This window comes from Halopenitus persicus, assembly GCF_900107205.1.
GTDB classification, from domain to species: domain Archaea; phylum Halobacteriota; class Halobacteria; order Halobacteriales; family Haloferacaceae; genus Halopenitus; species Halopenitus persicus.
The window spans coordinates 31213-139401 of sequence record NZ_FNPC01000001.1 but is presented as its reverse complement, the minus strand read 5'-3'; the positions used below and the strand labels follow the sequence as shown (position 1 = coordinate 139401).

Annotated in this window: 121 protein-coding genes and 3 tRNA genes (1 of these 124 only partly in view); 66 read left to right on the top strand and 58 right to left on the bottom strand. The window is 68.9% G+C overall.

Annotated features, from left to right (window positions below; genetic code table 11):
• The 6 genes from BLV25_RS00755 to BLV25_RS00730 all read left to right on the top strand — a co-directional run.
• Nucleotides 1–987, top strand: the 3' portion of a protein-coding gene (locus BLV25_RS00755; RefSeq protein ID WP_092730271.1) for an aspartate aminotransferase family protein. The gene continues 375 nt to the left of window position 1, outside the view; 987 of the gene's 1362 nt are visible here — the last part of the coding sequence; its start codon lies off the left edge, out of view; the stop codon is at nucleotides 985–987.
• Nucleotides 988–1050: 63 nt separating this feature from the next.
• Nucleotides 1051–1440: a Rid family detoxifying hydrolase gene (locus BLV25_RS00750; RefSeq protein ID WP_021073594.1), complete on the top strand. Its 390-nt coding sequence runs from the start codon at nucleotides 1051–1053 to the stop codon at nucleotides 1438–1440.
• 123 nt (nucleotides 1441–1563) lie between these two features.
• A complete protein-coding gene (locus BLV25_RS00745; protein WP_092730269.1) occupies nucleotides 1564–2844 on the top strand; it encodes an amidohydrolase in 1281 nt (426 codons plus the stop codon).
• Nucleotides 2845–2958: 114 nt separating this feature from the next.
• Nucleotides 2959–3609: a hypothetical protein gene (locus BLV25_RS00740; RefSeq protein WP_021073596.1), complete on the top strand. Its 651-nt coding sequence runs from the start codon at nucleotides 2959–2961 to the stop codon at nucleotides 3607–3609.
• Nucleotides 3610–3977: 368 nt separating this feature from the next.
• Entirely contained in the window at nucleotides 3978–5612 is a 1635-nt protein-coding gene (locus BLV25_RS00735) for a BCCT family transporter (protein ID WP_021073598.1), read from the top strand.
• A gap of 158 nt (nucleotides 5613–5770) precedes the next feature.
• Nucleotides 5771–7138, top strand: a complete 1368-nt coding sequence (locus BLV25_RS00730; RefSeq protein ID WP_092730267.1) for an aminotransferase class III-fold pyridoxal phosphate-dependent enzyme — start codon at nucleotides 5771–5773, stop codon at nucleotides 7136–7138.
• 244 nt (nucleotides 7139–7382) lie between these two features.
• Here BLV25_RS00730 and BLV25_RS00725 read toward each other — a convergent pair whose 3' ends face one another.
• The 6 genes from BLV25_RS00725 to BLV25_RS00700 form a co-directional block, all read right to left on the bottom strand.
• Complete coding sequence (locus BLV25_RS00725; protein WP_021073600.1) at nucleotides 7383–7934, bottom strand: hypothetical protein; 552 nt, start codon at nucleotides 7932–7934, stop codon at nucleotides 7383–7385.
• A 21-nt stretch (nucleotides 7935–7955) separates the two neighbouring features.
• Nucleotides 7956–8567: a DUF4382 domain-containing protein gene (locus BLV25_RS00720; RefSeq protein ID WP_256335615.1), complete on the bottom strand. Its 612-nt coding sequence runs from the start codon at nucleotides 8565–8567 to the stop codon at nucleotides 7956–7958.
• Nucleotides 8568–8621: 54 nt separating this feature from the next.
• Nucleotides 8622–9134, bottom strand: a complete 513-nt coding sequence (locus tag BLV25_RS00715; RefSeq protein ID WP_092730263.1) for a hypothetical protein — start codon at nucleotides 9132–9134, stop codon at nucleotides 8622–8624.
• A 198-nt stretch (nucleotides 9135–9332) separates the two neighbouring features.
• Nucleotides 9333–10103: a hypothetical protein gene (locus tag BLV25_RS00710; RefSeq protein ID WP_092730261.1), complete on the bottom strand. Its 771-nt coding sequence runs from the start codon at nucleotides 10101–10103 to the stop codon at nucleotides 9333–9335.
• Nucleotides 10104–10226: 123 nt separating this feature from the next.
• Nucleotides 10227–11570 carry a threonine ammonia-lyase gene (gene ilvA, locus BLV25_RS00705; protein ID WP_092730259.1) on the bottom strand — a complete coding sequence of 448 codons (1344 nt, stop codon included), beginning with the start codon at nucleotides 11568–11570 and terminating at the stop codon, nucleotides 10227–10229.
• Nucleotides 11567–12970, bottom strand: coding sequence for an amidohydrolase (locus tag BLV25_RS00700; protein WP_092730257.1), 1404 nt, complete (start codon nucleotides 12968–12970; stop codon nucleotides 11567–11569). Before BLV25_RS00700 ends, ilvA begins: the two co-directional genes overlap by 4 nt.
• 111 nt (nucleotides 12971–13081) lie before the next feature.
• Here BLV25_RS00700 and BLV25_RS00695 point away from each other — a divergent pair, with 111 nt between their 5' ends.
• The 4 genes from BLV25_RS00695 (at nucleotide 13082) to BLV25_RS00680 (ending at nucleotide 16034) form a co-directional block, all read left to right on the top strand.
• A complete protein-coding gene (locus tag BLV25_RS00695) occupies nucleotides 13082–14053 on the top strand; it encodes an NAD(P)-dependent oxidoreductase (protein WP_092730255.1) in 972 nt (323 codons plus the stop codon).
• A 127-nt stretch (nucleotides 14054–14180) separates the two neighbouring features.
• Nucleotides 14181–15047 (top strand): DNA methyltransferase, encoded by an 867-nt coding sequence (locus tag BLV25_RS17185; RefSeq protein ID WP_092730253.1) that lies wholly within the window; start codon nucleotides 14181–14183, stop codon nucleotides 15045–15047.
• A 115-nt stretch (nucleotides 15048–15162) separates the two neighbouring features.
• Nucleotides 15163–15531, top strand: a complete 369-nt coding sequence (locus BLV25_RS00685) for a UPF0175 family protein (protein ID WP_092730251.1) — start codon at nucleotides 15163–15165, stop codon at nucleotides 15529–15531.
• A complete protein-coding gene (locus BLV25_RS00680) occupies nucleotides 15528–16034 on the top strand; it encodes a twitching motility protein PilT (protein WP_092730249.1) in 507 nt (168 codons plus the stop codon). Before BLV25_RS00685 ends, BLV25_RS00680 begins: the two co-directional genes overlap by 4 nt.
• A gap of 149 nt (nucleotides 16035–16183) precedes the next feature.
• On the opposite strand, the gene BLV25_RS00675 is transcribed toward BLV25_RS00680, so the two are convergent.
• Entirely contained in the window at nucleotides 16184–17887 is a 1704-nt protein-coding gene (locus BLV25_RS00675) for an aldehyde ferredoxin oxidoreductase family protein (protein ID WP_092730247.1), read from the bottom strand.
• A gap of 87 nt (nucleotides 17888–17974) precedes the next feature.
• On the bottom strand, nucleotides 17975–19480 hold the full coding sequence (locus BLV25_RS00670) for a cobyrinate a,c-diamide synthase (RefSeq protein ID WP_092730245.1): 1506 nt from the start codon (nucleotides 19478–19480) through the stop codon (nucleotides 17975–17977).
• Between the two features lie 268 nt (nucleotides 19481–19748).
• Here BLV25_RS00670 and BLV25_RS00665 point away from each other — a divergent pair, with 268 nt between their 5' ends.
• The 3 genes from BLV25_RS00665 to BLV25_RS00655 all read left to right on the top strand — a co-directional run bounded on the left by BLV25_RS00665 (nucleotide 19749) and on the right by BLV25_RS00655 (nucleotide 23030).
• Nucleotides 19749–20045 carry a hypothetical protein gene (locus tag BLV25_RS00665; protein WP_092730243.1) on the top strand — a complete coding sequence of 99 codons (297 nt, stop codon included), beginning with the start codon at nucleotides 19749–19751 and terminating at the stop codon, nucleotides 20043–20045.
• On the top strand, nucleotides 20045–21022 hold the full coding sequence (locus tag BLV25_RS00660) for an ArsA family ATPase (protein WP_092730241.1): 978 nt from the start codon (nucleotides 20045–20047) through the stop codon (nucleotides 21020–21022). The genes BLV25_RS00665 and BLV25_RS00660 overlap by 1 nt, the downstream gene beginning before the upstream one ends.
• A gap of 151 nt (nucleotides 21023–21173) precedes the next feature.
• Nucleotides 21174–23030, top strand: a complete 1857-nt coding sequence (locus tag BLV25_RS00655; protein ID WP_092730239.1) for a carbon starvation CstA family protein — start codon at nucleotides 21174–21176, stop codon at nucleotides 23028–23030.
• Nucleotides 23031–23081: 51 nt separating this feature from the next.
• Here BLV25_RS00655 and BLV25_RS00650 read toward each other — a convergent pair whose 3' ends face one another.
• Nucleotides 23082–23705: a hypothetical protein gene (locus BLV25_RS00650; protein ID WP_092730237.1), complete on the bottom strand. Its 624-nt coding sequence runs from the start codon at nucleotides 23703–23705 to the stop codon at nucleotides 23082–23084.
• Between the two features lie 109 nt (nucleotides 23706–23814).
• Between BLV25_RS00650 and BLV25_RS00645 the strand changes: the two genes are divergently transcribed.
• The 3 genes from BLV25_RS00645 to BLV25_RS00635 all read left to right on the top strand — a co-directional run bounded on the left by BLV25_RS00645 (nucleotide 23815) and on the right by BLV25_RS00635 (nucleotide 25104).
• Nucleotides 23815–24018 (top strand): hypothetical protein, encoded by a 204-nt coding sequence (locus BLV25_RS00645; protein ID WP_021073999.1) that lies wholly within the window; start codon nucleotides 23815–23817, stop codon nucleotides 24016–24018.
• A gap of 517 nt (nucleotides 24019–24535) precedes the next feature.
• A complete protein-coding gene (locus tag BLV25_RS00640) occupies nucleotides 24536–24856 on the top strand; it encodes a hypothetical protein (protein WP_021074180.1) in 321 nt (106 codons plus the stop codon).
• The gene (locus tag BLV25_RS00635; RefSeq protein ID WP_021074181.1) at nucleotides 24853–25104 is read left to right on the top strand and encodes a DUF7123 family protein; all 252 of its coding nucleotides are present in this window, start codon (nucleotides 24853–24855) and stop codon (nucleotides 25102–25104) included. The genes BLV25_RS00640 and BLV25_RS00635 overlap by 4 nt, the downstream gene beginning before the upstream one ends.
• Nucleotides 25105–25248: 144 nt before the next feature.
• On the opposite strand, the gene BLV25_RS00630 is transcribed toward BLV25_RS00635, so the two are convergent.
• A complete protein-coding gene (locus BLV25_RS00630; RefSeq protein ID WP_092730722.1) occupies nucleotides 25249–26706 on the bottom strand; it encodes an amidase in 1458 nt (485 codons plus the stop codon).
• Nucleotides 26707–26892: 186 nt separating this feature from the next.
• Between BLV25_RS00630 and BLV25_RS00625 the strand changes: the two genes are divergently transcribed.
• The gene (locus BLV25_RS00625) at nucleotides 26893–27594 is read left to right on the top strand and encodes a TetR/AcrR family transcriptional regulator (RefSeq protein WP_021074183.1); all 702 of its coding nucleotides are present in this window, start codon (nucleotides 26893–26895) and stop codon (nucleotides 27592–27594) included.
• A 73-nt stretch (nucleotides 27595–27667) separates the two neighbouring features.
• Here the strand turns inward: BLV25_RS00625 and BLV25_RS00620 are convergent, their stop codons facing one another.
• From BLV25_RS00620 to BLV25_RS00610, 3 genes are all read right to left on the bottom strand, one after another.
• A complete protein-coding gene (locus tag BLV25_RS00620) occupies nucleotides 27668–27949 on the bottom strand; it encodes a DUF7521 family protein (protein WP_021074184.1) in 282 nt (93 codons plus the stop codon).
• Nucleotides 27950–28146: 197 nt separating this feature from the next.
• On the bottom strand, nucleotides 28147–28524 hold the full coding sequence (locus tag BLV25_RS00615) for a winged helix-turn-helix domain-containing protein (protein ID WP_021074185.1): 378 nt from the start codon (nucleotides 28522–28524) through the stop codon (nucleotides 28147–28149).
• A 119-nt stretch (nucleotides 28525–28643) separates the two neighbouring features.
• A complete protein-coding gene (locus BLV25_RS00610; protein WP_092730235.1) occupies nucleotides 28644–29693 on the bottom strand; it encodes an AIR synthase family protein in 1050 nt (349 codons plus the stop codon).
• 79 nt (nucleotides 29694–29772) lie between these two features.
• Here BLV25_RS00610 and BLV25_RS00605 point away from each other — a divergent pair, with 79 nt between their 5' ends.
• Entirely contained in the window at nucleotides 29773–30978 is a 1206-nt protein-coding gene (locus BLV25_RS00605) for a DUF4013 domain-containing protein (RefSeq protein WP_176819406.1), read from the top strand.
• A 91-nt stretch (nucleotides 30979–31069) separates the two neighbouring features.
• Entirely contained in the window at nucleotides 31070–32137 is a 1068-nt protein-coding gene (locus BLV25_RS00600) for an mRNA surveillance protein pelota (RefSeq protein WP_092730231.1), read from the top strand.
• Between the two features lie 2 nt (nucleotides 32138–32139).
• Here the strand turns inward: BLV25_RS00600 and BLV25_RS00595 are convergent, their stop codons facing one another.
• Together BLV25_RS00595 and BLV25_RS00590 are read right to left on the bottom strand one after the other, a co-directional pair.
• Entirely contained in the window at nucleotides 32140–33150 is a 1011-nt protein-coding gene (locus BLV25_RS00595; protein ID WP_092730229.1) for an ornithine cyclodeaminase family protein, read from the bottom strand.
• A gap of 219 nt (nucleotides 33151–33369) precedes the next feature.
• Nucleotides 33370–33633, bottom strand: a complete 264-nt coding sequence (locus BLV25_RS00590; RefSeq protein ID WP_021074190.1) for a hypothetical protein — start codon at nucleotides 33631–33633, stop codon at nucleotides 33370–33372.
• A 250-nt stretch (nucleotides 33634–33883) separates the two neighbouring features.
• Here BLV25_RS00590 and BLV25_RS00585 point away from each other — a divergent pair, with 250 nt between their 5' ends.
• A complete protein-coding gene (locus BLV25_RS00585; RefSeq protein WP_092730227.1) occupies nucleotides 33884–35218 on the top strand; it encodes an MFS transporter in 1335 nt (444 codons plus the stop codon).
• An 89-nt stretch (nucleotides 35219–35307) separates the two neighbouring features.
• Here BLV25_RS00585 and BLV25_RS00580 read toward each other — a convergent pair whose 3' ends face one another.
• The 7 genes from BLV25_RS00580 to BLV25_RS00550 form a co-directional block, all read right to left on the bottom strand.
• Nucleotides 35308–36468 (bottom strand): multicopper oxidase domain-containing protein, encoded by a 1161-nt coding sequence (locus BLV25_RS00580; RefSeq protein WP_092730225.1) that lies wholly within the window; start codon nucleotides 36466–36468, stop codon nucleotides 35308–35310.
• Nucleotides 36469–36700: 232 nt separating this feature from the next.
• Nucleotides 36701–37117, bottom strand: a complete 417-nt coding sequence (locus BLV25_RS00575; RefSeq protein ID WP_092730223.1) for a DUF3054 domain-containing protein — start codon at nucleotides 37115–37117, stop codon at nucleotides 36701–36703.
• 60 nt (nucleotides 37118–37177) lie between these two features.
• Nucleotides 37178–37783: a class I SAM-dependent methyltransferase gene (locus BLV25_RS00570; protein WP_092730221.1), complete on the bottom strand. Its 606-nt coding sequence runs from the start codon at nucleotides 37781–37783 to the stop codon at nucleotides 37178–37180.
• Between the two features lie 6 nt (nucleotides 37784–37789).
• Nucleotides 37790–38260, bottom strand: a complete 471-nt coding sequence (locus tag BLV25_RS00565; RefSeq protein WP_021074196.1) for a GNAT family N-acetyltransferase — start codon at nucleotides 38258–38260, stop codon at nucleotides 37790–37792.
• A 153-nt stretch (nucleotides 38261–38413) separates the two neighbouring features.
• Nucleotides 38414–41605 carry an isoleucine--tRNA ligase gene (ileS, locus tag BLV25_RS00560; RefSeq protein ID WP_092730219.1) on the bottom strand — a complete coding sequence of 1064 codons (3192 nt, stop codon included), beginning with the start codon at nucleotides 41603–41605 and terminating at the stop codon, nucleotides 38414–38416.
• A 78-nt stretch (nucleotides 41606–41683) separates the two neighbouring features.
• Nucleotides 41684–42841, bottom strand: a complete 1158-nt coding sequence (gene cobT / locus BLV25_RS00555) for a nicotinate-nucleotide--dimethylbenzimidazole phosphoribosyltransferase (protein ID WP_092730217.1) — start codon at nucleotides 42839–42841, stop codon at nucleotides 41684–41686.
• Between the two features lie 2 nt (nucleotides 42842–42843).
• Nucleotides 42844–43305, bottom strand: a complete 462-nt coding sequence (locus BLV25_RS00550) for a hypothetical protein (protein WP_092730215.1) — start codon at nucleotides 43303–43305, stop codon at nucleotides 42844–42846.
• A 124-nt stretch (nucleotides 43306–43429) separates the two neighbouring features.
• On the opposite strand from BLV25_RS00550, the gene BLV25_RS00545 reads away from it, so the two are divergent.
• The 16 genes from BLV25_RS00545 (at nucleotide 43430) to BLV25_RS00470 (ending at nucleotide 53147) form a co-directional block, all read left to right on the top strand.
• Nucleotides 43430–44494: a S1C family serine protease gene (locus tag BLV25_RS00545; RefSeq protein ID WP_092730213.1), complete on the top strand. Its 1065-nt coding sequence runs from the start codon at nucleotides 43430–43432 to the stop codon at nucleotides 44492–44494.
• 165 nt (nucleotides 44495–44659) lie between these two features.
• Nucleotides 44660–44745: transfer RNA gene (locus BLV25_RS00540), tRNA-Ser, on the top strand.
• Between the two features lie 59 nt (nucleotides 44746–44804).
• Nucleotides 44805–45341 (top strand): 30S ribosomal protein S13, encoded by a 537-nt coding sequence (locus tag BLV25_RS00535; RefSeq protein WP_021074201.1) that lies wholly within the window; start codon nucleotides 44805–44807, stop codon nucleotides 45339–45341.
• Nucleotides 45338–45865 (top strand): 30S ribosomal protein S4, encoded by a 528-nt coding sequence (locus BLV25_RS00530; RefSeq protein ID WP_021074202.1) that lies wholly within the window; start codon nucleotides 45338–45340, stop codon nucleotides 45863–45865. Before BLV25_RS00535 ends, BLV25_RS00530 begins: the two co-directional genes overlap by 4 nt.
• A 6-nt stretch (nucleotides 45866–45871) precedes the next feature.
• Nucleotides 45872–46261 carry a 30S ribosomal protein S11 gene (locus BLV25_RS00525; RefSeq protein WP_021074203.1) on the top strand — a complete coding sequence of 130 codons (390 nt, stop codon included), beginning with the start codon at nucleotides 45872–45874 and terminating at the stop codon, nucleotides 46259–46261.
• 1 nt (nucleotide 46262) lies between these two features.
• Complete coding sequence (locus tag BLV25_RS00520; protein WP_021074204.1) at nucleotides 46263–47015, top strand: DNA-directed RNA polymerase subunit D; 753 nt, start codon at nucleotides 46263–46265, stop codon at nucleotides 47013–47015.
• A gap of 193 nt (nucleotides 47016–47208) precedes the next feature.
• Nucleotides 47209–47293, top strand: a tRNA-Leu gene (locus BLV25_RS00515).
• A gap of 63 nt (nucleotides 47294–47356) precedes the next feature.
• Nucleotides 47357–47710 (top strand): 50S ribosomal protein L18e, encoded by a 354-nt coding sequence (locus BLV25_RS00510; protein WP_021074205.1) that lies wholly within the window; start codon nucleotides 47357–47359, stop codon nucleotides 47708–47710.
• Nucleotides 47707–48156, top strand: coding sequence for a 50S ribosomal protein L13 (locus BLV25_RS00505; protein WP_021074206.1), 450 nt, complete (start codon nucleotides 47707–47709; stop codon nucleotides 48154–48156). Before BLV25_RS00510 ends, BLV25_RS00505 begins: the two co-directional genes overlap by 4 nt.
• Nucleotides 48150–48548, top strand: a complete 399-nt coding sequence (locus BLV25_RS00500) for a 30S ribosomal protein S9 (RefSeq protein WP_021074207.1) — start codon at nucleotides 48150–48152, stop codon at nucleotides 48546–48548. The genes BLV25_RS00505 and BLV25_RS00500 overlap by 7 nt, the downstream gene beginning before the upstream one ends.
• 12 nt (nucleotides 48549–48560) lie before the next feature.
• The gene (locus tag BLV25_RS00495) at nucleotides 48561–48755 is read left to right on the top strand and encodes a DNA-directed RNA polymerase subunit N (RefSeq protein WP_039401999.1); all 195 of its coding nucleotides are present in this window, start codon (nucleotides 48561–48563) and stop codon (nucleotides 48753–48755) included.
• Nucleotides 48756–48757: 2 nt separating this feature from the next.
• Complete coding sequence (locus BLV25_RS00490) at nucleotides 48758–48934, top strand: DNA-directed RNA polymerase subunit K (protein WP_021074209.1); 177 nt, start codon at nucleotides 48758–48760, stop codon at nucleotides 48932–48934.
• Nucleotides 48934–50136 (top strand): phosphopyruvate hydratase, encoded by a 1203-nt coding sequence (eno, locus tag BLV25_RS00485; protein WP_092730211.1) that lies wholly within the window; start codon nucleotides 48934–48936, stop codon nucleotides 50134–50136. The genes BLV25_RS00490 and eno overlap by 1 nt, the downstream gene beginning before the upstream one ends.
• 36 nt (nucleotides 50137–50172) lie before the next feature.
• Nucleotides 50173–51009, top strand: coding sequence for a 30S ribosomal protein S2 (rpsB, locus tag BLV25_RS00480; protein ID WP_021074211.1), 837 nt, complete (start codon nucleotides 50173–50175; stop codon nucleotides 51007–51009).
• A 360-nt stretch (nucleotides 51010–51369) separates the two neighbouring features.
• Nucleotides 51370–52386 (top strand): mevalonate kinase, encoded by a 1017-nt coding sequence (gene mvk / locus BLV25_RS00475; RefSeq protein WP_021074212.1) that lies wholly within the window; start codon nucleotides 51370–51372, stop codon nucleotides 52384–52386.
• Nucleotides 52386–53147 carry an isopentenyl phosphate kinase gene (locus tag BLV25_RS00470; RefSeq protein WP_092730209.1) on the top strand — a complete coding sequence of 254 codons (762 nt, stop codon included), beginning with the start codon at nucleotides 52386–52388 and terminating at the stop codon, nucleotides 53145–53147. The genes mvk and BLV25_RS00470 overlap by 1 nt, the downstream gene beginning before the upstream one ends.
• Nucleotides 53148–53174: 27 nt before the next feature.
• On the opposite strand, the gene BLV25_RS00465 is transcribed toward BLV25_RS00470, so the two are convergent.
• On the bottom strand, nucleotides 53175–54638 hold the full coding sequence (locus tag BLV25_RS00465; RefSeq protein ID WP_092730207.1) for a phosphohexomutase domain-containing protein: 1464 nt from the start codon (nucleotides 54636–54638) through the stop codon (nucleotides 53175–53177).
• A 209-nt stretch (nucleotides 54639–54847) separates the two neighbouring features.
• Between BLV25_RS00465 and BLV25_RS00460 the strand changes: the two genes are divergently transcribed.
• The 5 genes from BLV25_RS00460 (at nucleotide 54848) to BLV25_RS00440 (ending at nucleotide 58861) form a co-directional block, all read left to right on the top strand.
• Complete coding sequence (locus tag BLV25_RS00460; protein ID WP_039401988.1) at nucleotides 54848–55891, top strand: Mrp/NBP35 family ATP-binding protein; 1044 nt, start codon at nucleotides 54848–54850, stop codon at nucleotides 55889–55891.
• Nucleotides 55892–55893: 2 nt separating this feature from the next.
• A complete protein-coding gene (locus BLV25_RS17180; protein WP_176819405.1) occupies nucleotides 55894–56238 on the top strand; it encodes a hypothetical protein in 345 nt (114 codons plus the stop codon).
• Nucleotides 56239–56441: 203 nt separating this feature from the next.
• Nucleotides 56442–56759 (top strand): DUF5785 family protein, encoded by a 318-nt coding sequence (locus BLV25_RS00450; RefSeq protein ID WP_021074218.1) that lies wholly within the window; start codon nucleotides 56442–56444, stop codon nucleotides 56757–56759.
• Nucleotides 56760–56861: 102 nt separating this feature from the next.
• Nucleotides 56862–57422: a CBS domain-containing protein gene (locus tag BLV25_RS00445; RefSeq protein ID WP_039401980.1), complete on the top strand. Its 561-nt coding sequence runs from the start codon at nucleotides 56862–56864 to the stop codon at nucleotides 57420–57422.
• A 104-nt stretch (nucleotides 57423–57526) separates the two neighbouring features.
• A complete protein-coding gene (locus tag BLV25_RS00440) occupies nucleotides 57527–58861 on the top strand; it encodes an ABC transporter substrate-binding protein (protein WP_092730203.1) in 1335 nt (444 codons plus the stop codon).
• Nucleotides 58862–58933: 72 nt separating this feature from the next.
• Here the strand turns inward: BLV25_RS00440 and BLV25_RS00435 are convergent, their stop codons facing one another.
• The 4 genes from BLV25_RS00435 to BLV25_RS00420 are packed head-to-tail and all read right to left on the bottom strand — an operon-like array spanning nucleotide 58934 to nucleotide 63423.
• A complete protein-coding gene (locus BLV25_RS00435; RefSeq protein ID WP_092730201.1) occupies nucleotides 58934–59803 on the bottom strand; it encodes an ABC transporter ATP-binding protein in 870 nt (289 codons plus the stop codon).
• Nucleotides 59800–60789 carry an ABC transporter ATP-binding protein gene (locus BLV25_RS00430; RefSeq protein ID WP_092730720.1) on the bottom strand — a complete coding sequence of 330 codons (990 nt, stop codon included), beginning with the start codon at nucleotides 60787–60789 and terminating at the stop codon, nucleotides 59800–59802. Before BLV25_RS00430 ends, BLV25_RS00435 begins: the two co-directional genes overlap by 4 nt.
• Nucleotides 60782–62293, bottom strand: coding sequence for a branched-chain amino acid ABC transporter permease (locus tag BLV25_RS00425; RefSeq protein WP_256335614.1), 1512 nt, complete (start codon nucleotides 62291–62293; stop codon nucleotides 60782–60784). The genes BLV25_RS00430 and BLV25_RS00425 overlap by 8 nt, the downstream gene beginning before the upstream one ends.
• On the bottom strand, nucleotides 62290–63423 hold the full coding sequence (locus BLV25_RS00420) for a branched-chain amino acid ABC transporter permease (protein ID WP_092730199.1): 1134 nt from the start codon (nucleotides 63421–63423) through the stop codon (nucleotides 62290–62292). Before BLV25_RS00420 ends, BLV25_RS00425 begins: the two co-directional genes overlap by 4 nt.
• Before the next feature lie 167 nt (nucleotides 63424–63590).
• Here BLV25_RS00420 and BLV25_RS00415 point away from each other — a divergent pair, with 167 nt between their 5' ends.
• Together BLV25_RS00415 and BLV25_RS00410 are read left to right on the top strand one after the other, a co-directional pair.
• Nucleotides 63591–64199 (top strand): GNAT family N-acetyltransferase, encoded by a 609-nt coding sequence (locus tag BLV25_RS00415; RefSeq protein WP_092730197.1) that lies wholly within the window; start codon nucleotides 63591–63593, stop codon nucleotides 64197–64199.
• 111 nt (nucleotides 64200–64310) lie between these two features.
• Nucleotides 64311–64384, top strand: a tRNA-Thr gene (locus BLV25_RS00410).
• Nucleotides 64385–64516: 132 nt separating this feature from the next.
• On the opposite strand, the gene BLV25_RS00405 is transcribed toward BLV25_RS00410, so the two are convergent.
• The 8 genes from BLV25_RS00405 to cofD all read right to left on the bottom strand — a co-directional run bounded on the left by BLV25_RS00405 (nucleotide 64517) and on the right by cofD (nucleotide 70423).
• The gene (locus BLV25_RS00405) at nucleotides 64517–64783 is read right to left on the bottom strand and encodes an elongation factor 1-beta (RefSeq protein ID WP_021074226.1); all 267 of its coding nucleotides are present in this window, start codon (nucleotides 64781–64783) and stop codon (nucleotides 64517–64519) included.
• A gap of 2 nt (nucleotides 64784–64785) precedes the next feature.
• Nucleotides 64786–64965, bottom strand: a complete 180-nt coding sequence (locus tag BLV25_RS00400; protein WP_021074227.1) for an HVO_2753 family zinc finger protein — start codon at nucleotides 64963–64965, stop codon at nucleotides 64786–64788.
• A gap of 143 nt (nucleotides 64966–65108) precedes the next feature.
• Nucleotides 65109–66347, bottom strand: a complete 1239-nt coding sequence (locus BLV25_RS00395) for a tripartite tricarboxylate transporter permease (RefSeq protein WP_021074228.1) — start codon at nucleotides 66345–66347, stop codon at nucleotides 65109–65111.
• A gap of 124 nt (nucleotides 66348–66471) precedes the next feature.
• On the bottom strand, nucleotides 66472–66669 hold the full coding sequence (locus BLV25_RS00390) for a 30S ribosomal protein S17e (protein ID WP_021074229.1): 198 nt from the start codon (nucleotides 66667–66669) through the stop codon (nucleotides 66472–66474).
• 166 nt (nucleotides 66670–66835) lie between these two features.
• Nucleotides 66836–67540 carry a DUF447 domain-containing protein gene (locus BLV25_RS00385; protein WP_021074230.1) on the bottom strand — a complete coding sequence of 235 codons (705 nt, stop codon included), beginning with the start codon at nucleotides 67538–67540 and terminating at the stop codon, nucleotides 66836–66838.
• Complete coding sequence (locus BLV25_RS00380; RefSeq protein WP_092730718.1) at nucleotides 67537–68454, bottom strand: triphosphoribosyl-dephospho-CoA synthase; 918 nt, start codon at nucleotides 68452–68454, stop codon at nucleotides 67537–67539. The genes BLV25_RS00385 and BLV25_RS00380 overlap by 4 nt, the downstream gene beginning before the upstream one ends.
• 26 nt (nucleotides 68455–68480) lie before the next feature.
• Nucleotides 68481–69389, bottom strand: a complete 909-nt coding sequence (locus BLV25_RS00375; RefSeq protein ID WP_143114365.1) for a tRNA-dihydrouridine synthase — start codon at nucleotides 69387–69389, stop codon at nucleotides 68481–68483.
• A 41-nt stretch (nucleotides 69390–69430) separates the two neighbouring features.
• Nucleotides 69431–70423, bottom strand: coding sequence for a 2-phospho-L-lactate transferase (cofD, locus tag BLV25_RS00370; protein WP_092730195.1), 993 nt, complete (start codon nucleotides 70421–70423; stop codon nucleotides 69431–69433).
• A gap of 171 nt (nucleotides 70424–70594) precedes the next feature.
• Between cofD and BLV25_RS00365 the strand changes: the two genes are divergently transcribed.
• A complete protein-coding gene (locus tag BLV25_RS00365; RefSeq protein ID WP_092730193.1) occupies nucleotides 70595–71671 on the top strand; it encodes a biotin--[acetyl-CoA-carboxylase] ligase in 1077 nt (358 codons plus the stop codon).
• A 57-nt stretch (nucleotides 71672–71728) separates the two neighbouring features.
• Here the strand turns inward: BLV25_RS00365 and BLV25_RS00360 are convergent, their stop codons facing one another.
• The 4 genes from BLV25_RS00360 to BLV25_RS00345 all read right to left on the bottom strand — a co-directional run bounded on the left by BLV25_RS00360 (nucleotide 71729) and on the right by BLV25_RS00345 (nucleotide 74853).
• Complete coding sequence (locus BLV25_RS00360; RefSeq protein ID WP_092730191.1) at nucleotides 71729–72292, bottom strand: universal stress protein; 564 nt, start codon at nucleotides 72290–72292, stop codon at nucleotides 71729–71731.
• An 89-nt stretch (nucleotides 72293–72381) separates the two neighbouring features.
• On the bottom strand, nucleotides 72382–72954 hold the full coding sequence (locus BLV25_RS00355; protein ID WP_021074236.1) for an NADPH-dependent FMN reductase: 573 nt from the start codon (nucleotides 72952–72954) through the stop codon (nucleotides 72382–72384).
• A 288-nt stretch (nucleotides 72955–73242) separates the two neighbouring features.
• Complete coding sequence (locus BLV25_RS00350; RefSeq protein WP_176819404.1) at nucleotides 73243–73770, bottom strand: SprT-like domain-containing protein; 528 nt, start codon at nucleotides 73768–73770, stop codon at nucleotides 73243–73245.
• Between the two features lie 132 nt (nucleotides 73771–73902).
• Entirely contained in the window at nucleotides 73903–74853 is a 951-nt protein-coding gene (locus BLV25_RS00345) for an HhH-GPD family protein (protein WP_092730713.1), read from the bottom strand.
• A gap of 267 nt (nucleotides 74854–75120) precedes the next feature.
• Here BLV25_RS00345 and BLV25_RS00340 point away from each other — a divergent pair, with 267 nt between their 5' ends.
• The gene (locus BLV25_RS00340) at nucleotides 75121–75441 is read left to right on the top strand and encodes a hypothetical protein (RefSeq protein WP_021074239.1); all 321 of its coding nucleotides are present in this window, start codon (nucleotides 75121–75123) and stop codon (nucleotides 75439–75441) included.
• Nucleotides 75442–75545: 104 nt separating this feature from the next.
• Here BLV25_RS00340 and BLV25_RS00335 read toward each other — a convergent pair whose 3' ends face one another.
• Nucleotides 75546–75821 (bottom strand): PadR family transcriptional regulator, encoded by a 276-nt coding sequence (locus BLV25_RS00335; protein WP_039401960.1) that lies wholly within the window; start codon nucleotides 75819–75821, stop codon nucleotides 75546–75548.
• Nucleotides 75822–76068: 247 nt separating this feature from the next.
• Here BLV25_RS00335 and BLV25_RS00330 point away from each other — a divergent pair, with 247 nt between their 5' ends.
• Nucleotides 76069–76350, top strand: a complete 282-nt coding sequence (locus BLV25_RS00330; RefSeq protein ID WP_021074242.1) for an amphi-Trp domain-containing protein — start codon at nucleotides 76069–76071, stop codon at nucleotides 76348–76350.
• 57 nt (nucleotides 76351–76407) lie between these two features.
• Here BLV25_RS00330 and BLV25_RS17175 read toward each other — a convergent pair whose 3' ends face one another.
• Nucleotides 76408–76554: a hypothetical protein gene (locus tag BLV25_RS17175; protein ID WP_021074243.1), complete on the bottom strand. Its 147-nt coding sequence runs from the start codon at nucleotides 76552–76554 to the stop codon at nucleotides 76408–76410.
• A gap of 80 nt (nucleotides 76555–76634) precedes the next feature.
• Between BLV25_RS17175 and priS the strand changes: the two genes are divergently transcribed.
• The 3 genes from priS to bcp all read left to right on the top strand — a co-directional run bounded on the left by priS (nucleotide 76635) and on the right by bcp (nucleotide 79517).
• Nucleotides 76635–77798, top strand: coding sequence for a DNA primase small subunit PriS (gene priS / locus BLV25_RS00325; protein WP_092730187.1), 1164 nt, complete (start codon nucleotides 76635–76637; stop codon nucleotides 77796–77798).
• An 82-nt stretch (nucleotides 77799–77880) separates the two neighbouring features.
• Nucleotides 77881–78939 (top strand): DNA replication complex subunit Gins51, encoded by a 1059-nt coding sequence (locus tag BLV25_RS00320; protein ID WP_092730185.1) that lies wholly within the window; start codon nucleotides 77881–77883, stop codon nucleotides 78937–78939.
• 98 nt (nucleotides 78940–79037) lie between these two features.
• The gene (bcp, locus tag BLV25_RS00315) at nucleotides 79038–79517 is read left to right on the top strand and encodes a thioredoxin-dependent thiol peroxidase (protein WP_021074248.1); all 480 of its coding nucleotides are present in this window, start codon (nucleotides 79038–79040) and stop codon (nucleotides 79515–79517) included.
• A gap of 35 nt (nucleotides 79518–79552) precedes the next feature.
• Here bcp and idsA3 read toward each other — a convergent pair whose 3' ends face one another.
• The 4 genes from idsA3 to BLV25_RS17170 all read right to left on the bottom strand — a co-directional run bounded on the left by idsA3 (nucleotide 79553) and on the right by BLV25_RS17170 (nucleotide 83414).
• Entirely contained in the window at nucleotides 79553–80599 is a 1047-nt protein-coding gene (idsA3, locus tag BLV25_RS00310) for a geranylfarnesyl diphosphate synthase (protein WP_092730183.1), read from the bottom strand.
• The gene (locus BLV25_RS00305; protein ID WP_021074250.1) at nucleotides 80596–81948 is read right to left on the bottom strand and encodes a ribonuclease J; all 1353 of its coding nucleotides are present in this window, start codon (nucleotides 81946–81948) and stop codon (nucleotides 80596–80598) included. The genes idsA3 and BLV25_RS00305 overlap by 4 nt, the downstream gene beginning before the upstream one ends.
• 258 nt (nucleotides 81949–82206) lie before the next feature.
• Nucleotides 82207–83256, bottom strand: a complete 1050-nt coding sequence (locus tag BLV25_RS00300) for a YeiH family protein (protein WP_092730181.1) — start codon at nucleotides 83254–83256, stop codon at nucleotides 82207–82209.
• 2 nt (nucleotides 83257–83258) lie between these two features.
• Nucleotides 83259–83414, bottom strand: coding sequence for a hypothetical protein (locus BLV25_RS17170; RefSeq protein WP_176819402.1), 156 nt, complete (start codon nucleotides 83412–83414; stop codon nucleotides 83259–83261).
• Between the two features lie 251 nt (nucleotides 83415–83665).
• Here BLV25_RS17170 and BLV25_RS00295 point away from each other — a divergent pair, with 251 nt between their 5' ends.
• Both BLV25_RS00295 and BLV25_RS00290 read left to right on the top strand, forming a co-directional pair.
• On the top strand, nucleotides 83666–83902 hold the full coding sequence (locus BLV25_RS00295; RefSeq protein ID WP_021074253.1) for an LSM domain-containing protein: 237 nt from the start codon (nucleotides 83666–83668) through the stop codon (nucleotides 83900–83902).
• The gene (locus tag BLV25_RS00290; RefSeq protein WP_021074254.1) at nucleotides 83899–84075 is read left to right on the top strand and encodes a 50S ribosomal protein L37e; all 177 of its coding nucleotides are present in this window, start codon (nucleotides 83899–83901) and stop codon (nucleotides 84073–84075) included. The genes BLV25_RS00295 and BLV25_RS00290 overlap by 4 nt, the downstream gene beginning before the upstream one ends.
• A 151-nt stretch (nucleotides 84076–84226) precedes the next feature.
• Here the strand turns inward: BLV25_RS00290 and BLV25_RS00285 are convergent, their stop codons facing one another.
• Nucleotides 84227–85012, bottom strand: coding sequence for an alpha/beta fold hydrolase (locus BLV25_RS00285; RefSeq protein ID WP_092730179.1), 786 nt, complete (start codon nucleotides 85010–85012; stop codon nucleotides 84227–84229).
• A 304-nt stretch (nucleotides 85013–85316) separates the two neighbouring features.
• On the opposite strand from BLV25_RS00285, the gene BLV25_RS00280 reads away from it, so the two are divergent.
• The 3 genes from BLV25_RS00280 to BLV25_RS00270 all read left to right on the top strand — a co-directional run bounded on the left by BLV25_RS00280 (nucleotide 85317) and on the right by BLV25_RS00270 (nucleotide 88792).
• The gene (locus BLV25_RS00280; protein WP_021074256.1) at nucleotides 85317–85562 is read left to right on the top strand and encodes a DUF7127 family protein; all 246 of its coding nucleotides are present in this window, start codon (nucleotides 85317–85319) and stop codon (nucleotides 85560–85562) included.
• Nucleotides 85559–87832 (top strand): CDC48 family AAA ATPase, encoded by a 2274-nt coding sequence (locus tag BLV25_RS00275; protein WP_021074257.1) that lies wholly within the window; start codon nucleotides 85559–85561, stop codon nucleotides 87830–87832. Before BLV25_RS00280 ends, BLV25_RS00275 begins: the two co-directional genes overlap by 4 nt.
• Before the next feature lie 126 nt (nucleotides 87833–87958).
• A complete protein-coding gene (locus tag BLV25_RS00270; RefSeq protein ID WP_092730177.1) occupies nucleotides 87959–88792 on the top strand; it encodes a TMEM165/GDT1 family protein in 834 nt (277 codons plus the stop codon).
• A 36-nt stretch (nucleotides 88793–88828) separates the two neighbouring features.
• On the opposite strand, the gene BLV25_RS00265 is transcribed toward BLV25_RS00270, so the two are convergent.
• Nucleotides 88829–89818: an aldo/keto reductase gene (locus BLV25_RS00265; protein ID WP_092730175.1), complete on the bottom strand. Its 990-nt coding sequence runs from the start codon at nucleotides 89816–89818 to the stop codon at nucleotides 88829–88831.
• A 67-nt stretch (nucleotides 89819–89885) separates the two neighbouring features.
• Nucleotides 89886–90608: a DUF47 domain-containing protein gene (locus BLV25_RS00260; RefSeq protein WP_092730173.1), complete on the bottom strand. Its 723-nt coding sequence runs from the start codon at nucleotides 90606–90608 to the stop codon at nucleotides 89886–89888.
• 151 nt (nucleotides 90609–90759) lie between these two features.
• Between BLV25_RS00260 and BLV25_RS00255 the strand changes: the two genes are divergently transcribed.
• Nucleotides 90760–91371 carry a hypothetical protein gene (locus BLV25_RS00255; protein WP_092730171.1) on the top strand — a complete coding sequence of 204 codons (612 nt, stop codon included), beginning with the start codon at nucleotides 90760–90762 and terminating at the stop codon, nucleotides 91369–91371.
• A 107-nt stretch (nucleotides 91372–91478) separates the two neighbouring features.
• On the opposite strand, the gene BLV25_RS00250 is transcribed toward BLV25_RS00255, so the two are convergent.
• Together BLV25_RS00250 and BLV25_RS00245 are read right to left on the bottom strand one after the other, a co-directional pair.
• The gene (locus tag BLV25_RS00250; RefSeq protein ID WP_092730169.1) at nucleotides 91479–92942 is read right to left on the bottom strand and encodes an RtcB family protein; all 1464 of its coding nucleotides are present in this window, start codon (nucleotides 92940–92942) and stop codon (nucleotides 91479–91481) included.
• Nucleotides 92943–93014: 72 nt separating this feature from the next.
• The gene (locus BLV25_RS00245; protein ID WP_021074263.1) at nucleotides 93015–93488 is read right to left on the bottom strand and encodes a GNAT family N-acetyltransferase; all 474 of its coding nucleotides are present in this window, start codon (nucleotides 93486–93488) and stop codon (nucleotides 93015–93017) included.
• A gap of 154 nt (nucleotides 93489–93642) precedes the next feature.
• On the opposite strand from BLV25_RS00245, the gene BLV25_RS18125 reads away from it, so the two are divergent.
• From BLV25_RS18125 to BLV25_RS00230, 3 genes are all read left to right on the top strand, one after another.
• On the top strand, nucleotides 93643–94833 hold the full coding sequence (locus BLV25_RS18125; protein WP_092730167.1) for a DUF502 domain-containing protein: 1191 nt from the start codon (nucleotides 93643–93645) through the stop codon (nucleotides 94831–94833).
• Nucleotides 94830–95273, top strand: a complete 444-nt coding sequence (locus BLV25_RS00235) for an archease (RefSeq protein ID WP_021074265.1) — start codon at nucleotides 94830–94832, stop codon at nucleotides 95271–95273. Before BLV25_RS18125 ends, BLV25_RS00235 begins: the two co-directional genes overlap by 4 nt.
• A gap of 152 nt (nucleotides 95274–95425) precedes the next feature.
• Nucleotides 95426–95902 (top strand): 50S ribosomal protein L11, encoded by a 477-nt coding sequence (locus BLV25_RS00230; RefSeq protein ID WP_021074266.1) that lies wholly within the window; start codon nucleotides 95426–95428, stop codon nucleotides 95900–95902.
• 205 nt (nucleotides 95903–96107) lie between these two features.
• Here the strand turns inward: BLV25_RS00230 and BLV25_RS00225 are convergent, their stop codons facing one another.
• Nucleotides 96108–96557, bottom strand: coding sequence for a hypothetical protein (locus BLV25_RS00225; RefSeq protein WP_092730165.1), 450 nt, complete (start codon nucleotides 96555–96557; stop codon nucleotides 96108–96110).
• Between the two features lie 226 nt (nucleotides 96558–96783).
• On the opposite strand from BLV25_RS00225, the gene BLV25_RS00220 reads away from it, so the two are divergent.
• The 3 genes from BLV25_RS00220 to rpl12p are packed head-to-tail and all read left to right on the top strand — an operon-like array spanning nucleotide 96784 to nucleotide 98816.
• Entirely contained in the window at nucleotides 96784–97422 is a 639-nt protein-coding gene (locus tag BLV25_RS00220; RefSeq protein WP_039401946.1) for a 50S ribosomal protein L1, read from the top strand.
• Entirely contained in the window at nucleotides 97419–98462 is a 1044-nt protein-coding gene (locus BLV25_RS00215) for a 50S ribosomal protein L10 (protein ID WP_092730163.1), read from the top strand. The genes BLV25_RS00220 and BLV25_RS00215 overlap by 4 nt, the downstream gene beginning before the upstream one ends.
• Nucleotides 98463–98480: 18 nt before the next feature.
• Nucleotides 98481–98816, top strand: a complete 336-nt coding sequence (gene rpl12p / locus BLV25_RS00210; protein WP_039401943.1) for a 50S ribosomal protein P1 — start codon at nucleotides 98481–98483, stop codon at nucleotides 98814–98816.
• A gap of 165 nt (nucleotides 98817–98981) precedes the next feature.
• Here the strand turns inward: rpl12p and BLV25_RS00205 are convergent, their stop codons facing one another.
• Nucleotides 98982–100373 (bottom strand): NAD(P)/FAD-dependent oxidoreductase, encoded by a 1392-nt coding sequence (locus BLV25_RS00205; RefSeq protein ID WP_092730161.1) that lies wholly within the window; start codon nucleotides 100371–100373, stop codon nucleotides 98982–98984.
• Between the two features lie 182 nt (nucleotides 100374–100555).
• Between BLV25_RS00205 and BLV25_RS00200 the strand changes: the two genes are divergently transcribed.
• Nucleotides 100556–101038, top strand: coding sequence for a pyridoxamine 5'-phosphate oxidase family protein (locus BLV25_RS00200; protein WP_021072658.1), 483 nt, complete (start codon nucleotides 100556–100558; stop codon nucleotides 101036–101038).
• 42 nt (nucleotides 101039–101080) lie between these two features.
• Here BLV25_RS00200 and BLV25_RS00195 read toward each other — a convergent pair whose 3' ends face one another.
• The 3 genes from BLV25_RS00195 to BLV25_RS00185 all read right to left on the bottom strand — a co-directional run bounded on the left by BLV25_RS00195 (nucleotide 101081) and on the right by BLV25_RS00185 (nucleotide 102725).
• Nucleotides 101081–101785, bottom strand: a complete 705-nt coding sequence (locus tag BLV25_RS00195; RefSeq protein ID WP_021072659.1) for an SDR family oxidoreductase — start codon at nucleotides 101783–101785, stop codon at nucleotides 101081–101083.
• A gap of 110 nt (nucleotides 101786–101895) precedes the next feature.
• Nucleotides 101896–102216 carry a rhodanese-like domain-containing protein gene (locus BLV25_RS00190; RefSeq protein WP_021072660.1) on the bottom strand — a complete coding sequence of 107 codons (321 nt, stop codon included), beginning with the start codon at nucleotides 102214–102216 and terminating at the stop codon, nucleotides 101896–101898.
• 23 nt (nucleotides 102217–102239) lie between these two features.
• Nucleotides 102240–102725 (bottom strand): desampylase, encoded by a 486-nt coding sequence (locus BLV25_RS00185; RefSeq protein ID WP_081758175.1) that lies wholly within the window; start codon nucleotides 102723–102725, stop codon nucleotides 102240–102242.
• Between the two features lie 91 nt (nucleotides 102726–102816).
• Here BLV25_RS00185 and BLV25_RS00180 point away from each other — a divergent pair, with 91 nt between their 5' ends.
• Complete coding sequence (locus BLV25_RS00180) at nucleotides 102817–103248, top strand: methylated-DNA--[protein]-cysteine S-methyltransferase (RefSeq protein ID WP_092730159.1); 432 nt, start codon at nucleotides 102817–102819, stop codon at nucleotides 103246–103248.
• A gap of 69 nt (nucleotides 103249–103317) precedes the next feature.
• On the opposite strand, the gene BLV25_RS00175 is transcribed toward BLV25_RS00180, so the two are convergent.
• A complete protein-coding gene (locus BLV25_RS00175; RefSeq protein WP_092730157.1) occupies nucleotides 103318–104724 on the bottom strand; it encodes a class II fumarate hydratase in 1407 nt (468 codons plus the stop codon).
• Between the two features lie 81 nt (nucleotides 104725–104805).
• Nucleotides 104806–105120, bottom strand: a complete 315-nt coding sequence (locus BLV25_RS00170) for a BolA family protein (protein ID WP_021072664.1) — start codon at nucleotides 105118–105120, stop codon at nucleotides 104806–104808.
• 106 nt (nucleotides 105121–105226) lie between these two features.
• Between BLV25_RS00170 and BLV25_RS00165 the strand changes: the two genes are divergently transcribed.
• The 3 genes from BLV25_RS00165 to BLV25_RS00155 all read left to right on the top strand — a co-directional run bounded on the left by BLV25_RS00165 (nucleotide 105227) and on the right by BLV25_RS00155 (nucleotide 107118).
• The gene (locus BLV25_RS00165; protein WP_021072665.1) at nucleotides 105227–105568 is read left to right on the top strand and encodes a cupin domain-containing protein; all 342 of its coding nucleotides are present in this window, start codon (nucleotides 105227–105229) and stop codon (nucleotides 105566–105568) included.
• 122 nt (nucleotides 105569–105690) lie between these two features.
• Nucleotides 105691–106227, top strand: a complete 537-nt coding sequence (locus BLV25_RS00160; protein ID WP_092730155.1) for a halocyanin domain-containing protein — start codon at nucleotides 105691–105693, stop codon at nucleotides 106225–106227.
• 171 nt (nucleotides 106228–106398) lie between these two features.
• Nucleotides 106399–107118, top strand: a complete 720-nt coding sequence (locus BLV25_RS00155) for a helix-turn-helix domain-containing protein (RefSeq protein ID WP_039401938.1) — start codon at nucleotides 106399–106401, stop codon at nucleotides 107116–107118.
• 83 nt (nucleotides 107119–107201) lie between these two features.
• Here the strand turns inward: BLV25_RS00155 and panB are convergent, their stop codons facing one another.
• On the bottom strand, nucleotides 107202–108044 hold the full coding sequence (panB, locus tag BLV25_RS00150; RefSeq protein WP_092730153.1) for a 3-methyl-2-oxobutanoate hydroxymethyltransferase: 843 nt from the start codon (nucleotides 108042–108044) through the stop codon (nucleotides 107202–107204).
• Nucleotides 108045–108189 lie beyond the last annotated feature (145 nt).

Here is a 108189-nt window from a genome sequence, read left to right as displayed (position 1 = left end):
AATCGCTTCGTCTTCGGCGGTCCGACGGGGACTGACGCCAACGAGGCGGCGATCAAGCTGGCGAAGTACAACTCGGGCGGCGACGGGCTGATCTCGTTCCGTGGCGCCTATCACGGCACGTCCTCGGGGGCGATGAGCGTCACGGGCAATAAAAAGCTCAAGAGCCACTACACGCCGTTGCTCGCGGATGTAGTGCACGCGCCGTATCCGAATCCGTTGCACCAGGAGAAGCCGCCTCAGGAGGCGGTCGAGCACTCCCTCGAGGAGGTCAAAGCGATCCTCGAGGACCCGTATGGCGGCTTGGCGAACCCGGCGGGGATCATCGTCGAGCCGATCCAGGGCGAGGGCGGGATCGTGGCGCCGCCGGAGGGCTTCCTCCAAGGACTGCGGGATCTGGCGACGGACAACGACGTGCCGCTGGTGTTCGACGAGATCCAGTCGGGGTTCGGCCGGACTGGGGAGTGGTGGGCAAGCGAGTGGTACGACGTGACGCCGGACGCGATGACGACCGCGAAGGCGCTGGGCGGGGTCGGCTTCCCGCTGTCGGGGTTGATGTACCACGAGGACCTGGACACGTGGGGGTCGGGCGACCACGCGGGCACGTACCGCGGCCACGTGGTGGCGATGCGGGCGGGCGTCCGCGCGATCGAGTACATCCAGGCCCACGACCTGCTGGCACACGCCCGCGAGTTTGGCGAGACGATCCGCGGTCGGTTTGCCGAGATCGCCGACTCGAACGACGCGATCGCCGAGATCCGCGGCAAGGGCCTGTTCATCGGCGTCGAGTTCACCGACGACGACGGGAATCCGGCCGACGAGACGGTCGACGCGATCCAGACCGACTGCTTCGAACACGGCGTCCTGATCTGGAAGGCCGGCCGACACGGCAACGTCCTGCGCGTCATCCCGCCGCTTGTGCTCACCGAGGAGCTGGCCGACACGGCGATGACGATCGTCGCCGACGCCATCGACCGACAGACCGACTAGCGACACCACGGACCGACTAGCGACACCACAGACCAACTAGCGACACCACGGACCACCTCACCAATGTCAGACACCGACCGCGTGATCACCGACGAGGCACCGAGTAATGACAACCCGTACTCCCAGGGCGTCCGCGACGGCGACCGACTCTACGTCTCCGGCTACGGGCCCGCGGATCCCGAGACCGGCGAGCCGGTCGACGGCGACGTCGCCGACCGGACCGAGCAGGTCCTCGCGAACATCGACGCCGTCGTCAGGGCCGCCGGCGGCGAGGGGCTCGCGGACGTCGTGAAGGTGACCGTCTACCTGACCGACCTCGACGACTACGAGACGGTCAACGAGGCCTACGGCGCCGCCTTCGGGGGCGACCCGCCGGCCCGCGTCTGCGTCGAGGTCTCCCGGCTGCCGGACGACGTCGACGTCGAGATGGACGCGATCGCGTCCCTCGGCTGAGGCGGCCACGGTCTCGTCCAACCGGGAACGGCTTCGCCCCGCTGGAACGGCTTCGCCCCACTGGAACGGCTTCGCCCCACCGGGCACGATTAAGTACCTCCGTCGCCAACCGACGCCAGATCGATGTCCCACGACGTACGCAACCGCCTGTCGGAGATCCGTCGGGCGTTCCATCGCCATCCGGAACCGGGATGGCGGGAGTTCCGAACGACCGAGCGGGTCGTCGAGGAGGCCGAACGGATCGGCGTCGACGAGCTCGCGGTCGGCCGCGAGGCGCTGGCGAGCGACGACCGAATGGCGGTGCCCGAGCAGGACGAGCTCGACGCGTGGCTCGAACGGGCCCGCGAGGCGGGGGTTCGTGCCGACGTGCTCGAACGGACCGCGGACGGCCATACGGGCTGCGTCGCGATACTGGAGTGCGGGCCCGGTCCGACGGTCGGTCTCCGGGTCGACCTCGACGCCGTCTCGATGACCGAGTCGGACGAACCGGGCCACGTGCCCGCCGACGAGGGATTCCGGTCGGAACACGAGGGGTACATGCACGCCTGCGGGCACGACGCGCACCCGGCGATCGCACTCGGGGTGCTCGAGGCGGTCAAACACGGCGACTTCTCCGGGACGTTCAAGCTGTTCTTCCAGCCGGCCGAGGAGACTTCCGGCGGCGGAAAGCCGCTCGTCGAGGGCGGCTACGTCGACGACGTCGACTACCTGCTCGCGATGCACGTCGGCCTCGGGAATCCGACGGGAACGATCGTCTCCGGGATACGAAAGCCCCTGGCGATGGCCCATCTCACCGCGACCTTCGAGGGGGCCAGTGCCCACGCCGGCACGGCGCCGAACGCCGGCGCGAACGCGATGCAGGCGGTCGCGGCCGCGATCCAGAACGCGTACGCGATCCCGCGACACAGCGACGGGATGACCCGGGTGAACGTCGGCCGGATCGAGGGCGGGACGGCGAGCAACGTCATCGCCGAGGAGATCACCATCGACGGCGAGGTCCGCGGCGAGACCACGGCCCTGATGGAGTACGCGCGGACGGAGCTCGAGCGCGTCCTCTACGCCGCCGCGGAGATGCACGACTGCGACGTGACGCTGCGGGTCATCAGCGAGTCGCCGCGGGCCGACAGCGACCCCGAGCTGCGGGAGCTGATCGGCGCGGTCGCGCGCGGGATCCCGAGCGTCGACACCGTCGTTCCCGAACAGGAGTTCGGGTGGAGCGAGGACGTGACCTACCTGATGGAGCGGGTGCAGGAGAACGGCGGGCTCGCCTCCTACCTGCTCGTGGGGACGGATCATCCGACCGACCACCACACGCCGACCTTCGACGTCGACGAGCGCAGCCTCGACGTCGGCGTCGAGGTGATCGCGGAGACGATCGCCGAGATCGGTCGCCGACGCCCCTGAACGGAGGGAGCGCGGCCGAGTACGATCCGGCCGGTCGGTCGCCGACGTCGAAATCGCCGCCGCCGACGGGCGGCCACCCCAAGGATTAATTCGCGTCCTCCCCGTATTCGGGGTATGAGTGAGGACGTACCGGAGTCGCTGGAGACCGCCGCGGACGCCGACCGTCCCCGCGGCATTCTGACCCCGTCGGACCGCGATTTCCTCCTCGGTCGCAAGACCGACTACACCGAGCACTCGAAGAAGCAGAAGCGAAACCGCATTCGTCGGCGGGTTCGCAACGCGGTCATCGACTTCTCGATCCTCTTCGAACACCTCGAACAGCGCGACCGGGAGACGGTCTTCGATCCCAAAGACGAGGACCGGGCGGCGTTCACCCAGGGGGTGATCGACATGCTCGCGTTCCTCCATCTGGGGTCGATGGGCTATCACACGCCGTTCAAGGAGATGCTCGCCGAGGGTGTCGGGAAGGCCGAACAGCGGCTCGCCGGCTCGGATTACCGGATGGTCAACGTCGAGTTCAACGTCGATCCGGTCGGTCAGATCGACGTCGACGAGGTGATCGAGAAGATCGAAAACGACGAATTCGCCCAGCTCACCGACGAGGAGCTCCGAGCCTTCGTCCGGCTGCTCTCGATGTCCGAGGAGTTCTCGCCGAGCGAGACCCGCGAGGCGATCAAGGACAACGTCGGCGAGTTCGTGCGGAAGGTCAACGAGAGCGAGGCCGAGCGCGAGCGCGCCGTCGAGGAACTGACGAACCGGCCCTGAGTCGACGGTTCCGTCCCGAGTCCCCGACGACCCTGAATCGACGATCCCGTCCTGAACCGACGGTCCCCTACCGAAACGGCCGAACCGTCGGACCAACACCGCCGATCGGAGTCCGGACCCGTCCCCGGTCGTCGTTCGATTTCTCCGTGGATCCCGTTCGCTCGCGAACCGGTTCCCGTTCGCGGAGTGTCTACACAATTCGTGGATACCACTAACAGATATAGGGAAACGTTTATGTCATAAACATACGATCTGTTGGGTATGCCATCACTCGACACGATGGATGAACGGGGCCGAACGCGGTGCGGCGAACCGCCGTATCGCGGGATGAAACGGACCGGACGGTTCGAATCCGGGGGTGAGGGACGATGAGCGACGTCGACGGGACCGGCGAGCCCGACGGCGCGGTCGGCCGGTTCCTCGAGGAGCTGGACCCGGTCGTGTTCCTGTTCGGCGCGGGACTGACGCTCGGACTGATCCTGTTGTACTTCTTCGATCCGGGTCTCGTGCAGCGGGGCATCGCGGCCGGGGAAACGGTGATGTACTCGTACCTCAACTGGGCACTGCTGGTCATCGTCTTCCTCGTCGTCACCTTCCTCGTGTACCTGATCCTCGGGCCGTGGGGTCGGCTCAGATTCGGCGACGAACCGCCGGAGTACAGCTTCTTCTCCTTCTTCGCGATGTTGTATTCGGCCGGCTTCGCCGCCGGCGTCGTCTTCTGGGGGCCAACCGAGGCCCTGTTCTACTACGCGGATCCCTCGCCGCTGTTCGACGTGGAGGCGGGGACCGCGGAGGCGATGACGATCGCCGTCCAGCAGACGCTGTTCCACTGGGCGGTCCCCCAGCTCGCCGTGTTCACGATCATGGGGATCGGGATCGGCTACTACGCGTACAACTACGATGACGTCCCGCTGCGGGTCTCCTCGGCGTTGACGCCGCTTCTGGGGCGGAAGAACCTCGACGGCCCGATCGCGAAGGTCGTCGACGTGATGGCGGTGTTCGCGACGATCGGCGGGGTGGCGACGTCGCTGGGCTTCATCGGCAGCCAGTTCATCGAGGGGCTCCGATACCAGTGGGGGATCGACCTGGGCACGACCGGGATCATCCTCGTGGTGACCGCGATGACGCTCGCGTTCACGGTCTCGATGGTGCTCGGGGTCGACCGGGGCATCCGGCGGCTCTCGAACTTCAACATGATCCTGTTCGTGATCCTGATGGTCGCGACCCTGATCGTGGGGCCGACGGCGTTCCTCGTGCTGATGGGCACGCAGGCGCTCGGCGGAATGTTCAACGACTTCGTCGCGATGAGCCTCTTCACCGGCGCCGGCGTCGACGGCGGCACCACGTGGATGAACTCCTGGACGGTCTTCTACTGGGCGTGGGCGCTCTCGTGGTCCCCGTTCGCCGGCCTGTTCATCGCGCGGATCTCGAAGGGCCGGACCGTCCGCGAGGTGGCGTTCACCGGCATCGCCGCGACCTCGGCGGCCTCCATCCCGTGGTTCATCTTCGTCGGCGGCACCGCCGTCTGGAGCCACCACAACGGGATCGCCGACTTCGGCGCGGTCATCGCGGGCGACGCCGGGGCCGAGGTCTCCGGATTCATCCTCTTCGAGACGTTCCCGCTGGGGACCGTCTTCATCCTCGCCTTCATGATACTGGTGACCACCTTCTTCATCACCTCCGCGGACTCCTCGACGCTTGCCGTCTCGATGATGACGACCGGCGGCAAGGCCCAACCCTCGAACATCAACCGGGTCTTCTGGGGCGTCCTCCTCGGGATGATGGCCGCGATCCTGATGACGCTCGGCGGCGTGAACGCGCTGCAGTCGGCGGCGATCATCACCGGCACGCCGTTCGCGTTCGTCTGCCTGTTCACGATGATCGGCCTCATCCGGGAGTTCGTCTCGGACGGGAGCCGGGTGCTGTTACACGAGGACAGCTGGCTGTTCGGCTCCGGACCCGAGAACGAACCGTCCGCGGCCGAGCTGAGCGACGACGACTGACGTCGGCGGCTGCGGAACTCCAACGGGCGACGATGACCGGGCGACGATCGATCGTCGCCATCGGCCGCCGCCATCGACCGCCCGTTCCGGGCAGTCGTGGGTCGAGCGCGGTTCGATCGATACTAACATTTAATGTATACGGTATACACTATTTGTGTATGGATAGGGATACCGCCGAGCCCGACGCGGACGCGCTGCCGGGGCCGAACGCCGAGCGCTGGGTGCGCTTCCACGGGGAGCACGCGGCGCCCAGCGAGTACTCCCACGAGTTCGTCTGGGACGTCACCGCGGAGGCCGACGGGCCGTTCGTGACCGACGTCGACGGGAACGTCCTGCTGGATTTCACCTGCCACATCGGGGCGGCGCCGCTGGGGTACAACAACGAGAAGGTCCTCGGAAAGCTCCGGGAGTTCGACCTCGTCGAGCCGATGAAGATCGCCGGTCAGGACATGTACTTCGGGTCGGGGCCGGACCCCGAGAACGCGCCGTTCCCCGGGTCGAGCCACCTGATGGAGCAACTGACGGCGGTCTCGAGCCAGTATGGAATGGACACGGTCTTCCTCTCGAACTCGGGCGCGGAGGCGGTCGAGAACGCGATGAAGATCACTCACGACGCCGCGCCGGCGGCGAAATACGGCTACGCGTTCGCCGGCAGCTTCCACGGGCGAACGCTCGGCACGCTCTCGGTCACCCGGTCGAAGGACGTCTACACCCGGCACTACCCGGAGATCGCCGGCATCCGAACGGTCCCGTTCTGCGACGACCGCGGCTGCTCGGCGGCGACCTGCGAGTGCGGATTCTTCACCGACGGGGGCGCGGGCTCGCAGCTCCGGAGCGCGCTCGCGCCGGAGGGCGGCCACGTCGACCCCGCCGAGATCGCGTTCCTGATCCTCGAGCCGATCCAGGGCGTCGGCGGCTATCGGTTCCCCAGCGAGGAGTTCATGGCCGAGGTCGGCGCGGTTAGCGACGAGTACGACATCCCGCTGGTGGTCGACGAGATCCAGTCGGGGATCGGCCGGACCGGCGAGATGTGGGCCATCGACCACTATCCCGTCGAACCCGACGTCATCGCGAGCGCGAAGGCGCTGCGCGTGGGCGCGACGATCTCCCGGTCGGACCTCTTCCCGAGCGAGAAGAACCGCCTCGGCTCCACGTTCGGCGGCGGCGACGTGCTCGCCTCGATGATGGGCTCGTTCACCCTCGAGGCGATCGCGGAACACGACCTGCTCGCGAACGCGACCGAACGCGGCCGGCAGGCGCAGGAGCTGCTCGGCGACGACGCGCCCGACTCCGTCGTGGACGTCCGCGGGAAGGGCCTGATGCTCGCCGTGGAGTTCGACACCGCCGACCGCCGCGATGCCGTGGTCGCCGAGGCGCTCGAACGCGGGCTGCTCACGCTCGGCTGCGGGAAGAAGACGATCCGGCTGCTCCCCCCGCTGGACGCGACCGAACGCGAGATCGAGCTCGGCGTCTCCATCTTCCTCGACGCCGTCGAAGCCGCAGGGACGACCGCGGCGGCCGCGTAGGGAGCCGTCCGCCGGCGACGGCGTCAGGTCCGCCCGCCGATGAACGCCTGATATTTATAAGAGGGTCCGCCTTTCTTCGGCGTCCATTTATAAGTGGATTCCAACAAATATAAACGGATTATAAACGGATCCGCATTCAGGCTCGCGCTATATGTCGCAGTAATTGACGCGGCCGACGACGGATTCGGGGCAGCGTAGAGTCGGTCTCCGCCGAGCCGAACCGTAACTCACCTGCCCTGTCAACCTACGCGACCTGTTCGCTGTTCCGGAACGTGACCGTCGTGTCGTCCGACTCCACGGTCGTTTGAATCGTTATCCAGCCGTCGTTCCGATCGACCTTCCGTGCGCCCTGGAACGAGAGCTCGACGCGCTCGGTCGTCGTGTGGGACGCGCCGGCCTCGAGCGTGCCGACGTCAACGGTCCCCTCCCAGACGACGTCGTTCGGGTCGGCGTTGTCCTCGCCGGCGAAGATCCGGATGTACGTGGTGATCCCGGTCGCGGTCTCGTCCTGCTCGTTGTACAGCGTCGCGGTGACGTCCCGACAGGTCGTCCCGCACTCCTCGGTCTCGTCGATCGTGAACGAGAACGGCTCCGTGTCGGGGGACGTCGTCGTCGTCGACCCGTCGTTACTCCCGGATTCCTCCGCGGTGGAGGGCTCCTCCGTGGGGAACTCCTCGATGGATTCGCCCGAACCACCGCCGGGAGCGGGGCCGACGCCGGTATATGCCATCGCGCCGATCGCGACGGCCAGAGCGAGCACGACGAGTCCGACGGCGATGCCGTGTTTTCGGTTCATTCTGGGCTCACGCTCCGGGTTCTATTCGGCCTCGTAGTCGACGGTGATCCCGTCGGGAACGGGCTGCAGGAGGTACTCGCCGGTTCGGCCACGGCGGACCGGAGTGAAGTCGGCGGTGAAGACCGTGCGGGTGTCCGCTCGGATCTCGAACTCCTCGTTGAAGGTGAGCGGCGCCTCGCCCGGAACCTCGACGGTGGCCGAATCGCCCCCCTCAAGCGTCGCGTCGACGCCGTCGGTGTCCAGCTGGAGGTACTCGTAGGTCGCGACGTCGAGTTCGCGCTCGTCGACCAACTGTGTGTTGTCATTCTGCAAGTCGACGAGATCAGCTTCCTGCGGCTCCTCGAACTCGTAGTACTCGCGGCCGGACTCCTCGTCCGCGTCGTCCGATTCCTCGGATTCGGCGTCCTCCGTTCCGGCGTCCTCTGTACCGGCGTCCTCTGTACCGGCGTCACTGGAACCGAGCCACATCCCGACGATGGTAACGACGCACGACTCGAAGTCCGCGATGTCGCCCGGCTGGTCGGTGACCTGCGCCGCGAGCGTCCCCGTTTCGCCACCGCCGCCGCCGAGACAGCCCGCGAACCCGATCGTTCCGGCCGTCGCCGCGCCCGTGAGATACGTCCGTCTGTTCATTGGTAAATCAGTCATGGTATGTTCAGTAGTTATCTTATATGAGGGGATGAAGCGCTATGCCGTCTCCTCGGCGGCGTCATCATCGTCGTTCTCGGCGGCGTCACTATTGGCGTCACCATCGCCGCTCTCGGTAGCATCGTCAGCGTTCCCGTCGGCCGCATCGTCACCCGACAGCAGGTCACCCAACGAGTCGCCGAGCCCATCGATCGAGCCGTTTCGGAACGAATCGATGGCGTCGTGGATCTCACTCACTCGGTCGGGAACCTGTTCGGGCAGGCCGCCGCTCGGCCCGACGCCGTCCGCGTTGTCAGCGCGTTCGTCGGCGTTCCCCGCGCGCTCGTCGGTCACGTTCTCACCATCGTCGTCGCGTTCCTCAGCGTCGGCCGCCGTCTCGTTCTCGTCGCCTGCCGTCTCAGTCGGCGTGGCAGCGTCAGCTGCCGCCCCGTTCGATGCGTTGGCCGCGTGCTGATCCGCCGCGTCGGCCGGACTGGCGGCACCGACCGCCGCCACGCCGCCGATCAGGAACATCGCCGCGATCGCGATCGTGATGGGTCGTTTCGCGTTCATTGCACTCGCCGCTCGGACGGCTATCCACATAAGGGGGTGAAGACGTGAACCCGATTTCAGGCGGTTGCGGGACCTTTCACGCCGAATTAAGCCGAATTATCGCGGATAAATCGGCGTCGTCCCGTCCGTCCCCATCGCCGGCGGTCACCCCAGCGACTGGGTCGTCACGCGCGGGCCCAGCCTTCGATCGACCCGGGATCACTGCTCCCAGAAGTCCGTACACGACACCAGCTCCGCCACCGCTCGGGGTTCGGGACGAACGCCCTCCGGCCCCACGACGACGGTCGCGAGCGGATCGCGGTGCTCCGCCTCGCGCCACGTGATCGGTCCGGAGACCGACCCCGCCTCGACCGTCGCCCGGTACTCCCCGAGTCGCCGGTCGAACTCGCCGAGCGTCGGCCGTTCGTCGGGAGTCACCGACTGACTCGCCTCGAGGACGACCTCGTCGGTCGGTCGGTACGTGACCTGCACGTCGACCGAGACCGATTCGTCGAACCGGCTCTCGACCGACAGCGGATGCGGACCCATCGAGGGAGTCGCCTCGGCCAACGTCAATCGCATAGTCGAGTTCCGATCATCGATCGTGGCTCGGTAATACCTGTCGCCGTTCTCGCCCCCGGGTTCCAGGTACGACGCCTCGGGATCGAGCACGTGCGGGAGGGAGAGTTCCCCGTCGGTTTCGTACGCGCCCTCCGCGAGCGCGGTCTCGACCTCCCGACGCACCGGCTCCGGGAGCTCCCCGATGCCGATCACCAGGCGGGGACACCGGTCGTACGTGTCGGGGGCCGGTTGGCCGTCGGGGGTTCCGGATGCGGTGGCGGTTCCGGATGCGGTGGGAGTTCCGGTTTCCGGATCGGTCGTATCCGGGTCGGACGTTTCCGAACCGCCGGTTTTCGGACCGGCGAGACAGCCACCGACCCCGCCCGAAAGCGCGAGCGTCGCGGCCGCGAGCACCGATCGTCGGCGCATGGGTCGTGTCGTGGATCGACTGATAAGGTCTTTCTGGCTGGTTGATACTCGTTAGAACTGCGAACTGCGAACCGGGGCCGACTCCGGGCTCTCGACTGCGGACCCTCGGCGAGCGGCTCGCGACTACTGACTCTGGGCGAGCGGCTCGCGGTCGATCAGCGACTCCTCCGCCACCTCGACTGCATCCAGCGACGCGAGCGCGTCGAGGACCTCACGCAGGTGTTCGGGGCCGCTCCCTTCGATGCCGACCGTCACGGGAACGCGGTTGGGGTGGTCGATCGCGCTCCGATCGTCGCGCTCGAGACCGTCCAGCTCGGCGCCGTGGGACTCGATCGTCTCGGCGACGTCGGCGATCGCGGCGGGCCAGCCGTCGACGTGGAGGCGCGCCTCGGCGTAGCGGCCCAGCTCGATCAGGCCGGTCCGCGTCAGTTCGGCGTGTTCGGTGAGGTTGACGTTCCCGCCCGAGACCACCGCGGCGACGTGCTCGTCGGTCACGTCGAGGGCGTCCGAGAGCAGCGCGGCCACCGGGGCGGCGCCGGCGGCCTCCGCGACCGTCTTGGCCCGCTCGGCCAGCAGGGTGACGGCGACCGCGAGCTCGCGGTCGGAGACGGCGACCACGTCGTCGACCCGGTCGCGAAGGACCGCCCACGTTCGCTCGAGGAGCCGGGTGTCGGCGATCCCCTCCGCGACCGTGTCGACGTCCGGCAGCTCGTGGATCGCGTCGCGCTCCAGGGAGGGCTTGGCGTGGAGCGCCCCCTCCGGCTGGACGCCGATCACGCGGACGTCCTCGTCGAGGGCCGCCGGCAGCGCGGTGGCGATCCCGGAGATCAGCCCTCCGCCGCCGATCGAGACGAGGACAGTGTCGACGTCGGGCAGCTGCTCGGCGATCTCCAGGCCGACCGTGCCCTGGCCCGCCATGATCGCGGCGTCGTCGAAGGGATGGACGAAGGTCCGACCGGTCTCCTCGGCGCGCTCGAGGGCGTGCTCGTAGGAGCGCTCGTAGATGTCGCCCTCGACGATCACCGTCGCGCCGTACCCGCGCGTCGCCTCGATCTTGGAGGCGGGCGTCACCTCGGGAACGACGATCTCCGCGTCGATCCCCAGCAACTCGCCCGCGAGCGCGACGCCCTGCGCGTGGTTGCCCGCGCTGGCGGCGATGACGCCCGCCTCGCGCTCGGCGGCGGACAGCTGGGCCATCGCGTTGTACGCGCCGCGGATCTTGAACGAGCCGGTGCGCTGGACGTTCTCCAGCTTGAGCCCGACCGACGCCGCGCCGCTGGCCTCGGCGAGCGTGGTCGAACCGTCGAGCGGCGTCCGGTGAACGACGTCGGCGATCCGGTCGTGGGCCTCGCGAACGTCCTCGGGGGTGAGGACGTCCGCGGCGGAACGGTCGACGTCCGAAGCGGAGCGGTCGGCTCCGGGGTCGGAATCGTCCGGTTCGGCGGCGGAGGGGTCCCCCTCGGTCATCGATCGCCTCCCGTTCCGGTCGGCGAGCCTCCGCCGTTCCGGCCGACGATCGTCCCGCCGCTCCGGTCGGCGATCGTCCCGCCGTCCGCGAACGCGTTCCCGCCCGCGGCCGTGTCCGTGCTCGCGAACGCGGCCTCGACCCCGCGGATCGCCGCCGTCAGCACGTCGGCCCCGATCCGGAGGCTGCGTTCGTCGACGTCGAAGGTCGGCGTGTGGTGGCCGGTCGGATGATCCGTCCCGACGATCAGGTAGGACGCGAGTCCGCCGTTCTCCTGGACGCGCTCCATCAGGAACGTCGCGTCCTCGCTCGCGCCGAAGTCGGCGGTCGGCACGACGTCGGTCACGCCCTCGACCCCGCGGGCCACGCTCGCGACGTGGTCGACCAGCTCGGGGTCGCTGTCGGCCCGCGGCGACTCGCTGATGACGTCGACGTCGACCGTGCAGCCGTGCATCGAGGCGGCGCTGCGGAGGGTCCGCTTCAGGCGACCCTTTATGTACTCCATCAGCTCCGTCGTCTCCCCGCGGGCCTCGGCCTCGAGGTGCGCGTGGTCGGCGATCACGTTGCTCGCCGTTCCCGACTCGGCCCGTCCGATGTTGACGCGGGTCATCCCGTCGGCGTGGCGGGGGATCGCGTAGGCGTTCTGAATCGCGGTCCCGAGCGCCTGCATCGCGTTGTCGCCCTCGTTTGGCGTCTTGCCGGCGTGGGTCGAGGTCCCCTCGATCGTCGCGTCGACGTGGCACATCGCCAGCGGGCGCTCGATGCCCGCCACGACGCGCCCGGTCGGGTGGTCCAGCCCGACGTGGACCGCGAAGAGGTACTCGAGGTCATCGATGTAGCTGCTCTCGGCCATCGGGTGCCCGCCCCCGCCGGCCTCCTCGGCGGGCTGGAAGAAGACGACGAGCCGGCCGGCGAAGTCGCTCGCCTTGATCGCCTCGATGGCGGCGAGCCCCCAGGTCATGTGCGCGTCGTGCCCGCAGGCGTGCATCGTGCCCTCGATCTCCGAGCGGAATCCCTCGGCGACCGGGTTGTGGGCCGCGTCCGTTGACTCCTCGATGAACAGGCCGTCGATGTCGACCCGGAGGCCGACCGCGGGGCCGTCGCCGCACTCCAGCACCGCGACGCAGCCGGTGACGCCGCCGGCGGTCCTCTCGAGGATCTCCTCGTCCGCGCCGCGGTCCCGAGCGCGGTCGGCCCACTCCGCGATCGATTCCTCCTCGGGCACGGCCATCCGGTCGTCGGGGTCGTAGGCCTCGCGGCCGATCGCGAGCTCGTCGACGCCGATGTCGCGGAGCTCCTCGACGAGCCGGTGTGTCGTGTAGAACTCCCGCCAGGCCGGTTCCGGATGCCGGTGGAACCCCCGGCGCAGCGAGACGAGTCGCTCGGTGGCTTGGGTGGACATGGGCACCCCTACCACGCGGACGAACTTAAGAATACACAGTTCCCGTTGACGAAGGATACATAAAAGGATAAGTCGCCTCCCGCGGGATCGATCCGTACCCGACCCAACACCATGACCGAACAACCGGACGTCGTCGTGCTCCGCGAGGGGACCGAGGGACTGTCGATGGAATCGTACGCCGAGGCGATCCGCGAGCGCCTGCCCGACCGCACGGTCGCGCTCGCGCGGACCCCGGCCGAGGAGCGGGACCTGATCACCGACGCCCGCGTCGTGACGGGGATCTCGATCGACGAGGATCTGCTCGACCGGGCGGACCGGCTGGAGCTGTTCGCGTGCACCTTCGCCGGGACGGACCACGTCCCGATGGCCGCGCTCGGCGAGCACGGCGTGGCCGTGACGAACGCCGGCGGGATCCACGCGCCCGGCATCGCCGAGCAGGCGATCGCCAACATGCTCGTGTTCGCCCGCCGCCTCCACGAGGGATGGCGCCGGAAGTCGAACGGCGAGTGGCGCCACTTCCAGTCCCACGAGTTCACCGACAGCACGGTGACGATCGTCGGACTGGGCTCGATCGGACAGGCGGTCGTCCAGCGCCTGCAGGGCTTCGAGGTCGAGACGATCGGCGTCCGCTACACGCCCTCGAAGGGCGGCCCGACCGACGAGGTCGTCGGCTTCGAAAACGAGGCGATCCACGACGCGTTCTCCCGGAGCGACTACGTCGTGATCGCCTGCCCGCTCAACGACCTCACGCGCGGGCTGGTCGGCGCCGAGGAACTCGCCACGCTGCCGCCGAACGCGGTCGTCGTCAACGCCGCCCGCGGCGGCATCGTCGACACCGACGCGCTCGTCTCGGCGCTGCAGTCGAGCGGGATCCGCGGGGCCGCCCTCGACGTCACCGAGCCGGAGCCGCTGCCGCCCGAGCACGTCCTCTGGGACCTGGAGAACTGCCTCATCACGCCCCACACCGGCGGCCACACGCCGAAACACTGGGACCGGCTCGCGGACATCCTGGCCCGCAACGTCGCGGCCCTCGAGACCGGCGACGACCTCGAGAACCGCGTGCGAACGCCGGATCCGGAATAGGACGTCGGACCCGGAATAGAACGCCGACGCGCTCGCTCACCCGCTCCGATGTGGACTGCGGTGGGCGCGGGCCGCGACCGCCGCGACCGCTGCGGGGTTTTTATTTGGCCCGCTCCGATCGACGAGCGTGCGGACCTTCAGAACGCTTCCCGCCGACCGGCCGGATCCGGACACCCTGCCCGACTGGTGCGACGTCGACGTCCGGTCGATCCCGGCGGTTCCGGAGTGGTGCATCGAGACCTTCACCGATCCCGGGGACGCCGTGATCGACCCGTTTGCGGGCTTCGGCACCACGATCGCCGCCGCCGACCGACTCGGCAGGGCCGGCTACGGCATCGAGCGCGACCCGCGCCGCGTCGCGTACGTCCGCGAGCGCGTCGACCATCCCCGTCGCGTCGTGGTCGGAGACGCCCGCGAGGGCCGGTCGGCATTTATAAGTGATGCGACGGGGGATCAGGAAGAGTTTATAAGCAGCGACGGAAGCGAGCGGAAACCGCATATAAATGCTGACGACGATGAGGAGGATCACGAGGGCGGCGACGTCGATCCGCCGGCGTTCGACCTCTGTTGTACCGCGCCGCCGTTCATGCTCGACTGGATGGACACCGACCCCTTCGAAGGCTACGAGTCCGCCGGCTCCTACGGCGCCTATCTGGCCGACGCGACCGCGGCCTTCGAGGCGGTCGCGGACCTGCTTGCGCCCGAGGGTATCGCGGTCGTCGAGGTCTCGAACGTCCGGTTCGGACCGGGCGTGAGCACCCTCGCGTGGGACCTCGCGGACGCGATCGACGACGCGGCCGGGCTCCGGTTTCGGACCGAGATCGTCCTCGGGTTCGAGGACGGCGACATCGGGTTCGAGGACGACGCCAGCGGTGACGATGGAGACCGGATGGTCGACGCGGCCGGCGACGACCGGACGTGGGGTCCCGAGACCGGACGCTACGGCTACGGCTACGACCACTGCTACTGTCTCGTCTTCGACCACGTGTCGTGACCGAGTGCTGAGGGGCCGCGTCGGTTTAAATAGTAGTTGAGATCGGCCTTCTCAATTCATACGGCAGCCTGGCGTAGTTCATAAATAGTATGATGATGTAGTCTCGGATGGAACAATGGCACGAATTACCGGCTCCTACCCGGATGACCTCGACCTCCTCATTGAGGGTGCTGTCGAGGCTGGTGTGTTCGGGGGCAAGAGCGATGCGTTGCGCGAGTTCGTGCGTGAATACTTCGAGGACCACGAGAACGAACGTATTGCAGCTGCGGTCGCCCTCTACGAACGCGAGCGGATCACGCTCGGTGATGCTGCGAGACTCGCTGCCGTCGACCGCTGGACGATGCGTGACATCCTCCGTGAGCACGGTGTTGAACTTCGCCTCGGGCTCGTTGACGAGGATGACGCAGCCTACGAGGTAGAGGCAGCACGCGAGCTCGAATTCGATGATGAAGACTCGTCTGATGGGGAGTCACGTGCTAAATGACAGGTAACGATCTCCCAGCGAACCCGAGCGTCTTGAACACGACTGTCCTCTCGAATTTTGCGTACATCGATCAGCTGTGGGTAGTTGCTGACCTCTCCGGAATCTGTACGGTACCAGTCGTTCGTGAGGAGCTCGAACACGGCGTTGATAACCACCCATATCTCCAGGAAGCACTCGATACGCTTGATGGCGAAATCCCAGTCGCGACGATTTCGGATACTGTCGCAAACAGAGAAGCCGTTGTTGGTGGGCATCTCGATCCCGGGGAAGCACAGGCGTTCGCCCTCGCCGACGCACACGACGGTCGACTGCTAACTGACGACGGAGATGCCCGATCGTTTGCGAAAGACCAAGGCGTGACCGTTGTCGGGTCGGTTGGGGTTTTGTTGGCTGCAATCGATGCTGGGAAAATCGATGAAGCGACTGCTGATGAGTGGCTATCGACGTGGATCGATGAGGTTAGCTACTACGTCCCGTATCGAACGATTTCGGAGTATCGATGACGGGCTTGCTCGGGGTTCGAAACGCCTGATTAGCGCCTATGAATCGTTAAGACCGCTGTCGTCTCCACATCCACGATTTATAAGCGACGACCGTCGGGGGGCCATCGATCACCGTCCGGCGAGATCGATCGGTCGCCGCCAGCGATCCCTCAGTCGTCGGCCGGCGAGGCCGCGGCGCCGTCGTCGGTTCCGAGGTCGGCCGCGATCGGCTCGATCCGGTCGTCGGGGAGCGTTCCGTCCTCGCGGAGCCCGCGCGCCTCGTAGTACTCCTGGATCGCGTCCTCCAGATCCGGGATCTCGTAGGGGAGGTCGTCGGCGTCGGCGGCCATCCCGCGGCGGTTGTTGAAGTGGCGCTCGCGCTCGATCGTCCGCGCGCCGACCGCGAGCAGCTCCTCGTAGTCGGTCTCCAGCAGCGCGGCGAGGCGCTCGTCGGTGATGTGGCCGCTCGCGAAGGCGCAGACGATCGCCGAGTCCCGTATCGCGTTGCGGTTCTCGTGTTCGACGAGGAGCTCGGCCTTGCCGAGCGTCCCCTCGGGGTCGATCTCGCCGGCGTACTCGGGGGAGAGCAGCCCGCCGTACATGTGGTCGGCGCCGCGGTTCGCGACCGCGTACGAGAGGCCCTGCCCGTGGAGCACGCGGCCGTCGTGGGCGGCGAACTCCATCCCCTTGACCGTGTAGTCGTCGACGCCGAGCTGCTCGTGGACGCGGTGGACGCCCTCGGCGAGGTCGTCGCCGATCCCCTCGCGGTGGGCGATCTGCTCGGTCAGCTCGCGGGCGAGCTCGGCGTTCCCGAACTCGTCCTCGCTGGCGAGGTAGGCCGCGACCGTGACGCCCGCGGAGATGGTGTCCAGCCCGAGCCGGTCACAGAGCTCGTTGGCCCGCATCACGTCGACGATGTCGCCGACGCCCTGGCTCGATCCGAACGCGTAGACCGTCTCGAACTCCGGTCCCTCCGTCTCGACCCCCGTCTCCTCGTCGCGGGTCGGGAGCTTGCAGGCGTACGCGCACTGCGAGCAGGCGCCCTTCTTGTACTTCTTCTCCTCGACGGCGTCCCCGCCGATGCCGGCCGCGGACTCGAACTCGTACTCCGAGAAGTAGCGCGTCGGCAGCGAGAAGTTCTCGTTGATGAACTCCGTGTTGCCGGTGGTCCCCTGCCGCCGCATCAGGTCGTCGGAGGTGGCGGCCTCCCGGTGGATCTCCATCTCGGGAGGGTCGGGGATCTCGATCTCGGGCGCCGAGTCGCCCTCGAAGGTGACCGCCTTGAGGTTCTTCGCACCGAGGACGGCACCGAGCCCGCCGCGCCCGAACGCCCGGGAGTCGAAGGTCATCACTGATGCGAACCGGACCAGGTTCTCGCCGGCCGGGCCGATGGCGATGCAGTTCTCCGGGCCCAGGTCCCGCGTCTCGGCGACGTGGTCGGAGACCTCGGGCACCGTGGCGCCGGCGAGTTCCGGCACCGGCTCGAACTCGACACCCTCGTCGGTGACGTGGGCGATCAGGAGCTCGTCGCTCGCTCCGGTCACCTCGAGCGCCGAGATCCCCGTGCCGGCGAACTCCCGGGAGAGGTAGCCGCCGGCGTTCGTCGAGACCAGCCCGTCGGTCAGCGGCGACAGGCCGGTCATCGAGAGCCGCCCGGTGAAGGAGGTGGTCGACAGCTGGAGCGGGCCGGTCGCCAGGTACGCGCGGTTCTCCGGCCCGAACGGGTCGGCGTCGAACGGGATGCGGTCGTGCGCGAGCGCGGTCGCGACGCCGCGGCCGCCGATGAACGCCTCGAGGACGTCGTCGATCGGCGTTCGAGTCGCCGACCGCTCGGTCAGGTCGATCGTGAGCAGGGGGCCCTCCGCGTGAAGCATGGGTGTACCCTCGGTGGAGACGCCCAAATAGCCTTCCCCTCCCGCGGTGGAACTCCCAGCGCGCGAGCCGTCGCCCCCGGCCGAGGCTCAGTCCTCGCCGCGAGCCGCCGCCACGAGGCGGTCGATCATCCCCGAGTCGGCGTGGCGGTGGGCGTAGGTCCCGACCGTTCGGTGGACGGTCAGCCCGTCGTGGTCGCCGTCGATCCCCTCGCCGCGCCGGACGTCGAAGGCGAACCGGGCGTCCGTGTCGGGATCGACGGCGGCGTCGACGCCGGCGCTTTCCGCCCCGTCGAGAGTCGACTGCCCGCCGTCCCCGGCACCCGTGCCCCCGTCATCCGCACCCGCACTCCCGAGCGCGTGCGAGGAGTAGTGGAACTCGTGGCCGCGATGCGTCTCCCCCGCGGTCGCCGCCGGCGTGTCGCGTCGTGCCCGGAGCTCGACGTGGTCGAGCGCCTGGTAGCGGTCGCGCATTCGGACCGCGCCCGGCAGCACGCCGGCCATCTCGTGGGTGTCGCCCGCCGTCGTGGTGAGCGACCCCGAGAGCGCCATCAGGCCGCCGCACTCGCCGAGGATCGGGAGGCCCTCCGCCGCCCGATCGGCGATCGTCGACAGGGCGGGCGAGTCCGCGAGCGCCTCGGCGTGCAGCTCCGGGTACCCGCCGGGAAGGTAGACCGCGTCGCAGTCGGGGAGGTCATCGCCCGCGACCGGCGCGAAGAGCTCGACGGTCGCCAGGGCCGCGAGCCGCTCGCGAACCGCCGGGTAAACGAACCGGAACGCGGCGTCCTCGGCGACCGCGACCGTGGGCTGAGCGTCGTGAGGTAGTTCCGTGACCCGGTCCGAACTCGACGCGGCGGGTCGTGCCGGCGGTCTGGCGACGTCTCGAAGCGCCGCGACGTCGATCGCCTCGGCGGCGTCCGTGAGCGTCTCCGGATCGATCGGCGCCTCGTCCCCCATCCGGAGCCCCAGGTGGCGGTCCGGGATCTCGAGCCCCTCGGTCGGCGGGATCCGGCCAAGGAAGGCGATCCCGTCGGGGAGCGACTCCCGAATCCCCTCGGCGTGTCGTCCGCCGTGAGCGCGTTGGGCGATGACCCCGACGACGTCGAGCGACGGCGGATCGCCATCGAAGGACGTTCGAACGTCCTCGGGAAGGGGCGTGTGCGCCGCGTACTCGCGGAACCCGAGGGCGGTCGCGCCGACGCTTTGCATCCCCGCGCTCGCGTCGACGACCAGGACGACCGGGAGGGAAAGCGCAGCCGCGGTCGCGGCGGTCGAGGTCACGCTGCCGTCGTACAGCCCCATCATCCCCTCTATCACGGCGAAATCGCCCGCGGACCGGGCGAGCGACCGGCGAACCCCGTCGATCCCCTGCATCCAGGTGTCGAGGGTCCGCGACGGAGTCCCCGTCACTGCGGCGTGGTGGCTCGGGTCGATGAAGTCCGGTCCAGCCTTCGCAGCGACCGGCTCGTGGCCGGCGTCGTCGAGAGCGCGCAGGACCGCGAGGGTCGCGACCGTCTTGCCGACCCCCGAGGCGGTCCCGGCGAGGACGATCCCTCGATCGGGACCGTCGGCGGCCGTGGTGACGCGATCGTTCATATGGGTGAGTTCGGCCGAGCTGGGTTGACGGTTGCGGTCGGCCGGGCCGGGTTGCGGTCGGCTGAGCTGGGTTGCGGTCGGCTGAGCTGGGTTGCGGTCGGCCGGGCTGGGTTGCGGTCGGCGGAACAGGGGAGCTGGAACGGTCGGGTCGAACGGGACGGATCGAGATCCCCACCGCCTTGGTGTGTGAATCCGACACGAACGTTTATTGAACTCAGCGTGATAGCTCCGGTGTGATTCCGAACGAAACCGGAGGTGTGGCCGGGAAATGACCCTTCACGAGCGCATCGAGGCGTTCCGCGAACTCCTCGAGAAGTGGCTACACGGGCTCTACCACGGAATGATCGAGCATCCGTCCTTCGAGAAGATCGAGAAGGAGGCCGAGGACGCGGCGGACGTGTTCATGTTCGCCTGTTTCGCCGACGCCTTCGGCATCCCCAGCCCCGTCTCCTACTACACGGCGGAGCTGCTGCCGTACCTCACCGACGAGTTCGTCGCCTGGGAGCGGCGGATGTGGGACCGCCAGTCGCTGATCGAGCGCAAGGGCCAACAGTACCACTTCTAATGCGCAAGTTCGTCTTCTTCGGCGGCAAGGGCGGCGTCGGCAAGACGACCGTCTCGAGCGCCTACGGACTGCGATGTGCGCGTGACGGGCTCGACACCCTCCTCGTGTCCACCGATCCGGCACACAGCACCTCCGACGTCTTCGACCAGCGGTTCGGCGACGAGCCGGAGTCGGTCGCTGGCCACGAGAACCTGCACGCGATGGAGATCGACCCCGACGCCGAGATCGAGCGCCATATGGCGGAGATCCGGTCGGCAATGAGCGACCAGGTGAGCCCGGCGATCGTCAACGAGATCGACCGCCAGATCGAGCTCGCCCACCGGACGCCGGGCGCTTACGAGGCGGCGCTGTTCGACCGGTTCATCGACGTGATGCGAAACAGCGAGGCGTACGACCGGGTGATCTTCGACACCTCGCCGACGGGCGGAACCCTCCGGCTGCTGGCGCTGCCGGAGTTCCTCGAGTCGTGGATCGACCGGCTGATGGCCAAGCGGCGCGAGAGCGTCGACCTCTTCGAGAAGGCCGCGATCGGCGACGCGGAGGCCCGCGAGAAGCTCGCGAACGACCCGATCATCGAGCGGCTGACCGACCGCAAGGAGACCTTCGAGTTCGCGGGACGCGTCCTCCGCGAGGAGGCCGCCTTCTACCTCGTGTTGAACCCCGACGACCTCTCGATCGAGGAGTCCCGCCGCGCGATCGCGGACCTCTCGGAGGCCGGGCTCGGCGTCGGCGGGCTGATCGTCAACAAGGTGGCGCCGGAACCCGACCCGGACGAGACGGGGATCGGGGCGACGTACCTTCGAGAACGTCACCAAACCGATCGACGGCGACTCGAACGGATCCGCGAGGAGTTCGACGAGCCGGTCGTCGCGGTCCTCCAACAGCGCGTCTCCGAGATCAAGGGCGATCTCCTCGCCGAGATCGCCGACGAGATCGGGATCGAGACGGCGCCCGACTCCTCGGCCGCGGGAGACTGACCTCGCCCTGGGATCGTTCGATCGTGTCGGAGTGCTTCGGTCATCTGTGGTCGTCGATGTTCGGTCACTGTCCACCCTTCACACGTGTAAGTAGTTCACAGATACCATAATCATTAAGTAATTTTTCTCATAATCCTTGAAGGAGGATACAATGGTCCAAGTACTGTGGCTCATTCTGGCGTCGATCGTAACGTTCACCGTCGGCTACCTCGCGTATTCGAGGTATCTGGCGCGGTTCGTGGAGCTGGACGACGACCGTGAGACGCCGGCACATAAATACGACGACGGACAGGAATACGTCCCGTCGAAGAAGCCGGTTCTGCTCGGGCATCACTTCTCGAGCATCGCCGGCGGGGCGCCGATCGTCGGCCCGATCACCGCCGGGGCCATCTGGGGGTGGCTTCCGGCGCTGGCGTGGGTGGCGATCGGGAATCCCCTGATGGGCGCCGTCCACGACTTCGTCTCGCTGTCGAGTTCGGTCCGGCACGAGGGGAAGTCGATCGGCTACATCATGGGCGAGTACGTCGGCGAGCAGGGCAAAAACATGCTCCTGTGGTTCGCCTTCCTGACGATCATCCTCGTCGTGGGCGTGTTCGCGCTCGTGGTCGGGATCGTCCTGAACGCGTACCCGCAGGCGGCGACCGCCAGCGTCATCTACATCGCGCTGGCGATCGTCTTCGGAATCTACCTGTACCAGATGGACGGTCCGCTCATTCCGGGGACGGTCGTCTTCGTCGCCGGCGTGTTCGCGGGCGTCTGGGTCGGGATCCAGTACCCGATCGCGCTCTTCGAGCTGGCCGAGGGGTCCCATCCGGCCGGCACGATCGTCCTGCTCGGCGGCACCGGATCGTGGATCCCCGGCGCCGGAACCGCGGCGCTCAACGGGAACGCCGCCGCGTGGGTCCCCGTGATACTGCTGTACGCCGCGATCGCGAGCGCGCTCCCGGTGTGGGTGCTATTGCAGCCCCGTGATTACCTCTCGTCGTTCCTGCTGTACGCGGGCGTCGGCGGGGCGCTTCTCGCGATCATCGTCGGGACCCTGCTCGGCACGTCGGCGGAGCCCCTGGTGGTCGCCGACAGCATCAACGCCTTCGAGGGCTTCTTCGGCGTCGACTCGGTGGCGCCGTATCCGCTGTTCCCCCTGTTGTTCGTCACGATCGCCTGCGGGACGATCAGCGGGTTCCACTCGCTGGTCTCCTCGGGCACGACGGCCAAGCAGCTGAACAAGGAGAGCGACGCGCGGCTCATCGGCTACGGCGGGATGCTCGCGGAGGGACTGCTCGCGACGACGGCGATGGCGACCCTCGCCATCGCGGGCGGCGCGAGCGCGGCCGCCGGCGGCGGCATCGGCGGCGCGCTCCCGAACTTCGCGGCCGGCGGCGGCGCGATCCTGACGAGCTTCGGCATTCCGACGGCTTACGGCGGACCGTTTATGGCCCTCGTGCTCGTGAGCTTCCTGCTCACCTCCACCGACACGGCCGCCCGGCTCGGTCGGTATATGATGGAGGAGATCGTCGGTACGCAGGGCAGCGGCACCGAGACGGGCCTCTCGGGCGGCATCGGGTCGTTCGCGCGCGGACGGTACACCAACCCGGTGCTCCAGTGTGGGATCGCGTACGTGCTCGTCATCTCCGGCGAGTGGGCGACCCTGTGGGCGCTGTTCGGCGGCGCGAACCAGCTGCTGGCCGCGCTCGCGCTGTTGACCGCGACCGTCTGGATCGCCAACTGGGACCGCTCCAAGCAGCTGATCAGCACCGGCGTGCCGATGGCGATCATGGTGACGATCACCGTTCTCGGGCTGGTCTGGATCACCGTCTACGAGAACCTCCTCGTGAATCTCGTGCAGGGCGGCGCCGAGGGGATCGGGTCGATGCTCTCCGCCGGGGTCCAGATCGTCCTCGGACTCGTGTTGATCTTCCTCGCCCTGTCGCTGGTTCGGATCGGCTACGGGAACATCAGCGACGCGCGAAGCGGGGGCGGGCCGGACGTCCAGCCGGGCGACGACTAGCCCACCACTCGGTTACCCCGCAACCGTTCGATCACGGGCCGACGACGCCCGCTATCTTTTCAACCACGACGTGATCCGGGAGCGGAGGCCGTCGGACTCCGGCGCCGTCCGCGGCTCGCGGTCCCAGAAGGCGAACGCCTCGACGACGTCGGCGAGCTCGCTCGCGACGGCCGCCTCCCGGTCGGGCGCGACCACCGCGAGGTTCACCTCGTAATGGCCGTAGTAGCCGAACGCCAACAGCGTCCGGTCCCGGAACCCCCCGACGAACGAGCGAACGTCGTCGGTGATCTCGGGAACGACGACGACGAAGGTGAACTCGGTGGCCTGGTGGGTCTCGTCGGGGTCGATCCAGTCGGCCGCCAGCTCGTGGCCGAGGTCGACGAACCGGTCGAGCGTCGAGGGAGTGAGCCGGTCCTGCCGGCGCGCGAAGACGTGCTCCTCGGTCTCGTGGTTGGCCCAGTTGATCGACCGGTGGAGAAACTGCTTCTGGCTCTCCATCGCCAGGTGGCCGTACAGATCGAAGCGTTCGCCGCGGACCGCTCGGTCGGTCTCGAGGTCGTAGCTGTGTCGCAACCGGTCCGCGACGCGCCGGAGATACTCGTCGGCCACCTGCGGGCGATCCGGATCGTCGTCGACCGCCGCCGGCGCGTCCGGAGCCGTCTCGGGATCGCTCATCGTGTCGACCCCTCGCGTGGCCGCCGTAAACCTCCTTCGGCCGGATCCGCCCGAGGCCGACGCGCTACGACCAAGGTTTATAAGACACGCGTGCCAATAACACGCACGTATGGACGAACCGAGGGAGGCCTGCGGCCGGTGCGGAATGACCGCAGTCGTCGAGATGTCCGAGGACGGTCCCGGATCCGTCGACGAGGAGCACATCGAGGTCGACGACGGGTCGGCTCGGGCCGTCTCGCCGGGCGCCTGGCTCGGCCGCCTCACGGACCGGCTCGACGACGTCGCGATGCGGCTGACCTACGGCCGCCGGTGACGGCAACGCGTGAACCGCCCGTTTCTCGCTGACCGCGAGCCACGGCCGTCTCCGTCGTTCACGTTCTTCCGCCGCCCCCGTTCCTCACCCCCGCGTTCCCCATCCCACCACCACGTTCCCCACCCCACTGCGTTCTCCCCCGCTCCCGACTCGGGATCGCTCCCTCCCTCGTCACGTTCCTTTTTAAATGGGCGCGTTCCCGCCCGTCGGCCATAACCGCGCGCATCGCCGCGCGCATCGCCGCGAGCGAGCCGCGAGCGAGCCGCGAGCGAGCCGCGAGGGAGGGTCGATCGCGCCCGATCCGTCCCGACCCGCCGGGAACGGTCAGCAGTTTCGACGGCTGAATCCGGATCCACGAAACCCGCTCAAAACTAGTTATAAAATATCTGGGCTCTTCTGAAGCGATTATAAAACGTCGAGAGGCGATTCTGAAAGGTCGTGAAACGTCGCGGGTCCGCGTTAATCGACGTGAATCAGCGCCAACGCTCGTCCTATTATATACTCCTGGGGGTCGGTGATGGAAACGAAGCAGGTGACACAGATGTCGAACCACTCCCTCCGATCCAACGCTGCCCTGCCCACGCGGCTCCGCCGGAGCACCGAGCGACGTCTCCGCGCGGGGGCGTTCTGGGCGGCGGTGTTGCTTCCGCTGACGTACCTCCCGGTCCTGCACGGGGTCGTCATCGACGCGAGCGCGGAGCTGTTCCTGCTCCTGCTCGCGCTGAACGTCGTGTGCGCGATCGTCGGACACGACCACAGTCCCCGCAGCGACTCCGAGCACAGTTCGGCCGCCCACGACGGCCACGAATCGACCGCCGCGAACGCACACAACCTATGAGCACCAACACCAGCAGCACGGACGGGTCGTACGGGTCCCCGAAAGCGCGCCGACTCGCCGAGTTCCTCCGCGAGGAGGCGAAGAACGGCGAGATCTACATCAAGGGGAAGTTCATCGCCGACGACGTCGACCTCTCCCCGAAGGAGATCGGCGCCCTGATGGTCCAGCTCCAGGGCTCGCTCCCCGACCTGGAGATCGAGAAGTGGTCCTACACCGGCGCGACCACCTGGCGCGTCCAGGCGCAGTAGGCGATCCGCCGGGACCGGGCGCCGTCCGACCACGCCGTCCGACCGAGTCAGCCTCCCGTGCTCGCCGCCCGGAATAGGCCTCCCCGCCCCGCGATGGCGGCTCGGCCGCCCGCGATGGATCCGCGAACCGATTTCGCGCTCCAGTCACGCCTCGTTATTCACGCCGTTAGCCACCGCCGTTTCGATCGCCGAACACCAGGCGAGCAGCCGTTCGTCCGCACCGTGACGGGCGGTACACTGGATCCCGACCGGGAGCCCGGCGGTCGTCTCGGTCGCCGGAACAGTGACGGTCGGAAGTCCCGCGTGGGTCCACGGCAGGTTCAGGACCGGATCGCCGGTCGAGTCGATCCCCTCGGGAGCCGGGCCCCTCGCGGACGGACTGACGACGACGTCGAGGTCGTGGGCGTCCATCGCGGCGTGGACGCGATCGCGAAGCGCCGCTCGGCCCGCACGGGCGTCCGCGAGAGCGCCCGCGGAGACCGACCGCCCCTCGCGGATCAGCTCGGCGGTCGCGGGAGCGTAGCGGTCGCCGTACTCCGGGAACAGCTCGGCGTGTGAGAGCGCGAACTCGGCCGCCACGAGGGTCTCGTGACGCTCGATCACCGACGCCGCCTCCGGCTCCGTGTCCGCGACGACCGGGAGCCGAACGACCTCGTACCCGGCGGCCTCGAGCCGGTCGACGTGGGTTCGGAGGTGTCGGCGCGCGACCTCGCCGGCCCGGTCGAGATACGGCCCGTCCATCACGCCGATCCGCTCGAGCGGCGGCGGGGAGGATTCGGCTCGCCAGTCGGGATACACGACGCCGGCCGCGATCCGCGCGCCGGCGACGTCCTGGGTGAAGTACCCGACGACGTCGACCGACGGCGCGGCCGAAACGATCCCGTCGGTCGGAACCCGGCCGGCGCTCGGCGTCACGCCGACGATTCCGCAGAAGGACGCCGGGCGGTTCACCGACCCGATCGTCTGCGTCCCCAGCGCGAGCGGGCACAGCCCGGCGGCGACCGCCGCGGCGGATCCGCTGCTCGAGCCCCCGGGCGTGTGGTCCGGATCGTGGGGGTTTCGCGTCGGTCCCGGCGCGAAGTGCGCGAACTCCGCCGTCACCGTCTTTCCGAGCACCACCGCGCCGGCCTCGCGCAGGGCTTCCAGAACGGATCCTTGGGGACCCGAAAGCGCCGCGGGCAGGACCGCGGATCCGGCTCGCGTCGGCAGCCCGTCGACGTGAATGACGTCCTTGACGCCGACGGGGATCCCATACAGCGGCGGGACAACCGGAGCGTTCCGGGCGGTCTCGCGGCAGTCGGCAAGCTCCTGTTCGATCCGCTCGAAACGGCCCCCGTTTCGGCCTCGGCAGCCGTTCCCGCGGTCGGGGGCGGCGTCATCGTGACCGGCGGCGTCATCGTGGTCACCCGGTTCGTCCTCGCCGGGTCGTTCGCCGACGAACGCGCGGATCGTGGGTTCCACGGCGGCGAACCGCTCGCGCAGGTCGGCGTAGTGCGTTTCGATCCGCACATCACCAGTCCGCGCATCCCCGACCCGATCGTCGCCCTCGCGAAACGATCGGACGAGCGGCGCGAGCGGCGCTTCCGCCGTGAGGTCGGTCATACGTCGGGGTCGTCGCACGTCCTTGTAAGCGTACCCCGTCGCGATCCGGTCCGGGACGACGGATGGCGTCTCGATGACGAAACCGGCCACGGAACGCGACGGTCACGCGGGCAGTCCCACGGCGGTTCGAGCCTCGAATCGCCGCTATCAACGCACATATAGGCGTGCTCAACCACCGATCGGTGAATGAGCGACGACGCGAGCACGGCCGAGGAGATCATGGCCGGCGTCTATCGCGCCCTGCGCGAACACGGGTATGCGGACCTGACGATGCAGGACATCGCCGACGCGTGCTCGAAGAGCAAGTCGCTGTTACACTACCACTACGACACGAAGGAGGACCTGCTCGTCGCGTTCCTCGACCATCTCATCACGACGTTCGAGCGCCGCGCCGCGGCCGGGGCGGACCGCCCGGCGACCGAACGGCTCGCCGCGTTCATCGCGTGGTTCGGGTTCGATCCCGACGAGACCGACCGGGAGCACTTCCACATCGCGTTATTGGAGCTTCGGTCCCAGGGCCCGTTCAACGACCGGATCCGGTCGCGGCTCCAACGCAGCGACCGGGTCTTCCGCGGAACGGTCGCGGAGATCCTCGAACAGGGGATCGAGGAGGGAACCTTCGAGCCCGTCGACGTCCAGGAGACGGCCGCCCTGCTCGTGGCGACGCTCGACGGCGCGCGGACGAGACAGATCACCCTCGACGAGATGGACGTCGACGGCGACACCTACACCCGAACGGTCGCGCGGACCGTCATCGATCGCGTCATCGATCCGATGCTCGCGGCGGGGGTCGAGCTTCCGGACGTCGAGACGGTCGAGGTGTTGCTCCCCCGCGACGAGCCGGTCTCGATCGCCCCGGCCGACCGGATGGACGGCCGGGAGGCGTGACCGCCGAGAACGAACGCCGCGAACCCACCGGCTGACCCCGCGATCCGACGCGAACGTCGACGCAGTCGGCCGGTCACTCGATGTATAACGAGTAGACGATCACGCCGAAGCCGAACGCGGTCAGGACGCTGTTTATCGCGATCCCGATCGCGAGCTCCATATTGAGCACTTGGTGGGAGAGGCCGCCGAGCAGCGCCCCGACCGTCACGACCCCGAAGCCGATCGACAGGGCGCGTAACGAGGGGTCCCCGGTGCGGCGGTACGCGCGTCCCGCGTAATACGTGATGCTGCCACCGAGCAGTAGGATGGCGGTCTTCGCGGCGATGATGAGCAGGTTGATGTACACGTCAGCCATGGGTTAGTCCCTCCGTGTTCGGTCTGTGGTTGGCGGATCGCGAGCGATCCTCGAGCGCGGGTCCGGTCCGTCGGGTGCAGGTCCGGTCCGTCGGGCGCAGGTCCGGTCCGTCGAACGCGGATCCGCTCCGATCGGCCGAGCCCGACCACGACGGCCGGGTCCGATCACGGGCGATCGCCGACCGCCGACGGGTCGGGTCACGTTTCCTCCCGGACCTGCGACCAGAGGGCCGCGAGCCGCTCGTCCGTCGCCCGATCCGGTCGCGAGAACTCGATCGACAGCGCGTTGTCCTCGTCCAGCTCGACGGTGACCGAATCGAAGGCCACGTCGTACCGCGTCGTGTGCTGGCCGTCGCGTCGGATCTCGGTCGACTCCTGCAGCAGGTCGGCGTCGGTCAACAGTTCCAGCTTCCGATAGGTCGTCGACAGCGGGATGTCACACTCCTCGGAGAGTTCGCTCGCGGTCTTCGGCGCGTCGAGCGCGGCGATGATGTCGACGGCGTCGTCGTCGCTCAACGCCGACAGCACCGCCTGCGGGTCGGGCGGTTCCTCGCGCCGTGACGGGTCCCGCACCATACCCGGGTCTACCGCTCGGATCGGATAAAGGCACCCGATCCGCGGTCGACGGACGGCGCTCCGGATCGGGTCCCCGCGAACGCGAGCTACCGGGTCCATCGGGTCCCCGCGAACGAGAGCTACCGGGTCCCCGAGAGGCGTGCGTACACCGGCCAGGAGGAGTCCCCGGCCGGCGGTTCCGTTTCCTCGCCGTCGACCACGACGCGGACTGGCGCGTTCCCGGCGTCGCCGGGGTCCTCCACCTCCAGAACCTCGCCAACGACCGCGGCGGGGGTGCCCCGATCCCGAAGCGCCGTGACGACGTCGTCGGCGACCGCCGGATCGACGGCCGCGAGGAGGGTGCCGGCGGTCGTGGCCCGCCAGGGATCCATCCCGAGCGCGTCACAGACTTCCTCGACGCCCGGCTGCCTCGGGACCCGTTCCGTCTCGACGCGGAGACGAACCTCGCCGGCGCTCGCCAGCTCGTGGAACGCCCCCAGCAGGCCGCCCTCGGTCGCGTCGTGCATCGCGTGAACGCCGTCGTGGTCGGCGAGCGCGAGCGCGTCCCCGACGAGCCGGACGTCGTCGAGGCGGCGCTGGGCGGTCGCGACGACCTCGGGCGGGAGCCCGTCGAGCGCCTCGGGAAACAACGAGGCGAACAGGCCGGTCGCCTCGACGGCCGGCCCCTTTGTCACGACGATCCGGTCGCCCGGGCGCGCGCCGTCGGGGCGAACGATCCGGTCGGGGTCGCCGCGGCCGATCGCCGTCGCGGCCCCGACCCAGGGAAACGTGCTTCCCGGGTATCTCGCTGTGTGGCCGGTCGTCACGGCGATCCCGAGGTCGACGCATTCCTCGTGGATCGCCGTCCACACCCGGTCGAACGCCTCGTCCGTCATATCCGACGGCAGCGAGAAGGCGATCGAGAGGTGGCTCGGCGCGATCCCCGAGACGGCGACGTCGGAGAGAACGATGTGCAGCGCGAACCGGCCCGCGCGCTCGAACCCGAGGTCCGGCAGGATCGAGATCGGGTCCGTCGCGAGCACCGTGGCGGTCTCCTCCCCCGAACCTCGAATCACTCCGAAATCGCAGCCGTGTTTCGGCCCGAGCCGGACGTCCTCGCGGTCGGCCCCGAGCCGGGTCGCGATCCGGGTCCGGAAGAATTCCTCGGAGACCTTCCCGTCAGCCGGCATGTCGTCCACCTCGCGTGCCGACGCGTTGCATACGGTCCCTTGCCAGGAACTATTTATAAACACGGCGAGACGTGTCGATATGCTCCGCGAGGCGATCGCGACCCCCGGCCGCGGCCCCGACGTCGTGGCGACGGTCCTCGTCGGCACCGCCCTCCTCGTCCTCGCTCGGATCGCGGCGCTGGCCTGGCTCGTCGGCGTCATCGTCGATCCGCGAGTCGTCGTCCTCCTGCCGGTTCTGGGCGCGCCGCTGTTCCTCCTGCGTGGCTACGACGTTGCCGTCGTTCACGCGGGGATCGAGGGCGACCCCGGCGCCCCGGCGTTCCGGGAGTTCCCGTCGCTGTACGTCGACGGCGTCAAGTCCGTCCTCCTGTCGATCGGCTACGCGCTCCCGGCGGCGCTCGTTCCCGTCCTCGGACTCGCGGCCATCGCCGTCCAGTCCGCACGGGAGTCCGGCGTCCCGCTCGACGAGGCGGTGATGCGACCGTTTCCCGCCGGTCTCGATCCGACCGTCGGCTCCGGCCCGGTCGGCGTCGGATCGGCCGTGATCGAGGTCCTCCAGTCCGTCGTCGTCGAGATCGGCGACCTCCTCCTCGATCCCGCCGGCGTCTCGCTCGTCACGGTCGCGATCGGCGTCGTGACGGTCGCGACGACCTGCAGCGCCGTCGCGGGCGCCATCTACGTCCGACCGGCGGGGCTCGCCTGCTTCGCCGCGACCGGGCGACTGCGCGACGGGCTCCGTCCCCGCCGCGTCCTCCGGGTCGCCGGCACCGGCGAGTACGCCGTCGGCTGGCTCCTCGAGGCGGCGGTGGGAATCGTCGGAACCGCGCTGGCGCTCGCGCTGTCGCCGTTCCTCGTCGGGATCGCCGGCCTGTTCGTGGTCCGGATCGTGACCCGGTCCTTGTACGGCCGCGGCGCCGCGCCGGCGCTTCGGTCCGAACGGAGCGGTGCGGTCGAGGAGCCTGCAGACAGCGGCCCCGTGGCGATCGACTCCGGAACCGAAACGGATCCGCCGGTCGGTCACGACGTTCCGCCGGCGATCCAGGTCGGTCGCCACGTCGAGACCCCCGTGACGAACGAGCGCTTACGTGCGGCCGACGCCGACGGGAATGAGGTCGAGGTGGCCGACGAGGATGAGCGTGAGGCGACCGACGAATTCGTCTGGGGGGAAAGCGAGACGGCCGATCCCGCGGACTCGGGTGACGTCGCTGATGGGGGCGGTGACGTCGCTGATAGGGGCAGCGACGTCGCTGATAGGGGCAGCGACGTCGCTGACCGGGAGCGGTGACGTTCGTCGAGCAGGTCCGCCGCGCGGGTCGAGAGGCGAAGGCGCGAGCCGAGAAGCCAAGCGTTGATACCTCGGCGGGCGAACCGCCGGTATGCGAATCACGGAGCGCGGCCACGGGGAGGAGGGACGCGAGCGGATCTCCCTCGTCCCGGAGACCGTCGACGACCTCTGGCACCTCTCGCACGTCCTCGAGCCGGGCGACCGCGTCGAGGGCGACACGACGCGCCGGATCCAGCGGAACGACGACCAAATGCGGGACACCGGCGGCCAGCGGGAGCACCTGTTCGTCACGCTCGCGGTCGAGACCGTCGAGTTCGCCCGGTTCGCCAACCGGCTGCGGGTGGGCGGGGAGATCGTCGGCTGTTCCCGGGAGGACCAGCTCGGACAACACCACACGATCAACGTCGAGGAGCACGACGAGATCACCGTCGAGAAGCGGTTCAAGCCCGACCAGCTCGACCGGCTGGAGGAGGCCACGGAGGCCGCCGAGAATCCCGACGTCGCGATCGCGACCGTCGAGGAGGGGGCGGCGTTCATCCACACGGTCGAACAGTACGGCACCGAGGAGTACGCCTCGTTCACGCGGCCGACCGGGAAGGGCGAGTACGCCCGGCCCCGGACCGAGCTCTTCGAGGAGCTCGGGTCCGCGCTCGTCCACCTCGACGCCGACGCGGTCATCCTCGCGGGCCCGGGGTTCACCAAGCGGGACGCACGCGAGTACATCGCCGAGGAGTTTCCCGAGCTCGACGCCTCGATCCGCGTCGTCGATACCGCGAGCGTGGGCGACCGCGGCGTCCACGAGGTCCTCAAGCGGGGCGCCGTCGAGGAGGTGCAGGACGAAACCCGGATCGCGAAGGAGGCGGCGCTCATCGACGAACTGACCGAACGGATCGCCGAGGGCGCGAAGGCCACCTACGGGCCGGCGGACGTGGCCGAGGCCGCCGAGTTCGGCGCGGTGGAGACGCTGTTGGTCGTCGACGACCGGCTCCGGACCGAGCGACAGGGCGAGGGCGACTGGGAGATCGACGTCAACGACGTGATCGAATCGGTCGAACAGCAGGGCGGCGACGTCGTCGTTTTCTCCGGCGAGTTCGCGCCCGGCGAGCAGCTCCGTAACCTCGGCGGGATCGCCGCGATCCTTCGCTACCGGCTTACGTGATTCTACCGCCCCGTCAGTGCCTCGCTGCCGGGCGAGATCGAGATCGGCTTCCCCAACCCCTGCTCGACCGCGCGTTCGTACAGGAGATGCGCCGCCGCGACCGTTTCGATCCCGGTGCCGCCGGAGTCGAAGATCGTCACCTCGGCAGCGTCCGTTCGGCCGGGCGCGCTTCCGGCGACGACCTCGCCGAGTTCGGCGTGGATATGCGCCTCCGCGTCCGCCTCGTCGATCAGGCCCGCGTCGATCGCCGCGAGGAAGGACCCGGCGTCCTGCAGCACGCGATCCCGGAGGTCGGGAACGTAGGTGGCCCGGGCGACCGTCTCCGGCGGCAGCTCGTTCTTGCCGGGCGTGTATTGGCCCATCGCCGTGATGTGGGTGCCGGGCTCGACGTCGGCGTCGTCGATCACCGGATCGCCGGCGTTCGTCGCGGTGATCACGACGTCGGCGTCCGCGAGCGCCGCGGCGCTGGAGTCGACCGCCTCGACGGGGAACGACAGCGTCTCGGTCAGCTCCGCCGCAAACGTCTCCCGGCTCTCCGGGGTCGGTGAGTACACTCGACCGGCATCGAACTCACGGACCGTCGCCGCCGCCCGGAGCTGGCCGCGGGCCTGCGCGCCGGCGCCGATGACGGCGACCTCGGCGGCGTCCTCGCGCGCGAGCGCGTCGACCCCGACCGCCCCGGCCGCCCCGGTTTTAAAGGGGTTCATCGACGCGCCGTCGATGAGCGCGAGCGGCTCCCCGGAGTCGGCGTCGAACAGCGGCGTCATGAACCAGACGTCCTTCGCGCCGAACCCGGCCGCGTAGGTGTAGCCGCCCATCGCGCCCGTCTCCGGAAGGATCGCGGCGTAGGTGGTCAACATCCCCGCCGGATCCCGGTTCACGAGCTTCGTCCGCGGCTCGGCGGGCGCCCCCTCGCCGACCTGCCGGTAGCCGTCACGGACGACGTCGACGTACTCGGCCGGCGCCGCGAGTCCGGCGACCTCGTCGCTGGTGAGGAACAGTGTCTCGGTCACACTCGCGGTTCGGCGGGCAACGATAAAACGGTTGAGGAGGGATACACGTCCGATCGCCGATCGGAATCACGACGTGGAGCGGGGCGGTGACGGAGCCGGGACGAGAGTCAGGACGGGACGAGAGTCAGGACGGGACGAGAGTCAGGACGGGACGAGAGTCAGGACGGGACGAGAGTCAGGACGGGACGAGAGTCAGAACGGGACGAGAACCAGAACGGCTCAGTCCGCGTTCCGTGCGGACAGTCCGGGGGATTGCGTCGATCGGTCGACGCCGGATCCGGCGCCGTGCCCGTCCGGATCGATGGCCGGCGTCTCGGGGACTGGACCCTTACGGAACATCGCGTGGCCCATCAGCCCGATCGCGACGGTCGCGCCGACGGGCACGGCCGACACCACGGGCAGCCCGACGAGCGTCAACGCGAAGGTGATCCCGATGAGCGCCGCGGGGATGAGGCCGAGGATGTAGTCGTAATATCCAGTCATAATACGACCGATAGTATGATTGGAGGGTATATAATTGTTTCCCGTGCCCACCAGGTTACGATCGGATTGGACACTGAAAACCGCCTCATAACTTATGAGGCGTTCGAGACGCGGATCGATGCTTGAGACGCCGATCGACGCTCGAGCCAGCATCGATCCGGGAGGGATCGACGCCGATCGGGATCCAGCGACGATCGAATTTCGGCGTCGATCGGAGCCGTAAACTACCCGGGCATCCGAGACGGCGGCAGTGAACCGGAACGACCGCTCCATCGTCGCGTTGGTCACGCTGGCCCACGGGATGGTCCACACCTACGAGCTCGCGGTCCCGATCTTCGTCGCGATCTGGCTGACGGAGTTTTCGGTCATCGACCTCGGCGTGATGACCCTCGACGTGACGACCGCGACCCTCGGCGTCGTGGTGACGATCGGCTACGGCCTGTTCGGGCTCGGCGCCCTCCCGGGCGGAATCTTGGTCGACCGGATCGGATCCAGGCGGCTCATCACGTGGTGTCTGGTCGGGATGGGCGCGTCCTTCGGCCTGCTCGCGCTCGCCCCGACCGTGGTGGTGATCACGCTGGCGCTGGTGGTGTGGGGGATCGCCGCCTCGGTGTACCATCCGGCCGGCCTCTCGCTCATCTCGAAGGGGATCGAGGAGCGCGGGACCGGCTTCGCGTACCACGGGATCGCCGGCAACCTCGGGATCGGCCTCGGTCCCCTCGTCGCGGCGACGCTGCTTTTGGTGCTCGACTGGCGCGTCGTCGCCGGGCTGCTCGCCGTCCCGGCGCTGCTGGCGGCCGTCTACGCCTCCCGATCCGACATCGACCCCGAAGCCGCCGTCGATGCGGGTGACGATGACGACGGAGTGACCGATGATGACGACGGCGACTCGAAGGCGAGCGCGGGCGTCGACTCGCTGGCGGCGTTTCGGACCGAATCGCGGCGGCTTTTCGCCGGGAGTTTCGCGCTCGTCTTCCTCGTCGTGATGTGTTCGGGGCTCTACTACCGCGGGTTCCTCACCTTCCTGCCCGAGCTGCTCGGACGCCTCGAGGGGTTCGAGCCGATCGCGATCGCCGCGCTTCTTCCGGAGGCCCTCCACGGCCCGCTGGGGATCGATCCGAGCGACGGGAACACGCTCGCGCCGAGCGACTACTTCTACTCCGGGCTGTTGCTGATCGGCGTGGTCGGCCAGTACGTCGGCGGCAAGCTGACGGACCGCGTGCCGGTCGAGTACGGCATCGCGGTCGGGTTCGGCGGGCTCGCGGTGCTCGCGCTCGCGTTCCTCCCCGCGGCCGGCCTCGGGCTCGTCCCGCTCGCGGTCGTCGGCGCGCTGATGGGCGTGTTCCTGTTCCTCGTCCAGCCGCTGTACCAGGCGACCGTCGCGGAGTACACGCCCGCCGGCACGCGCGGGCTCTCGTACGGCTACACTTACCTCGGCGTCTTCGGCGTGGGGGCGCTCGGCGGCGCGATCGCGGGGACGATCCTCGAGTATGCAACGGAGCCGGCGCTGTTCCTCGTCCTCGCCGGATTCGCGACCGTCGCGTCGGTCACCGGGCTCGTTCTCGGCCGCCGGAACGCGGCGTAGGTCCGCCGGTCGCAACAAAACGCGGCGTAGGTCCAGCGAAAGGCGGCGTAGGTTCGCCGGCCACATGGGATGCGGCCGCAGTCGGCCGGTCACCCTTCGTAGCCCGCGTACTCCATCAGGTCGGCGAAGACGTCGGTGTTCATCGCCTCGCGGTAGACGATCGCCGAGAGCATTCCGCCGGGATAGACGCTCCCGTTCATCACGTGGTCGACCTTGTGACAGTGCATCGGGTAGATGCCGGGGTCGGCGTCCGCGGTGAACTCGACGGTGTGCCGCTCGGCCGGCGCGACGTTACAGACGTCCATCTCGTGGCGGGCGACCTCCGGTATCGTGCCGCCGTCCTTCTCGGTCCGCGTGAACCGGTGGTTGTGGATGTGCAGCGGGTGGCTCATGTAGCCGGCGTTGACCCAGTGGAGTCGGACCGTGTCGCCGCGGTCGACGATCATCGGCGACCCGTCCTCGGGGTGGAACGTCCGCGGCGCGACCTTCCCGTTGACCGTGAAGACGTCCGGGTTCCGGTTCCGCGGGCTGTAGGAGACGTCCTCGCCGGCCATCATCCGGTTGAGCCGGGAGTCCCAGTCCTTCACCGTCATGAAGTACTCCCGGTCGGCCGGCTCGTAGCCCTCGGGGTCGACGCGGAAGATCCCGTACATCCCCATGTCGATGTGTCGCTGCGTCTGGAAGTGGCAGTGATAGAGGTGCGTGCCGGGGACGTTAGCCGGGATCTCGTAGGTGTGCTGCTCGCCGGGCGCGACCGTGATCCCGGTCGTCGTGGGGACGCCGTCGTCCTTCCAGGCCTTTTGCGAGCCGTGGAAGTGGATCGTGTGGGGAAGGTGGCCGTCGGTGTTGTCGAGGGTGACCGCGATGTCCTCGCCCTCCGTCGTCCGGATGATCGGGCCGGGAACGCTCGGGTCGCCGTCGTCGGCCCGAAACGCCCACACCCGGGGCAGCTCGACGGGGCCACCCATCGAGTCGAGCGGGTGGGCCGCGTGGACCGCCGGCTGGGTCGACAGCGTCACCGAGCCGCCCTGCTCGTCGACGTCCACGACCTCGGGCGGGCTGGTCCGCGGCAGCGACTCCTCGGACGTTTGGGCCGGCGTCGAGTCCGCCGCGTCCGTCACGGCCTTCGCGCCGCCGCCGTTCGACGGCGCCTGACAGCCGGCGAGCAGCGCGGAGCCGACGCCGCCGGTGGCCGCCAGGAATTCACGTCGCGACACGTTCGAGCCGGGTGCGCCGATGCGGTCGTTCATCACACTTGGAGCGAGAACTCGTACATAAATAGGGAAGCTGCAGGTTCCCGACCGACGAGAAGGACGGCGAACGTATTCGACCCGATCCATATAAAGGCCGGAACGTGTTCGATTCGGGGTTTATGGTGGGTGGTAGCAACCGATCCCGAGCGGCCGACGTTCCACGGGCGGAGCGGGCCGACGATTTACAGGCGGTCGAGGCGAATGCCCCGGGACTTGACCCCGAGGCGATTCACGACCGGATCTTGAAGTACAGGACCCGCCAGACGGCGAGCGCGACCGCGCCCGTCACCACCATCACGGCGACGAAGATCAGCTGCACGCCGCCGTGGAAGATCGGGGTCGCCCGGAGGCCCAGCCCGATCAACGCCGCCGGGACCCACGACCGGATCACGAGCGGGACGGACGCCTTCGCCGACTCGACCGCCCCCGGGGAGTACGCGCCGACGAGGGGCGCGACCAGTACCCAGCCGATCAGGAAGGGCGCGTAGATCCCGAGGAGATACGGCGGGTTCTCGATCAGGAAGTCGGTCGGATTGTGCTGGTTCGCGCCGATCGTCAACACGACCAGGATCGCGACGACGTCGCCCACGGCTAAGGGGATCGCCGCACGGTCCAGGCGGGTCTCGAGGAACGCTTCGACGTCCATACCCCCGATCCGGACGGGGTGCCCTTGTGTCGTGCGGATCGTCGCGGGGGCCGATCGGGCCTACCGCGACGCGCTCTCGGAGTCCGGAACCCGCCCGACGACGGTGTACATAAATCCGCGGTCGGGAACGGTCGTCTCGAACCCGGCCGCAGCGAGCACGCTGCGGAGGTCGTCAGGAGTCACGAACGTCGAGTCCATCCCGATCGCTTGCTCGCCGCGAGCCAGGACGCGCCCGAGCGGATGTGACGGATCGAACTCGCGGATCACGACGACGCCGCCGGGGCGTATCGTCCGGTGCAGATCCTCGAGGGCACCCGAGACGTCGGGAAAGTGGTGGAGCGCGTCGACGATCACGGCGGCGTCGACCGCGTTCGAGTGGACGGGGAGCCGCGCCGCGTCGCCACGAACGGCGCCGAATCCCCGGTCGCGGGCCCGCGCGAGCATCCCGGCGCTCGCGTCGACCACGACCGGGGCATCGGCGTCCAGCCCGGCGGGCAGCGCGGCCGACGCGCGACCCGATCCGCCACCGACGTCGATCACGCGCCGGACCGGTCCGGTCGCGACGTCGAGCGCGTCCGCGAGGACCTCGGGATCGGCCCCGGGCATCACGAGGTCGTACAGCGGGGCGAGACGGTCGAAGAACCGGACGTCGCCGGGGCCGAACATCGGCGGCTACGAGAGGCGTTCGACCGGCGCGACGAAGACGATCTCCGTCCCGGCCGGTCCCTCCCGGCTCGTCTTGTGGTTGAAGCCGTTCGCGCGGTAGAACTCCCGGCTCGTCGGGTCGTCGTGGGGGACCGTCGTCCGGATCGCCTCGACGCCGTCGCGCGCGAGCGACCGCGCGACGTTGCCGAGCAGGGTCGTCTCGACGTCGTCGGCCGCGTGGTCCGGATGGACCCACAGCGCGAGCAGCTCCGCCTCCCGCCCGTCGGGGTCGGGGTGCGCGAGCGCCACGCCGACGGGCTTGCCGTCGGCCTCGACGAGGAACGAGCAGTCGGCCGTCGCCGCGGCTTCGCGGACCCCCGCCGCGGAGACGTCGAGTATCGGTGCACCGAAATCGTCGAACACGGCCGTTTCACCCGCGCGGGAAACCGCCGCCCGTAGTGCCTCGGCATCGCCGGGACACGCCGGTCGGACTTGCATCGTACAGAGTACACGGCGGAGGCGTTCGAATATCTTTCGGAGGATCGCTCGGGCTCCGAGCACCGGGCAGCCGCGGTCGGCCACGACCGGCGGCCGCGCCGACGTCGGCCGATCAGATCCGGTCGTTCGGGCGATCTGGCGCGGTCGGGGCGGTCAGATCCGATCGATGCCGATCGTGACGTCGATCCCCTCGACGTCCCATTCCTCGCGGGCGTCGGTCGCCGCGTCGGGATCGTCGAGCCACTCGGTCGCACGCGTCTCCTCGGCGATGAGGTCGCGGTGCTCGTCGACCAGGTCGGCGATGCGGTCGTCGTCGATGGCGACGCCGAGCCGGATGCTCGCGTCGACCTCGAGGTCGAGGTCCTTGCGCATCTCCTGGACGCGGCGGATGACGTCGCGGGCGTAGCCCTCGGCCTCGATGTCGTCGGTGAGGGTCGTGTCCACGTAGACCGTGCCGTCGTCGAATTCGGCCGCGCTCACGCCCTCCGGCGGGGTGGCCTCGTACTCGACCATCCCCGGCTCGAGTTCGATCGTCTCGCCGTCGACGGTCACGCCGCCGTTCTCGACCGCCTCGCGGGAGGCGCCCTCCACGGCGGTCATCACCTCCTGCGCCTGCCCGCCGAAGGCGGGGCCGATCTCCGCCATCTGCGGCCGTGCGCGCTCCTCCAGCTCCTCGAATCGATCCGTTACCACGAGCGAGCGCGCGTTGACGCGGTCGAGGATCAGATCCTCGAGGGTCTCGACGGCGTTCGCGACGTCGTCGTCCTCGGTCTCGACGACCACGCGGGAGACCGGCCACCTGAGCTTCCGGCCGGCCTGCTGGCGGGCGGTCGCCGCCGCCTCCTCGACGTCGCGCATCACGGCGACGTCGTGCTCGAGGTCCGGATCGTGGAGGTCGTCGTCGGGCTCGGGATACGCGAGCGCGTGAACCGTCGTGGCCTCGCCGTCGAGCGTCCGGTACATCCGCTCGGTGACGTAGGGGGCGATCGGCGCGAGCATCCGGATCGTCTCGTCGAGGACGGTGGCGATCGTGGCGTACGCGCCGCGTTTGGAGGCCGAGTCGGCCTCCTCCCACATCCGGTCGCGGACCGCCTTGATGTAGAACCGGGAGACGTCCTGGGTGACGAACTCGATCAGCGCGTTGACGGCGTCGCTGATCCGGTATTCCTCCCAGGCGTCGCTGACCTCGCGTTCCACCGACTGCAGCCGCGAGAGGACCCACTCGTCGACGAGCTCAAGCTCGCCGTCGGAGAGGTCCGCCGACGCGGGGTCGTAGTCGTCCAGATCCATATACGGCAGCGGGAACCGGAACGTGTTCCAGAGGATGTTGAGCTTCCCCTGGATCTCGCCGAGCCCGTCCCACTCGAAGGCCAGGTCGATCCCCTGCTGGTCGTGGCTCAGCAGGTACGTCCGGAGGGGGTCGCGGCCGGCGCGCTCGATCGCCTCCTCGGGCGTGACGATGTTGCCGACCGACTTCGACATCTTCCGCCCCTCGCTGTCGTTGACGAACCCGTGCATCAACACCTGTTCGTAGGGGGCCTCGTCGAAGGCGGCCGTCGCCATCCCGAGCTGGGACCAGAACCAACCCCGGGTCTGGTCGTGGGCCTCGACGATCAGGTCGGCGGGCCACAGCTCCTCGAAGGCCTCGGTCTCGCCGGGGTAGCCGATCGTCGCCCACGAGGCCACCGAGGAGTCGAGCCAGACGTCGAAGACGTCCTCGACGCGCCGGTAGGTCGTCCCGTCCTCGGTGATGGTGAGGTCGTCGACCGTCGGGCGGTGCAGATCCACCTCGTCGGGGTCGATCGACTGGTCGACGCGGTCGGCCAGCTCATCGCGCGTGCCGATCACGATCATCTCCTCGTCGAAGGAGCCGGGCTCGGCGTCCTCGGGCACCCAGATCGGGATCGGGATGCCCCAGTAGCGTTGCCGGGAGACGTTCCAGTCCGGCGCGTCCTCGATGAAGTCGCGGAAGCGCTGGTCGCGGGCCCAGCTCGGGAACCACTCCGAGTCCTCCATGTTCTCGAGGAGGTCGTCCTTGACGTCGGTGATCGAGATGAACCACTGGTCGGTGACGAGCTGGATGATCCCCGTGTCACACCGCCAACAGTGGCCGTAGCTGTGCTCGACGGTGTCGTGGGCGAGCATCCGGCCGTCGTCGATCAGGTCCGCGATGATGTCGTCGTTCGCGTCGCGGACGAACTGCCCGGCGTACTCGCCGGCCGCATCGGTGAACTCGCCGTTCGGCGCGACCGGACAGGCGATCTCCAGCCCGAGCTCGCGGCCGCGCTCGAAGTCGACCTCGCCGTGACCGGGCGCGGAGTGGACCAGGCCCGTGCGGTCGGCCTCGACGTAGTCGGCCGCGTACACCTGCCCGGCCCCCTCGAAGTCGGGGTATTCGGCGAGGTGGTCCGCGAGCGGATGGTCGTACTCCCAGCCGACGAGCTCCGCGCCCGACAGCTCGGCCTCGATCTCGTAGTCGTCGTAGCGGCCCCGCTTGAGGACGTCCTCGACGCAGTCGGCGGCGACGTAGAGGAGGTCCTCGGTCTCGCTCCCGTCCTCGCCCGCACCGCCGTCCGCGCCGCCATCGCCGTCCGACTCGCCGCGCTTGACCGCACGTACCGCGTTGTAGGTGAGCTCCTCGTCGACCGCGACGAAGGTGTTCGCCGGGATCGTCCACGGCGTCGTCGTCCAGATGACGAGGCTTCCCTCGCGGTCCGCGAGGTCGAACTTCACGTAGACGGAGGGATCCTCGACGTCCTCGTACTCGACCTCGTTGTTCGCGAGCCCCGTTTCACACCGGGGACACTGCGAGATCGACCGCTTGCCGCGCTCGACGAGCCCGCGGTCGGCGACCTCCGAGAACGCCCACCAGGCCGACTCCATATACTCGGGCGAGACCGTCTTGTACGGGTCGTCCCAGTCCATCCACGCGCCGATGGACTTGAAGTCCTCGTCCATCGCCTCCCGGTTGGACTCGGCGAACTCCATACACTCCTCGATGAACGCCTCCATCCCGTACTCCTCGATGTCGCGTTTGGAGTCGAACCCGAGCTCCTCCTCGACCTTCACCTCGATCGGGAGGCCGTGCATGTCGTATCCCGGCCGGTCGGTCACCCGGTGACCGGTCATCCGCTTGTACCGGATGATCGCGTCCTTCAGCGTCTTGTTCCAGGCCGTTCCGAGATGCATCTGCCCCGAGGTGTACGGCGGCCCGTCGACGAAGAAGAACGGCGGGTCGTCGGCGTGGGCCTCCGTCGCCGCCTCGTAGGCGTCGGCGTCGTCCCAGTACGACTCGATCGCGGGTTCGACGTCCGCGGGAGCGTACTGGTCGTCGATCTGCTCCATATCCGAGCGTGTTCGGCCGCGTATTTGAATACGACGGAGTCGTGGTCGCGTCGAGCGTGGTCGTCCCGACCGATGTCGTCACCCGTCGCGACCGAGACCGATGTCGGCGAAGGTCGCCATCTCCCGGTGGGTCGCACAGGCGGCCCGATAGATCGGGAGCGCCAGGCAGGCGCCGGTCCCCTCGCCCAGTCGGAGGTCGTATTCGAACAGCGGCTCGAGGTCGAGCGCGTCGAGTTGGATCGCGTGTGCGGGCTCGGCGCCCGCGTGCGAGGGGAGCAGATAGGGACGGACGGCGGGGTCGATCGCGTCCGCGAGGAGGGCCGCGGCCCCGCTGATGACGCCGTCGACGACGACCGGCGTTCGGTCGGCCGCAGAGCCCAGCGCAACGCCGGCGAGAACGCCGATCTCGAACCCGCCGACACGAGCGAGGACGTCGAGGGCATCGTGGGTATCGGCGGAGTCGCCGGTCCCCGCGTCGAGTGTGCCGGTGGAGTCGCCGGTCCCCGCGTCGATGCCGTTCGCCGCGAGCGCGTCCTCGACGACGCGTACCTTGTGCGCGAGCTCGTCGTCGTCGATCCCGGTCCCGTATCCTGTGGTTTCGGCCGGCGACGCGTCGGTCAACGCGGCGGTGACCGCCGACGCGATCGTGGTGTTCCCGATCCCCATCTCGCCCAGCGCGACGACGTCGGTGCCCGCAAGTTCCGCCTCCGACGCCGCGATCCGGACGCCGGCCTCGACCGCGTCGACCGCGTCCGAGCGGGTCATCGCCGGACCGCGGGACGCGTCGTTCGTTCCGGCGCCGATCCGGACCGCGAGCGCGTCCGGAACCGGGTCGCCCGAGATCCCGGCGTCGACGACCAGCGTTTCGGCACCGACCGCGTCGGCGATCGCGTTGACCGCGGCGCCGCCGTTCAGGAAGTTCTCGAGCATCGCCCGGGTCGCGGCCTGCGGGTACGCGGAGACGCCGCGGTCCACGACGCCGTGGTCGCCGGCCGCGACCACGACGGTCGCGTCGGCGAGATCGGGTCGGTCGTCGCCGGTGAGTCCGGCGAGCGCGACCGCGAGATCCTCGAGGCGGCCGAGGCTTCCGGGCGGCTTCGTGAGGGTCGGCTGTCGCTCCAGCGCGGCGCGTTCGGCCGCCTCGTCGACCGGCGGTATCGTGGGCCGGTCGAGAACGGCGGACTGCGTCTCATCGCCCGCGATGTCGTCGCTGATTTCTGGTTTCCGCTTTCCCATACTCAGGCGTCGAAGTCCGGAAGGTCGTCCGGCGCGTCGTACTCGGCCTCCCAGTCGATGTACTCCTGCTTGAGGGTCTCACAGACGATCTGGCCGAGTTCGGTCAGACCGGCGTTGATCCCCGAGACGGTGCCCCACGAATCGAGGTCCGGGTGGAGGTCGCGCTCCCGCCAGTCCTCCGGGAGACCGGGTGCGTGATAGCCGACGCGGTCGGCGAAGTCGTCCCAGAAGAAGTCGAACCGCGAGACGAGACCCAGGTCACGGACGATCGCCCAGTCGGTCTCGTCGAGGTCGCTCGTTGCCGCCCACTCCTCGAACGCGTCCGTCCACGCGCCCTCCCGAAGGAGCGTCTCGATCTCGTCGCGCCTGTAATCCGTATCGCCGGCCACGTCGGCATCCTCGTATTCGTTCGGGTCGATCTCCTCAAGCTCGGGCGGGTCGGGAACCGGGACGTCGAGGCTCATACGCCGTTGTTCGTCCGGCGACCGAAAAGACCCGTCGACTGGTCTGTGACGTTGCCGGTCGGGCACCACCATCGGCCGAATTCACCTTCCGCGGACTTAACGGGCCCCGAGTCGATGCCGAGGTATGCAGCGAACGCGACGGGAGTTTCTCGGCCTGCTCGGCGGGGGCATCGCGGCCGGCTCGACGGCGGGCTGTGTGGCCCCGGCACGAAACGAGCCGGTCGGCGAACGGCGGTTCGCGATGCTCTACGAGGACGTCGCGCCCTCCGTAGCGCGCGTGCAAACGACGACCGACGGACGGACCGGACAGGGGTCGGGATTTCGATATCGGCCGTCCGCCGCCGACGGCGCGTACGTCGTGACGAACCAGCACGTCGTCGGCCCCGATCCCGACGCGGTCCGCCTTCAGTACGCGGACGGCGCGTGGGTCGAGGTCGAGGTTCTGGGAACCGATCCCTACAGCGACCTCGCGGTCCTGGAGCCGGGGGAAGCCATCGACGCGGAGCCGCTGCCGCTCCGGGAGACCGTGCCGCCGATCGGCACCGAGGTGCTCGTGGTCGGGTCGCCGCTCGGCTTCTCGGGAAGCGCCAGCCAGGGGATCATCAGCGGGCGCAACCGGAGCATCCCCGCGGCGGGGAACTACACGATCGCGGACGCGATACAGACCGACGCCGCGTTGAATCCGGGCAACAGCGGCGGCCCGATACTGACGCTCGACGGCGAGGTCGTCGCGGTCGCGACCGCCCGCGTGTCGGGCAGCGACAACCTCGGATTCGGCGTCTCCGCGCCGCTGGCACGCCGCGTCGTTCCCTCGCTGATCGAGACCGGTCGGTACGACCATTCGTATATGGGCGTCGCGATCCGGGACGTCGGGCCGCTGATCGCCGAGGCGAACGGCCTACCCGCGGCTCGCGGCGTCTACGTCACGGCGACCGAACCGGGAGGACCCGCGGACGGCGTGCTTCGAGGATCGACCGGCGAGGCGGTCGTCGACGGGACGCCCGTTCCGACCGGCGGCGACGTCATCGTCGGTCTCGGGGGGACCTCGATCGACACACAGAGCGCGCTGTCACGGTATCTGGCCCTCGAGACGACGCCGGGTGACGTGATCGACGTCCGTATCCGGCGGGACGGAAGCGAGACGACCGTCGAGCTCGAGCTCGGTACGCGGCCCGCCCCCCGAGCCTGATCGGAACGTCCTCCGACGCGCTCGATCGGCGCCCCTCTCGGTATGCGATCCCGGAACACCGTCCGCGGGCATCCGTGACGTTTAAGTATCGATGACGGGTTCCTCAACACGCACGTACTGCAGGGGCGCGGCGCCCCGAGTCCGGAAGGGCGACGATACACGCGGGTTGCGGTAGCCAAGTCTGGCCCAAGGCGCAGGGTTGCTAACTCTGTGGCGGTCACGCCTCCGGGGTTCGAATCCCCGCCGCAACGCTCGAATCGAACCGGCGGGGGATGGACGTCCATCCGCCGCACCGACACTCCAGACACCCATGAGTGCAGAAGAACCACAGGACGGCTCGCCGGAGGAGGACGAGGACCTCCAGTACTTCGTTCGTATCGGGGGCGCGGACCTCGACGGAACGAAGACGGTCGAGCGAAGCCTGACAGACCTCAACGGAATCGGCACGCGCGCGGCGCGACTCGTCGCGGAGACCGCCGACGTGGACCGCACGGCCACGTTCGGCGCGCTCGACGACGACGACATCGACGCCGTCGTCGACGTCGTCGAGAACTTCGAGGACCACGTTCCGGAGTGGATGGTCAACCGGCAGAAGGACTTCTTCACCGGCGAGACCGGCCACAAGATCGGAACCGAGCTCTCGGAGCAGCGACGACACGACATCAACCGCATGAAGATGATCGACTCCTACAAGGGAGTCCGACACAAGCGCGGACAGAAGGTCCGCGGACAGCGGACCAAGTCCACGGGACGGACCGAGGGCACCATCGGCGTCAACGTCGAGGAGATCCGCGAGGAGCAGGCGGAGGAGGAAGCGGCTGAAGAAGCGGCCGGTGAGGAAGAATGACGACCGGCAACAACACCAAGGCCTACGAGACGCCCAACCACCCGTACCAGGGCGAGCGGATCGCCGAGGAGGCGGACCTCGTCTCGCGGTACGGTCTCAAGAACAAGGAGGAGTTCTGGCGCGCCCAGTCCGAGCTGCGGAACATGCGCCGCGAGGCGCGTCGACTGCTCGGCGAGGCACAGGGCGACGTCGAGGCCGCACAGGAGGCCGGATCGGAGTTCATCGCGCGGCTCCGCCGGCTCGGCATCCTCGGCGAGACCGACGACATCTCGGCGGTGCTGTCGCTCGACGTCACCGACCTGCTCGAGCGCCGTCTCCAGACGGTCGCCTACCGGAAGGGACTCGCGTCCTCGACGAAGCAGGCGCGACAGTTCATCGTCCACGGACACGTCACCGTCGACGGCGCGCGCGTCACGCGCCCGTCGAAGAAGGTCGACACGACCGAGGAGGAGACGGTCGCCTTCGACGAGACGAGTCCGCTCGCCGACGAACTACACCCGGAACGCGCGGACTCACAGGAGTAACCATCCATGAGCGACTCAGAAGACGGAAAGTGGGGCATCGCCCACGTCTACGCATCGTTCAACAACACGCTCATCACGGTGACCGACGAGACCGGCGCCGAGACGATCGCGAAGTCGTCCGGCGGGACCGTGGTGAAACAGAACCGCGACGAGGCGTCGCCGTACGCCGCGATGCAGATGGCCGAGGTCGTCGCCGAGGAGGTCAAGGCGGCCGGCCTGGAGGGCGTGCACGTTCGCGTGCGCGGCCCCGGCGGCAACCTCAACAAGTCCACCGGCCCCGGCGCTCAGGCGACGATCCGAGCGCTCGCCCGCGCCGGCGTCGAGATCGGCCGGATCGAGGACGTCACCCCGATCCCGCACGACGGAACGAAGGCGCCGAAGAACAAACGGATCTAACATGAGCGAGGCCGACTTCGACGTGCAGTACATCGAACGCGACGACCGGAGCGCGCGGGTGCTGATCCGCGGGCTGTCGCCGGCGTTCGCCAACGGCATCCGCCGGGCGATGATCGCCGACGTCCCGACGTTCTCGATCGACACCGTTCGGTTCGTCGAGAACTCCTCGGTGATGTTCGATGAGATGCTCGGGCTTCGGCTCGGGCTCGTCCCGCTCACGACGCCGATCGACGACTTCGAGATCGGCGACGAGGTGACGCTCGCGCTCGACGTCGCGGGTCCCGGGACCGCCTACTCCGGGGACCTCGTGTCCTCGGAGCCGCTCGTCGAACCCGCCGATAAAAACGTCCCCCTCATCGAGCTGAAGGAGGGGCAGCGGGTCGAGCTGGAGGCCGACGCGGTGCTCGACACCGGCAAGGAGCACGCCAAACACCAGGGCGGCGTCTCCGTCGGCTACCGACACCTCCAGCGGGTCACCGTCGAGGGCGACCTCGGCGAGTTCGACGAGGAGGAGACGCGGATCCTCCGCGGCGTCATCGAGACGGAGGACGGCGAGATCGTGCCGACGGAAGCGTTCGACCACGACCTCTCCGAGCGGTACCCCGGCAAGGAGGTCAGCGTCGAGGACGTCCCCGGCGCGTTCGTCTTCCACGTCGAGACCGACGGCTCCGTCGACGTCGAGGAACTGATCGTCCGCGCGATCGGGACGATCGAGGAGCGCGCGGACGAACTCCGAACGACCATCGCCGTCTGAACAGCAATGTCCCTTCACCCCACCCCCCCGACACGAACGCTCGCCCACGTCCGTCACGGACGGGCCGTGAGCGCCGCCGCACGGAGCGGCGGGGACGTCGGGGCGGTCCGACCCGGGCGATCGACGCGGTCGACGATCGCGTCCGGACGGACCGAAAGTGGTTTGAAGGGCGCCCAAGTAGCGTGGAGTGCACGCAGGGATAGCCAAGTCAGGCCAACGGCGCAGCGTTCAGGGCGCTGTCCTGTAGAGGTCCGCAGGTTCAAATCCTGCTCCCTGCACTCCACTTCTCGATCCGGCGACGCGACCGGTCGCCACGCGTACCTTCATTTCGGAGGACACCAATGAGTAGCAAGACGAATCCACAACTACAGAACCTCATCGCCGACCTCAAGTCGGCATCCCGTGACGCCGACGCCGCGGTCTGGCAGGACGTCGCGGATCGGCTCGAAAAGCCACGGCGCACGCACGCTGAGGTCAACCTGGGGCGCATCGAGCGCTACGCCCAGGAAGACGAGACGGTCGTCGTCCCCGGCAAGGTGCTGGGCAGCGGTGTGCTCGAGAAGAACGTCACCGTCGCCGCCGTCGACTTCTCGGGAACGGCCCGAAAGAAGATCGACCAGGCCGGCGACGCGGTGCCGCTCGCACAGTTCGTCGAGGAGAACCCCGCCGGATCGAACGTTCGGGTGATCCGATGAGTCTCGCCGAGTTCGACGCGGACGTCGTCGTCGACGCCCGCGACTGCATCCTCGGTCGCGTCTCGTCCATCGTCGCCCAGCGCGCGCTCGACGGCGAGCGCGTCGCCGTGGTCAACGCCGAGCACGCGGTGATCACCGGCAACGAGGAGGACACGATGGACACCTACCACACGCGTGCGAACCTCGGGTCCGACAGCGGCCCGTACTACCCGAAACGTCCCGACCGGATCTTCAAGCGGACGATCCGCGGGATGGTTCCGTACAAGACGCAGCACGGTCGCGAGGCGTTCGAGAACGTTCGCGTGTACGTCGGCAACCCCTACGAGGGCGACGACGAACACGAATCGACCGTCCTCGAGGACACCTCGCTGGACCGCCTGTCGAACATCAAGTTCACGACGCTCGGGGACGTCTCCGAGAGTCTGGGTGCTAACGTCACATGGTAACCAACACATCCGGCAAGAAGAAGACGGCCGTCGCCCGCGCCACCGTGCGCGACGGCGAGGGTCGCGTGCGAATCAACTCCCGGCCCGTCGAGCTGGTCGACCCGGAGCAGGCCCGCCTCAAGATGCTGGAGCCGTTCCGCATCGCCGGCGAGGACCTCCGCGACCAGGTCGACATCGACATCACCGTCGAGGGCGGCGGGTTCAGCGGCCAGGCGGACGCCGCACGAACCGCGATCGCCCGCGGGCTGGTGCAACATCTCGGCGACGCGGAGCTGCGCGACGCCTACATGAACTTCGACCGGACGCTGCTGGTCAACGACGTTCGGCAGTCCGAACCCAAGAAGTGGGGCGGACCCGGCGCACGCGCCCGGTATCAGAAGTCCTACCGCTGAGGTGATCCACCTATGATGATCCCTGTCCGGTGTTTCACGTGCGGCAACGTCGTCGGTGAACACTGGGACGAGTTCAAAGCGCGCGCCCGCGAGGGCGATGAGGACCCCGGCGAGGTCCTCGACGACCTCGGCGTCGACCGCCACTGCTGCCGGCGGATGATGGTCAGTCACACCGACCTCGTCGACGTCGTCTCCCCGTACCAGTAACTATGTCAACGAACCACAATCGCTACGAGAAGGCCCGCATCCTCGGCGCACGCGCGCTGCAGGTGTCCTACGGCGCGCCGGTGCTCATCGAGACCGAGGAGACGCAGCCGATCCTCGTCGCCGCCGAGGAGTACGACGCGGGCGTGCTCCCGTTCACGGTCCGCCGGGAGGAAGCGTAATGACGCGAGTCACGTCCGTCTCGCTGCGTCGGGTCCTCGACTCCCGCGGGAACCCGACCGTCGAGGCCGACGTGCTCACCGAATCCGGCGGGTTCGGTCGTGCCGCGGCGCCCTCGGGCGCCTCGACCGGCGAGTACGAGGCGGTCGAGCTGCCGCCCGCGGAGGCGATCGCCGCCGCACGCGAGCACGCCGTGCCGCGGCTCGAGGGCGTCTACGCCGGCGATCAGCGCGCGGTCGACGCCGCGTTACACGCGGCCGACGGCACCGAGGACTTCTCCGCGATCGGGGCCAACGCGGCCGTCGCGATCTCGATGGCCGCCGCCAAGGCGGCCGCGGACGTCCTCGGCGCACCCTTATACCAGCACCTCGGCGGCGCCTTCCGTGGCGGGAACTTCCCCGTGCCGCTCGGCAACGTGATCGGCGGCGGCGAACACGCCGCCGACGCCACGCACATCCAGGAGTTCCTGGCCGCGCCGACGGGCGCGCCGAGCGTCTCGGAGGCGGTCTTCGCGAACTCGGCGGTCCACGACGCGGTCGCGGAGATCCTCGCCGACCGGGGCGTCCCGGCGGCCAAGGGCGACGAGGGCGCCTGGGCGCCGTCGATCGACGACGCCGAGGCGTTCGAGGTGATGGCGGCCGCGACCGAGCGGGTCGCCGACGAGGTCGGCTTCACGGTGCGGTTCGGCCTCGATATGGCCGGCGCGGAGCTGTACGACGCCGACGCCGATGCGTACGTCTACGGCGACCGGACCCGCTCGCCCGCAGAGCAGATCGAATACGTCGCCGAGCTGGTCGCGGAGTACGACCTCGCGTACGTCGAGGACCCCCTCGACGAGGAGGACTACGACCGGTTCGCCGAGCTCACCGACCGGGTGGGCGACCGGACGCTGATCTGCGGGGACGACCTGTTCGTCACCAACGTCGACCGACTCCGGACGGGGATCGAGACGGGCGCCGGAAACAGCATCCTGATCAAGCCGAACCAGATCGGGACGCTCTCGGACGCCGTCGACGCCGTCGAGCTGGCGGTCCGAAACGGCTACGACCCCGTCATCTCCCACCGCTCCGGCGAGACCGAGGACACGACGATCGCCCACCTGGCCGTCGCCACCGACGCCCCCTACATCAAGACGGGGACGGTCGGCGGCGAGCGGACGGCGAAGCTCAACGAACTGATCCGCATCGCCGAGGACGCGGTGTGATGCCGAACCGACAGCCAACCGAGACCACCACCATCCATGACTGAGGACAACGACACGGTCGAACTCGACGCGGACGCGGACGCCACGGCGGAGGACGCCGCGGCGGCCGACGCCGACGTCGAGGACGCGGCCGACACGACAGCCGAACAGCCCGACGACGCGGCGGCACCCGCCACCGAGGCCGACGCCGGGTCGGACGAACCCGACGCGAACGCCGCGGAAGAGGCGGTCGAGGCCGACGACGAGGCGGACGAGGAGTCCCGCTTCGACGACGACGTGATGCCCGACGAGGATGCGGACCTGCTCATTCCCGTCGAGGAGTACCTCGGCGCCGGCGTCCACATCGGGACCCAACAGAAGACGAAGGACATGGAGCGGTTCATCCACCGCGTTCGCGACGACGGCCTCTACGTGCTCGACGTCTCGAAGACGGACGAGCGCATCCGCGTGGCCGCCGACTTCCTGTCCGGCTACGCCCCCGAGCAGGTGCTCGTCACCTCCTCGCGGCAGTACGGCCGCTTCCCGGCCGAGAAGTTCGCCGACGCGATCGGCGCCCGCGCCCGGACCGGTCGGTTCATTCCGGGCACGCTGACGAACCCCGATTACGCCGGCTACATCGAGCCGGACGTCGTGGTCGTCACCGACCCGATCGGCGACGCACAGGCCGTCAAGGAGGCCATCACGGTCGGCATTCCCGTCATCGCGATGTGCGACTCCAACAACCAGCTGTCGAACGTCGACCTGGCGATCCCGACGAACAACAAGGGTCGCCGCGCGCTCTCGGTCGTCTACTGGCTGCTCGCCAACGAGACGCTCGACCGCCGCGGCGCCGACACGGTCTACGCCCTCGAGGACTTCGAGGCCGAGCTGTAGCTGGCCGGATTTTTCGTTTCCGTGTCTCGTACGGTCACGTGTGCCAAGCGAAAGCGACCGCGCTGAAACGCGTGCGCGGAGCCGTCGATCCCGCGCCGCCGGTTCGTAACCCACGACGACGAACGGGACCGCGGCGGCGCGACCGCGCCGCGTCCATTCCCCAGTTCCCCCGGTGATCGTCCGCGACGGACCGCGGTGATCGTCCGCGACTGCCGGGCCGATCACCTCACGGGCTTTCCGGGCGGCGAGTATATAAGTACTCGTCCTTCGGGACCAGCCTATGGGACGGAGGTCGCTGCGGCCATGGCCGCGTCGGTCACAAGCGCAACGCCTGTTATCGCCGAGCCTGTGGTGGGGAGTATGACCGTCTGTAGCGCGCCGGGGAAGGTGTATCTCTTCGGCGAACACGCCGTCGTCTACGGCCAGCCCGCGGTGCCGTGTGCGATCGAGCGCCGCGCCCGCGTGACCGTCGAGCCGCGCAGCGACGACCACGTCCGCGTCGAGGCCGAGGACCTCTCGCTCGACGGGTTTACCGTGGAGTACGACGGGACCGTCGGCGACCACCCCGACGTGGACGTCGAGCGCTCGTTGCTCGACGCCGCGATGGGCTACATCGACGCCGCGGTCTCGCAGGCGCGGGACGCGGCCGGGGCGCCGAACGCGGGCTTCGACATCACCGTCGAGAGCGACATCCCGCTCGGGGCCGGGCTCGGTTCCTCGGCCGCGGTCGTCGTCGCGGGGATCGACGCGGCGACCCGCGCGCTCGGCGAGCCGCTGGCGCCGCGGGAGCTGGCCGACCGGGCCTACCGCGCGGAGTTCGACGTCCAGGACGGCCAGGCGTCTCGCGCCGACACGTTCTGCTCGACGATGGGTGGGGCGGTGCGCGTCGAGGGCGACGACTGCGAGCCGATCGAGACCCCGAACCTCCCGTTCGTGGTCGGGTTCGACGGCGGGGCCGGCGACACCGGCGCGCTCGTGGCGGGCGTCCGTGAACTCACCGAGGAGTACGGCTTCGCGGACGAAACCGTACGGTCGATCGGCGACGTCGTTCGCGAGGGCGAGGACCTGCTCGAGGCGGCGACGTCCGGGGCGGATCCCGACGCGGAGCTGCTCGCCGAGCTCGGCGACCTGATGAACTTCAACCACGGGCTGTTGTCGGCGCTTGGCGTCTCAGCACGCTCGCTGGACGCGATGGTGTGGGCGGCGCGCGACGCCGGGGCACACGGCGCGAAGCTGACGGGCGCCGGCGGCGGCGGGTGCATCGTCGCGCTCGACCCGACGCCGGAGACGGAGACGGCGCTGTCGTTCACGCAGGGCTGCGTTGACGCCTTCCGGGCCGAACTCGCGACCGAGGGCGTCCGGGTGGAGGTGCGGTGATGGCGGGGACAACGGTCGTCTGCAAGCTCGGCGGCAGCGTGATCACCGAGAAGGACCGGCCGGAGACGCTCGACGCGCCCGCGCTGGACGCCGCCTGCGACGCGATCGCCGGCGCGCTGGCGGACGGCGCCGTCGAGGACCTCGTCGTCGTCCACGGCGGCGGGAGCTTCGGCCACCACCACGCGAGCGCACACGGGGTGACGACCACCGCGGGGACCCACGACGTCGGGGCCGTGATGGACGTCCACGGCGCGATGACGACGCTCAACCGGTTCGTGCTCGACCGGCTTCACGAACGGGGCGTGGCTGCGGTCCCGGTTCACCCGCTGTCGGTCGGCGCGCGGGCGGACGGTCCGGACGGGGACCTCACGTTCCCCACGGACGCGGCCGCGACGCTGGTCGAGGAGGGGTTCGTGCCGGTGTTGCACGGGGACGGGATCGCCACCGCGACCGAGGGCGTCACGGTGGTCTCGGGCGACGAACTGGTCGTCGAGCTGGCCGGCGATCTCGGCGCCGACCGCGTCGGCATTTGTTCGACCGTTCCCGGCGTGCTCGACGACGACGGCGACGTCATTCCCCGGATCGACGCCTTCGCCGAGGTGGCCGACCTGCTCGGCGCGAGCGAGTCGACGGACGTCTCGGGCGGGATGGCGGCGAAGGTCGAGGAGCTGCTCGCGCTCGGCTCGCCGGCGTTCGTCTTCGGCCCGGACGACCTCGAGGGGTTTCTGCGAGGGGACTCGCCCGGCACCCGGATCGGGTAGGTGACGGTCACTCCCTCGCCTCGAGGATTACTCGGCCGCGTCGATCGCCCGGTCCAGCAACGTCGCGGCGCGGTCATACAGGGCGTCGGTTTCCGAATCGGTCCGCGCCTGTGCGGTCAGCCGGATCAGCGGCTGCGTGCCGGAGGCGCGGACGAGCAGCCAGCCGTCGTCGGTCTCGACGCGGACGCCGTCGAGGGTGCTCACGGCGGCCGCGTCGTACTCCCCGTCGACGATGGACACGAGGGCGTCCATCACGGACTCCTTCGCATCGACCTCGCGGTTCCCCCGGCGGATGGGATAGGACGGGAGGTCCCCGACCCGCTCGGAGAGGGAGCGCTCGGCGGCAAGCGCCGTGATCCGGACCGCCGCGAGCGGTCCATCCGGACAGAGCGTCTCGGTCGGGAAGATCCACGCGCCCGAGGGCTCGCCGCCGAAGACGACCCCGGTCTCGGCGGCACGCTCGGCGACCGCGACGTCGCCGACGCGGGTCCGGACGAGCTCGGCGCCGACCGCCTCGAGCGCGTCGTCGACCGCGAGGCTCGTGTTGAGCGGCGCGGCGACCCGCGCGGTCGCGACCCCCCCGGTGTCGCCGACGGCGGCGCCGGCGTCCTCGTCGGCCCCGGTTTCGGCATCCGCGTCGGCCCCGGTTTCGGCGTCGGCGACGGCGGCGCGCGCAAGCAGGGCGAGCAGCGCATCGCCCTCAAGGAAGCGCCCGTCGTCCGCGACCGCCATCATCCGGTCCGCGTCGCCGTCGTGGGCGATCCCGAGGTCGGCGTCGGTTCCGGCCACGTGGGACCGGAGCGACGCACAGGTCTCGGCGGTCGGCTCGCTCGGCCGGCCCGGAAAGCGGCCGTCCCGCTGGCCGTTGAGCGTCTCGACCGTGGCGCCGAGTTCGACGAGCGCGTCGGCCGTGACGCGGCCCGTCCCGTTCCCCAGATCGACGACGACGCGGGTTCCGGAGAGCGGCGCGGCCGCCCCGCGTTCGCCGACGCCGGCGAGCGCTCGGCGTCCGGCATCGACGATCGCCGCTCGGTGGCTGTCGGTCGCGGGGCGTTCGAAGACGTCGCCGAACCCGTGGCGGCGCCCGTGGTCGTTCGGATCGGCCGGGTCGAACGCGTCCGACCGGACGCGGTCCGCGATCCGGTTTTGGGCGGCGGCGTCGAAGGCCTGCCCGGAGGGCGTCCAGAGTTTGAAGCCGTTGTCCGACGGGGGATTGTGTGAGGCGGTGACCGCGACGCCGGCGTCGGCGTCCGCGCCGCCGACGGCTCGGGCGATGGTCGGCGTCGCGGCGACGCCGACGTCGAGGACGTCGGTTCCCGATTCGACCAGCCCCGCGGCGAGCGCGTCGACGAGCGCCCGCCCGGAGTCACGAACGTCGCGACCGACGACGACCGCGTCGGTCTCGATCCCGAGCGCGCGGCCGATCGAGACCGCGAGGGCAGCCGTGACCTCCTCCCCGACCGGACCGCGAACGCCGCTCGTTCCGAACATACCGTCGGGTGGCGGAGGGACCCTAAAAGCGATCGGGTCCGGTCGGTGCGGTCAGTCGGGAGCGGTCGCAGTCGGTCGCGGCGGGTTCCGCTCGGTCGCGGCTGGTCGGGATCGGTTTCGGTCGTTCGAGCCGGCCGCGGTCGAACGCGGTCGGCCGCGGACCCACCCGTGACACAACCCTTATTCGACCGACACGCCTCCCCTCGGGTATGGACGAACCCGGCGTACGCGATCTCCTCCGGTCGGTGGTCGACCCCGACCTGGACGACGACATCGTCTCCCTCGGGCTGGTGAACGACGTGACGGTTCGCGAGGACGGGACCACGGCCAGCGTCTCGCTCGCGCTCGGGGCGCCCTACTCGCCGACCGAGACGGCGATCGCCGAGGAGGTGCGAACGACGCTCACGGATGCCGGTCTCGACCCGGAGCTGTCCGCGCGGATCCCGACCGCGGTCGCCCCGGACGAGCAGGTCCTCCCGAAGGTGAAGAACGTCATCGCGGTCGCCTCGGGGAAGGGCGGCGTCGGGAAGTCGACGATGGCGGTCAACGTCGCGGCCGGCCTGGCGGATATGGGGGCAAGCGTCGGCCTCTTCGACGCCGACGTCTACGGCCCCAACGTGCCCCGGATGGTCGGCGCCGAGACGCCGCCGCGGACCGACGGCGAGACGATCGTCCCGCCCGAGCAGCACGGAATGCGCGTGATGAGTATGGACTTTCTCACCGGCGAGGACGACCCCGTCATCTGGCGCGGCCCGATGGTGCACAAGATCATCACCCAGCTCGTCGAGGACGTCGACTGGGGCGGGCTGGATTACCTCGTGCTCGATCTCCCGCCGGGGACCGGCGACACGCAGCTGACCATCCTCCAGACGCTGCCGCTGACCGGCGCGGTGATCGTGACGACCCCGGAGGAGGTGGCGCTCGACGACGCGGTCAAGGGACTTCGGATGTTCGGAAAACACGACACCAACGTGCTCGGCGTCGCCGAGAACATGGCCGGCTTCCGGTGTCCGGACTGTGGAAGCGTCCACGACGTCTTCGGCGAGGGCGGCGGCGAGCGGCTGGCGGCCGAGCACGACCTGCCGTTTCTCGGCGGCGTTCCGCTCGACCCCGCCGTCCGAACCGGCGGCGATGGCGGGGAGCCGATCGTGTTGGGCGAGGGGGAGACGGCCGAGGCGTTCGCGGCCATCAGCGAGGCCGTCGCGAACAACGCCGGCGTCGTCCGTCGCCGCCAAGCGGTGGAGCAGGCGTGATGATGACGGGCGACGAGGACGCGGATGCGGACGCCCGCGCGGATGTGATGACCGACGCCGACGCGACGTCCGACGCCACCGATGCCGACGCGACGTCCGACGCCACCGACGCCGACGCGACGCCCGACGCTCACGCGATCCCTGACGACGCCGCGGAAACGCGGCGAGCCCTCCGGGCGGTCGCCGAGGACGTTCGCGGGGACAGCTCCGAGAGCCAGCAGGTCGCGGCGATCCTCTATCGGGTCTCCGACCTGTATGACCCCACGGAAGACACCTCGCCGGAGGAGATCTACCGAAACGTCCGGCAGATCATGCGGGTCAAAGCACGGGGCGGTCTCGACCGCTGACCCGTTCGCCGAGGATACACGTCCGTCGAGGGCGACACGTCCGTCGAGGGCGACACGTTCGCCGGTCGGGCGTGGAGTCGACTGAACGCGGGATCGAGCGAACGCGGGATCAACTGAACGCGCGATCGCCCCGACGCGGAATCGATCCGATGCGGGATCGACAGGAACGTAACGACTATGCCACCCGATCGCGAAACCGGGGTATGGACTGGCCACACGACCCCGACGGCGAGGAGGGGAGCGAGGGCAAGCGGAAGTACGGCCACGCGGTCCTCGCGAAGAAGATCGACGAGGAGGAGGACTTCCCGCTGTCGGCCGCGGAGTACGTCGAGGAGTACGGCGACCATCCGGTCCGGATCGACTACGAGACCGTCGTCTCCGTCGAGGAGATCTTCGACAACGTCGATCGGGAGGAGTTCGCCGACTTCGTCGAGTTCCACCGGGAGCTCGGCCGGGCGATGCGCGAGGCGGGCTACTGGTTCTACGAGGGCGCCGAGACGTTCGTCGGCGCCGACGCCTGACCGGCCCCAGGTCGGTTCGACGCGCCGATCAGTGAGATAGGTTCCCATCCGTGTTAACTGTACTGGAGGTAGGTTTTACACGGACACGTCCGATCTACCAGTATGCACAATGGTACCACCACCCGAGACGTGATGCACAGGGAGTTCCTGGGCGTCAGCGAGTCGGACGAGCTCGGCGAGGCCGCGGCGCTGCTGGTGGCCGAACCCGCCGACTGCCTCGTGGTCGTTCGCGGCGAGGAACCCGTCGGTTGTCTCTCGCCGCGCGACGCCCTCGCGGCGGTCCTTGAGGGAACCGACCCGGACGAGACGACGGTCGGGGAGGTGATGAGTCCGCCGGCGCCGACGATCGAGGCTGGCGAACCGATCGACGCCGCGGAGGAGCGGCTGATCGCCGAGGGAACGAGCCGGCTGATCGTCACGGAGGAGGGGCGAGCGGTCGGCGTGCTCACCGAGCACGACGTGCTCGCCTCCCGGCCGACGCAGCGGCTCGAGAACGCCGAGCCCGGAGCGAACGGGGAGCGGCGGTCGAGGTCCCTGGAACGGGATGCCGAACGGAACGAGGCGGAACCGACACAGAGCATCTGCGAGGTCTGTGGCACTCTGTCGGCGACCCTCGAGCATCACGACGGCCGACTCGTCTGTCCGGACTGTCAGGAGGTCTGAGCGGCGCGCGGCGTCCGTCACCGATGGAAACCCCGGAGAACGGCGGTATCTCGGGTGTTTTAACCGCAGTTTTATAATACATTGCGTCATTGTACCAAACCGGTATGACACGCGACATTCGACGACGCGACGTGCTCCAGGGTGCGGCCGGAGTCAGCATCGTTTCCATCGCCGGCTGTGCCGGCAACGGCGGCGGTAACGGCGGCGGTAACGGCAACGGTGGGGGGAACGGCAACGGGAACGGCGGCGGCAACGGAAACGGCGGCGGTAACGGGAACGGCGGCGGCAACGGCGACGCCGGAGCGACGATCGACTACGGCGTTCTGATGCCCGAAACCGGCGATCTGGGGAGTCTCGGCGGACCGATCCGTGACGGAGCGCTTCTTCCGGCACACCAGCTCGAGGGCGAGACGGAGTTCACCGTCGAGACCGAGACGGGGGACACGCAGACGAACCCGCAGACGGGGATCTCGGAGGCGAACGGCCTCGTCAACGCGGGGATGCCCGCGGTCGTGGGCCCCGCGGCGTCGAACGTCAACCTCCAGGTGGCACAGCAGGTCTACATTCCGAACCGGATCGTGGGGATCTCGCCGTCGTCGACCGCGCCGGCGGTGACCGACCTCGACGACGACGACTACATCTACCGGACGTGTCCGTCCGACGCGCTCCAGGGACCGGTGCTCGCGGACCTGGCCGTCGACCGCTTCGAGGCGTCGACGGTCGGCACGCTCTATCTCAACGACAACTACGGCCAGGCGCTCGAGGAGGAGTTCGTCGCCGGCTTCGAGGAGAACGACGGCCAGGCGGTCAACCGCGTTTCCTTCGCGCCCGAGCAGGCGTCCTACTCCTCACAGATCAGCGAGGCGCTCAACGACAACCCCGACATCCTGATGGTCGTCGGCTTCCCGCAGTCGGGGATCACGCTGTTCCGGGACTACTACAACGAATACGCCAGCGACTACGACGTCCCGATCCTCGTCACCGACGGCCTCAACGACTCGACGCTGCCCGAGGAGGTCGGCAACCCGATGAACAACGTCTGGGGGACCTCGCCCGGGTCGAGCGGCCCCGGCAACGAACGGTTCGTCGAGATGTATCAGGAGCAGTACGACACCGAGCCGGGCGTGTTCAACGCGCACGCCTACGACGCCGCGGCGGTCATCATTCTCGCGAGCGCCGCGGCCGACGCGGCCGATCCCTCCGGGACCGACGTCCGCGACAACCTTCGGGCGGTCGCCAACCCCGACGGGACGGAGATCACGCCCGAGAACCTCGCGGAGGGCGTGTCGATGGCCGCCAACGGCGAGGCGATCAACTACCAGGGCGCGTCCTCGCGGGTCAACTTCGACGATAACGGCGATATGCAGGCGGTCTCGTACAACGTCTTCCGCTACCAGGACGGCGAGGTCGTGAACGTCGAAACGATCGAGATCGAGTGACGACGCGGTCGGGATCGAGTACTGACGACCGCCAGTCCGTCCCGCCGCCCGCCGTCGGACGTCGTGTGGCCGCTACCCGCCGAGGAACTTCCGGCGGACCTCCTCGTCGGCGAGCAGCCGGTCGCCGGCGTCGGTGTAGGCGTTCCGTCCCTGCGTGAGCACGTAGCCGCGGTCACAGCGGCGCAGCGCTTGCTTCGCGTTCTGCTCGACCATCAGGACCGCCGTCCCGTCGTCGTTGATCCGGTCGATGCGGTCGAACATGTCCTGCACGAGGTCGGGCGCGAGCCCGGCCGAGGGTTCGTCCAACAGGAGGAGGTCAGGATCCAACATCAGGGCGCGACCCATCGCGACCATCTGCCGTTGTCCGCCCGACAGCGTGCCCGCCTTCTGTCCCTGCCGGTCACGGAGGACGGGGAACCGGTCGTAGATCGTCTCGATCCGCGATTCGGGAACCTCGTCCAGGATGTAGGCCCCCATCTCGAGGTTCTCGCGCACGCTCAGCCCCGCGAACACGTTGTCCGACTGCGGCACGTAGCTGATCCCCTGGTGGATGATCCGTTCGGGCGGGAGCTCGTGGATCGGCTCGGACCGGAAGGTGATCGTCCCGCCCAGGTGCGTCGTCAGCCCGAACACGGACTTCATCACGGTCGACTTCCCAGCCCCGTTGGGGCCGACGATCGTCACGTACTCGCCGTCGCCGACGTCCAGGTCGACGTCGGTCAGGATCTGCAGGTCGCCGTAGCCCGCATCGAGGTTCCGCACCCGAAGGATCGCGTCCTCCGGAGCGCTCGCGCGGGGGTCGGTCCGCGCTCGAACGTCATTCGCGTCAACGTCCGATCGGACATCCGTCTCGCCGTCGCTCGCTTGGACGTCCGTCTCGCCGTCGCTCGCTTGAACGTCCGTCTCGTCGCCCGTTCGGTCGTCGCCCGCTGCGTCGCTCATTCGAGGTCCTCCCCGAGGTACGCATCGATGACGCGCTCGTTCGACCGGATCTCCGCCGGCGGTCCCTCCGCCAGCAGCGATCCCTGGTGCATCACGATGACGTGTTCACAGTGGTCCATTATGACGTCCATGTCGTGTTCCACGATCAGGAACGTGTATCCCTGGTCGCGCAGGTCGTGGATCCGGTCGAGCAGCTTCTCCTCGAGGGTCGGATTCACGCCGGCGAGCGGTTCGTCGAGCAGGAGCAGGTCCGGGTCGGTCATCATCGCACGGGCCATCTCCAGCAGCTTCCGCTGGCCGCCGGACAACGCCCCCGCCTCCTGCCGGGCGAGATGGTCGATCTCGAAGAACTCGAGGGTCTCCCAGACGCGGTCCCGAAGGGCCCGTTCCTGTTCGACCACGCCCCTGCGTGCGCCCGGGACGACCGAGCGCCACAGTCGCTCGCCGACCTGGTCGGGCGGCGCGAGCATCAGGTTCTCGAGGACCGTCATCTCCGGAAGCTCCCTGGCGATCTGAAACGTTCGAACCAGCCCGCGGCTGGCGATCTGGTCCGGCCGAAGCCCGGTGATGTCCTCGCCGTTGAACCGGACGGTCCCCCCATCCGGCTCGTGTGCGCCCGTGATGCAGTCGAAGGTCGTCGATTTGCCCGCGCCGTTCGGGCCGATCAATCCGGTGATCGTCCCCGCCTCGACCGCGAAGCTCATGTCGTCGACGGCGACGACCCCCCCGAAGGACTTTCGCAGGTTCCGAACCTGGAGCCGGACGTCCGGCGGCGTCTCCGCCGCGCGCCGTTCGACCGCCGAATCCTGCGTCTCGGGCTCGTGAGTCGTTCCGTCCGCAGCCGACTCGTCGCTCCCGCCGGCGACCGCTTCGTCCACGCCGACGACGTCGACCGCGTCGGGAACGTCCGCGTCGTCCGCCTTCCCGGCCGACGCCGCGCCGTTCTCCGAGGCCTCCTCGTCAGGGGCGTCGACGCCGCTATTCATCGGCGTCACCTCCCGAACCGGACGCCGACCCGGCGTCCGTCGCCGAGTCGCGGCTCGCGTCCGGGGCGGCTCCGGCAGCGGGACGCTCCCCGAGGTCGACCGCGGCGGCCGTTTCGGTTCGGTGCCCGAGGACGCCGTCGGGTCGTCGCTGTATGATCACGATCAGGACCACGCCGAGGAGAACGAACTGGAGCGCGCTGATGTTCTCGAGGCCGTACGCGAGCAGCGGCGTCGGGTCGAGCCCCGTCAGCGGACCGACCGCGCCGGCGAACGTCGCCGGCGCGTCGCCCAGTTCCATCGCGTTCTGAACGATCCCGCCGAACTGCCGCGGTCCCTCGAAGAGCAGCCCAACGAACAGGATGGACCCGACGATGCTGCCGGCGTTCGACCCCGAGCCGCCGATGATGACCGCGACGAAGACGTAGAAGGTGACGATCGGCCGGAACGAGTTGGGGTTGACGTATCCGTACGAGCCCTGCCAGAGGATCCCGCCAAGCCCCATCAGCGCACAGCCCAGCATGAACACCTTGATCTTGAACAGTCTGGTGTCCTTCCCCAGCGACCGGGCAACGAGTTCGTCGTCGCGGATCGCCTTGAGAACGCGACCGAACGGCGAGGCTCCCACCCGCGAGAGCAGCCAGTAGACCCCGACGACGAACGCGATCACGACGAACAGATAGGCGGCGTCGACGACGATCGACCGCCGAACCCCCATCCCGGTCAGCGTCGCAAGCAGCGCCTCGCCCGCGCCGCCCTCGAACAACGCGTCCGTCGGGCGGGCGGGGAGGTTGAGCCCGGAACCGCCGCCGGTGCCGAACCCGAACGTCTCGACGGTCCAGCTCGAGAGCTGGCCCGAGTTCATCGTCAGGCGGATGATCTCCGAGAGCCCGAGCGTCACGATCGCGAGGTAGTCCGCCTCGAGACGCAGCGCCGGGAGCGCTGCGATCAGTCCGACCAGCGCGGCCGCGACCATCCCGCCGATGATCCCGATCGGGAGCGGGAGCCCGAGCCCCATCCCGGAAGTCGCGTCCGGCGGCGACGAGAGCAGCCCCATCGTGTAGACCCCGACCGCCATGAATCCGGCGACGCCGATGTTGAACAGGCCGGTGTATCCCCAATGGAGGTTCAACGCGAGCGCCAGGACCGCATAGGAGGCGGCGAAGAACGTGAGCAGCCGGAGCGTGCTGGCGATCGCGTTTATCGTGCTCGTCGTGATCTCGAAGTCGTTGGCAACGAGCACGAACAGCGTGAACAGCAGATAGATGGCTCCCAGCGTGGCGAGCACGACCGCGAGGTCGTTGCCGCCGAGCGTCCGTTCGACCGCGTCCCGGACGGCGCCGGCGGCCGACTTCCCGCGTGGCGTTCCGCGGCCGCCGTCACCGGATCCGCGATCGTCGTCGTCCGAACCGGAGGCATCGCCGCCCGATCCGCGAACGCCGCTCGGTTCGCGATCAGCGTCGCCCGATCCACGAGCACCGCCGTCGGGACGAAGGCGATGGGTCACGCGGTGGTCACCCCGCTGAAGAGCCCCTCGGGGCGATACAGTAGCACGAGGATCATGATCAGGAACGCGGCGGCCGCGTTGAAGTCGCCGGAGATCCAGACCAGCGAGACCTCGTGGACGAGCCCGATGACGAGCCCGCCCGCGATCGCGCCGTAGATCGATCCGATCCCGCCGAGGATGACGGCGGCGAAGATGAAAAGCAGGAGGAACCAGCCGATGTTGAACTCGATGGTTCCGCGCTCGAGCACGTACAGGAACCCCGAGACGCCCGCGAGCGCGCCGCCGAGAACCCACGTCGCGGTGACGACCCGCTCCGTGGGGATCCCCGTCACGAGCGCGAGGTCCTTGTTGTCGGCCATCGCCCGCATCGCCGTCCCCAGCTTGGTCCGCTGGAGGAGGAGGTGCATTCCGACCATCAGGACGAGCGCGACGACGAACAGGGTCAGCTCGTGGAGGTTGACGCCCACGCCCGCGACCGTGGTTCGAACGCCCTCGGTCGCGGTCACGCCGCGGCTCCGGGAGCCGAAGACGAACTGTACGACGTACCGCAGCGCGAGCGCCACGCCGATGCTGGCGATGAGCAGCGGGATCCCGCCGCGGTCGCGCATCGGGCGATAGACGGCGCGGTCGATCGCCACGGTCACCAGAACGGTCGCGACGGCGGCGACGACGACGCCGATCACGATCGCGATCGGGGCCTGGATGACCGAGGCGCCGATCTCGTTCGGGCTCGGCCCCCCGGCAGCCCGAACGAGGACGAGCGAGCCCGTCTCGGCGAGCCCCCAACCGGCGATCAGGAGCGCGGCGCCCCAGCCGGTGAACGCGCCGGTGGTCAGGAGGTCGCCGTGCGAGAAGTTGGCGAAGTTGAGGATGCTGTAGGTCATCGAAAGGCCGATCCCGGCGAGCCCGAAGATGAGCCCGACGATCACCCCGTTCCAGACGAGGTTGCCGAACTGCGCCGCCGACATCGACCCGCCGAAACTCCGCCCGGCGGCGAGCGCGATCTCGACGCCCGCGAGTCTGGCGAGGATATCGAGCGCGAGCAGCACGCCGGCGAGCCACGTGATGAGTATCAGGGGGCGTCCGCGGACGGTTTCTCGCCCTCGATCGAGTGCTTTAGTAAGGCCCATGCGTTAGGTTCACACGATACTTGGGTACGTCGGGCGTAAATAACTCTTCGCTCTCGGTCAATGATGGTACCACACCACGGTCGATCGTGGCGGGTCGGCCGGATCACCTCCGCGGTCGCTTCACCCGACCGCGATCGGGAACGCCGATCCGACGGACGGACTGATCAATGACGGAACGACAAGCGGACGACCGGAACGGAACGAACGACCGGGATGAGGCGGACGACGAGAACGAAGCGACTGGCGAGTGCGAAACGGGCGAGAACGAACCGGAGCACACGGTCGTCGCGGCCACGATGGCGGAGCTCGATGCGCTCGTCGACCTGTGGCTCGCGCTCGCGAGCGATCAACGGGAGGCGGGCTCACACCTCCGCGTCGAACCCAACGCGCAAGTCGTGCGAGACAGGCTCGCGGAGGGCATCGTCTCGGAGGAGGTCTTTCTCGCGCGGGTGCGGCCGACGAAGGATGCTCCCCCGGGGGAGGCATCTTCAGGAGACGATCCGGTCGGTTTCGTGCTTGTTTCCCGCGAACGCGGGTCCTACGAACGGGACGCGGACCGGGGGTTCGTCGATGCGCTGTTCGTCCAACCCGGAGCCCGTGGCCGTGGGATCGGCTCGTCGCTTCTCGATCGCGGGGAACGTCGGCTCGCGGCGGCAGGAGTCGATGTCGTCGGGATCGAGGCGATGGCGAGCAACGTCGACGCGCGCCGCCTCTACCGCCGACGCGGGTACGAACTCCACCGTGTCGAGCTCGAGAAGAAACTTCCCGACCGGTGACCGACGACCGGCCGCGAACCCCGCGTTCGATGCGGAACCCGGTGACGACGCGGACCGGTTCGGCCGGAAAACCGATACTGACTCAAAGGAGGGTCGACAATCCGGTCCCGTGCCAGGGGAGCATGGGCGGTTCATGCACTCGACTTGTAATCGAGACTTCCGGGGTTCAAATCCCCGCCCTGGCTCGTTTTTCGATCAACTGATCAGCAGCTTTGACTGACGGCCGGCGTCGTCGTGTGCTGAAACGACGACTCCGGCGTCAGAGAACCCCTCGGCTGACGGCCGATGAGACGAAAAATCGAGGCGAACGGCCGGCGTTACAGGCGGCCGACGTTCTCGACCGAGACGGATTCGACGCCCTCGACGCCGCTGAACGCCTCCTCGACGGCCTCGGTGCCGCCCGCGTCGTCGGGGACGATCACGGTCGGCAGCAGCGCGACGAGGCCGAACGCGACGTCGTCGCGTTCGAACCCGCGGATCTTCGCGCCCTGCGGGAGCGAGTCCTCGAGCAGCTCCTGGAGCTCGTCGAGGTCGACCTCGGGACCGTTCGGCATCACCTTGATCTTGGCCGCGACGTCACCCATCGTTAGGGCCCCCGGAAGCCGCAGTCGGGACACTCGTACAGGTTACTCTGCTTGCGGCACTTCGCGCACCGGCTGATGTTCGTGCCGCACTCGGGGCAATCGAACCGGGCGGCGTTCATCCCGGCGACCTGGATCCCGCAGGAGACGCACTGAGTGGCCGCCTGCTGCTGACTGTCGCTCATACTCTGATGAACCGGTGCGCGACTTTTAACCGTTGTTCTTTGCATCCGGTCGGGATCGATTCCCGGAGCCGTACCGCCCGGTGGCCGTGCTACGACGCTGCACTCGTTGGGTCACGGTGGCGTTGGGTCACGGTATCGTCGGGTCACGATCCCAGCAGCAACGGGCCGATCAACACCCCCATCAGATGGACGCGCCGGGTGCCGACCCGCGGCGGCACGAGCCCCAACGCCGCGGCGACGACGAGCGTACCGACGCCGACCACCCCCGCGAACAGAAACGAGAGCCCGACGAGAAAGACGAGCACACCGAGCGAGAGCCGGGTATAGTCGGTTCTGCCGACGATCCGGAGGTACGCGTCGCCGACCAGAAGCAGCACGCAGAACCCGATCCCGGCGGCGAGGGCGGTCGCAGCGAGCAGAACCGGGAGAGCGAACGGGACGGCAACCTCCTCCATTGCGACCATTACGCCGGTTCGGGGCACGCCCAGCGCGACGAGCGCGAACAGCGCGAAGACGGTGTTGCTCGTCGACGCGCCGCTCGTGGCGACCACGAATCCCCGGTCGGCATCCGAGCGTGGCACGAGGGGGGTTGCCGCCGTCGCGGCGATCGCCGCCGAGACGCCCGGCAGATAGCCGACGATCGCCCCCGCGAACGACCCCGCAGCGGCCGTGATGCCGAGCGGCCGACGGTCCATCGCGATCCGGGCGTCCGACTGGGGCGGAACGCCGGCGCCGTCGATGGCGTCGATGAGAACCGGCGCGCCGAAGAGGCCGGTGAAAAGCGGCGCGAGCATCCCGCCGGTCGAAAGCGGCGCGTTCGGATCGACGTCGAGCGTGACCGATCCCAGAAGCGCGCTGGCGAGAAACACGCCGAAGCCGGCGACGGCGGCGTGCCGCGAGGACTCGGTCACGAGGAGGAACCCGACGACCGCGGCGAGGACGATCCCGATGTTCGCCCGGATCGTCGGGTATGCGTGGACCATCACCCACGTGACCGGAACCGCCAGCGGGACGGCGATCAGGACCGCCAGTCCCGATCCGACCGCGGAGAGCCGCAACGCCTCGCGGCCCCGGCCGGCGATCACCAGCCGATGGCCGGGCAGCGAGGCGACCGCCATCGCGGCGTCCGGAACGCCAAGCGAGAGGGAGGGGACGACGTCGAGAAACGTGTGGACCACGCCCGCGCCGAGCATCGCGCAGCCGACCAGCAACGGGTCCGCGGGGATGCTCGGCGCGGCGCCGGCGAGCACCAGCGCGAAGTTGTTCGCGTGTAACCCCGGTATCAGTCCGCTGACCGTCCCGAGAGCGGCGCCGCCGGCCACGAACGCGAGCGCGGCGACCGCGAACGTCGGGTCGACGACCGGCCGGAGCACGGGGTCCATCCCGGCGAGATGGCCGCGGCTTCGGGGATAAACCCTGGGCGAAAACGCGCCACGATCGACCGTCGGGCGGTCGGAGAACGGTCCGGGAGGGGGAGTCGGGTCGAAAGGGGATGAGAGCCGACGGTTAGGCCGCGGAGGCGGCCGACTGGGCCTTCTTCCGCGTGACGTACCCGGCGATCCGGTTTCGGACGCCCTTGGACTCGACCGTCGTGAGCGCCTCGACGCTCTCCTTGTTCGTCTCGAAGTCGGTGTTGAACGAGTCGGGGTACTCCTGGATGAGGACGTTCCCCAGCTGCTTGATGTATTTGGGTTTGATGGCCATACCGGCGGTACCGGCGGCGCGAACTAAAAGGGTTCGTTCCGGCACGAGCGCCCCGTTCGGCCGTACGGTGGCTCGTTACGCCGGTCGCGCCTGGCGGTCAGCATCGATCGCGTCCGGCGTCTGCTCGTCCGGCGTCTGCTCGCCTGGCGCCAGGCGAGGCCGGCAATCAGCATCGATCGCGCCAGCCGGTCGCGTCGTCGATGCGCTCGAACGCCGCCTGCTCCCGCGGCCCGCCACAGCGGTCGACCGTGTCGGCGAAATACCGCAGCCGGCCGCACAGCTCGTCCTCGTCGAACCCCTCGACGTCGAGCCGCGACGCGGCGACGGTCGCGTCGATGACCGCGCCGAATCCCCGATTCGTCCGGGGGACTCGTTCCTCGAGGATCCGTCCCGCGACCGGTTCGAGCGCCCAGGCGTGGATCTCGGTGCCGGCCTCGACGGTGCGGTCGACGCGCGTGAACTCGACCTCGACGTACGCGTCCGCGTTCGCCAGCAGGGGATCCGATCGCTCGTCGATCGTCAGCGCCGCGTCGACGAACTCCCGCGGGTCGCTCGTGAACTGGATCACGCCGCGACCGGTGCGCTCGACGTTCCGCCGGGTCCGCGTTCGGCCGTAGGTTCGTGCGGTCGGAGCCGCACTCGCTTCGTCCGCCCCAGCGTCGGACGCGTCCCGACCCGGAGCGTGAACGCCAAGCGCCGCCATATTCCACGCCCCGTCGGGACCGCGCGTCGCGACGACCGTCTCGGTCACGCCCTGCAGGTCGACCGGCCAGTCGTTCCCCGTCGTTCGGGGAAGGACGCGCGTCCGCTCGTCCTCGGGATCGAATCGCTCCGGATCGACGATCCCGTCCCCGTCATCGGATCGGGTCACACGGACAGCCCCCGTTCGAGCGCGACGAAGATCCCGGCCGCGACCGTGTCGGCGGTCGTCCCCGGGTTGATGTTCTCCTCGACGAGCGCGTCCGCGAGTTCGTTCGCGGCCTCGGGATCGCCCCGAACGGCAGCGGCGCGTTCGGAAACCTCCCGCGCGACTGCCGGGCCGTGGGCGGTCGCCACGAGGCTGTCCGGCCGGTCGGCGAGCAGGTCGATGAACGCCCGGGCGACGCGGTCGCCGACCGGTCCCGTACCGTTCCGTATCGAGTCGGCGACCGCGAACGTTCGCTCGAAGCCGGTCGTCCACTCGACCGCGTTCCAGTCAGGGATCCGGTCGTCCGAGTCGGTCTCGGTCGACAGTGCCAGCACGTCCGCGAGCGTCAGACCGCGGTCCCTGAGGGTGGACGCGGCGGCCGACCCGCGACGAACGTCGAGAGCGTCCAGATCCGCCGGGGGATCGCGAACCGCGACGTCGACGTGTTCGAAAGCCCGATAGAACGCCACCGCGTCCGCGACGGTCGTGTCGGCGACGATGCGCTCGAGACCGTCGGCGGTGAGGCGTTCCCGAGCCGCGGCCGAGACGAGCGGGACGAGCAGGAGCAGACAGCCGAACTGCGTGTTCCCGCCCGACTGGCGGCTCATCCCGGCGACCGCGCGTTCGAACGCGACCCCGACGCGGGCGCCGCGCTCGGCGCGACGGAGTCCCTCGCCGGCTCCGATCGCGCCCGCGAGGAAGTGCTCGAACCGGAGGTCCTCGAGGTCACGCGCCCGGTCGACGTTGCCGGGCTTCGGCGTGCCGGCGACCTCGAGCAGCAGCGCCAACTGCGCGTTCTCGGCCGGCGTCCGCGAGGCGTCCTCCGGGAGCGTGGCTCGGTCGCGGTCGCCGGGCCGGTTCGCCTCGTCCGAAACCACCCGCCCGCTCTCGGAACCGTTCCCGGTCACGGCGACGCATCCTCCGGATTTCGCGGTGAATCGGTTCGTGATCCGGTTCCGGTTTTACGGTTTGAGCCGGATCCGGGTTCCGAAACGAACTCGGCCGCCGCGCGGGCGACGCGCTCGAGGACGGCCGGCTCGTCGCTCGGGCGCCCGACGCTCACCGCGTCGGCCCCGTACGCGGCGTACTCCCGAACGCTCTCGCGGCCGCGAACCTCGTTGTTGGCGATCACGAACAGGTCGGTCGCGGCCGCGACGTCGGCCACGGCGCGTTCGGTATCCATCGCGTCCAGGTGGAGGATGCGGGCGCCGGCGTCCTCGATCGACCGAGCGACGGCAGGCAGGTCGACGCCGGGTACCTCCGCCCGGACCTTCACGCTTACCGTCGCGCCCGCGTCCGCGGCCGCCGCGACGTACTCCGAGAGCCGGTCCCGGTCGGCAAGCAACGCCTCGCCGCAGCCGACCGCACGCAGCTCCGGCTGGCGGCAGTGGGCGTTCACCTCGAGGATCGCGCCGTGGGTCGCACAGATCCCCGCGACGCGCTCGATCGGGGCGGCCGTCGTGCTCCGGACGTTGACGGCCGGCCGAAGCGGCACGTCCGCGAGGGCGTCCAGCTGAGCGTCGACGAACGCGACCGGATCGGACGGGAGGAACTCCTCGCGACCGCGGTCGACGAGGTCGCGCGCGGCGGCCCGGCTGGCCGGATCGACCGCGATCCCGCCGAGGACGGCACAGCCGACGTGCGGGGCCGCGGCTCGAGCCCACGCCGCGTCGGACCGGCCGCTGAGGCTCGCGACCGCCACCGGCGGATCGAAGGGAGCCGTTTCGCCACATTCCGGTTCCGGCTCCGACTTTCGGCGTTCCGGCTCCGGCTTTCGGCGTTTCGGCGCTCTCTCGCCACGGTCCCGATCCATCTCATCGTGTTCCTCGGGAGCCATCCATTTCACCCCATCGTTCACCGACCCGTCTCGAGTGCGGATCGACAGGCACGAGCCACGCGTTCGGCGTCGTCGCCGTCCTCGATGCGGGTGTCGGTCCGAACGACATCGCGGTCGAGGTCGGTCCCGTCGGCATCGTCGAGGACGAACGCGTCTGCGAAGGGGTAGGCTGCCGCCACGCCGGCGGTGCTGGGATCGTAGCCGACGCCGTCCATCAGATCGGCGGCCGGTCCCGAGAAGACGTCGTCCTCGACGAACGGCGAGACCGCGACGACCGGCGTCTCCCGCAGCGCGGCCTCGACGCCGGGCAGCGCGAGCATCGGCCCGATGCTCGTCACGGGATTCGACGGCCCGATCACGACCGGCTCCGAGAGGGCGGCCTCGACGGCCTCCGTGGGCGTTGCCCGGTCTGCCCCGCGGAACTCGACGTCCTCGACGGTCGGCGTCGCACGACGGGCGACCCAGTACTCCTGAAAGTGGAGCGGCCCCGCGTCGGTGTGAACGATCGTTGCGACCGGGTCGTCGGACATCGGAAGCAGGTCGACCGCGAGGTCGAACGCGTCCGCGAGCGTTCGCGTGACCTCCGTCAGCGACAGCCCTTCATCGACCAGGCTCGTTCGCGTGATGTGGACGGCGCGGTCGCGGTCGCCGATCTCGAGGAATTCGGCGACGCCGGAGAACCGCCGCCAGTTCGCGATCCGACGGCCGGCGGTCTGGGCCTCGTCGGAAAGATACCGCGGCCCCGTCTCGAGACCGGCGGCGGCCGCGAGCCGGTCGAGCTCGGCGTGCGTCGCGGTGGTGTCGCCGTCGATCCCCCACCACGTCTCGCGGTCGAGAACGTCGCCGCCCCAGAAGAGGACGGTGTCGACGTCCGGGCAGACGAGGTGACCGCCGATCTCGACGTCGTCGCCGGTGTTGCCGACGACCGTGATCGATCCCGGATCCCAGACGCGGGTCGCCCCCTGCAACAGCTTCGGCGTCCCCGTGCCGCCGGCGAGAAACGTGACCATACGGTCGGGTCGGGCGGGGACGGCTTGTATGCTCCGTCCTCGGGTCGGTCAATCCGTGCGGCGGGTGGCGGACACCCGACCGCGACCGACGGTGCATTCCTCGACAACCGACGGCGCATCGCCGACGCCCGACGGCGGAACCACTATCTCGCCGCGTCGATCAGAGACCGTATGGACACTCGTCGCGCGCTGTTGGACGCGCTCGAATCGGGACCCGTTTCCGGCCCCGATCTCGCCGAGCAGCTCGACGTCTCCCGGGCTGCGGTCTGGAAGCACGTCGAGGCGCTTCGGGACCGGGGATTCGAGATCGAGAGCGGGGATGACGGATACGTCGTGACCGATGCGCCGACGTACGGAGCGGCAGCGATCCGGTACGGATCGGACGCTCCATACGGGATCGAGTTCCACGACGCGATCGGGTCCACCAACGATCGGGCCCGCGAACTCGCCGAGGCGGGGCGAACCGACGTCGCCGTGATCGCCGACGAGCAGACCGGCGGCCGCGGTCGGCTCGACCGGGACTGGACGGCGCCGTCCGGCGGGATCTACGCCTCCGTGGTGATCCGCCCGGACCTGCCGCCCGCCCACGCGCCGATCGTCACGCTCGCGGCGGCGGTCGCGGCGACGGACGCCTGCCGTGACGCCGGGGTTGACGCCCGGATCAAATGGCCCAACGACGTCCTCGTCCCCGAGACCGACGCCGATCGGGACGGGAACGACCGGGACGGGGACGATCGGCCCGAGGACGACCGGGACGATGCGGACGAAGGCGACCGGGACGATGCGGACGAAGGCGACCGGGACGATACGGACGATGACGACCGGGACGAGAACGCCCGAGGCGGGGCCAAACTCGCCGGGATCCTCACCGAGATGCGCGGGGAAGCCGACCGCGTCTCGTGGATCGTCGTCGGGATCGGCGTGAACGCGAACGTCGACCCCGCGGCCCTCCCGCCGGGCGCCACGAGCCTCCGCGCGGCGGTCGGCGAGGACGTCGACCGGCGGCACGTGACGCAGACGCTGCTCGAGCGGTTCCACGAACTGACGACCGATCCGGACTCCGTGCTCGCGGAGTGGCGCGATCGAGCGATCACGATCGGCCGATCGGTCCGGGTCGAAACGGCGAGCGGGACCGTCGAGGGAACCGCGGTCGACGTCGAGTTCCCGGGCGCGCTCGTCCTCGAGACCGACGACGGGACCGAAACCGTGCTCGCCGGGGACTGTGAACACCTCCGTCCGGTCGAGTGACTGCCCGGACGCTACCGCAGACGCCTACCGCTCCCTCCCCTCACTGCGGCCCCGGATTCACCCGCTTCCCGAGGCCTCCGAGCCGGACGGACCGTCGGCCGAGTTCGCGTCCGCGTCGGTCGTCTCGGGCGACTCCGCGGCGCCCGTCGTGCCGGCGGCGTCGGCCGCCTCCGCCCCGTCCGCCTCGCCGAGACGAACCGTGAGCACCGGCACCGACGAACCGCGGACGACCTTCTCAGCGACGCTTCCCAGCAGTAGCCGGTCGATCCCGCCGCGCCCGTGGGTCCCCATCACGATGACGTCACAGCCCTCCTCCTCGGCGTAATCGATGATCTCCCGGCTCGGCGATCCCTCGACGATCGCCGTCTCGACGGGGACGTCGTAGTCGGCCGCTATCGACCGGACCTCCTCGACGGCCGACTCGGCGTCGGACCGCAACAGCTCGTCGACGCCCTCCCAGGACGACTCCATCGGAAGTCCGGCGTAACTCGAGACGTTGATCACATACAACGTATGGACGCTGGCGCCGTGGATCGTCGCCAGCTGAAGCGCGTGCTCGACGGCCCGGTCCCCCTCCGGCGATCCGTCGGTCGGGACCAGGATCCGATCGTAGAGTGCCATGGGAACTCGTCACAACGTACTGAACACGGAGGGATAACTGTTTGCACGTTTTGCCGGTTCTCGGCCGCGCGCATTCCCCCGGTGACCGGTCACGCACCCTTGTTCTGGTCGCTCTCGAAGGTCGACGGCTCCGGCTCGATCGACCGGTAGGCGACCACCCGGTCGCCGAGCGTCTCGACGCGTTCGCGGAGGTCGCGATCGGTGATGGATCCGCCGTCGATCGTGGATCCGGCCCGCGGAACCGCGGCCTGATACGGGAGCACCCACGCGTCGAGCGCGCGACAGACCGACCGCAGGTGCTCGAGCGCCGTGATCGGGAACGAGCCGCCGGCGACGGCCACCAGCCCGACGGTGACGCCCTCGAACTCCTCGAACCCGCAGTGGTCGAGGGCGTTCTTCAGCACGCCCGAACAGGATCCGTGATACATCGGCGTTCCCAGAATGACTGCATCAGCATCACGGATTGCGGAGCGAAACGCGGCGCCGTCGCCCTGGTCGTCCACGTCGGGGTTCAACGGCGGAAGGTCGTACTCGCGAAGGTCGAGCAGCTCCGTCGTCGCACCGGCCGTGTCGGCACCCTCGAGAGCGGTCCGAACCACGACGCGGGTTCGACTCCGCGATCGGAGGCTGCCGACGACGCCGACGACGTGTGGATCGTCCATATCGTCTCCCCTCCCGCGGCGTACAAAAATTCGGGGGCTGGTACCCCGTTCCCGGATCAGTCCGACGTCTCGGGCTCGCCGGCGATCCGACCGGACGTTTATCCCGGATGCCGACGCAGCGACCCCGTGACCTGACCGCCGCTCGCGACGGCCGAGGCGGGTGTTCGGCGCCCCGTCGCGAGACGACTCTCCAACGCCATCGATCCGGTTTCGCGCCGACTGCTCGTCATTCATCATCGTCGCCGCGGCCGCTCATCTCACGATCCGGCGGCCGGTTTCGGGTCCCGATTACTCCTCTCCGTCGGCGTCGTCCGCCCGAACGACCCGATACCGACCGCCGCACTCCCCGCAGCGATAGTGATCGGGGTTCTTGACGAGTTTCGAGCGTCGATAGCGCGCGAGCTCGGCGTCACAGTCGGTACAGCGGACCCACCACGTCGGGTCGACGAACCGGTCGCAGCGAACGTGCGTTCCGAGCGCCTGCGCCAGGCGCCGAAAGGCCGGCCCGTGGCTCGGGTCATCGCGCTCGTTCAGCAGGTGGACGTGCAGCAGCTCGTGTCGGATCGTTGCCGCGGTCGCCCGCCAACCGCGGTTACGGAACTGTAGCCAGGCGAGGACGACCGCCTTCGGCTCGCCGTCCCGATGTCGCACCGCGCCGGCGCGCCGTTTGGCGCGCCGGCTGACCTCCCACTCCAACTCGCCCACGGAGACGGTCAGATCGTGCGTCTCGGCGACCGCCCGCGCGTAGACCCGCGCGGTCGCGAGGAACTCAGCCGGCGTCGCGTCCGTCCCGATCCGGTACCTCCCGACCTCCACGCGAGGCCCGTCCCCGGGGTCGCCATCGGTGCACCCATCGAGAGCGCCGCCTGTTTCGACTTCGGTATCGCCGTCGGTTCCGACTCCGGTACCACCGTCGACACCGGAGTCCGACGGTCGTTCCGACATTCCTCACTCCCGGAGTCGCACCACGGTTCGGTCCGTGCGTTCGCGAACCTCGACGAGCCCGTCGTCGGACAGATCCGCGAGGAGGCCGCGAAGCCAGTCGCGTCCGTGTTCGCCGTCGGGCGTGTAGTCGACACGGATCCGATGGCCGAGCGCGTCCAGCTCCATCTCCTCCTGCTCACCGAGGAGCCGGACGATCCGTCCGCGGAACTGTCGACGGCTCCCTTCGAAGCTGGGTTGCGTGGGGACGTCGGGCGCCGTGAAGTCGCCGGTTTCGTAGGCGCTGCACCACTCTCTCCACGGGCAACCCGCCTCGTCACATCGCGGCGTCGTCCCGCAGGCCACCCCGCCGAGCTCCATCATCGCGTTGTTCCAGACGCGGGACCGGCCGTCGGGCAACAGGAGTGAAGCGACGCGCTCGAAGGCATCGTCCGAATCGGGAACGTCGAAGGCGCGGTACAGCACGCGTTTGACGTTCGTGTCGACGACGGCGTCGCCGGCGTTGAACGCGAAGGAGGCGACCGCGTTGGCGGTGTACGGACCCACGCCCATCAGCTCCTGGAGCTCCTGCGGCGTCCGCGGGAACTCCCCGTCATACTCCTCGTGAACCTGCCGTGCGGCCTCGTGGAGGTATTTCGCGCGGTTGTTGTAGCCGAGCGAGTGGGTCGACCAGAATCCCACCACGTCGCTCCTGTCGGCCGCGGCCAGCTCGGCGGCCGTCGGCCACTCTTCGAGGAACGCCTCGAAGGCCGGGCGAACCCGGTCGAGCTGGGTCTGCTGGCTCATCACCTCCGAGACGAGGATCGCGTAGGGATCCTCGGTCTCCCGCCACGGAAACTCGCGATGGTCGGCCTCGTACCACTCGATGAGCGCCGACCGAACGTCCTCGAGGTTCGCGGGAAGATCGACGTCGGCGGGACGTTCGACGTCCTCGGTTCCGCTCGAACTGCCCGCCATCGCGGTGTCATCCCCGGAACTCGTCATACGTGCCGTTGTGGCCGCGGGCACTTATAAAGAGCAAGGAGAGCGGCCGCGCCGTGGGGTCGGTCGCGTCGCGATCGATTGGTTCGGATCGGATATCGATCCGGCAGGGGTCCTGTCGAACGGAGAACGGACGTCGGGATCGCGGGTCGTCGACTGCCCGATCAGTATTCCTCGACGCCGAGGCGCACGACAAGCAGCCGATCCGAAAGCGGTTTCGGAGCCGGGCCGTTGCGGAAAGTTATGACGCTCGAGGACCTGACGACCGACGTCGAGGAGACGTACGGCGAACTCGGCGAGTCGATCGACGTCGAGCTCGACCGGGAGACGCGAACCGAACTGGCGATGCTGCTCGCGGCGACCGGCGCCGACGCCGACGAACTGGTCCGGCGAGGGATCCACGCGCTGTTCCGTACGACCGTCGACACCGGCGACCTCGATTTCCAACTGCGGAACGGGTACGACGTCTCCTACGACGAGTATCTGATGGGAATGTCGGTCGACGAGATGGCCGGCGAGTCACAGTATCCCCAACGGGACGACGAGCGTCGCTATCGAATGTGAACTGCCGTACTGCCCTCGGCCTGCCGCCTGTAGAAGCTGGCCTCACGCCCTGATCGCGGTGATCGGGTCGCTGAAGCCGTTCACGTTTGGTGTCCGGTTCCTCGTTAGACGTCGACGTACTGCGCTTCCCACTCCTGGCGGGCGTCGATCTCCCGCTGGCCGCGACGCGTGAGCGTGTAGTAGTTCGTTCGGCGATCGCGTTGGCCCTTCTCGACGAGCCCCTTCTCGACGAGCGTATCGAGGTTCGGGTACAGACGGCCGTGGTGGATCTCCTTCTCGTAGTAGTCCTCGAGTTCCTCCTTGATCGCGAGTCCGTGCGGCTCGTCGAGCCCAGCGATCACGTACAGCAGGTCCCGCTGGAATCCTGTCAGATCGTACATCTATGAATTCGATTCAACATTATATCTTTATATCTGATAAATATATCGGATCGGCGATCGATATCCGGAGTGCGTCCCGGTGAATCACGGGTTTGGATGCTATCCAAACCACCAACTGCGTGACTACTCCGGCAGTCAGAAGACATATATAATGCTGCCCGATCGACGTGAACGGCGCTCGCGACCGTCCCGATGGCGGCGACTGGAGCGACGCCACCTTTTATACGATCGCTGACGGAGACCTGGTATGCCCGAAGAGACCATCTTCGCGACGGAATCGGTCGAATCCCGTGAATCGATCGCAGCGTCACTCAGGGCGGTCGCCGACAAGCTCGAGGCCGGCGAGCCGGTCACGCTCGCCGCCGGCGAGGAGTCGGTGTCGCTGACGGTGCCGCCGCGGGCGACCTTCGAGGTGCAGGTCGAACGTGAAACCGGGAGCGGGTCGGAGGAGCAAAGCGTCGAGTTCGAGATCGAGTGGGACGTCGGCGCGGACGGGGACGGGACGGAGCCGTCGCTGTCGATCGAGTGACTTCGTCGTCGTGTCGACTACGGGCGGACCGACCTCCCTCGAGGCCCCGCCGCCGCGCTAGATGTGTTCCTCCTCCAGCACCCACCCGAGCGCTCGCTTGTAGTAGGTGAACATCTCCTTGACCCCCTCGTGACGCATCTCCTCGTCCTCGAGGTGCTCCGTCAGGAACTCGTACTGCTCGCGGATCTCCTCTTCCTCGCGCATACGGGATCGGTCGTCCGGGACCGACATAGGTCCGGCGAACGGAACGACTTTACGCCGACCGGTGCTACCGACCGAGAGCGATGGACGACCGCACGCGCGAGTACCTCCGCGGCCGCTTCGGCGACTACTACCGTGACACGTCGCTGTCGCCGCCCCCCGGAGCGAACGAGCGCGAGTGGGGCCACATCCCGTGGACGCCGGGGAGCGGAACGACGATGGTCCGCCACCAGTCGCTGCTGGACCTGGGAAACCTCGAGGCGTTCTTCCGGGAGACCGCGCCGAGACACGCCTATTTCTCGGCGGCGCGCTACGACGACCCGGGCGTCTCGACGATGGGGAAAAAGGGCTGGCGCCGGGCGGATCTGGTCTTCGATCTCGACGCCGACCATCTGCCGTCGGTCGATCCCGAGGCTGCAACGTACGCCGAGATGCTGGCGGCCTGCAAGGACGCGCTCCAGCGGCTGCTCGTCTTCCTCGAGGACGACTTCGGATTCGAGAACCTCCAGATCGTCTTCTCCGGCGGTCGGGGTTATCACGTCCACGTCCGCGACGAGGCCGTCCTCGAACTGGACAGCGAGGCACGACGCGAGATCGTCGATTACGTTCGGGCGATCGACCTCGACGTCGACGGCCTGATCCGTACCGAACAGGAACGGGGGACGACCAAGCGCGTCCTCCGGACCGAGGGCGGCTGGGGACGGCGCGTCCACGAGGCGCTCGTCGAGTACGCGGACGACCTCAGGGAGCTGGACGAGGACGACGCGCTGGATCGGCTCCGGGAACTCGACGGCATCGGCGAGGGACGCGCGAAGACGATCCTCGGCGCCTTTCGCCGGAACCCGGACGCGGTTCGGGAGGGGAATCTGGAGGCGGGCGGCCCCGGCGTTCGCCGGCTCGTTTCGGCGCTGTGTGCGCAGGTGACCGCCGACCGGACCGCCCCGGTGGACGAGCCGGTGACGACGGACACGCATCGGCTCATTCGCGTCCCCGGCACGCTCCACGGCGGCAGCGGGCTCGAGGTATGCCGGATCCCGCGGACGGAGCTCGACGCGTTCGACCCGCTCGTGGATGCAGTTCCCGACCGGTTCACCGGCCGCACGATCGCGATCACTTGCGCCGAGGAAACGACGGTAGAGTTAAACGGCGACGCCGTAATGGTGGAGGCGGGAACGAACACGGTCCCCGAGTACGTCGGCGTGTTCCTGATGGCGCGCGGCGACGCCAGCAAGGCCCCGGAACGATGACCGCCGGGATGGCCGGACCGCTCGAGAAGGGACCGACGAACGACGAACGCACGATGCTTTCGACGACGAACGACCACGCACGATGAACCTCGACGAACTCAGATCGGTGCAGGCCAAGGAACGCCGGAAGGACAGCCTGCAGCATCTCCGCGACACGTTCTACGAGGACGTGGCCGCCTACATCGCCGACCTCCGCGCCGCGCGCGACCGGCGAGCCGAGCGCGTCGAGAACCCGTTTTCGGACGACGACGTACGCCGGATGTCCGACGAGGTCGAGACCGCCGAGGAGGTCGCCGAGGCGCTGTACGAACGTCGGGTGGGGAAGGTCGTCAAACTCGCCTCCTTCGCAGCGGCCGATATGCCGGTCGAGCGCGAGGGGATGACGACCCAGGAACGCGAGCTGTTCGAGGACCTGGTAGCCCGCATCGAGGCCAACAAATCCTCGGTTCTCGACGTCCTCACCGGATCGGCGTCGGTCACGGAGGCGGCTTCGAACGCGTCGGAGCCGACGGACGCCGCGGCCGGCCCGCCCGCCGACGCCGTCGAAACGAACGGCGGCGCGAACGCGGCCCGTTCGGAGACCGACCCGGCGACGCGATCCGCTGACACCGACCGGCGGGAGGACTCCAACCAGCCTGTTCCGCCGGAGGACCCCGCGACGGAGCCGAATGACGATGGGTCGGAGGTTCCGTCGGACGCCGCGGCGGAACCCGCCGTCGGTTCCGCTTCCGGCCACACGGACGACGGCGGGGCGCTCGCCGAGGCGATGGGCGCGGAACCGTCCCCGTCAGCCGCCGCGACCGTCGACGACGGTTCCGGAGCGGAGACGGCCGGCGCCGCCGGGGACCGCACGGTCGAGAGCCGCACCGAGACCGGACCCGACGGGGCCGGCGAGGACGCCGCAGTGGACCGCGACCGCGACGCCGCGGACGATCGCAGTCACGACGGGACCGCCGCGGACGATCGCAGCCACGACGGGACCGACCTCGACCGCACGGTCGTTCGGATCACCCGGGACGTCGGGGAGATCCTCGGCGTCGACGAGCGGGAGTACGACCTCGAACGCGAGGACGTGGTGACGCTGCCGGCCGCCAACGCCGATCCGCTGCTGGAGCGGGACGCGGCCGAGCAGATCGAATAGCCCCGCTCAAACGGCGCCCACTCGAATCACGGCCGCTCAAACACGCCCGCCGAACCGCGAACGGCGGGCTTTTTGCCGCCGGCCGGCGAGGAGCGGGTATGCTCGACCCCGGTACCGACGCCCCGTCGTTCTCGCTGCCGAACCAGCACGGCGAGACGGTCTCGCTCGAGTCGATCGACGCCGACTACACCGTCGTCTACTTCTACCCCCGTGCGGACACGCCGGGGTGTACGACCGAGGCCTGCGGGTTCCGCGACGCGTGGGACCGGTTCGCCGAAGCCGACGTCGCTGTCGTCGGAATCAGCGACGATCCGGTCGACGATCTCGCGGACTTCGCCGACAAGTACGACCTGCCGTTCCACCTGCTGTCGGATGCGGACGGCACGGTGTCCGGCGCCTACGACTCCTACGGCGAGAAGAACGTGTTCGGGAACGTCGTCGACGGCGTCTTCCGCAACACCTACGTCGTCGATGCGGCGGGCGAGATCGTCCTCGCCTACGAGGGCGTCGACCCGGAGGACCACGCAGAGGCGATCCTCGAGGACGTCGCGAACGAACGCGCGGACGACCGCGCGTAAGAATAGCGGTGTGTGCGTCGAGGCGACGCCGCAGCTCAGTAGCCGCGCGTGATCAGATAGTCGGCCAGCTCGGCGAGCGTCTCGCGGGCCTCGTTGTCCGGCAGGACCTCGAGGTGGCGCTTCGACCGCTCGGTGAGCTCCTGGGCCTTCCCCCGCGCGTACTCGATCGATCCGGCCTTCTCGAGCGCCGAGACGGCGGTCTCGATCTCCGCGTCCGTCACGTCCGCCGGCGTCTCCGCGTCGACGAGGTCGTCGACGTCGACGCCCTGCTGGCGCGCGTGCAGCGTGATGAGCGTCTCCTTCTCCTCGACGAGGTCGGAGCCGCGCTGTTTGCCCAGCTCCTCGGAGGGAACGGTCAGATCGAGCACGTCGTCCTGGATCTGGAAGGCGCTGCCCGAATCGATCCCGTACCGGTGGAGCGCGTCGACGACCTCGTCGTCGGCGCCGAGCAGGACCGCCGGGGTCGCGGCGGCCGCGCCGTAGAGGACGGCGGTCTTCAGCTCGACCATCTCGAGGTACTCGTCGGGCAGAACCTCGCCGCGCGACTCGAAGGCGACGTCGAGCGCCTGGCCCTCACAGATCTTCGTACACGTCGAGGCGAGCAGCCGCATCGCCTCGAGCCCGTCGACCGGGTCGGATCCGGTGTCGGCCATCATCTCGAAGGCCTTCGAGTAGAGGGTGTCGCCGGCGAGGATCGCCGTCGACGTGTCGTAGGCCTCGTGGACCGCGGGGACGCCCCGCCGGAGGTCGTCCTCGTCCATGATGTCGTCGTGGATCAGCGTGAACGACTGGATGACCTCGATCGACACCGCCGCCCGCAGCAGGTCGACGGTCGAACCCGTCACCGTCGGGAACGACCGGTAGTCGACGGAGCCGGGGGCGACGTCGGCGATCGCCTCGCCGGCGAGGAGGACGACCGTCGGACGGAGCCGCTTGCCGCCGGCCTCGAGGATGTACCGGGACGCCTCGTAGAGCCGCTCGGGCTCCGCCAGCGGGAGCTCCTCGTCGATCGCGGCGTTGACGAGTTCGCGCCGCTGTCGAACCGCGTCCAGAACCCGTGCCTCCGTCGCGTCGTTCGTCATTCGACCAGCTGGAAGACGTTTCCGTTCTCCGTGACGTGGAGGTCACGGTCGAGTTTGTACCCCTGTGAACGGCACAGGTCGACGTACGGTGCGAGCCCCTCCAGATTCTGGTGGGCCGGGATCACGTGCTGGGGCTGAAGGGCGTCCAGCATCGTGTAGTGGCCCTCCTCGCGCAGGTGGCCCGAGACGTGGATGTCGTCGTAGATGCGGGCGCCCTGCATCCGGAGGAGCTGCTCGGACTGGTAGCGCTGGCCCTCGTTCGTCGGCTCCGGGATGACCCGGGCGCTGAAGATGACCTTGTCGCCGTCGTCCAGCTCGTAGGGCGTCTCGCCGCGACCCATCCGGGTGAGCATCGCGCGCGGCTCGCCCTGGTGACCCGTGACGATGGGGAGGTAGTTCTCCTTGCCCTCCTTCATGATCCGCTTGAACGTCCGGTCGACCGACTTCCGGTGGCCGTACATCCCCAGGTCGCCGGGGAAGTCGACGAAGTCGAGCCGTTCGGCCGTGCCGGAGTACTTCTCCATCGACCGGCCCAGCAGGACCGGCTGACGGCCGATCTCGCGGGCGAACTCGACGAGGCTCGAGACCCGAGCGATGTGCGAGGAGAAGGTGGTGGCGACGATCCCGCCGTCGTAATCCTCGACCGACCGCATCACGTCGTGGAGGTGTTCGCGCGCGACCGACTCGGAGGGCGTTCGGCCCTTCCGACCGGCGTTGGTACAGTCCTCGATGTAACAGAGGACGCCCTCGCCCTCGCGACCGATCTCGCGGAACCGGTCCATGTCGATCGGGTCGCCGATGACCGGCGAGTGGTCCATTCGCTTGTCGAGCCCGTAGACGACCGCGCCCTCGGGCGTGTGCAGGACCGGGTTGATCGCGTCGATGACCGAGTGGGCGACGTTGACGAACTCGAGTTCGACCTGTTCGGAGTCGCCGATCGCCATCGTGCCGCCCGCGTTCATCTTCACCAGGTCGTTGTCGACCTGGAACTTGCCCTCGTCCTGGATCTGCTGGCGGACGAGCTCGATCGTGAAGGGGGTGGCGACGATCGGCGCGTCGTACCGGTGGGCGAGCTTGGGGATCGCGGCGATGTGGTCGAGGTGGCCGTGCGTCGGCACGATGGCCTGCACGTCGCCCTCGAGCTCGGACATCACGCGGTCGTCCGGAATGGCGCCCATGTCGATCAGGTCGAGGCTATGCATCTTCTCGGTCTCCACGTTGTCGTGGATCAGGACCTTACTCAGGTTCAGGCCCATGTCGAAGATGACGATGTCCTCGCCCGCTCGGACCGCCGTCATCTGTCGACCGACCTCTTCGTATCCGCCGATTGTTGCGATTTCGATTTCCATAGTCGTGTTCCCAGAGCATCCAAAGCCGCGTTCGAACGGCGATACTGCTCACTGAAACCCGCATCTGGGGCCAAAGCCCCGGCGTCTTACGGCACGTCGGCGAGGGCCCCGCTTCGGTCGAGCCGACGTCGGCTCACCGTGTCCCGCGGGATGATGGTACCTACGGATACACGGGCCCCTCTTAAAAACTGTGTGGGTTGGTCCGCGTGGAACTCCGACGCTCTGACGACCGCCAGGAGACGCTGGAAACCGGAGACGCTAGAGAACCGCCATCGTGACCGCGAGCGTCGCCGAACTGACGACGACGAGCGCGAGGAGCACCACGGCGACCGGCGCGATCCCCGCCTCGCGGAACTCCCGGACGTTCATCCGCATCCCCAGGCCGGCGAAGGCGACGAGGAACAGCCAGCTCGAGGCGGTCCCGATCGCGGTCCGCTGTGCGGGCGTGAACGCGCCGAGCGCCGACATTACGACCAGGAGGAGAAATCCGAGCAGGAAAACGGGAACCCCCTCCCGGAGCTGGCGAAGCCGACCGCGAAGCGCGGCTCGACGGCCGCGTGACGTGGGGGTCGAACCGGCTACGGAATCCGAACCGTCCGCGTAGTACATCGCGTATCCGACGGCGACGACCCCGATGAGCACGTTCCGCGCGAGCTTGACCAGAACCGCCCACTCGCCGGCGGCGGGCGAGTAGGCGAACCCCGCGGCGGTGACGGGGCCGGTGCTGAACATCGTCGTGCCGGCCCAGACCCCGAAGACGACGTCCGACAGGTCGAGCAGCCGTCCCAGGGCCGGGTACGCGATGAGGGTGACCGCGTCGAACAGGAGGACCGTCGCCGTGGCGTACGCGACCTGTCCGCGGTCGGGATCGATGGCGCCGGCGACGGCTGCGACGGCGGAGACGCCGCAGATTCCCGACCCCGCGGCCAGCAGCGATCCGGCCTTCTCGTCGATACCGACCACCCACCGCGAGAGGATCTCCACGAGGAGGACCGTTGCCGACACGGCGCCGAACACGATGGCGAGGACTCGCCCGCCGGCGTCGATGACCCGACCCACCGCGACGGTGGCGCCCAGCAGGACGATCCCGACCTCGAGCCAGAAGCCGTGCGTGTCGACGCCGGGAGCCGCCCAGTCGGGAACGCCGAGCGTGTTCGCGAGGAGTGCTCCGATCGCGATCGCGACGAGGAGGTGGCTGCCGAGCGGGACGATCGCGGTGACCGCGCGAGCCAGCAGCCCGACCAGAACGAGAAGCACGATCCCGGGGAGAATCCGCCACGCCGGCGAAGGTTGCCGTGAGTCGGACATCCTCACCACGGGATCGGCAGGTCGAAGGCGGCGATGACGCCGGCGGGGAGGAACGACGCGCGGATCGCCCGCCACCTCCAGTCGATCCGTCGCCATCCACGGTTGAGCCGCCGCCATCGCCGCGGAATTCGGTCGGTGGCCGATCCCCGGTCCGTCATTACGTCCGGCTATCCGAGTCGGCGGGTAAAGTCTGCTGATCCCGACGGGTCGTCACGGATGGCGGATGATACGTCCGTAACTGATGACGGTGACCGATGACGGTGACCGATGACGGTGACCGATGACGGTGACCGATGGTAGCACCGGACGATGTCGAGGGGCCGTTCCGCCGGAGACGGTCGTGAGACCCGTCTCGCGGGGCGTCTCCATCCCGGTATGTTTAATAGTCCGACGGGAGGCGATCCGAACCATGAGTGGCCGACCCCTCGACGTGCTGGAGTCATCGCTGAACGAGGCCGTGACCGTCCACCTCAAGGACGGAACCACGTATTACGGCCTGCTCGCCGGATACGACCAGCACATGAACCTGGTCATCTCCCCCGAGGAGTCCGCCGACGACCGCGTCGAGGGCGACGAGGAGTTCGCCGTCGCGGTCGAAGACACAACGATTATACGCGGCGACAACGTCGTCACCATCAAAGCATGACCGGAGCCGGAACGCCCTCCCAGGGGAAAAAGAACAAGACGGTTCACGTGAAGTGCCGCCGCTGTGGCGAGAAGTCCTACCACCTCAAGAAGGAGCGCTGCTCGTCGTGCGGCTTCGGCAAGTCCGCCAAGCGCCGCGAGTACGCCTGGCAGTCGAAGTCCGGCGACAACTGAGCTCCCGGCGTCGCCGGGAATCGACCGATACCGTCGAGACGACGACGCGATCCGAGACGACGACTCTTCCTCGGTTTCACGTTTCACCGGTCCTTCGTGACCGACCGGTGTGAGGCTCATACGCCGGGATAGCCGGCCACGAGCGATGGTCTCACTCGCTCGCGATCCGACCGAGAAACTCGCGCAGTAGGGCGTTGAACGCTTCGGGCTGTTCGATCATCGCGAGGTGTGCGGCGTCCTCGATGACGGCCCGCTCGCAGTCCGGGATCTCGCTCGCGAGGAACTCGTGGTACCGCGGAGGCGTCAGCCCGTCGTGTTCGCCGGCGACCGCCAGCGTGGGGACGTCGATCGCCGAGACGCGGTCACGAACGTCGAACCGGTGACACGTCAGGAAGTCGCGTTCGACGACCGCCCGGCCGGTCCGCCGCATCGCGTCCATCGAGAGCTCGACGTACTCGGGCGGGGCGTCGTGGAAGACCCGATCCGCGCCGTGGAGGAACTCGATCGCTCGCTCGAAGTCGTCGGCGAGCCACTCCCGGAGGTCCTGCAGGACCGCGAGCTTCGCCCCGGTTCCCTGGAGCACGAGTCCCTCGAGCCGGTCCGCGTAGTCGCGCTCGAGCGCGACCCACTGTGCGACGGCACCGCCGAGCGAGTTCCCGCAGAGCACCGTCGCGTCCGTCTCCTCGGCGACCGCGACGACGTCGTCGGCGTAGGCGGCGAGCGTCTCCGGGCCGGGCTCGGCGTCGACGTCGTCGCTTTCGCCGTGGCCGGACAGGTCGACCGAGACGACGGGAGCCGTGTCCCGGAGCCGAGCCTGGGCCTTCCAGATGGCGTGGGTGCCGCCGCTGCCGTGAACGAACAGGGTCGCCGGTCCATCCCCGTCCCCCTTCGAAACGCGATAGGCGATCCGGCGGCCGTGGTGCGTGACGTGCTCCATACCTGCTCTTCCGCGCGCGGGGACAAAAACCGTCGTGTCGCGGTCTCATCGACGCAGCCACACGGTCACCGACGAACACGGATCGGAACCACCCGGACGCCGATGGACGCCGATCGGAACCGCCCGGACGCCGACGGACGCGGATCCGAATCGCGACGCGATCGACGGACGCCGATCGGGATCGCCCGGACGCCGACCGGATCCGAACCGCAATCACACTCCCGATCCGATACCCGACGCCTTCACGCGATCAATTGGCGACAAGTTTATATATGTAACCACCTAACTTGGAGTTAGGATCGAAATGAATCTCACCCAGATCACCGACGGCGAGCCCGTTCTTCGCCGCTACGAGTACCCGAACCGATGGGTCATCGCCGCCGACCTCGGCGTCGACGACGAACTCGTCTCCGTCGACACCGTCGGCGAGACGGCGATCGTCGTCGTCGACCGCGACGACGTCGACGCCGAGACCGAGATCGAGCTGCCCGGTCCGGCCGCCGACGCGACCGTGAACAACGGCGTTTTGACCATCGAGGTGGCCAAATGAAGCTCACGGTCAAGCCGCTCAAACAGAAGGACGCCGGCCGGCGTCTCGCCGCGATCGACCGCGTCGCCGCCGAGGAGCTCGACCTCTCCGGCGGCGACTTCGTTCGTATCGACGGCCAGTCCGGCAGCGCCATCGCGCGCGTCTGGCCCGGCTACCCCGAGGATGACGGCACCGGCGTGGTCCGCATCGACGGCCGCCTCCGCCAGGAGGCCGACGTCGGGATCGACGACCGCGTGACCGTCGAGAAGGTCGACGTCAAGCCCGCCGAGCGGGTGACCGTCGCGCTCCCCCAGCGGCTGGGGATCCGCGGCAACATCGACGCGCTGATCCGCCGCGAACTCGGCGGCCAGCCCGTCACGCCCGGCCAGAACGTCCAGCTGCCGCTCGGGTTCGGCTTCATGGGCGGCCAGTCGCAGGCGGTCCCGCTGAAGGTCGCCTCGACGACGCCCTCCGGAACGGTCGTCGTCACCGACAGCACCGAGATCGAGATCTCCGAGAAGCCCGCCGAGGAGATCGTCGAGAACGTCGGCGAGGCCGGCCCGGGCGGCGACGCCACGCCCGACGTCGCCTACGAGGACATCGGCGGCCTCGACGACGAGCTCGAGCAGGTCCGCGAGATGATCGAGCTGCCGATGCGCCACCCCGAGCTGTTCAAGCGGCTCGGCATCGACCCGCCGAAGGGCGTCCTGCTGCACGGCCCGCCCGGCACCGGCAAGACGCTGATCGCCAAGGCCGTCGCCAACGAGATCGACGCCAGCTTCCACACGGTCTCCGGTCCGGAGATCATGTCGAAGTACTACGGCGAGTCCGAGGAGCAGCTGCGCGACGTCTTCGAGGAGGCCTCCGAGGACGCGCCGGCGATCATCTTCATGGACGAGCTCGACTCGATCGCCCCCAAGCGCGAGGAGGCCGGCGGCGACGTCGAGCGTCGCGTGGTCGCCCAGCTCCTCTCGCTGATGGACGGCCTCGAGGAACGCGGCCAGGTCGTCGTCATCGGCGCCACCAACCGCGTGGACGCGATCGACCCCGCGCTCCGGCGCGGCGGCCGGTTCGACCGCGAGATCGAGATCGGCGTGCCGGACCGCGACGGTCGCAAGGAGATCCTGCAGGTCCACACGCGGAACATGCCGCTGGTGGACGGGATCGACCTCGACGAGTACGCGGAGAACACCCACGGCTTCGTCGGCGCCGACCTCGAGAGCCTCGCCAAGGAGTCCGCGATGCACGCGCTGCGTCGCATCCGCCCGCAGCTGGACCTGGAGTCCGACGAGATCGACGCGGACGTGCTCCAGTCGATCCAGGTCACCGAGCGCGACCTCAAGGAGGCGCTCAAGGGCATCGAGCCCTCCGCGCTCCGGGAGGTCTTCGTCGAGGTTCCGGACGTCACCTGGGAGGACGTCGGCGGGCTCGAGGACACCAAGGAACGGCTTCGCGAGACCGTCCAGTGGCCCCTCGAGTACCCCGAGGTGTTCGACCAGCTCGACATGGAGGCCGCCAAGGGCGTGTTGCTGTACGGCCCGCCCGGCACCGGCAAGACGCTGCTGGCGAAGGCCGTCGCCAACGAATCCGAGTCGAACTTCATCTCGATCAAGGGGCCCGAGCTGTTGAACAAGTTCGTCGGCGAGTCGGAGAAGGGCGTCCGCGAGGTCTTCTCGAAGGCCCGCGAGAACGCGCCGACGATCGTGTTCTTCGACGAGATCGACTCGATCGCGACCGAGCGCGGCGGTAACACGACCGACTCGGGCGTCGGCGAGCGCGTCGTCTCCCAGCTGCTGACGGAGCTCGACGGCCTCGAGTCGCTGGAGGACGTCGTGGTGATCGCCACCACGAACCGTCCGGACCTCATCGACTCGGCGCTGTTGCGCCCCGGTCGGCTCGACCGGCACGTCCACGTGCCCGTCCCCGACGAGGAGGCGCGCCGCCGGATCTTCGAGGTCCACACGCGCGAGAAGCCGCTCGCGGACGACGTCGACCTCGATGAGCTGGCGCGCCGGACCGAGGGATACGTCGGCGCCGACATCGAGGCGGTCGCCCGCGAGGCCTCGATGAACGCCTCCCGCGAGTTCATCGCGAGCGTCGACAGGGAGGAGGTCGGCGAGTCGGTGGGCAACGTCCGCGTGACGATGGCCCACTTCGAGGACGCGCTCGAGGAGGTCGTCCCGAGCGTGACGGCGGAGACCCGCGACCGCTACGAGGAGATCGAGAAACGGTTCAAGCGCTCCGAGGTCGAAACGGAGCCCGAGGCGACCCCCGGCGGCGCGTTCCAGTAGGGTCGCGGTCGGGCCGTCCTCGACGGGTGCCCGTTCTCCATCGCGAACGACGATGCGTAGAACATAACTGTTAGACGTGTCTAATTTTCTCCGAATGCGGATCGAACCCGCCGGGAGTGCTGCCGTATGACGACCTGGATGGACGTCGCCGTGATCGCCTTCCTCGCCCAGCTCGCGGTGCTGCCGGGCGAGAAGGTCCAGTTCATCATCGCCGGGCTGTCGACGCGCTACAACCCCCTGCTGGTCGTTGCCGCCGCCGGGAGCGCCTTCGCCGGCTGGACGGTCCTGGAGATCGCCTTCGGGAACTACGTGCAGCGGGTCCTCCCGGGCGTCTACCTCGACCTTCTCACGGGGCTGTTGTTCCTGTTCTTCGCCGTCGCGTTGCTGCGGTCGGCGCCGCCGCGGACGCGGACTGACGGCGGATCGGACATCACGAGCGGGGAGGACGGCGTCACGGGTGACGGATCCGGCGGCGTCACGAGCGGGGAGGACGGGTCGACCGTCGGCGATGACGCCTCGCTGCCGGACGAGGACGCCTCGCTGCCGGACGACGACGGCGGAACGAGCATGCTCGACGGGGAGCTCGAGGTTCGCGTTCCCTATCTCGGATGGCGGGTTCCCAACGCACTCGGGGGGTTCCTCCCGATCTTCGCGCTGATGGCGTTCGGCGAGTTCGGGGACAAGACCCAGCTCGTCACGATCGGGTTGGCCGCCCAGTATCCCGCGTTCCCGGCGGCCATCTGGGCGGGCGAGATGGCGGCCATCATCCCGGTCAGCCTCGTGAACGCGTTCGTGTTCTTCCGGTTCGCGAACCGGTTCGACCTCCGGACGGCACACCATCTGGCGGGGGCCGCCTTCGCGTTCTTCGGGATCGACACGCTACAGGCGATCGTGACCGGCGTCTCGGTCTGGGACACCGCCATCGAGGCGGTCGCGGCGGCGATCCTCGCGCTCGTCTGATGCCGATCACGTGACCCGTCGGTCGGGACCTGGCCCCTACTCGTGGCCGTTCACGGCGACCGGTCCGTACGGCTCCTCGAGATAGGCACGGTCGCTCTTCGAGAGGTCGATGTCGAGCGCCTCGACGGCGTCCTCCAAGTGATCGACGCTCGTCGTTCCGACGATGGGCGCGTCGACCGGCTCCTGGTGGAGGAGCCACGCGAGCGCGATCTGCGCCATCGTGACGCCCTTCTCGGCCGCGAGCTCCGCGACGCGGTCGTTGATCTCGTCGCCGCCGTTGGCGCGATAGGTGTCGATCCGATCGGCGAACCGGCCGTCGTTCATGTACTTGCCGCGGGTCGTCTCGAGGAACTCCTCGTGGGGGCGGGTGAGGAACCCGCGCGCGAGCGGGCTCCACGGGATGACGCCGATCCCCTCGCGGTCACAGAGGGGTAGCATCTCGCGTTCCTCCTCGCGGTAGGCGAGGTTGTAGTGGTTCTGCATCGTTTGGAACCGCTCCAATCCGAGCTCGTCGCTCGTGTGGAGGGCCCGCGAGAACTGATGGGCCCACTGCGAGGAGGTGCCGATGTAGCGGACCTGGTTCCGGCGAACGGCGTCGTCGAGCGCCCGGAGGGTCTCGTCGATCGGCGCGTCGTAATCCCACCGATGCGTCTGATAGAGGTCGATCGTGTCCATCCCGAGGCGGTCGAGGCTGTTCGACAGCTCCTGTTCGATCGCCTTGCGCGAGAGCCCGCCGGCGTTGGGATTCGTTTCGTCCATCTCCCCGTAGACCTTCGTGGCCACCACCTGCCCGTCGCGGTCGTATTCCTCCAACGCGTTCCCGAGGACGCGTTCGGACTCGCCGTTCGAGTAGACGTTGGCGGTATCGAAGAAGTTGATGCCGAGATCGATCGCCCGTTCGATGATCGGCCGGCTCTCCGCCTCGTCGAGGACCCACTCGCGCCAGTCGCTCGATCCGAAGCTCATACAGCCGAGACAGATCCGGCTGACCTCCATTCCCGTGTCGCCGAGCGTCGTGTACTCCATCGTACTGCCACTCGTGGGTCCGCACATTAAGGATTGTGACCATATACCATACTCCCAGCGGACGTCGTCAGCGATCGCTCGGTTCCGTCGTGATCCACGACTCCGTGCTCGAGGCCACCACGAGCGTGTCGGTCACGTCCTCCATCGCGTCGAGAACCTCGTCGAAGCGGAGTGCGAAGGTCCGGGAGACGAACGCGCCGTGGATCACATCGTCGGCGAACGCGGTCTCGATCACCGCGTTCCGGAGCTCGTCGACCGAGCTTTCGGCACCCCGCACCGTGGCGATCTCCGCGGCGACCGAGTCCGACCGCGACGGGGAGCGCAACAGTCGTACGTAGCACGCAACCGCGTCGGCGAGCGCATCCATCGCCCGCTCGGCACACCGCGCCATCTCGGCGTAGCGGTCGAAGGTGGCGGCCTCCCGGGGTGGCGCGATCGTGACCAGCTCCTCGGCGAGACGCTCGATCGCGTTCGGTATCTCGTCGAGTCGCTGATAGAGATCGAGCACGTGCGGCGAGTTGAGGTGGATCCGGGCGTTCCGCAGCCCGATATCCCGGGCGTCGGCGTTCGTGATCTGTGCCGAGATGTCCCGCTTGAGACGGTCGCAGTCGCTCTCGCGGGTCGTGATCGCGTCGACGAGATCCCGGACCGTCGGGTCATCGGCACCGCCGTCGACGTAGGCGTCGACGAGATCCGACAGCAGGCGAACGCACTCGTCGATCCGGTCGAGATACGTCTCCGTCCGCGACACGATCCGGTCGTCGAACCGCCGCTCGGGTTCTGCGGCCATCGATCGATCCGGGGTTCGACACGTGAAAGTAGGTTTATAAGATCGCTATATATCGGTTCGATCCACGGCATGGCGGTCCCGAGCCGCCGGCTTGCCGTCCGATCCCCCGCCGCCGATGGCGATTTCCCGCTCCGGACCGTTCGATCGACCGATGGGCTACCCGGTCACGTACTACTGTCCGCACTGTGAGACCCTCGTCGCGGTCGAGCGGGAGGGCTACCTCGACGACAAGGCCGTCACGCCGTATCCCCTCGAGGGATGGACGTACGCCGCTCCGGAGGTCGTCTTCGATGACGCCGGATCGGCTGCGACAGGATCGGCCGAGGAGGACGCGGCTGCGGAGGACGCGGCTGCAGAGAAAGCGACGGAGCGCCGGGAGTCGTCGGACCCGGACGGCGTCCGGTTCGTGTGTGGGGAAAGTGACGGCGTGACCTGGGCGCCGGAGAGGGCCGAGCTGACGTCCGAAAGCGTCGACGGAAACTCCGACGCCGCCGACACCGACGCTGCCGACGCCACCGCCACCGGCACCGACGCCACCAGCACCGACGCCACCGACACCGGCGATGCCGAACACGACGACGTCGGCTGTGGCGAGCCCTTTTACCTCTCGTTCGTTCGCTTCGAGGACGGCCGGGAGGTCGATCCGCGAAGCGGCACGGACGGGGAGCGGATCCGGCTCAACCTCGGTCGGGAGCCGGACCGCCCCCGCGGGCCGGCCGGGCCGTCGGGCCCCGACGGCGGATCGGGCGGATTCTGGGGATGAGTCCGGTATCGGGAGCGACGGGAAAGCCGGCCCGTGAGACGGATCCGGATGTTGCCTTTTAAGAACCCAACTTCAACTTAAATACCGGATCCGGCCGAACTCCCGGCCTACCCCTTGATGTTGCAGACGGGGAACGTCCGGGCGACGGTGTCGCCGATCCCCAACGCGTCGCTGACGCGGACGACCTCGTCCACGTCCTTATAAACGCCGGGGGCCTCCTCGGCGATCGTCGCTCCGCTCTGGGCCTTCACGTATATCTGCTCCTGCTCCTCGAGATCGTCCTGCACGTCGCCGCCCCAGAAGTCGCGTTTGGCCTGGGTGCGGCTCATCAACCGTCCGGCGCCGTGGGCGGTGGATCCGAAGGAGACGTCGAGGGAGTTCTCGCCGCCGCGGAGGACGTACGACCCGGCGCCCATGCTCCCCGGGATGATGACCGGCTGGCCGACGTCGCGGTAGACCTCCGGGACCTCCTCGCGGCCGGCGGGGAACGCCCGCGTCGCGCCCTTCCGGTGCACGTAGAGGTCACGCTCCTCGCCGTCGACGACGTGCGTCTCCCGCTTTGCGATGTTGTGGGCGACGTCGTAGAGCAGTTCCATTCCGAGGTCGTCGATCGGGTCGGCGTCGAAGACGTCGCCGAACACCGTCCGCGTTCGGTGGGTGATGAGCTGCCGGTTGACCCACGCGTAGTTGATCGCCGCACACATCGCGCCGTAATACTCGTGGGCGAGTTCGGACCCGGCGGGCGCCGCCGCCAGCTCCTTGTCCGGGAGCTCCTCCAGGAGGTCCCCGTGGCGCTGCTCGATCTCCCGCAGGTAGTCGGTGCACGTCTGGTGGCCGAGTCCCCGCGAACCGCAGTGGATCAGGACGACGATCTGCCCCGGCTCGAGCCCGTAGGCGTCGGCCACGTCCTCGCGGAAGACGTCCGTCACGCGCTGGACCTCGAGGAAGTGGTTGCCGGAGCCGAGCGATCCGATCTGGTTGCGGCCGCGGTCCTTGGCCTTCTGCGGAACGAACTCCGGACGCGCGTCGGGACGGCGACCCTCGTCCTCGCACCGCGCGAGGTCCGTCTCGACGCCGTATCCCGCGTCGACCGCCCACTCGACGCCGTGCTCGAGGATCGCCTCGACCGTGTCGCTGTCGCCCTCGACGATCCCGCCGCCGCCGAGCCCGGAAGGGATCCGGTCGAAGAGGGCGTCGACGAGCTCCTCCTCGCGGCCCCGAACGTCGTCGTATTCGAGATTTGTTTTTACCATCCTGACGCCGCAATTTATGTCGTAGCCGATCGCTCCGGGCGAGATACACCCCTCCTCGGCGTCGATGGCGCCGACGCCGCCGACCGGGAACCCGTAGCCCTGGTGGCCGTCGGGCATACAGAGCGCGTACTTCGTCATTCCCGGGAGGTGGGTGGCGTTCCGGAGCTGGGTGAGCGTGTCGTCCTCGCCGATCTCCTCGAGGAGGGACTCGGAGGCGAACACGCGGGCCGGGACGTTCATCCCGTCCGCCTTCGGGATCTCCCAGACGTTCTCGCGAACCTGCCGCAGACGGACGTCGCCGAACTCGCGGATGGTCATACCTCGAGGGAGGCCGGGCAGGTGGAATAGCGTTACGACGCGGGGCGAGCGTTCGAACCGCAACCCACCCGGTCAGCCATGCACGATCTCGGCGAGGCGATCGCGCAGGGAGTCGCGGCCGAGCTTGAGGTAGTAGGCGTCGCCGCCGTCCTCGTAGTAGTCGTTGATCCGCCGTTTGACCTCGAAGCCGAGGTGCTTATAAAAGCCGATCGCGTTCTCGTTCGTCGACCGCGCGTGGCAGGTCACGGAGCGGTGCTCCTCGGCGATCTCCGCAACCAGCCGCTGGGCGTAGCCACGGTTTCGCGCATCGGGAGTCACACCGAGAAACAGCAGGTAGCCGTCCCGTCGGACGCAGGCGAACGCGACGAGGTCGTCGTTTTCGAAGAGGAGATGGGCCCGTGAGCGCCGGTAGGCGTCGGTGAAGAATCCGCGCTGCTGTCGGAGCACGCCCTCCTCCTCGCGGATCGTCTCCTTGAGGTCCCAGGCCGCCGAGACGTGCTCGGCGTTGCCGGGCTGGTCGACCCGCTTCTCGACGGTGACGCTCACTGAGCGGTGCTAACGCGGGCGTCGAATATAACTCCTCCGTCGCAACCGCCACCGTCGTCGCGACCGTCACCGTCGTCGCAACCGTCACCGCCGTCGGAACCGTCACCGTTCCGCGTCAGAACGGTTAAACTTCCGACCCCCGTTCGGGAGAGCAATGAGGACGGACCGGCCGCTCGTCGGGACGCTACGGCGCGGGTTCCTCACCGGAGTCGCGGTCCTCGTCCCGCTCGTGATCACGCTGATCGTGTTGACGATCGCGTTCAACTACGTCTACCACTACCTCGATCTGTTCTCGAACGCGATCCTCCCGTTCTCGCCGCGGATCGTGGTCCCGTTCGTCGGGGCGATCGGGCGGGAGCTCCTCGTGGAGATCGCCACGCCGATCGTGCTCTTTCTGATCATTCTCGGCGTCGGAGTGGCGGTGAACGCCTCGCGATACGGCGCGCTGGCGGTCGACTACTTCGACCACCTCGTCGAGCGGGTGCCGGGGATCGGGGCCGTCTACGAGAGCTTCCGGCGGATGTCCGACGTGATGCTCGAGTCCGACGGCGAGAACTTCCAGGAGGTCGTTCTCGTCGAGTTCCCAACCGACGACACCTACACGCTCGCGTTCGTGACGAGCCGCACGCCGGCGGCGATCGCGGAGCCGGCCGGAAACGAGCGGGAGGGAATGCGCACGCTGTTCATGCCGATGGCGCCGAACCCGGTGATGGGCGGACACGTCCTGTTCGTCCCGGAATCGCGGATCGTCGACGTCGACCTCACCGTCGAGGAGGGGATCCAGGCGCTGGTCACGAGCGGCGTCGCGATCGGGGACGAAGCCGGCGCCGACGCGGGGGGCGGCCCCACGAGCGACGGCGTGGCGGCCGAGACGCTGCGAGACCTCTCGCGGCTCGACCACGTCGAACAGCGTATGAACCCGACGGCGGCGGCGCGAGCGACGACCGATCAGGACCGGACGATGTCCGATCGGGCGGAGCGGTACGACGAGGCGGTCACCCCGAGCACGGCCGAGACCCCGGACGCGATCGTTCGCCGGGAGCGGGACGCGGAGGACGAGTCCGGGTCGAAGCCGCAAGGCCCGACGCCCGCCGAGCGCGCCGACCGACGGGCGACGGACCGGGACGCGACCGAGACGCCGCCCTCGGAGCGCGCGGGGCGCGATCCGCGGGACCGGGACCGAACGGACGTCCCGCCGGAACGGCGCGGCCGGAGCGACCAGGGTTCGGAGGGCGGGGACGAGGGACCGGAGAGCGAGGACGGGGGACCGGAGAGTGAAGACGAGGGACCGGAGAGTGAAAACGAGGGACCGGAGAGCAAGAATGAGGAGGGGGGATCCGCGTGACCTACCGACTCCGCGACCACACCGCCGACGTGGCCGTCGAGGCGACCGCCGACTCGCTCGCGGCCGTCTTCGCCGACGTCGCGGCCGGACTCACGGCGGCGATGTGCGAGGACCCGCCCGCGGGCGGCGACCGGTTCACGATGGAGATCGCCGCGGAATCCGGCGAGGCGGCGCTGTTCGACTACCTCGACCGGCTCATCTACGAGCGCGACGTCCGCGGCGTCCTGCCGGTGGACCACGACTGCCGGGTCCGGCCGGCGGCGACCGACGATCGCGGCGACGATCCCGGACACGACGACACGTGGGTCGTCGAGGCCAGCGCCCGTGGCGTACCGCTGCGCGAGGTGACCGCTCGTGACGTGAAGGCGGTGACGTACTCCGAGATGGTGCTCGAGCAACGCGGCGGGGAGTGGTACGCGTACGTCGTCTTCGACGTCTAGGCCGCGTTGTCCCGTCCTCGCCGAGAGCGAGACGGGCGGGAACGCAGCTCGACACTATGGCTGGAAACGGGCTGTTGGCGGGCTGTGCGAACCGCTCGCGTGCTCGAGGGCGAAGAACAACCGTTAAAAGTCGCGGTCGGGTTCGTACGCGTATGGCTGGAACCATCGAAGTGCTCGTTCCGGGCGGGCAGGCCAATCCCGGCCCGCCGCTCGGTCCCGAGCTCGGACCGACGCCCGTGGACGTGCAGGACGTCGTCAGCGAGATCAACGAGGAGACCGCCGCCTTCGACGGGATGGAGGTTCCCGTCACCGTCGAGTACGACGACGACGGCTCCTTCAGCATCGAGGTCGGCGTCCCGCCGACCGCCGAGCTGATCAAGGACGAGGCCGGCTTCGAGACCGGCTCCGGCGAGCCGCAGTCGGAGTTCGTCGCCGACCTCTCGGTCGAGCAGGTCAAGACGATCGCCGAGCAGAAGTCCTCCGACCTGCTGGCGTACGACACGAAGAACGCCGCCAAGGAGATCGGCGGCACCTGCGCCTCCCTCGGCGTCACGATCGACGGCGAGGACGCCCGGACGTTCGACGACCGCGTCGACGCCGGCGACTACGACGACGTCCTCGCGGAGTAGTCGAGGTCGAACGGTAGTCCCGGTCGAACAGTGTCCCGGTCGAACAGTATCCCGGTCGAACGGCCGACGCAGCCTCGCGGGCGCGGGCCGACGCGCGGTTTTTCTCTGTCCCTCGTGGTGGCGCGATACCGACCTCGACCGCCGACCGACGCGGTACCTCGACCGCCGGCCGACGCGGTACCTCGACTGTCGACCGACGCGACCGTCACCCCGGAAAGTACAGGACGAACAGCAGGAAGAACGTCGCCGCGGCCGTGATCGAGAGCACGATCGCGTACCAGACCGCGGCGGCGGCGAGAACGATCCGTCCGTCGAGACCCTCGGCGGCGGGGTCCCACCGACCCGCGGCCGGCAGCACGACCGCAAGGATCACCCAGACGAGGACGGGATAGCCGGCGGCCACGAGGAGCGTCCAGCGGACGAGTTCGACGCCGCCGATCCCGCCCCGAATCACGACGCCGCCCAGGAAAACGGCCGCGTGGCAGAGAACGACCGCGCCGAACAGGAGGAGGTAGTTCAGCGCGTACCGGTCGGTCGGCCAGTCGTCGATCGCCGCACGGACGCTCCCGGCGGCGAGGACGGGAAGACACGCGACGGTGACGAGGAGCCACACGAACACGGTCGCCGCGATCGGCGCGGTCCAGCCGGAGGCCACGGGCCGATTAGCGAGGGTCGGCGCATCAGTCTTTCCCCGGCGTTCCGCCGTCTGCTGTTCCAGTTGTCGTCAACCGAGGTCGTCCCGCTCCGGCCCTGTGCCCGGGTCCCACGCGCATCGCGGCTTCGACGGGTTTAAACGCCGCCTGGGGCAAGTCCCCGGTGAGACAGGCTTCGCCTGTTTCACTGACCCGTAGGAGCGTTCCTGCGTACTACGGAGGTGAAAAATGGCAGACACAATAGAGGAGGCAGTTTCTCGCGCACTCGAGGAGGCACCCGAGCGGAACTTCCGTGAGACGGTGGACCTCGCGATCAATCTGCGCGATCTCGACCTCAACGATCCGTCGAACCGAGTCGACGAGTCAATCGTGCTGCCGGCTGGAACGGGACAGGAGACGCAAATCGTCGTCTTCGCGGAGGGCGAAACCGCCGTCCGCGCCGAGGAGGTTGCCGACGAGGTGCTCGACAGCGAGGACCTCGAGGACCTCGGCGGCGACGACGACGCCGCAAAGGACCTCGCCGATGAGACGGACTTCTTCATCGCCGAGGCAAGCCTGATGCAGGACATCGGTCGGTACCTCGGTACCGTCCTCGGTCCCCGCGGCAAGATGCCGACTCCACTCCAGCCGGACGATGACGTCGTCGAGACGATCAACCGAATGAAGAACACGGTGCAGCTCCGCTCCGGCGAACGCCGGACGTTCCACACGCGCGTGGGCGCGGAGGATATGAGCGCCGAGGAGATCGCGGACAACGTCGACGTCATCATCCGTCGTCTCGAGGCCGACCTCGAGAAGGGTCCGCTCAACATCGACGGGATCTTCGTCAAGACGACGATGGGTCCCGCCCAGGAGGTGCCCGTATGAGCTCCGCGCGGCGAACCGAGACCATCCCCGAGTGGAAAAAGGAGGAGGTCGACGAGCTCGTCGAGTTCATCGACTCCTTCGCCTCGGTCGGTGTCGTCGGCGTGGCCGGCATCCCGAGCCGCCAGCTCCAGCTGATGCGGCGCGAGCTCCACGGCTCCGCGGACCTGCGGATGAGCCGGAACACGCTCGTCGTCCGCGCGCTCGAGGAGGTCGACGAGGGCGTCGAGCAGCTCACCGAACACGTGAGCGGCCAGGTCGCGCTCGTCGGCACGAACGACAACCCGTTCGGGCTCTACAAGCAGCTCGAGGCCTCGAAGACGCCGGCGCCGATCAACGCCGGCGAGGTCGCCCCGAACGACATCGTCATCCCCGAGGGCGACACCGGCGTCGACCCGGGGCCGTTCGTCGGCGAGCTCCAGACGGTCGGCGCGGCCGCCCGGATCCAGGACGGCTCGATCCAGGTGACCGAGGACTCGACCGTGCTCGAGGAGGGGGAGGTCGTCTCCGACGACCTCGCGAACGTCCTCACCGAGCTCGGCATCGAGCCCAAGGAGGTCGGACTCGATCTGAAGTCCGTCTACTCCGAGGGCGTGCTCTTCGAGCCCGAGGAACTCGCGATCGACGTCGAGGAGTACGAGGCGGACGTGCAGGCGGCCGCCGCCGCCGCGCGCAACCTCTCGGTCAACGCCGGCTATCCGACGGCCCGCACCGCCGGCACCCTTCTCGCGAAGGCGTCCGGCGAGGCCAAGTCCGTCGCGTTACACGCCGAGATCGAGAGCCCGGACGTCGTGCCGGACCTGATCGGAAAGGCCGACGCCCAGCTGCGTGCGCTCGCGGCTCACATCGACGACGAGGAGGCGCTCCCCGAGGAGCTGCAGGGCGTCGACGCCCGGGCAGCCGCGGCGGACGCCGAAGAGGAACAGGCTGACGACGAATCGGACGCCGAGGAGGCGCCCGACGACGCCGACGACGCCGACGCGGACGATGACGACGGCGACGACGGCGACGCGGGCGACGGTCTCGGCGCGATGTTCGGATAACACACGGAGATTACACCAATGGAATACGTTTACGCTGCGCTCATCCTGAACGAGACGGGCGAAGAGATCAACGAAGACAACCTCACCGCGGTGCTCGACGCCGCGGGCGTCGACGTGGAGGAGTCCCGCGTCAAGGCCCTCGTCGCGGCCCTCGAGGACGTCGACATCGAGGAGGCCATCGAGACGGCCGCCGCCGCGCCGGCCGCCGGTGCCGCCGCGGGCGGCGCCGCCGAGGCGTCCGGCGAGGAAGAGGAAGCCGACGAGGAAGAGGAAGCCGACGAGGCCGAGGAAGCCGAGGAGGAGGACGAGGACGAAGGCGACGGCGGCGAAGGCCTCGGCGAGCTGTTCGGCTAACGCTCCGTATCCGGAGTTCGCGCCCACTCGGGCGCCCGACCGCCAGCTCGTTCCTCACGAGCACCGTTTTTTATACCACGCCGCAACCGGGAGCGACGGCGACCAGGAACGACAACGACCGGGAGCGACGCCGACCTCATTTAAAAATGATCTCGGAAAGACGACCTAGTAGACGTACTCGTCCGCGGTGATCTGGGTGTAGGTCCCGCGGAGCTGCCGCTTGGTCCATTTATACCGCAACAGCAGCTTGGTCGCGCCCCAGCCGGCGGAGTAGGTCCGTTTTAAGAGGTCGCCGCCGGTCTCGGCCGCGAGCATCACGTCGGCGGTGTCGATCACGCGGTCCCAGTCGGCCGGGCCGTACTCGCTCACCATCTCGGCCATCGCCACGCTGCGGAGCACCTCGTCGCCGATCGCCTCCTTCCAGCGGCGGTTGTACGACGCCAGGTCGCCGGCCGCGGCCAGCTCCCCGGCGATCGCGCCGGTCCGGACCGCCACGTGGTCGCCGCCCTCGTGGAACGCGGAGGTGGTTCCCATCGCCCCGCCGGCGACGGCGATCCCGGCCTCGGTCGGCGAGTCGATCGGCTTCGTCGAGGAGATCGCGTACGTCTCGGTGCCGTTCCGCTTGCCGGCGTCCTCGACGACCGGGAAGTCCGAGAGGTCGTACTCGTCGCCGTACTGCCACTCGAGGAGCCGCTCGATGTACGCGGCGCCGTTCGGGATGGCGTCGTCCTCGGGGCGCAGCAGCTCGTACGACTCGCGGTCGGCGACGTCGTCGATGTCGATCCCGATCGGCATCGTGAGACCGACCCGGCAGACGCGGTCCTGGTTCGGAAAGATCCACGGATAGGCGGTCTCGCCCGGCATCACGCCCCACCAGAAGACGATGGCGTCCCGGACCTCCTCGTAGAGCTCCTCGGGGAACCGCCGGTACTCCTGGTAGGCGATGTGGTTGGCCTCGCGGGAGGCGAGCCGCTCGGACGCCTTCGAGTCGTCCGGGAGGTAGCGGTCGAGCACCTTGTTGGTGACCGTCCGCTGGGGCCCGTCGGCAAGCACGAGGGCGTCGGCGCCGACGGTCTCGCCGTCCGCGAGGTGCAGGACGTGTCGGGGGTCGTCGTCGCGGTCGGGATCGACCGTCCCGTCGGTCTCGACGTCGCGAACGGACGCCTGCACGCGGTAGCGCGCGCCCGCGTCCTCGGCGCGCTCCCGGAGGAAATCGTCGAAGCGCGCGCGGTGGAAGGTGTAGCCGAACGAGTCGTACGAGGAGTCGATCCCGGTGTGATACAGCGTACAGGCCGTGTTCGGGCCGCGGAACTCGGCCCGCTCGAGCTCGTTTTGCACGACGCCATCCGGAAACTCGTCGGGATGGATCCCCATGATGTCGACCCAGTAGTCGAGGATGCCGGCCGCGTCCGTCGAGTCGGGACCGATGTCCTCCCGGTCGGCGCGCGGGACGCCCTTCTCGAACACGATCGCGTCGGCTCCGGCGCTCGCGGCGGCGTGGGCCGCCGAGGACCCGGCGGGACCGCCGCCGACGATCGCAACGTCTACGCGTTCCATACTCGTGAGGGACGCGCTCGGGCTATTAAACCCACGGAGGGCGGATCGGTCGCGGGATGGACGGGCATCGTCGCAGGGAGGGGGATCGGTCGCGGGAGGGGTGGCTGCCGTCGGACGGGTTGCGTTCCCAGGGGCAGGATCGATCCGTCGGGTTATTCACGTCGGGCGAATTGGGTCAGGTAATGGCCACGGTACAGCTCGAGGCCGACGAGATCGACGAGATCCTTCGAACAGCCGGATCCGGGGTGTTGTCGCTGTGTGACGGCGCGGAGACCTACGCCGTGCCGGAGTCGTTCGGGTACGACGGGAATGCCCTCTACTTCCAGCTGGTCCACGACGACGACAGCGAGAAGATGGCGTTCATCGAGACGACCGATGCGGCGACGTTCACCGTTTACGACGAGTCACCCGCCGAGAGCGTCATCGTCCGTGGGCCGATCGAGACCGTCCCGGAGGATGACCACGCGATCGCGATGAACGCGATCGCCGAGAACGCCGCCATTCCGACGCTGAACGTCTCACCCACCGCCGCACTCGAGACCCTCTCGATGGATCTGTATCAGATCCGCCCCGCGGACGTGTCGGGACGGGCCTTCGGTGAGCAGCACGGAGCCGTCGAGGACGGACGCCGGTCCGCGTGGGACGGCGGTCAAGCATCACCCTAACCGGGAGGGTGGTCAGGCCTCGTCCTCGCTGGGGCGGACGGCCTACGCTTCCCCATAGACGGGAACCGCCGCGCCGCTCGTCACGCTCGTGGCGTCCGAACAGAGCGCACACATCACGCGTGCGACCTCGATCGGGTCGACCCACTCCTCGGAGGGCGTCATCATCTCGCGGTTCATCGGCGTGTCGAGCACGCTCGGCAGGACGGCGTTGGCCCGCACGACGCCGCGGTTCTCCGCGGCGATCGTCTCGGTGAGGAGCCGAACGCCGGCCTTGCTGGCCCGGTAGATCCCGTCGCCCTCGCCGCCCTCCAGGCTGGCGCGGGCCGAGACCGAGACGATCGCCCCCTCGGTCTCCCGGAGGTGCGGGATCGCGTGTTTCGAGACGAGGAACATCGTCTTCAGGTTCACGTCGAAGAGGAAGTCGAAGGCGTCCACCTCGGTTTCGTGCAGCGGGGTGCCGCCGCGCCAGGTGCCGGCGACGTTCAGGACGTAGTCGATCCGGCCGTGGTCCGCGAGGACCGCATCGACGGTCTCGCGCACCGCGTCCTCGTCGGTACAGTCCGTCCGGTAGAAGTGCTCGACGTCGTCGGGATCGAGGACCGCGTCCTCGTCGTCCGGGGCACGGACGTCGACCGCGGCGACCGTCGCCCCGGCCTCGCGGAACGCCTCGATGGTCGCGCTGCCGAGCGCCCCGGCCGCGCCGGTCACGATCGCGACGTCGCCCTCGAAGTCGAACTCGACGTTCATACTGTGGGATACGATCGCACACTACTTCAAACGGATCATCCGTGAGAGCCGATCGTCCGTCAGACGGAGAGCCCGTCATCAGCCGGATCAGCCGTCGGGACCGCTCGTCGTCACTCCTCGGTCTCGAGCTCGCCGTCCCACTCCCGATAGCCGCCCGCCATACTGGCGACGCGGGCGTCGTCGTCGACCGCCTCGAAGCTGCTGATGAGCCTGGCGGCCTGGACCGACGACTGCCCGATCGGACAGGTGACGACGATCTCGTCGCCCCACTCGTGCTCGTCGATGCGGCTCGGGAGGTCGCTCATCGGGATGTTGATCGCGCCCGGAATGTGCCCGCGTTTGAACTGGCCCGGCCCGCGAATGTCGACTATCTGTACGTCCTCGTCGTCGAGCTTCGACTCGACGTCCTCGGGGGAGATCTCCTCGACCATACTCCCTCTGGGACCCTCACGCCCTAACCCGTTTCGGGGACGACCGCGACCGTCTCCCGTCGGAACCCGTCGCGCTCGCCGGCGCGTGGATCCCCATCCGGTCGGTCCGCTGCCGACTCGCCCTGCCAGCGCCAGGAGCCGACGAACGGCTGTCCGTCGAGCGCACAGATGACGTACGACCGACCGGGCCAGGTCGCGTCCGCGGCGTCCGTTTCGCTCGGATACGGCGGGCCGGTCGGATGCGAGTGGTAGAACCCGACCACCTCGTCGCCGGCCGCCTCGATCGCCTCGAGGATCGCGAACTGCTCCTCCGGATCGATCAGGTACCGGGTCCGGGGCGTCTCGGCGGCGTTGCTCGCGCGGTGCGTCTCCGTGACGGTGCTCCGGTCTCCGTCCTCGTCGAATCGTCCCGCGAGGACGCCACAGACCTCGACCGGATCGGCCGCCTCGCGTCCCTCGATCGCGTGGGCGACGACGTCGTCGTAGGCGCCGCGCGTGAACTCGATCATCCCGATCCGGATCACGCGGACGATAGGTATATGCCTCGCGGCCGCGAGACTCCAGCGACCGCTTCGGATCCGGAGCGTTCAGGTCCCGCCAATGAAGGTATCCGTCCTGTCACACACGCTCGAGCTCGACGCGACACACGTCGCCGAATCCCCCGCCGAGATCCGCGACCAGGTTCGCGCCTACGAGCGCGGCGACCGCCGCGCGTTCGAGTTGTCCGTGACGATCCCGGACGGGCTGACCGGCGACGTGATGGCCGCGATGACCGAGATCCCCTACGGCGAGACGCGGACGTACGGGGAGATCGCGTCCGCGGTCGGGTCGGCTCCGGTCGCGGTCGGGCAAGCCTGCGGGCGCAATCCCGTGCCGATCGTCGTCCCCTGTCACCGCGTGGTCGGAAGCGACGGGGGGCTCGGCGGGTACTCGGCGGCCGAGGGCGTCGCGACGAAGCGGCGGCTCCTCGAGTTCGAGTCACGGCAGGCGGGGACCGGATCCGTTCAAACGCGTCTTCCGACCGATCGGTAGCGGGGGAATCCGACTCCGGGCAAACGTCCGGATCGGTACTGCTGGAACGGCGGCTGCGCGGCCGACCGCTCAGTCGTCGCCGAGGATCCCGCGATGGGTCATCCGCTCGGGGTCGAGCACCTCGTCGGCCTCGTCCTCGGTGAGGTAGCCCTCCTCGACCGCGACCTCGCGGACGGTCTTCTCCTCGGCGAGCGCCCGCTTGGCGACCTTCGAGGCCTTGTCGTAGCCGATCGCCGGGTTGAGCGCGGTCGCCAGCGCCATCGAGCGGTCGACCTGCTCGGCGCAGTGCTCCTCGTTCGCCTCGAGCTTCGCGACGAACTTCTCGCCGAACGCCTCGGCGGCGTTGGCCAGCAGCGCGGCGGACTCGAGGAAGCTGTGCGCGAGGACCGGTTTGTAGAGGTTCAGGTCGATCTCGCCGCGGGCGGCGCCGGCGCTGATCGTCGCGTCGTTGCCGACCACGCGCTTGTGGACCTGGTTGACCGACTCGGCGACGACCGGGTTGATCTTGCCGGGCATGATCGACGAGCCGGGCTGGTTCTCGGGCTGTTCGATCTCGCCGAGGCCGTTCCGCGGGCCGGACGCGAGCAGGCGCAGATCGTTGGCGATCTTGTTCATCGACCCGGCGACGGTCCGGAGCGCGCCGTGTGCCTCGGCCATCGCGTCGTGGGCCGCCTGCGCCTCGAAGTGGTTGTCGGCCTCGCGGAAGGTCGTGTTCGTCTCCTCGGAGATGTACTCGGCGGCGAGCTCCGGGAACTCGGGATGGGTGTTGAGGCCGGTCCCGACCGCCGTCCCGCCGAGCGCGAGCTCGCGGAGGTGGAGCCGGACGTCGCCGACCCGCTTGATCCCCTTCTCGACCTGCGTCCGGTAGCCGCCGAACTCCTGGCCGAGCCGGATCGGGGTCGCGTCCTGGAGGTGGGTCCGGCCCGTCTTGACGACGCCGTCGAACTCGGCTTCGGCCTCCTCGAGGGCCGTTCGGAGGGTCTCGAGCCCCGGAATGAGGTCCTTCTCGACCGCCTCGAGCGCGGCGACGTGCATCGCGGTGGGAATCACGTCGTTGCTCGACTGGCCGTAGTTGACGTGGTCGTTGGGGTGGACGACCCGGTCGCCGATCTCCGCGCCGGCGATCTCCGCGGCCCGGTTGGCGATGACCTCGTTGGCGTTCATGTTCGAGGAGGTGCCCGAGCCGGTCTGGAACACGTCGACGGGGAACTGGTCGTCGTGCTCGCCCGCGATGACCTCGTCGGCCGCCTCGACGATCGCCGCGGCCGTCTCCTCCTCGAGCAGCCCGAGGTCGCGGTTGGCCTGCGCCGCGGACTTCTTGACGATCCCGAGCGCGCGGATGAACCGCCGGCCGAAGGTGCTCCCCGAGATCGGGAAGTTCTCGACGGCGCGCTGGGTCTGTGCGCCCCAGTAGGCGTCCGCCGGGACCTGCATCTCTCCGAGGCTGTCCGATTCGATCCGGTAATCGTCTCCCATACGCGCCCGTGGTCGGTCGAGCGCGTAAAACCTACTGAAACGTGCCGGGGAGAACCGCGCCTCCGTGATTCCTCCGGCGACCTACTCCTCGACGGGCAACAGTCCGGCCTCGCGCAGGTCGGCGTCGAGCGAGCCGTCCCCGTGCTCGGCGTACGCGCTCGGGGTGTACGTCTGCAGCTCCATCGCGTGGATGTCCGTCGTCATGTGCTCGCCCAGCGCGTCGTAGACGCGCTGATGCTGGTCGACGAGCGAGAGGCCCTCGAAGGCGGGCGAGACGATCGTGGCCGCGTAGTGGTCGTCCTCGTCCTCGTCGTTATGTACGCGCGGTCGCGTCACGCTCGCGACGGCGTCGGGGATCTCCGCCTCGATCAGGTCCTCGATCGCGTCCAGTTCCATACCCGGTCATTACGTCGCCGGGGTAAAAGCGGCGCGCAACGGACCGCACGGGCACGCATCCGAAGCCGGACGTGGGGTTTTTGGCGGAACTCCCCGTTGCGTCCGTATGGAGATCGTCACCGACGCGGACGTCGAGGCGACCGAGGCCGCCGACGGCGTCCACCTGACTCAGGAGGCCGCGGGTGATCGCACGAGCGTGCAGGGATTCACGTTCGAACCGGGCGCGGCGGTTCCGGAGCATCGCCACGAACACGAACAGGCCGGCGTGGTCACCGCCGGAACCCTGACGTTCCGGATCGACGGCGAGGACCGCCTCGTCAGCGCGGGCGACTCGTACGTCATCCCCGGCGGCGAACCGCACGCGGCAGTCAACCGGGGCGACGTGCCCGTGGAGGGGTACGACGTCTTCTCGCCGCCCCGTCTCGATCCCGATTGGCTGGAGGGCTGAGATCGGCGAACTGCGGTTCGATCCCCCGCGGAACGTTCCGGACGAATATGTTCGGCGACGTCCTCAGCCGATGGGAACCGACCGCCCCCCTATATCCGTGGCCGCAATAGGATCACCTGTTTATGAGCGACCGAACACGGAACGCGGGACGGAGCCTCGATCGGCGAACGTACCTCTCGGCGACCGCGGCGGTCGGCGCGACGCTGCTCGCCGGCTGCTCGGGCGGCGGGAACGGCAACGGCGGCGGTAATGGTGGAAATGGTGGCGGTGGAAACGGCGGCAACGGTAACGGTGGCGGCAACGAGTACCTCTCCGAGGAGCCGAACTACGACGGTTGGTTCGACGACGTGAGCAACTACGAGGGGCAGACGCTCGACCGCCGCGACGCCGATAGCGTCACGGTCGACGTCGGGGCCGGCGACGGACTGCAGTTCGCCCCGCCCGCGGTGGCGGTCTCGACCGGCACCACGGTGACCTGGGAGTGGACCGGCCAGGGTGGCCAGCACAACGTCGCCGCCGAGGACGGCTCCTTCGAGTCCGAACAAACCAACGAGGAGGGCCACACCTTCGAGCACACCTTCGAGAGCGCGGGGACGTACACGTACATCTGTACGCCCCACGAGGCGGTCGGAATGAAGGGCGCGATCGTCGTCGAGTAGCGATCGCGGTGAGGGACCGCGGCGATGCCGCCCAAAGCGGCGAGCCCGCCACGCGACGACGTGGGGTCCGACGGATACATACTTACGACGCGGGGACGATCGGTTTCGGTACGGGTCGTCCCGGGACGCCGCCGGCGACGACGGTCGAACACACGACAACACACTACAACGATGACACAAGCACGCCTCGTCGTCGAGATGCCCGAGGGACCGTGGGTCGCGGACGTCTCGCGCGCACACCCCGACGCGACGTTTCAGGTGCTCGCGGCGCTGCCCGGGGACGGTCCCGGGTTCGCGCTCGTGTGGATCTCGGCGACCGACCTCGATGCGGTCCTCGAGGACATGCGCGACCACGCGGTGCTGACGGATATGTCCGTGATGCAGCGCACCGAGACGGAGGCGACCGTCCAGTTCGAGACGACGGCGCCGATGCTGCTGGTCGCCGCCAAGCGGTCCGGGATCCCCATCGAGATGCCCATCGAGATCCAAAACGGCGAGGCGACGATCGACGTCACGGGAGCCCACGACCGCCTCTCCGAACTCGGCCGCCAGTTCAAGGAGCTGGAGATGGACTTCCGCATCGAGTACATCCAGGAGCGGCTCCAGCCGAGCCAGGTCCTCACCGAGAACCAGCAGCGGCTCCTGCTCACCGCCGTCGAGCTGGGTTACTACGACACGCCCCGCGAGTGTTCGCTCACCGAGCTGGCCGACCGCGTCGGGATCGCCAAATCGACCTGCAGCGAGACGCTCCACCGCGCTGAGGAGGAGATCATCAAACGCTTCGTCGACGACCTCCCGCCGCGGGTCGACGCCGAACCGAACCTCGACGGCGCCGATGTCGACCGTGACGGCGAGGAGACGGCCGCCGGAACGGTCGACGCACGGGACTAGCGGACCGGGGTCGTGATCCGCCGGCACTCCCGATCACACACCCGTCTCGTCGCGCTCGGTCCCGTCGTCCCGTCTCGTCGCGCTTACTTGTCGCCGCTGCTCTTCTCGCCGCCGACGTCCGCGACCCCCTCGAGGTCCTCCTCGACGTAACTGTGTTCGTCGGCCGGGAACTCCCCCGCGGTCACGGCGTCCCGGTACGCCGCCACGGCGTCGTGGATCGCCGCGCCGACGTCGCCGAACTGCTCCGAGAAGGAGGGCGACCAGTCGTCGAGCCCGAGCACGTCGGTGATCACGAGCACCTGGCCGTCACACGCCGGGCCGGCGCCGATCCCGATCGTCGGGATCTCGAGGCGGTCGGTGATCGCCGCGGCGAGGTTGGCCGGGACGTGTTCGAGGACGAGCGCGAACGCGCCGGCCGCCTCGTGGGCCTCGGCCAGCTCGATGATCGACTCGGCGGCCTCCCGGTCGGTCCCCTGCCGGGCGTAGCCGAGCTCGTTGACGTGCTGGGGCGTCAGGCCGAGGTGACCCATCACCGGGATCCCGACGTCGACGAGCGCCTCGGTCAGCGCGACCGTGTGGTCGCCGCTCTCGATCTTCACGGCGTCGGCGCCCTCCTCCTTTAAAAGTCGTCCGGCGTTGTGGATCGACTCCGCCTCGTCGGCGCCGAACGAGAGGAACGGGAGGTCCGCGACGACCAGCGTGTCCTCGGTCGCACGCGCGACCGCGCCCGTCCGGCTGGCGACGTCGTCCATCGTGACCGGGATCGTCGAGTCGTAGCCGAGCACGGCGTTGCCCATGCTGTCGCCCACGAGGATGACGTCGATGCCCGCCTCCTCGATGATCGACGCCGTCGGCGCGTCGTAGGCCGTCAACATCGTGATCGGCTCCTCGCCGGCTATGCTTCGGAGGCCCCGGGTCGTGGTCATATCCGAAGGTACTACGGACGCCGCTTAAATCGCTCGTGTCCGGCGAGCGACGGGGCGATCCGCGAGGGGCCGCCGCCGGCCGATGCGAGGCTGCCGCCGGCCGGTGCGGGGCCGCCGCCGGCCGATGCGAGGCTGCCGCCGGCCG

Bases quoted from the DNA above. Each gene is read 5' to 3' on its own strand.
- BLV25_RS00320 (WP_092730185.1), top strand. From the start codon at position 77,881: ATGAACCTCGACGAACTCAGATCGGTGCAGGCCAAGGAACGCCGGAAG.
- BLV25_RS00155 (WP_039401938.1), top strand. From the start codon at position 106,399: ATGACACAAGCACGCCTCGTCGTCGAGATGCCCGAGGGACCGTGGGTC.
- BLV25_RS00430 (WP_092730720.1), bottom strand. From the start codon at position 60,789: ATGAATAGCGGCGTCGACGCCCCTGACGAGGAGGCCTCGGAGAACGGC.
- BLV25_RS00365 (WP_092730193.1), top strand. From the start codon at position 70,595: ATGGACACTCGTCGCGCGCTGTTGGACGCGCTCGAATCGGGACCCGTT.
- BLV25_RS00170 (WP_021072664.1), bottom strand. From the start codon at position 105,120: ATGGAACTGGACGCGATCGAGGACCTGATCGAGGCGGAGATCCCCGAC.
- BLV25_RS00435 (WP_092730201.1), bottom strand. From the start codon at position 59,803: ATGAGCGACGCAGCGGGCGACGACCGAACGGGCGACGAGACGGACGTT.
- BLV25_RS00620 (WP_021074184.1), bottom strand. From the start codon at position 27,949: ATGGCTGACGTGTACATCAACCTGCTCATCATCGCCGCGAAGACCGCC.
- BLV25_RS00260 (WP_092730173.1), bottom strand. From the start codon at position 90,608: ATGGCCGCAGAACCCGAGCGGCGGTTCGACGACCGGATCGTGTCGCGG.
- BLV25_RS00175 (WP_092730157.1), bottom strand. From the start codon at position 104,724: ATGGGAGACGATTACCGGATCGAATCGGACAGCCTCGGAGAGATGCAG.
- BLV25_RS17180 (WP_176819405.1), top strand. From the start codon at position 55,894: ATGACGGGCGACGAGGACGCGGATGCGGACGCCCGCGCGGATGTGATG.
- BLV25_RS00185 (WP_081758175.1), bottom strand. From the start codon at position 102,725: ATGATCGAGTTCACGCGCGGCGCCTACGACGACGTCGTCGCCCACGCG.
- BLV25_RS18125 (WP_092730167.1), top strand. From the start codon at position 93,643: ATGAGGACGGACCGGCCGCTCGTCGGGACGCTACGGCGCGGGTTCCTC.
- BLV25_RS00405 (WP_021074226.1), bottom strand. From the start codon at position 64,783: ATGGGTGACGTCGCGGCCAAGATCAAGGTGATGCCGAACGGTCCCGAG.
- BLV25_RS00465 (WP_092730207.1), bottom strand. From the start codon at position 54,638: ATGTTCGGAACGAGCGGCGTTCGCGGTCCGGTCGGGGAGGAGGTCACG.
- BLV25_RS00660 (WP_092730241.1), top strand. From the start codon at position 20,045: ATGCGCAAGTTCGTCTTCTTCGGCGGCAAGGGCGGCGTCGGCAAGACG.
- BLV25_RS00420 (WP_092730199.1), bottom strand. From the start codon at position 63,423: ATGGGCCTTACTAAAGCACTCGATCGAGGGCGAGAAACCGTCCGCGGA.
- BLV25_RS00395 (WP_021074228.1), bottom strand. From the start codon at position 66,347: ATGGACCCCGTGCTCCGGCCGGTCGTCGACCCGACGTTCGCGGTCGCC.
- rpl12p (WP_039401943.1), top strand. From the start codon at position 98,481: ATGGAATACGTTTACGCTGCGCTCATCCTGAACGAGACGGGCGAAGAG.
- BLV25_RS00290 (WP_021074254.1), top strand. From the start codon at position 83,899: ATGACCGGAGCCGGAACGCCCTCCCAGGGGAAAAAGAACAAGACGGTT.
- BLV25_RS00195 (WP_021072659.1), bottom strand. From the start codon at position 101,785: ATGAACGTCGAGTTCGACTTCGAGGGCGACGTCGCGATCGTGACCGGC.
- BLV25_RS00510 (WP_021074205.1), top strand. From the start codon at position 47,357: ATGAGTAGCAAGACGAATCCACAACTACAGAACCTCATCGCCGACCTC.
- BLV25_RS00220 (WP_039401946.1), top strand. From the start codon at position 96,784: ATGGCAGACACAATAGAGGAGGCAGTTTCTCGCGCACTCGAGGAGGCA.
- BLV25_RS00740 (WP_021073596.1), top strand. From the start codon at position 2,959: ATGAGTGAGGACGTACCGGAGTCGCTGGAGACCGCCGCGGACGCCGAC.
- eno (WP_092730211.1), top strand. From the start codon at position 48,934: ATGACGCGAGTCACGTCCGTCTCGCTGCGTCGGGTCCTCGACTCCCGC.
- BLV25_RS00275 (WP_021074257.1), top strand. From the start codon at position 85,559: ATGAAGCTCACGGTCAAGCCGCTCAAACAGAAGGACGCCGGCCGGCGT.
- BLV25_RS00340 (WP_021074239.1), top strand. From the start codon at position 75,121: ATGACGCTCGAGGACCTGACGACCGACGTCGAGGAGACGTACGGCGAA.
- BLV25_RS00630 (WP_092730722.1), bottom strand. From the start codon at position 26,706: ATGACCGACCTCACGGCGGAAGCGCCGCTCGCGCCGCTCGTCCGATCG.
- BLV25_RS00460 (WP_039401988.1), top strand. From the start codon at position 54,848: ATGGACGAACCCGGCGTACGCGATCTCCTCCGGTCGGTGGTCGACCCC.
- BLV25_RS00715 (WP_092730263.1), bottom strand. From the start codon at position 9,134: ATGAACGCGAAACGACCCATCACGATCGCGATCGCGGCGATGTTCCTG.
- ilvA (WP_092730259.1), bottom strand. From the start codon at position 11,570: ATGACCGAGGGGGACCCCTCCGCCGCCGAACCGGACGATTCCGACCCC.
- BLV25_RS00530 (WP_021074202.1), top strand. From the start codon at position 45,338: ATGACGACCGGCAACAACACCAAGGCCTACGAGACGCCCAACCACCCG.
- BLV25_RS00695 (WP_092730255.1), top strand. From the start codon at position 13,082: ATGACCGAACAACCGGACGTCGTCGTGCTCCGCGAGGGGACCGAGGGA.
- BLV25_RS00160 (WP_092730155.1), top strand. From the start codon at position 105,691: ATGAGCGACCGAACACGGAACGCGGGACGGAGCCTCGATCGGCGAACG.
- BLV25_RS00500 (WP_021074207.1), top strand. From the start codon at position 48,150: ATGGTAACCAACACATCCGGCAAGAAGAAGACGGCCGTCGCCCGCGCC.
- BLV25_RS00730 (WP_092730267.1), top strand. From the start codon at position 5,771: ATGGATAGGGATACCGCCGAGCCCGACGCGGACGCGCTGCCGGGGCCG.
- BLV25_RS00675 (WP_092730247.1), bottom strand. From the start codon at position 17,887: ATGCTTCACGCGGAGGGCCCCCTGCTCACGATCGACCTGACCGAGCGG.
- BLV25_RS00295 (WP_021074253.1), top strand. From the start codon at position 83,666: ATGAGTGGCCGACCCCTCGACGTGCTGGAGTCATCGCTGAACGAGGCC.
- BLV25_RS00565 (WP_021074196.1), bottom strand. From the start codon at position 38,260: ATGCAAGTCCGACCGGCGTGTCCCGGCGATGCCGAGGCACTACGGGCG.
- BLV25_RS00615 (WP_021074185.1), bottom strand. From the start codon at position 28,524: ATGGTGCGGGACCCGTCACGGCGCGAGGAACCGCCCGACCCGCAGGCG.
- BLV25_RS00200 (WP_021072658.1), top strand. From the start codon at position 100,556: ATGGCCACGGTACAGCTCGAGGCCGACGAGATCGACGAGATCCTTCGA.
- priS (WP_092730187.1), top strand. From the start codon at position 76,635: ATGGACGACCGCACGCGCGAGTACCTCCGCGGCCGCTTCGGCGACTAC.
- BLV25_RS00600 (WP_092730231.1), top strand. From the start codon at position 31,070: ATGCGAATCACGGAGCGCGGCCACGGGGAGGAGGGACGCGAGCGGATC.
- BLV25_RS00305 (WP_021074250.1), bottom strand. From the start codon at position 81,948: ATGGAAATCGAAATCGCAACAATCGGCGGATACGAAGAGGTCGGTCGA.
- BLV25_RS00450 (WP_021074218.1), top strand. From the start codon at position 56,442: ATGGACTGGCCACACGACCCCGACGGCGAGGAGGGGAGCGAGGGCAAG.
- BLV25_RS00670 (WP_092730245.1), bottom strand. From the start codon at position 19,480: ATGAACGATCGCGTCACCACGGCCGCCGACGGTCCCGATCGAGGGATC.
- BLV25_RS00655 (WP_092730239.1), top strand. From the start codon at position 21,174: ATGGTCCAAGTACTGTGGCTCATTCTGGCGTCGATCGTAACGTTCACC.
- BLV25_RS00735 (WP_021073598.1), top strand. From the start codon at position 3,978: ATGAGCGACGTCGACGGGACCGGCGAGCCCGACGGCGCGGTCGGCCGG.
- rpsB (WP_021074211.1), top strand. From the start codon at position 50,173: ATGACTGAGGACAACGACACGGTCGAACTCGACGCGGACGCGGACGCC.
- BLV25_RS00710 (WP_092730261.1), bottom strand. From the start codon at position 10,103: ATGCGCCGACGATCGGTGCTCGCGGCCGCGACGCTCGCGCTTTCGGGC.
- BLV25_RS00250 (WP_092730169.1), bottom strand. From the start codon at position 92,942: ATGACCATCCGCGAGTTCGGCGACGTCCGTCTGCGGCAGGTTCGCGAG.
- BLV25_RS00680 (WP_092730249.1), top strand. From the start codon at position 15,528: ATGACAGGTAACGATCTCCCAGCGAACCCGAGCGTCTTGAACACGACT.
- BLV25_RS00590 (WP_021074190.1), bottom strand. From the start codon at position 33,633: ATGACTGGATATTACGACTACATCCTCGGCCTCATCCCCGCGGCGCTC.
- BLV25_RS00610 (WP_092730235.1), bottom strand. From the start codon at position 29,693: ATGCCGGCTGACGGGAAGGTCTCCGAGGAATTCTTCCGGACCCGGATC.
- idsA3 (WP_092730183.1), bottom strand. From the start codon at position 80,599: ATGACGAACGACGCGACGGAGGCACGGGTTCTGGACGCGGTTCGACAG.
- BLV25_RS00345 (WP_092730713.1), bottom strand. From the start codon at position 74,853: ATGGCGGGCAGTTCGAGCGGAACCGAGGACGTCGAACGTCCCGCCGAC.
- cobT (WP_092730217.1), bottom strand. From the start codon at position 42,841: ATGGGAAAGCGGAAACCAGAAATCAGCGACGACATCGCGGGCGATGAG.
- BLV25_RS00165 (WP_021072665.1), top strand. From the start codon at position 105,227: ATGGAGATCGTCACCGACGCGGACGTCGAGGCGACCGAGGCCGCCGAC.
- ileS (WP_092730219.1), bottom strand. From the start codon at position 41,605: ATGGAGCAGATCGACGACCAGTACGCTCCCGCGGACGTCGAACCCGCG.
- BLV25_RS00575 (WP_092730223.1), bottom strand. From the start codon at position 37,117: ATGGACGTCGAAGCGTTCCTCGAGACCCGCCTGGACCGTGCGGCGATC.
- BLV25_RS00580 (WP_092730225.1), bottom strand. From the start codon at position 36,468: ATGAACGACCGCATCGGCGCACCCGGCTCGAACGTGTCGCGACGTGAA.
- BLV25_RS00335 (WP_039401960.1), bottom strand. From the start codon at position 75,821: ATGTACGATCTGACAGGATTCCAGCGGGACCTGCTGTACGTGATCGCT.
- BLV25_RS00625 (WP_021074183.1), top strand. From the start codon at position 26,893: ATGAGCGACGACGCGAGCACGGCCGAGGAGATCATGGCCGGCGTCTAT.
- BLV25_RS00190 (WP_021072660.1), bottom strand. From the start codon at position 102,216: ATGGTCGAGGAGATCTCCCCCGAGGACGTCGAGTCGAAGCTCGACGAC.
- BLV25_RS00470 (WP_092730209.1), top strand. From the start codon at position 52,386: ATGGCGGGGACAACGGTCGTCTGCAAGCTCGGCGGCAGCGTGATCACC.
- bcp (WP_021074248.1), top strand. From the start codon at position 79,038: ATGCTCGACCCCGGTACCGACGCCCCGTCGTTCTCGCTGCCGAACCAG.
- BLV25_RS00440 (WP_092730203.1), top strand. From the start codon at position 57,527: ATGACACGCGACATTCGACGACGCGACGTGCTCCAGGGTGCGGCCGGA.
- BLV25_RS00505 (WP_021074206.1), top strand. From the start codon at position 47,707: ATGAGTCTCGCCGAGTTCGACGCGGACGTCGTCGTCGACGCCCGCGAC.
- BLV25_RS00215 (WP_092730163.1), top strand. From the start codon at position 97,419: ATGAGCTCCGCGCGGCGAACCGAGACCATCCCCGAGTGGAAAAAGGAG.
- BLV25_RS00635 (WP_021074181.1), top strand. From the start codon at position 24,853: ATGAGCACCAACACCAGCAGCACGGACGGGTCGTACGGGTCCCCGAAA.
- BLV25_RS00650 (WP_092730237.1), bottom strand. From the start codon at position 23,705: ATGAGCGATCCCGAGACGGCTCCGGACGCGCCGGCGGCGGTCGACGAC.
- BLV25_RS00390 (WP_021074229.1), bottom strand. From the start codon at position 66,669: ATGGCCATCAAACCCAAATACATCAAGCAGCTGGGGAACGTCCTCATC.
- BLV25_RS00285 (WP_092730179.1), bottom strand. From the start codon at position 85,012: ATGGAGCACGTCACGCACCACGGCCGCCGGATCGCCTATCGCGTTTCG.
- BLV25_RS00745 (WP_092730269.1), top strand. From the start codon at position 1,564: ATGTCCCACGACGTACGCAACCGCCTGTCGGAGATCCGTCGGGCGTTC.
- BLV25_RS00180 (WP_092730159.1), top strand. From the start codon at position 102,817: ATGAAGGTATCCGTCCTGTCACACACGCTCGAGCTCGACGCGACACAC.
- BLV25_RS00230 (WP_021074266.1), top strand. From the start codon at position 95,426: ATGGCTGGAACCATCGAAGTGCTCGTTCCGGGCGGGCAGGCCAATCCC.
- BLV25_RS00640 (WP_021074180.1), top strand. From the start codon at position 24,536: ATGGAAACGAAGCAGGTGACACAGATGTCGAACCACTCCCTCCGATCC.
- BLV25_RS00300 (WP_092730181.1), bottom strand. From the start codon at position 83,256: ATGTCCGACTCACGGCAACCTTCGCCGGCGTGGCGGATTCTCCCCGGG.
- BLV25_RS00375 (WP_143114365.1), bottom strand. From the start codon at position 69,389: ATGGATCGGGACCGTGGCGAGAGAGCGCCGAAACGCCGAAAGCCGGAG.
- BLV25_RS00645 (WP_021073999.1), top strand. From the start codon at position 23,815: ATGGACGAACCGAGGGAGGCCTGCGGCCGGTGCGGAATGACCGCAGTC.
- BLV25_RS00720 (WP_256335615.1), bottom strand. From the start codon at position 8,567: ATGAACAGACGGACGTATCTCACGGGCGCGGCGACGGCCGGAACGATC.
- panB (WP_092730153.1), bottom strand. From the start codon at position 108,044: ATGACCACGACCCGGGGCCTCCGAAGCATAGCCGGCGAGGAGCCGATC.
- BLV25_RS00725 (WP_021073600.1), bottom strand. From the start codon at position 7,934: ATGAACCGAAAACACGGCATCGCCGTCGGACTCGTCGTGCTCGCTCTG.
- BLV25_RS00360 (WP_092730191.1), bottom strand. From the start codon at position 72,292: ATGGCACTCTACGATCGGATCCTGGTCCCGACCGACGGATCGCCGGAG.
- BLV25_RS17170 (WP_176819402.1), bottom strand. From the start codon at position 83,414: ATGACGGACCGGGGATCGGCCACCGACCGAATTCCGCGGCGATGGCGG.
- mvk (WP_021074212.1), top strand. From the start codon at position 51,370: ATGACCGTCTGTAGCGCGCCGGGGAAGGTGTATCTCTTCGGCGAACAC.
- BLV25_RS00205 (WP_092730161.1), bottom strand. From the start codon at position 100,373: ATGGAACGCGTAGACGTTGCGATCGTCGGCGGCGGTCCCGCCGGGTCC.
- BLV25_RS17175 (WP_021074243.1), bottom strand. From the start codon at position 76,554: ATGCGCGAGGAAGAGGAGATCCGCGAGCAGTACGAGTTCCTGACGGAG.
- BLV25_RS00545 (WP_092730213.1), top strand. From the start codon at position 43,430: ATGCAGCGAACGCGACGGGAGTTTCTCGGCCTGCTCGGCGGGGGCATC.
- BLV25_RS00415 (WP_092730197.1), top strand. From the start codon at position 63,591: ATGACGGAACGACAAGCGGACGACCGGAACGGAACGAACGACCGGGAT.
- BLV25_RS00550 (WP_092730215.1), bottom strand. From the start codon at position 43,305: ATGAGCCTCGACGTCCCGGTTCCCGACCCGCCCGAGCTTGAGGAGATC.
- BLV25_RS00270 (WP_092730177.1), top strand. From the start codon at position 87,959: ATGACGACCTGGATGGACGTCGCCGTGATCGCCTTCCTCGCCCAGCTC.
- cofD (WP_092730195.1), bottom strand. From the start codon at position 70,423: ATGGTCACGTTTCTCGCCGGCGGCACGGGGACGCCGAAGCTGTTGCAG.
- BLV25_RS00330 (WP_021074242.1), top strand. From the start codon at position 76,069: ATGCCCGAAGAGACCATCTTCGCGACGGAATCGGTCGAATCCCGTGAA.
- BLV25_RS00700 (WP_092730257.1), bottom strand. From the start codon at position 12,970: ATGTCCACCCAAGCCACCGAGCGACTCGTCTCGCTGCGCCGGGGGTTC.
- BLV25_RS00355 (WP_021074236.1), bottom strand. From the start codon at position 72,954: ATGGACGATCCACACGTCGTCGGCGTCGTCGGCAGCCTCCGATCGCGG.
- BLV25_RS00445 (WP_039401980.1), top strand. From the start codon at position 56,862: ATGCACAATGGTACCACCACCCGAGACGTGATGCACAGGGAGTTCCTG.
- BLV25_RS00490 (WP_021074209.1), top strand. From the start codon at position 48,758: ATGTCAACGAACCACAATCGCTACGAGAAGGCCCGCATCCTCGGCGCA.
- BLV25_RS00605 (WP_176819406.1), top strand. From the start codon at position 29,773: ATGCTCCGCGAGGCGATCGCGACCCCCGGCCGCGGCCCCGACGTCGTG.
- BLV25_RS00525 (WP_021074203.1), top strand. From the start codon at position 45,872: ATGAGCGACTCAGAAGACGGAAAGTGGGGCATCGCCCACGTCTACGCA.
- BLV25_RS00665 (WP_092730243.1), top strand. From the start codon at position 19,749: ATGACCCTTCACGAGCGCATCGAGGCGTTCCGCGAACTCCTCGAGAAG.
- BLV25_RS00495 (WP_039401999.1), top strand. From the start codon at position 48,561: ATGATGATCCCTGTCCGGTGTTTCACGTGCGGCAACGTCGTCGGTGAA.
- BLV25_RS00535 (WP_021074201.1), top strand. From the start codon at position 44,805: ATGAGTGCAGAAGAACCACAGGACGGCTCGCCGGAGGAGGACGAGGAC.
- BLV25_RS00265 (WP_092730175.1), bottom strand. From the start codon at position 89,818: ATGGAGTACACGACGCTCGGCGACACGGGAATGGAGGTCAGCCGGATC.
- BLV25_RS00400 (WP_021074227.1), bottom strand. From the start codon at position 64,965: ATGAGCGACAGTCAGCAGCAGGCGGCCACTCAGTGCGTCTCCTGCGGG.
- BLV25_RS00750 (WP_021073594.1), top strand. From the start codon at position 1,051: ATGTCAGACACCGACCGCGTGATCACCGACGAGGCACCGAGTAATGAC.
- BLV25_RS00685 (WP_092730251.1), top strand. From the start codon at position 15,163: ATGGCACGAATTACCGGCTCCTACCCGGATGACCTCGACCTCCTCATT.
- BLV25_RS00255 (WP_092730171.1), top strand. From the start codon at position 90,760: ATGGGCTACCCGGTCACGTACTACTGTCCGCACTGTGAGACCCTCGTC.
- BLV25_RS00280 (WP_021074256.1), top strand. From the start codon at position 85,317: ATGAATCTCACCCAGATCACCGACGGCGAGCCCGTTCTTCGCCGCTAC.
- BLV25_RS00520 (WP_021074204.1), top strand. From the start codon at position 46,263: ATGAGCGAGGCCGACTTCGACGTGCAGTACATCGAACGCGACGACCGG.
- BLV25_RS00570 (WP_092730221.1), bottom strand. From the start codon at position 37,783: ATGTTCGGCCCCGGCGACGTCCGGTTCTTCGACCGTCTCGCCCCGCTG.